Here is a 94,675-nt window from a genome sequence, read left to right on the forward strand (position 1 = left end):
GCTGGATCTTCTTCATCAACATCCCGATCGGGATTCTCGGGATCGTGTGCGCCTTGATGTTCGTGCCGAACATCAAGGAGGACGATACCCCGCCGCTCGACTTCATCGGCTTCCTGCTCACCGGGGTGGGATTCTCCCTGCTGATGCTCGGCTTCTCCACCACCGGGCAGCACCTCGTGCCGACCGAGATCTCGATCGGTTGCATGGCGGTCGGAGCCATCAGCCTGATTCTCTACGTCTTTCACGCAAGGCGCGCCCCCTACCCGGTGCTGCATCTGAGTCTGCTCAAGGTGCCGACCTTTCGCGTCAGCGTGGTTGGCGGCTCGCTCTTCCGCATCGGCATCGGGGCGATCCCGTTCCTGCTGCCGCTGATGCTGCAGGTGGGCTTCGGGCTGGGTCCCCTGGCGTCGGGCTCGCTTACTTTCATTGCGGCGGTCGGCGCGCTGTTCATGAAGACCATGGCCAAGCGCATCCTCGAACGCACGGGCTTCCGCCGACTGCTCACCATCAACGCCTTCATCGGGGCGGCTTTTGTTGCGGCCAATGGATTCTTCACCCCCGAGACGCCGCACTGGATCATCATGATTTTTCTGCTGGTCGGCGGTTGCTTCCGCTCGCTGCAGTTCACCAGCCTCAACGCCATCGGCTATGCGGAGATCTCCAACCGCGAGATGAGCTACGCCACGAGCTTGTCGAGCGCCGTGCAGCAGGTCTCGCTCAGCATCGGCGTGGCGTTCGGCGCCTTGGTGCTGGAAATGGCCTCCACCTACGACGGCACGCCCGGGATCACGGCGGCTGATTTCGGGCCCGCCTTCTGGGCGGTTGCCGCCATCTCGGCCCTGTCCGGCTTCATCTTCGTTCGCTTGTCGCCAACGGCCGGCGCCGAGATGTCCGGGCACCGCGCCGTGGAGCGGAAGCCCGCCGCAACGGGCCTCGGCGACGGCACTACAAATCTCGGTGAAGAGGTAGAACGGCGATAGGATTGCCTTACCATGAGCCTCGGACCAGGAGGCCACCATGGATCAGCGCATCATCGACCTCTACGACGACTTCACCCATGGCGGCATGAGCCGCCGCTCCTTCCTCGACAAGCTCGCGGCGCTCGCCGGCAGCGCAGCCGGCGCAGCGGCCATCCTGCCGATCCTGCAGAACAACTACGCCCACGCCCAGACCGTGCCGGAGACCGACCCGCGGATCGCCGCCGAGACCGTGGACATCCCCGGCGGGCAGCCCGGCCTCAAGGGCTATCTGGTGAAGCCGAAGGAAGTCTCCGGCAAGCTCCCGACCGTGATCGTCATCCACGAGAACCGGGGCCTCAACCCGCACATCAAGGATGTGACCCGCCGCATGGCCACGGAAGGCTTCATCGCGCTCGGCGTCGACTACCTCTCGCCCATGGGCGGCACGCCCGCCGACGAGGACAAGGGCCGCGAGATGATCGGCCAGCTGAAGCAGCCCGATGTGATTGCCAACGGCAAGGCGGTGGTGGCCTACCTGAAGGGCCGCCCCGACGGCAACGGCAAGGTCGGCGCCATCGGCTTCTGCTGGGGCGGCGGCGCGGTGAACAACCTCGCGGTCAACGAACCGGACCTCGATGCCGGCGTGGCCTACTACGGCGGCCAGCCGAAGGCGGAAGACGTGCCGAAGATCGAGGCCGCGATCATGCTGCACTATGCCAGCATGGACGAGCGCATCAATGCCGGCATGCCGGCCTACGAGGCGGCCTTGAAGCAGGCGGGCAAGACCTACGAGATCCACATGTATGAGGGAGTCAACCACGCCTTCAACAACGACACCAACGCGGCGCGGTACGACAAGACAGCGGCGGATCAGGCATGGCAGCGGACGGTGGCGTTCTTGAAGAAGAATTTGGGTTAGGACCGAACAGCACTGTCATTCCGGGGCGGCTCGCAAGAGCCGAGCCCGGAATCCATAACCGCTAACGGTGCAAGAAGAGGTGAAACGCTACTCGCTTCTTCCTGAGACCTCGTGATTATGGATTCCGGGCTCCGCTGCGCGGCCCCGGAATGACAGTGGAGCCGTCGATCAATCCTCGAACGCCTCCACCTGAACCCGCTTGCCGACCATGAATGCATCGGCCACGAGGCGGAAGGGGGCGTCGTCGACTTCGGAATGTCCGATTGTCAGCAGCGCGTCGAAACGCCGGTAGATGCCCTGGTATTCGGCGGGCTCCTCCTGCACCATCAGCCGCCCATTGAGCTCAAGACAGCTGCCGCCATGGGTGAGCTTGAGGGTCAGGCCAGCCTCGGTCTCCACCTCGATATCCCAGGTCTGCGGGCCTGTTTGGCGCCAGTCGAACACCGCCTGGAGATCCCCCTGCCCATGACTTATGGAGAAGGCGAGGTTCGCGGCAATAGGAGCGTCGCGGTTGGCCGGGAATTCCAGGCTCGATGACTTGATGAACACGGGCTCCGGCATGATGCGGGTGACGATCGAGAGGGCGTTGATGCCGGGATCGAAGACCCCGAAGCCGCCTGCTTCCCAAATCCATTGTTGGCCCGGATGCCAGTGCCGCACATCCTCTTTCCAGGTCACCAGAAGACGCTTGATCGACCAGCCGGCGAGCGCCTTCTTCGCCTCCTCGACAGCCTTGTTGTACTGGGCATGCCAGGTGGTGAAGACCACCTTGCCGGTCTTCGCGGCCAGCGCCCTCAGATCCTCAAGCTCGCTCAATGTGGCGGCCGGAGGCTTTTCCAGCAGTACGCTCTTGCCGGCGAGCAGCGCCTCGCGGGCGATCTGGTGCCGGACCTGCGGCGGCGTGCAGATCGAGACCGCATCCAGGTCCGGAAGCTTCAGAAGCTCGCGATAGTCCTGGAAGGTGTATTTGGCATCCTCGTGCGAGAGCCCGCGTGTGCTCGACACGGCGAGAAGCTCGAAATCCGGATTGGCCTGGATCACGGGCAGATGCTGATCCTGCGCGATCTTGCCGAGACCGATGATCCCGATGCGGTGCACTGCCATGATCGTGGCTCCCTATAGTCCAAGGATTGAGTAGAAGCCGTCAGGCTTCAGGCGTTTCGTCCGCCCGTCCCCGGAAACCTGTCGCCATCACATAGAGTTCCGCCGAATCGGCCCGGCTCGCGGCCGGCTTCACGTGGCGAACCACGGCGAAGTCGCGCTTGAGATCGGCGAGAAGCTGGTTCTCGGTGCCGCCCTGGAACACCTTGGCGATGAAGGCGCCGCCGGGGGCCAGGATCTCGCGAGCGAAGTAGATCGCCGCCTCGGCAAGGCCGATGATCCGCAGGTGATCGGTCTTCTTGTGTCCGGTGGTGTTGGCCGCCATGTCGGACATGACCACGTCGGCGGGCCCGCCCAGCATCTCGATCAGACGGCCTGGAGCGCTCTCGTCCAGGAAGTCGAGCTCGATGAACTCGACGCCGGGCATCGGGTCGATGGGAAGAAGATCGATGCCCACCACCTTGCCCTTCGGCCCCACCACCTTGGCGGCGATCTGGGACCAACCGCCCGGTGCGGCGCCGAGATCGACCACCCTCTGACCGGGCTTGAGAATGCGGTACTTCTCGTCGATCTCCAAAAGCTTGAAGGCCGCGCGCGAGCGGTAGCCCTCGCGCTTGGCGCGGGCAACGTAAGGGTCGTTGAGCTGGCGCTCCAGCCATTTCTGGGAAGAGAGGGACCGCTTGTTGGCGGTTTTCACGCGCTGCTTGAGATTGCGGACACCCGAACCGGACCCCGAACTGGACTTGGCACTCACCGTGGGCTGCCCCCTCGCCACACGGAATCCTCTCGCATCATGTTCATCAAAATTCCTTCGCGCAGTCCGCGATCCGCGATGCGCAGGCGTTCCGACGGGAAGGCCCGCCGGATCGCTTCCAAGATGGCGCAGCCGGCCAGAACCAGATCGGCCCGTTCCTTGCCGATGCAGGGGTTCGCCGCCCGCTGACTGAAGTCGGAATGCAGCAGGCGGTCCATCACTGTCGAGATCTCGCCGTTGCGCATCCACATCCCATCGACCCGGCGCCGGTCGTAGCGCGCCAGCCCCAAGTGAATGCCGCCAACCGTGGTGACGGTTCCCGAGGTACCGAGGAGATGGAAGTTGTGGGCCCGTCCCGCCGGAGCCGCCACGAGGGCGAAGTCCATAAGGAGTTCGGACACTTCCTCGACCATGCCCTCGAAGATCTTGGGTGTCACGTCGATTCCGCCGTGGCGCTCGGCAAGCGTCACCACGCCGACGGGCAGCGAATCCCATGCGCGGATGCGCTTGCACGGATCGGCGAAGGCATGCGGCGCTCGGCCATCGAGCCAGGCGATCTCGGTGGACCCGCCGCCGATGTCGAACACGATGACGGATTGTGCCTTGGGATCGACGAGCGACGCGCAGCCGGTGACCGCGAGATAAGCCTCAGTCTTGCGGTCGACGATCTCAAGGTCGAGGTCGAGTTCCTCACGGACACGCTCGATAAAGGCCGGGCCGTTCTCGGCGAGTCGGCATGCTTCCGTTGCCACGAGTCGCGCGCGCCGCACGTCCTTCGCGGCCATCTTCTCGCGGCACACGCGCAGGGCATCGAGGGTGCGATGGATAGCCCCGTCGCTCAGCCGGTTTCCGAGACCGAGGCCTTCGCCCAGCCGCACGATCCGTGAGAAGGCATCCACGACCCGGAAACCGAAATGCGCAGGTTCAGCAATGAGAAGGCGGCAGTTGTTCGTGCCGAGATCGAGGGCAGCATAGCTTCGCGACGAGCGCCGCCGCGACTCCATCCTGGCCGCCGGCGCAGGAGCGTCAGCCACCCAGGAGGGGCCGTTTGTCGAGCCGCTGAGCGGTTCGGCAAGCCGGTCACCTTCTGCTGTCACGTCCGCTTTGACGGTCAAAACCTAAGTCCCCGCAGCACCCGGTTCGGGCGCCTGTTTGACCAAGAGAGTAACCATCGCCCCACCCTCCTGCCAAGGGTGCCCCCCGGAGTTTATGGTTTTGCCTCCAACGAGGTACTAGAGCGACAGGCCGCGAAAGCGCTCTGTCAGAGTGCTTAAAACGTCCGTGCCCACATTGGCGATCGCCACCCGCAGATGCCCTTCCTGACCAGGGCCGAAATAGCTTCCGGGCAGGCACAGGACGCCGCGCTCCGTCGCAAGCTTCTCGGCGACCTGCTGTGCTTGGCGGCCAAGGAACGGATGGCGCAGGTAGGCGAAATAGGCGCCGACCGACTCGATTGTCCAATCCGGCAGCGGCGCGAGCGCGTCCTGAAAAACCTGTGCACGGCGGTTGATCTCCGCCCGGTTGCTCTCACGCCAGTCACGCAGGCCGTCGATGGCCCAGGGCAGCGCGCCTTGGGCGGTACGCGGAGCGCAGATCTGGATGCAATCGAGAATCTTGGCGATCTGCTCGATCAGTTCCACATCCGCAGTGATCGCGCCCGTACGGTGGCCCGGGATCGCGTAGGATTTTGAGAAGGAATAGAGCTGGATGACGGTGCTGCGCCAGTCCTCGCGGGTGAAGAGCCCATGGGCGCGGTTCATGCCTTGCGGCAGGAAGTCCCGGTAAGTCTCGTCAATCACGAGGTAAATGCCACGCTTGGCGCAGAGCTGCGCGAAACTGTCGATCACATGCGCCGGGTAGACGGCGCCGGTCGGGTTGTTGGGTGTGACGAGAACGACGGCCCGGACCTTCTCGTCGATCAGCGCCTCCGCATCCTCGATCCGCGGCACGAACCCGTTCTCCGCCCGGCAGGGCAGCGGACGCGGCTCGATGCCCAGCATGTCGAGACTCATCTGGTGATTGAAGTACCAGGGCGTCGGCAGCAGCACCCTCTCACCGCGATGGGCAAGCAGCATCATGGCGGCGAAAAAGGCCATGTTGCAGCCGGCCGTCACCGCCGTATCCTCGGGCTCGATCCGGCCTTCATAGACGCGGGACAGGTCGGCCGCATAGGCTTCCTTAAGCGAGGCATCGCCATTGATCGGGCCGTATTGCGAGCCTGCGGGTGAGCCGGCGATGGCGGCCATCCGCTCCAGCAGCTCCGCATGAGGCGCATTGCCCGGCACGGCCTGGGAGAGGTTGATCAGCGGTCCGTACGACCCGTCATAGCGCCTGGTCCAGGCCTGCGCCTCCGGGATCGGAGGGCTGCCCACATCGGCGACCAGAGGGTTGATGGGATGGGCAGGACCGCTCGTCATGAAACCGCTCGACTTCGTAAGAATGAGAAAGGGCAGGACGCCCGGTGAGCCTTCACCGAAACCGCCTGCCCTGCAAGGTGTGTTGTGCCATCTCACTTGCACCAGCCTAATCCTGAGGAGCAGACGAAGTCTGCGTCTCGAAGGAGGGTCCAGAGACCGCTGGAGACGCCCTCGTCCTTCGAGACGCGAGCAAGCTCGCTCCTCAGGATGAGGGCTTTGTGGTGTTGTGTAAGGACCGTCAGTCCTTCGCGCGCTCCACGTAGGAGCCGTCTTCGGTCATGATCACCACGCGGGTGCCGGCCTGGATGTGGGGCGGCACCAGGGTGCGCACGCCATTCGACAGCATGGCGGGTTTGTAGGACGAGGACGCCGTCTGGCCCTTCACGACCGGCTCGGTCTCGGTGATCTCGAGGGTCACGCGGGCCGGCAGCTCGATGGCAATGGCGATGCCGTTGTGGATCGAAAGCATCACGGCCATGCCTTCCTGAAGGTAGGCCTTCTGGTCGCCGATGATGTCGTCGGGAACCACGACCTGATCGTAGGTCTCGGGGTTCATGAAGTGGAAGCCTTCGCCGTCCTGGTAGAGGAAGGTGTGCTCGCGGTCCTCGACGAAGGCGCGCTCGACCTGCTCGGTGGTGCGGTAGCGCTCGGAGACCTTCACGCCGTCGGAGATGCGGCGCATGTCGAGCTGGGTGACCGGCGTGCCCTTGCCGGGGTGGATGTTCTGGGCGGTGAGAACCACATAGAGCTTGCCGTCCATATCGACGACGTTGCCTTTGCGGAGCGTAGAGGCGATGACCTTCACGGGAGGCTTTCCTTGTGACAGATAGAGGCGCGTCGTGAGGGTCGGGTCGCCCGAGCCCCAGTGGCACCGAAAACGCTTTCGGTGCCGCAAGTAGCCTATCTTGGCGCAAATCGCCAGCCCGACCTCGCGGAACCCTTTGGAATGGATAAGCCTCTGCCCGCTCCCTCGCCCTGGTGGACACCTCATGTCCACGCGGACCGCCGACCCTTCCTCATGCGGCGGAACTGGATCCAGGCGGCCCTGCGCGGCTTTTTGTCGGAAAGGGACTTCATTGAGGTCGACACGGCCACCCTCCAGACCTCGCCGGGCAACGAGGCCCACCTCCATGCCTTCGCCACGGAGGCCGTCGGCCTCGACGGGTCGCGGACGCCCCTCTACCTCCACACCTCCCCAGAATTCGCCTGCAAGAAGCTGCTGGCGGCAGGCGAGCTCAGGATCGCGTGCTTCGCCCATGTCTACCGCAACCGGGAGCGCGGCCCCCTGCACCATCCGGAATTCACCATGCTCGAATGGTACCGGGCCGGCGAGAGTTACGAGACGCTGATGAAGGATTGCGGGGAGATTTTGGGCCTTGCCGCCGAGACGGCCGGCAGCCGTACACTCACCTTCCGTGGTCGCGAAACCGACCCGTTCCGGGAGCCCGAACGCCTGAGTGTGGCGGAAGCCTTCGAGCGTTTCGCCGGCATCGAGCTCCTCGCCTCCATCGACCGGAATGGCGAAACCGACCGGGCGCACTTGGCTGCCAGCCTGAAAGCGGCGGGCCTGCGGGTGGCGGAGGACGACACCTGGGCGGACCTGTTCAGCCGCATCATCGTGGAGCGGGTGGAGCCCAATCTCGGTCTCGGCCGCGCCACGATCCTGGACGAGTACCCGGTGGCGGAAGCGGCGCTGGCCCGCCCGACTGCCAGCGATCCGCGCGTGGCCGAGCGGTTCGAGCTTTATGCCTGCGGGGTGGAACTCGCCAACGCCTTCGGCGAGCTGACGGATGCAGCCGAGCAGCGCCGCCGCTTTGAAGGAGAGATGGCGGAAAAGATGCGGGTCTATGGAGAAAGCTATCCGGTGGACGAGGATTTCCTGGCGGCGCTCGCCCAGATGCCGGAGGCGAGCGGCATCGCGCTCGGCTTCGACCGGCTGGTGATGCTCGCCACGGGCGCCTCCCGTATCGACCAGGTGCTCTGGGCGCCGGTGCCGGAGACTGGCCGGTGAACGCCCTGCGCCCTCTGCGGACCCCGGCCGAGCTGGCCGAAGCCGGCTTCGTCGCGCCTGAACGACTTGCGGGCATTGAGGCGGTCGCCGAGCGCTACGCCATCGCCATCAGCCCCGCCATGGCCGCACTCATCGACCACAACGATCCAAACGACCCTATCGCCCGCCAGTTTGTGCCCGACGCGGCTGAGCTGACCACCACGCCCGAAGAGCGGGACGATCCCATTGGTGATCTGGCGCACAGCCCGGTGGAGGGCATCGTCCACCGCTATCCCGACCGGGTGCTGCTCAAGGCCGTGCATGTCTGCCCGGTCTATTGCCGCTTCTGCTTCCGCCGCGAGATGGTGGGACCGCAGGGGCTCGGCACCCTTTCAGCCCCTGCTATGGACAAAGCGTTCGCCTATATCGCCGCTCATCCGGAGATCTGGGAGGTGATCCTCACCGGAGGCGATCCGCTGGTGCTGTCCCCGCGCCGGCTCACCGAGATCATGCAGCGGCTCGCCGCCATCGACCACGTGAAGATCGTCCGTTTTCACACCCGCGTGCCCGTCGTAGAGCCGGAGCGGGTGGACCAAGACCTGATCGCGGCCTTGAAGGCGAGCGGCAAGACCGCCTATGTGGCGCTTCACGCCAACCATCCACGCGAGCTGACGCCCGAGGCACGGGCAGCCTGCGCGCGCCTCGTGGATTCAGGCATCGTGATGATCAGCCAGTCGGTGCTGCTCAAAGGGGTCAATGACGATCCCGACACATTGGCCACCCTGATGCGCGCTTTCGTGGAGACGCGGGTGAAGCCCTATTATCTGCACCATCCCGATCTTGCGCCGGGCACAAGCCATTTCCGCCTGTCCATCGAAGAAGGCCGCACCCTCGTGGCGAGCCTGCGCGGGCGGATCTCAGGGCTGTGCCAGCCGACCTACATCCTCGACATTCCGGGCGGGCACGGAAAGGCAGTGATCGGCCCGGATGCCATCCGGGAGAACGGAGGCTGCCACACGGTGTCGGATTTCAGGGGCGGCGAGCACACCTACCCACCGGCTGGATAACATAAGTTAAGCCCAAGACTTGATTGAACAATTCCTGCCGGTGAAAGCCCTAATAAGGGGAACATTGTCCTCAGGCTGAGCTTTGACTGATGCGCTCCCGCGCGTCACCAACCATGCCGGATGAGGATCGTTATGCGTTTCATTCCAACCCGTACCCACGGCGTTATAGACTACCTGACCGGGCTTCTCCTGATCGTGGCCCCGTTCGTGCTCGGCTTCGCCGATGGCGGTGCGGCCCAGTGGGTGCCCATCATCCTTGGCGCGGCCATCCTGCTCATGAGCATCATGACGGATTACGAACTGTCGCTCGCCAAGGTGATCCCGATGCCGTTGCATCTCGGCGTCGATGCGGCCGGCGGCCTGCTGCTCGCGGCCTCGCCCTGGCTCTTCGGCTTTGCCGACCAGGTGTTCTGGCCGCACCTGATCATCGGCCTGATGGAGATCGGGGTCTCCCTGATGACCCACACGACCCCCCACACGTCGGATGCTGGCGTGGGAGGGACTTACAGCTGATCCCGATGATCCAGTCAGCCAAGCCGGCGCTGCACTTCATTCGAAAGCAGGCTTGCCGCTGCGGCCCTTCTTGATCTCGGCGCGCCGCCCTTTCGACTCCAGCCTGCGCTTCTTGGAAGCCAGCGTCGGCCGCGTCGGCCGGCGGGGCTTCGGCCGCTCCGTGGCCTGCCGCACCAGCTCCACGAGGCGCTCCACCGCATCCTCCCGGTTGCGCTCCTGCGAGCGGAATCGCTGCGCCGTGATGATGAGCACGCCGTCATTGGTCATGCGGCTGCCCGCGAGCCGCTCCAGCTTTTCCTTCACGTAGTCCGGCAGCGAGGGCGAGTTGCGCACGTCGAAGCGCAGCTGGACGGCGGTTTCCACCTTGTTGACGTTCTGCCCGCCCGGGCCGGAGGCGCGGATGAAGCTTTCCTGGAGTTCCGCTTCATCGAGCGCGATGGAGTTCGTCACCTGGATCATGGGGCCTCTGGCGGAGCGCGAACAAAGACAAGTGGAGTATCGGGACCGGATTCCAATGCAGGCTCATCCGGCGCTTGTCGATGGCTGCGATCCGCCTTAAGCGCATCATGCACGCCGCTTTTGCCGGATTGCCCGCTCCCTCCTGCTCCGGCTCCCCATGTCCGCCGTTCTCGCCAGCCTGATCCCGACCTTCCTGATCATCGCCACCGGCTGGCTGTGCCGGGCCACAAATTTCGTGGGCGAGCAGCAATGGTCGGGGCTGGAGCGCGTCACCTATGTGATCTTCTTTCCGGCGCTGATCATCGACACCCTGTCGCGGGCCGACCTCTCCTCCGTGCCGGTGCTCGGCGTGGGCGGTGCTCTGGTCGGAGCGATCCTCACCATGGCGGTGCTGGTGCTGGCGCTACGCCCCGTGCTGGAGCGCCATTTCGGCATCGACGGTCCGAGCTTCACGTCGGTCTTCCAGGGCGCAACGCGCTGGAATACCTTCGTGGGCCTCGCCGTCGCCGGCAGTCTGTTCGGACAGCGCGGCATTGCGCTGATCGCGGTGGCCATCGCCGCCATGGTGCCGCTCCTCAACCTGCTCGCCTTCTATGTGTTCATCCGATTTGCCGGCCAGCCCCGGCGCAGTCCTCTCGACATCCTGCGCTCATTCGTGACCAACCCGTTCATCTGGTCCTGCGCGGTGGGGCTTGCCCTCAATCTTCTGGCGCCGCCGCTGCCGAAGCCGATGGCCGCCTATATCGAGGTGATCGGCCGTGCGGCGCTGGCGGCGGGCCTCCTGATCGTCGGCGCCGGGCTCGACATCCGGCGCTTGGCCCGCCCCGGCCTGCCCCACGCCCTGTCGGCAGGCCTCAAGCTTGTCCTCCTGCCGGTCATAGCCGGAACCCTCGCGGGCTTCATGGGTGTCACCGGCAGCGACATGACGGTGACCATCATCGCCGCCTCCGTGCCCTCCGCCAGCGCCGCCTACGTGCTCGCCCGCCAGATGGGCGGTAATGCCGGGCTCATGGCCGAGATCCTGACGCTCCAGACCCTGCTCGCTTTGCTCTCTATGCCAGTCCTGATCTCTCTTCTCGGTTGATCACGGACGGCGATAATGCAATTTCAGGTGCAATAAGATCACTTGTCTTATTAATAGTTGTGCTGCTAACTAGGCGAATTGCAACACTGAGACAGCTTGATCCCTCATGACCAAAGCCCTGCGCCCCTCCGGAAAAGCCCCATCCGCGAAAGACGTCTCGGGCGCTGAGGACAGCGTCCATTCCGGCAGCAGCATGAATCCGCTGGAAACGGCCCAGTATGTGGCCGAGTTCTCGGCGGAGCTGTCTTATTTCGCCCGCAAGGCCAATCTCGATCTCCTTGCCTATCTGCTCGACATGGCTCGGCTGGAGGCCATCCGGACGGTTCAGTCCGGCGACAAGGACGATTAAATCTTCAGCAGCGACACCGCATTGCCGCCGTGACGCTCGAGCCGCCCGGCGATCTCAAGTTCAAGCAAGGCCGTCTGGACCGAGCGGATCGACAGGCCGGATTGCCGGACGAGATCGTCGATGGCGACCGGCGACGGGCCAAGGAGCGTGATCAGATCGGCCTGGCCCTCCTCCGCCTCATCCTCAATGCCGGCATCGGGCATGACGGGCCGTATCGGCGCACGGGCGATGTCGGGCAGGTCGAGCTCGTCCCAGAGCTCTTCCGAGCCAAGGGTGTAGTGCGGCTCCTCGGCGCTCCGGTCGAGGCGCGGACCCGAGGCGATCACCGGCTCCAGAACGCTCGTCACATGCTCGATTCCGGCACACAGTGTGGCGCCGTCACGGATGAGATCGCTGGTGCCCTCGGCGCGTGGATCAAGCGGTGAGCCCGGCACGGCAAAAACCTCGCGTCCCTGCTCCAAGGCGAAGCGCGCGGTGATCAGCGAGCCGGAGCGCCGCGCCGCCTCCACCACGACGACTCCATAGGACAGGCCGGAGACGATGCGGTTGCGGCGCGGGGAGTCGCGGCCGCGCGGTTCCCGGCCTATGTGCATCTCGGAGATCACCGCCCCGCCCTGCTCCAGGATGGACTGCAGCAGCGGCTCGTTCTGGGCCGGATAGATCCGGTCGTGCCCGCCGGCGAGCACCGCGACCGTGCCTGTCTCGAGCGTCGCCTTATGAGCCCTTGTGTCGATGCCCCGCGCCAGACCCGACACAACCACATAGCCTGCCTCGCCCAGCTGGCGCGCGAGGCGCTCCGCGAAGGTCAAGCCGGACGCGGAGGCGTTGCGCGAGCCCACAATGGCGACGGAAGGCTTGGCCAGCACCGCCGCATTGCCGCGAAGCGCAATCAGCGGAGGAGCGGTATCGATGGCCTGGAGGGTCTTGGGGTAGTCCGGCTCGCCCATGGCGATGAAGCGCACGCCGAGGCGCGCGGCTGCCGCCATCTCCTTCTCGGCCTCGGCCCGGCTGCAAACTTTCAGCAGCAGGCGCCCGCCACGGCGGGCGAGATCCGGCAAGGCGTCCAGCGCGGCTCCGGCTCCGCCATACTGGTTGATCAGAGCGCGGAAGGTGCGCGGGCCCACGTTTTCCGAACGGATGAGGCGAAGCCAGTCGAGACGCTGCTCATCCGTCAGGATCATGGGATCATCCCTTCTGCCCGATCTTGCCTTCGGTTCCGGCAAGGAGGCGGCTGATGTTCTGGCCGTGCTTCCACCACAGCAGCGCCACGAGCACCACGGCGATCCCGGCCATGCCTGGTTCGCCCAGCAGCCACAGAACGATCGGTGACGCTGCGCTGGCGACCAAGGCCGAGAGCGAGGAATACTTCGACGCGAAAGCAACCCCGAGCCAGATCAGGCAGAAGATCAGCGCCGCTAAGGGCTTCAGGCCGATCAGCACGCCGATGAAGGTGGCAACACCCTTGCCGCCCTTGAACCCGAGCCAGACCGGAAAGAGGTGGCCCAGGAAAGCCCCGAGGGCGGCCATGGTCGCGAATTGCGGGCCCCACTGCGCGGCGATGAGCACTGCCGTCGTGCCCTTCAGGGCATCGGCCAGGAGCGTTGCGGCGGCGAGCCCCTTGCGGCCGGTGCGCAGCACGTTGGTGGCGCCGATATTGCCGGACCCGATCTTCCGCACGTCGCCAAGGCCCGCCATGCGGGTGAAGATCAACCCGAACGGGATCGAGCCCAGGAGATAGCCGAAAAGCAGAGCCGCCAGCAGGTACAGGAGATTGGCCTCGTCAGACATTCACTTCTCGTTACATCGTTTCGCGTTGAAAAACCACCCGGCCCGCCACCATGGTGATGGTCACCTGGCCTTCGAGGCGCGCTTCGTCGAAGGGCGTGTTCTTGGACAGGGACTTGAGGTGGCGCTTGTCGAGCACGTAAGGCGCATCCGGATCGAAAACGATCAGGTCGGCGGGAGCGCCGACAGCAAGGCGTCCACCCGGCAAGCCTAAGATTTCCGCGGGTTTCGTGGACAGGGCCCGCAGGAGCCGCGGCAGGGAAATGCGATCAGAATGGACAAGGCGCAGGGCTGCCGAGAGCAGAGTCTCGAGCCCCACGGCCCCGTCGGCGGCTTCTGCGAAGGGCAGGCGCTTGTTCTCAACATCCTGTGGATTGTGGTCCGACACGATCACGTCGATGGTGCCGTCCGCCAGCGCCTCGATCACCGCCTGCCGGTCGTCCTCGTGACGCAACGGCGGGGAGAGCTTCAGGAAGGTGCGGTAATCGCCGATGTCGTTCTCGTTGAGCGCCAGATGGTTGATGGAGACGCCGCAGGTGACCGGCAACCCTTTTCCCTTCGCGGCCCGCACGATCTCGGCCGAGTCGGCGCAGGAGATCATCGCCGCGTGGTAGCGCCCGCCGGTGAGGCGCACGAGGCGGATGTCGCGCTCGAGCATTACCGTCTCGGCCTCGCGCGGGATGCCGGGCAGGCCAAGCCGGGAGGCGAACTCACCCTCGTTCATCACGCCCTGCCCGACGAGATCCGGGTCCTCCACGTGATGGATGATGAGCGCGTCGAAATCGCGGGCATAGGTGAGCGCCCGGCGCATCACCTGGGCGTTCGTGACCGGGCGCGCGCCGTCCGTGAAGGCGATGGCGCCAGCCTCCTTCAGGCGGCCGATCTCCGCCATCTCGGCGCCCTGCAGTCCCTTGGTCAGCGCCGCAGCCGGGCGGATGTTGACCATGGAGGTGTCGCGGGCGCGGCGCACGATGAAGTCGATCACCGCCGGATCGTCGAGGGCCGGGCTTGTGTCGGGCATCGACACGACGGTGGTGACGCCACCCGCCGCGGCCGCTTCGCCGGCGCTCTTCAGGGTCTCGCGATAGGGCCCGCCCGGCTCGCCGATGAAGGCGCGCATGTCGATGAGGCCCGGGGCCAGCACCTGGCCGCCGCAATCGATCACCTGGGTGTCCTCAGCGACAGGAACCTGCGGTCCAATGGCCTGGATGACACCATCGCGCACCAGCACGCTTCCGCGCTCCTCGCGGTCGCTGGTGGGGTCGATTAGGCGGGCGTTCTTGAAGAGGATGGGTTGGTTGCTCATGACGCCTCTCACCGGTTCGGCAGATGGCTCGCCAGAGCCTCCAGCACCGCCATGCGCACGGCGACGCCCATTTCGACCTGTTCGCGGATGAGCGACTGCGCGCCGTCCGCCACGTCGGAGGAGATCTCCACGCCCCGGTTCATGGGGCCGGGATGCATGACCAGCGCGTCGGGCTTGGCGAAGCTGAGCTTCTCCTGGTCGAGGCCGTAGAAGCGGAAATACTCCTTCACGGAGGGCACGAAGGAGCCGTTCATGCGCTCGCGCTGGAGGCGCAGCATCATGACGATGTCGGCGTCCTTCAGGCCTTCCTTCATGCTGGTGAAGGTCTCGAAGCCCAGCCGCGCGATGCCCGGCGGGATCAGGGTCGAGGGCGCCACGAGCCGCACCCGCGCGCCCATGGCGGCGAGCAGGATCATGTTGGAGCGCGCCACCCGCGAATGCAGGATGTCGCCGCAGATCGCCACGGTAAGGCCTTCGATGCGGCCCTTGTTGCGACGGATGGTGAGCGCGTCGAGGAGCGCCTGGGTCGGGTGCTCGTGCGCGCCGTCGCCGGCATTCACCACCGAGCAGTCGACCTTTTGCGCCAGGAGATGCACGGCGCCCGCCGCATGATGGCGCACGACGATGATGTCGGGCCTCATGGCGTTGAGGGTCACGGCGGTGTCGATCAGGGTTTCGCCCTTCTTCACCGAGGACGATCCGACCTGCATGTTCATCACGTCGGCGCCAAGCCGCTTGCCGGCGATCTCGAAGGACGATTGCGTGCGGGTGGAGGCTTCGAAGAAGAGGTTGATCTGGGTGCGGCCCCTGAGGGTCGTCTTCCGCTTCTCGACCTGCCGGCTCACCTCGACCTGTTCGTCGGCAAGGTCGAGCAGCGCCTGAATGTCCAAGGGAGACAGCCCCTCGATGCCGAGGAGATGCCGGTGGGGAAAAACGGATCGGGGGGCGTCTGTCATCTTAAAGCGATGGCTATAGGCGCTCCGGGAAACGGCGGCAAGCAAGGGATTTGGCTGCCGGCCATCTTATGCCCAGCCGCCGCGCCGGCAACCTTGGCCATGGACTTAATCCCTTGCTGGAGCGAACCGTCGTGGCCATATAGTAAGGAGCATGCCGACGGGGTCGATTTGACTTGTCGGCCATCATCACCCACTTATCGCGCCCTGCGGCGGTCAGCCTCTGGCCGCCGTCTGTCGTCTGGGCAGAGGGCACCGGTCCGCTGCCGCTTTTAGGAAGCTGTTCATGAAAGTCCTCGTCGTCGAGTCGCCTGCCAAGGCCAAGACGATCAACAAATATCTCGGCAAGGATTACGAGGTCCTGGCCTCCTTCGGGCATATCCGCGATCTGCCCGCGAAGGACGGCTCGGTTGACCCGGATGCCGATTTCCGCATGATCTGGACGCTTGAGGACAGGGGCTCGAAGCGGGTTTCCGACATCGCCAAGGCGATCAAGGGGGCCGAAAAGCTCATCCTGGCCACCGACCCGGACCGCGAGGGCGAGGCGATTTCCTGGCACGTTCTAGAGGCGCTGCGCGAAAAGCGCGTGCTCAAGGACTTGCCCGTCGAGCGCGTGACCTTCAACGCCATCACCAAGGATGCCGTCCAGGCGGCACTCCGCCAGCCGCGCCAGATCGACCAGGCGCTGGTGGATGCGTATCTCGCCCGCCGGGCCCTCGATTATCTCGTAGGCTTCACCCTCTCGCCCGTGCTGTGGCGCAAGCTCCCCGGCGCTCGCTCGGCCGGCCGTGTGCAGTCGGTGGCGCTTCGCCTTGTCTGCGACCGCGAACTCGAGATCGAGACCTTCAAGCCGCGCGAATACTGGTCGCTGATCGCAACCCTCGCCACGAAGGACGGCGGCGTGTTCGACGCGCGGCTCGTGGGCGCCGACGGCAAGAAGATCACGCGCCTCGACATCGGCAACGGCAAGGACGCCGAGGCCTTCAAGAAGGACCTGGAACTCGCGACCTTCTCGGTGGCGAACATCGAGGCCAAGCCCGCCAAGCGCCACCCCTACCCGCCCTTCACCACCTCGACCCTGCAGCAGGAGGCCTCGCGCAAGCTGGGGCTGGCCCCGGCTCAGACCATGCGCATCGCGCAGCGCCTTTATGAGGGCGTGGACATCGGCGGCGAGACGGTTGGAATCATCACTTATATGCGAACCGACGGCGTCGACATGGCGCCCGAGGCCGTGCAGGCCGCCCGCCGGGTGATCGGCAAGGAATACGGCGACCGCTATGTGCCCGGCGCGCCGCGCAAGTACACCACCAAGGCCAAGAATGCCCAGGAGGCCCACGAGGCCGTGCGCCCCACGGACATGAGCCGCCTACCGAAGCACGTGGCCAAATACCTGGAGCCCGAGCAGGCCCGCCTCTACGACCTGATCTGGACCCGCACCATCGCGAGCCAGATGGAATCGGCCGAGCTGGAGCGCACCACGGCCGACATCACGGCCCAGGTAGGCCCGCGCAAGCTGGATCTTCGCGCCACCGGCCAGGTGATCAAGTTCGACGGCTTCCTGACCCTCTATAACGAGAGCAAGGACGACGATGCGGACGAGGACGAGGGCCGCCTGCCGCCGATGAAGGCGGGCGATTCCCTGGAGCGCCGCCGCATCGCTGCCACCCAGCACTTCACAGAACCGCCGCCGCGCTTTTCGGAGGCCTCGCTGGTCAAGCGCATGGAAGAGCTCGGCATCGGCCGGCCTTCGACCTACGCGGCCGTGCTCCAAACCCTGCGCGACCGCGAATACGTGAAGATCGAGAAGAAGCGGCTTGTTCCCGAGGACAAGGGCCGCATCGTCACCGCCTTCCTGGAGAGCTTCTTCCGCCGCTACGTGGAATACGATTTCACCGCGGACCTGGAGGAGCAGCTCGACCGGGTCTCGAACAACGAGATCGACTGGAAGCAGGTGATGCGCGAGTTCTGGCAGCACTTCTCGGCCGCCGTTGGCGAGACCAAGGAGCTGCGCACCACGGAGGTGCTCGATGCGCTCAACGAGCTGCTCGGGCCGCATATCTTCCCGGATAAGGGCGACGGCTCCAACCCGCGCACCTGCCCGACCTGCGGCACGGGCCAGCTGTCGCTGAAGCTCGGCAAGTTCGGTTCCTTCATCGGCTGCTCGAACTACCCGGAGTGCAAGTTCACCCGTCAGCTCGCCGCCACCGGCGTCGATGGCGACGGCGAGGGCTCGTCCGAGAATGGCGGCCAGCCGGGCGTGAAGGTGCTGGGCACGGATCCGGATACGGGCCTGGAGGTCACCCTGCGCGATGGCCGCTTCGGCCCCTTCGTGCAGCTCGGCGAAGGCGAGAAGCCCAAGCGCTCATCCCTGCCGAAGGGCTTGACGCCGGCGCAGGTCGATCTGGAGAAGGCCTTAAAGCTGCTGGCGCTGCCGCGGCAAGTGGCGACCCATCCTGAATCGGGCGAACCGATCCTGGCGAGCATCGGCCGCTACGGGCCTTACGTGCAGCACGGCAAGACCTATGCCAATCTGGGCGCCGGCGACGACGTGCTGGAGATCGGCGCCAACCGGGCCATCGACCTGATCGTCACCAAGGAAAGCGGCGGAGGCGGCGCCCGTCGTGGCGCGGCCGATCCGGGCCGGCCCCTGGGTGAGGATCCGGAATCGGGCAAGCCCATCGTGGTGAAGGCTGGCCGCTTCGGCCCCTACGTGACGGATGGCGAGACCAACGCGACCCTGCCGCGCTCCATGGCTGCGGAGGCGGTGACGCTGGCCGATGCGGTGGAGCTTCTGAAGGCGCGCCGGGCAGCCGGCCCGTCGAAGAAGCCGGCGCGGAGCCGCAAGGCTGCTGCCAAGAAAGCTGCAGCCAAGGCTCCTGCTGCCAAGAAGGCTGCGACCAAGACCGCGGCTAAGAAGAGCACCGCCAAGAAGGCGGCTCCGAAGAAGGCCGCCACCAAGACGGCTGCCGCAAAGAAGACCGCCGAGGCAGGCTGAGCGCAATGGACGAGTGGGTGTTCTGGCTCTGGGAAGAGTACAGCGACCAGATTGAGATCACCACGCGGCTCCTCGGAGCGGCTCTCGCCGGCATGGTCATCGGGATCAACCGGGACATTCACAACAAGCCGATCGGGATGAGGACACTGGCCCTCGTCTCCCTCGGATCAGCCATCGTGATCCTGTCCGGCTCGGTCTATGAAGGCCTGCACTTCGGGCAGGATGCGGTCAGCCGCGTCGTGCAGGGCATCCTGACGGGGTTGGGCTTTCTCGGTGCTGGATCGATCCTGCGGGCAAAGGACGGAACAGAGGTTCAGGGGCTGACGACGGCTTCCACGGTCTGGATCGCGGCCGCCCTCGGGGTAACCGCAGGCTTGGGCGCGTGGTTCATCACCGTCGCGGGCACCCTCGTCACCCTCTTCCTGCTGACCTACGGAACCCGGCTCGAGAAAAGGCTCATCCGGATCTTCAGCGACAACAAGGATCCTCAGGGAGCGGACTTAGAAGACTAGGCTGAGCCCTGCTAAGGCGACTGCGGCCATGCCGAGCCAGATCAGGCTCGATCCGTAGGAGCGCGACGCAACCGGGGCGGTGTCCGGCTCGTCGAAGGCGAAGGCCTCGCCCGCATTGCGCGCGGCGCGGTCGAGGTGAAGCTTCCGTGCCGGTGCCAAAGTCGTCCGCGTCGTCACACCCGTATCTCCCGTTAAGCTCATGCTTAACCATCCAACGTGAACAAGATTTAAACAGTTCCGGATGACACGCGTAAGACAGCCTTTAGGGGGAATTCGTTGGTAACCTTTACAGGGTAACGTGCCGCAGACATTTATGCCGACCAGCCGAAAATCAACTTCATGTTTCCGTTTTGTTCTCGTATAAAAACGGGATGAGACATAGTCTAAAGAAGCGCGAATCATCATCCCGGACCAAGGTCCCAATGACAGACAACGACGATCTCTTCGGGGGCGCCGCGGCCAAGCGTGCCGCGCCTGCCATGACCCGCAACGCCGCCGTCAAGGTCTCCCGTCAGGCGCCCTCACAGGGCACCCCGGACGAGGCCGGATATGACGCGTCGGCCATCGAGGTGCTGGAGGGGCTGGAGCCCGTCCGGCGCCGGCCGGGCATGTATATCGGCGGCACGGACGAGAAGGCCCTGCACCACCTCTTCGCCGAGGTGATCGACAATTCCATGGACGAGGCGGTCGCCGGTCACGCGACCTTCATCGAGGTGGAGCTGGAGGAAGGTGGCTGGCTGTCCGTGACCGACAACGGGCGCGGCATCCCGGTCGATCCGCATCCCAAGTTCCCGAAGAAGTCGGCGCTCGAAGTGATCATGACCACCCTGCACGCGGGCGGCAAGTTCGACTCGAAGGTCTATGAGACCTCGGGCGGCCTGCACGGCGTCGGCGTCTCGGTGGTGAACGCCCTGTCCGAGATCCTCGAGGTCGAGGTCGCCCGCGGCCAGACCCTGTACCGGCAGATCTTCTCCCGCGGCATCCCGCAGGGGAAGATCGAGACCGTGGGCCGCGTTCTCAACCGGCGCGGCACCAAGGTGCGCTTCAAGCCCGACTGGCAGATCTTCGGCAAAGAGGCTCATTTCCAACCCCGCCGCCTGTTCAAGATGGCCCGCTCCAAGGCCTATCTGTTCGGCGGCGTCGAGATCCGCTGGAAATGCGCCCCGGCGCTGGTCGAGGGCGTCGCCAACGTTCCGGCGGAGGCGACCTTCAAGTTCCCGAACGGTTTGAAGGATTACCTGCTCCACGACATCGACGGGAAAGAACTGGTCACGGACCAGATCTTCTCCGGTAAGATCACCAAGCCCGGCAGCCACGGTTCGCTCGAATGGGCGGTCGCCTGGATGACGAACGAGGATGGGTTCTCCACCTCGTATTGCAACACGGTGCCCACCCCTGAGGGCGGCACCCACGAGAACGGCCTGCGCATCGCCCTGCTGCGCGGGTTGCGCGAGCACGCCGAGCGCGTGAACCAAGCCAAGCGCATGGCGGCAGTGACCACCGACGACGTGATGGCCACCTGCGCATCCATGCTCTCGGTGTTCATCCGCGAGCCGGAATTCCAGGGTCAGACCAAGGATAAGCTCGCCACGGTCGAGGCCGGCCGCATCGTCGAGAACGCGATCCGCGACACCTTCGACCACTGGCTCGCGGCCTCCCCTCAGCAGGCCAACAAGCTGCTCGACTGGGTGATCGACCGGGCCGAGGAGCGCCTGCGCCGGCGCCAGGAGAAGGAGGTCGCCCGCAAGACCGCGACCCGCAAGCTGCGCCTGCCGGGCAAGCTGGCAGACTGCTCGAACGCCGGCGCCAAGGGCTCCGAGCTCTTCCTGGTCGAGGGCGACTCGGCCGGCGGCTCCGCCAAGCAGGCCCGCGACCGTGCCACACAGGCCGTGCTGCCGTTGCGCGGAAAAATCCTGAACGTAGCCTCGGCCGGAAAGGACAAGCTGCACCAGAACCAGCAGATCTCCGATCTCGTCCAGGCGCTCGGCTGCGGCCAGGGCTCGCAGTTCCGGGAAGCCGATCTCCGCTACGAGAAGGTCATCATCATGACCGACGCGGATGTGGACGGTGCCCACATTGCGACTCTTCTGATCACGTTCTTCTACCGGCAGATGCCCAAGCTTATCGATAACGGGCACCTGTACCTGGCGGTCCCGCCGCTCTACCGGCTGACCCAAGGGGCGAAATCGGCCTATGCCCGCGACGAGGCCGACCGGGAGCGCCTCATGAAGACGGTGTTCAAGGGCAGCGGCAAGGTCGAAGTCAGCCGCTTCAAAGGCCTGGGCGAGATGCTGCCGGGCCAGCTCAAGGAGACCACCATGGACCCGAAGAAGCGCCTGCTTCTGAAGGTAGTGGTAGCCGACGAGGAGCGGCCCGAGGCCAGCGATGTTGTGGAGCGCCTGATGGGCAACAAGCCCGAAGCCCGCTTCGCCTTCATCCAGGAACGCGCCGCCTTCGCCGACGAGGCGGACCTGGATATCTGAGGAAAACCGTCGGGTAGATGCTCCTTTTCGACGTATCACCGGCCTTGTGCCGGTGATCTCGGTGCCTGAAGCGCCGTGCTTTTCGGATCGGGATAGCCGGGACAAGCCCGGCTATGACGTTGAGTTTGGCAGCCTTGAAAGTTTTTTCGATTTCTTCCAGAAAATTTTGGAACCATCTTCCCGTCGGCTAGTTATACAAGCTCACCGGCTCATTCTGCCCCCACGGGCCGGTCCCTCAAGGCTCCCTCGCGGGGGCCTTATTTTTTGCCTGAACGGCCCATTGTCTCCACATGGATCTCTTGGCGCTCCCGTGCGTCATGACAATGACAGCCGCCGGGCTGGTCGCGGCCAAGCTTGCGTGCGACAAGGCCCCGTCAACCGAACGAGTTCCTCCCTTGGCGAAACGCACCGACACCCAGACCAACCTGCCCTCCCGCGAGGAGGTCGTGTCCTTCATCACCCAGGCTCAGGGCAAGGTGGGCAAGCGGGAGATCGCCCATCACTTCAACATCAAGGGCAACGACCGCATCTGGCTGAAGCAGATCCTCAAGGACCTGGAGATCGAGGGCGTCGTCGATCGTCGCGGCAAGACCATGCACAAGGCCGGCCAGCTGCCGCCTGTGGTGCTTGCCGACATCACGAAGCGGGATCGGGACGGCGAACTGATTGCCGTACCGACGGAATGGGACGAGGAGGAGCGCGGCTCCATCCCGACGATCATCATCGTGTCGCCGCGCAAGCCACGGCCGGGGATGCCCGTGGCTGGTGTCGGGGACCGGGCGCTTCTGCGGGTCGATCCGCTGAAACCCGGGGACATTCACCGCTATTCCGGCCGCGTCACCAAGATTATCGCCAAGAAGCAGGCCCAGGTGCTCGGCATCTTCCGGAGCCTGCCCGAAGGCGGCGGAAGGCTGATTCCGGTCGACAAGAAAGCGCGTGATCAGGAACTCCAGATCAGGCCAAGCGACGAGGGCGAGGCGCAGGACGGCGACCTGATTGCCGTATCCATCGTCAAGCACGGCCGCTTCGGCCTGCCGACCGCGAAGGTGAAGGAGCGCCTCGGCTCGGTCAAATCCGAGAAGGCCGTGAGCCTCATCGCGATCTTCGCTCACAACATTCCCAACGAGTTCCCGAAGGCAGTGCTGGACGAGGCCGCGGCTGCGAAGCCCGCCACCCTGGAGGGTCGCGAGGATTGGCGCTCCCTGCCCCTCGTGACCATCGACCCGCCGGATGCCAAGGATCACGACGACGCCGTCCATGCGGTGCCGGATGAGGACCCGAATAACGCCGGCGGCTTCATCGTCACCGTGGCGATTGCCGACGTGTCGGCCTATGTGCGCCCCGGCTCCGCCATGGACGGGCAAGCGCAGGAGCGCGGCAACTCGGTCTATTTCCCCGACCGGGTCGTGCCCATGCTGCCGGAGCGCATCTCCAATGATCTCTGCTCCTTACGGCCGCGGGAGGACCGCCCGGCACTCGCTGTGCGCATGGTGATCGGCCCCGACGGGCGGAAGATCCGCCACAGCTTCCATCGCATCATGATGCGGTCGGCGGAAAAGCTCTCTTATCAACAGGCGCAGGCAGCCATCGACGGCCGCCCGGACGAGGTCACGACGCCGATCCTCGACACGATCCTGAAACCCCTCTGGGCTGCCTATGAGCTGGTGAAGAAGGCCCGTGACATCCGCGAGCCGCTCTTCCTCGATCTGCCCGAGCGCAAGATCGTGCTGAAACCCGATGGTACCGTAGATAGGGTTTATGTCCCCGAGCGCCTGGAGGCGCACAAGCTCATCGAGGAGTTCATGATCCTCGCCAACGTGGCGGCGGCGGAAGCCTTGGAGCAAGCGCAGTCCGACCTGATCTACCGGGTTCACGACGAGCCTTCGCTGGAGAAGATGCGCTCCTTGAGCGAGGTGCTCGCCTCCATCGGCCTCAAGATTCCCGGACAGGGGCCGATCAGGCCGGAGCTGTTCAACCGGATCCTGCGCAGCGTTGACGGCTCCGAGCACCAGCTCTTCATCAACGAGGTGGTGCTGCGCTCCCAATCCCAGGCTGAATATGCGGCGGAGAATTACGGCCATTTCGGCTTGAACCTGAAGCGCTATGCTCACTTCACTTCGCCCATCCGGCGCTATGCGGACCTCATCGTCCACCGAGCGATCGTCTCGGCCCTGAAATTCGGCGAGGACGGGCTGCCTGCCAGCAATACCCGGGCGGAGCTGATCGAGATCAGCGCCAAGATCTCGGCCGCCGAGCGGCGGGCTATGGCGGCTGAGCGTGAGACAATCGACCGCCTGATCGCGCACTTCCTGGCTGACCGCATCGGGGCCACATTCCATGGACAGATCTCGGGCGTGTCGAAGGCCGGACTCTTCATCAAACTGAACGAGACCGGCGCCGACGGCTTCGTCCCGGCGGCCACCATCGGCAACGACTATTACCGTTACGATGAGGTGACCCACTCGATGCGCGGCGAGGATACCGGCGAGACCTACCGCCTCGGCGACAAGGTGGAGGTGAAGCTGGTGGAGGCGGCGCCCGTAGCAGGGGCGCTCCGCTTCGAGCTGCTCACCACGGGCCGGGTCACGGGCAAGACCGGTGGCGGTGGCCGGAAGGGGGGCAAGCGGCCGGCCCGCCGGGCCAAGGCCGCGGAAGCCTCAGCCCGCTCCCCGACCAGGGTGAAGGTCAAGCGGCGCGGGCGCGTCTGACAGAAGGATTGGGGCATGTCTTTGACGATCAAGACCGCAGCGGATGCGGAAGAGGTGAAGGTCATCCCGGCCATGCGGCGCGGCTTCCTGAACCACTGTCCGGCCTGCAACCGCGGCCGCCTGTTCGGACGCTTCCTCAAGGTGGTCGATCATTGCGAGGCGTGCGGCACGGAGTTTCACCACCACCGGGCCGACGACCTGCCGCCCTATCTGGTGATCTTCATCGTCGGCCACCTGATCGGATACGGCATCCTCATGACCGAGACCAAGATGGAGGTGCCGATGTGGGTGCATCTGGCCACGTGGCCGGCGCTCACCCTCATCCTGTGCCTTGCCCTGCTCCAGCCGGTGAAAGGCGCTGTCGTGGGGCTGCAATACGCGCTAGGTATGCATGGCTTCGGGGCGGCCCGGGCCAAGAAAGCCGATGAGGACAACGCACGTGACGGATATCGAAACCCTGGCGAAGATGGATCGCCTCGTTTCCGCTGAGACCAACCCCAAAGCTCCTGCCCTCCGCCCCGTCGACGCCGCAACCCTCATCATCATCGATCGCAAAACGAAGACCCCGAAGGTTCTCATGGGCAAGCGCCATGCGGGGCTCAAGTTCATGCCGGGCAAGTTCGTGTTCCCCGGCGGGCGCATCGAGGCCGGCGACCGCTCCATGACGGTGACGGGAGCGCTCCACCCCCGCGCCGAGCAGGCGCTCATGGCCCGCGTCACCCGCCCCTCCGCCCAGCGCTGCCGGGCGCTGGCGCTCGCCGCCATCCGTGAAACCTTCGAGGAGACGGGCCTGATGCTCGGCACCAAGGAATACGGCAGCCCGGAGCGTGCCCCCGCGGGCACGGCCTGGACGGCTTTTCACGAGCGGGGCGTTCATCCGGATCTCGAATCCCTGCACTTCATCGGCCGGGCGATTACCCCGCCGAAGCGGGTGAGGCGCTTCGACACCCGATTCTTCGCCGTGGACCGCACCGCTATCGCGGATGAGGTTGGCGGCGTCATCGGGCCGGAGGCCGAGCTTGTGGAACTGGCCTGGGTGACCATCGATCAGGCCAAGGCCTTGGACCTGCCGCCGATCACCACGGTGATCCTCGGCGAACTGGAGGCCCGGATTTCCGCCGGATTCGCTCAACAGCTCCCGGTCCCCTTCTTCCACCAGCAGCGCGGTCGGTTCGTCAGGGAATTACTGTGATCCCTCCACCTGTCATTCCGGGGCCGCGCAGCGGAGCCCGGAATCCATAATTGCTGGGACAACAGAACGGGGCAGTGGGAGCCGCGGCGCTCTGCCTTCAATTGTTGAGTTTATGGATCCCCGCCTTCGCGGGGATGACAATGGGTTCGCGATGGTGATTTTGATCCCCTACCCTTGACGAGAGAGGGAATATGGGGCATGGGAACCGCACGATTTTCCGGCCGGGTTCGCCCGGCCTTTGCGTTTCGGCGATGCCTTAAGGCCACCCGAACCGCCGAAACGAACAAGAGGTCCTGAACCATGGCCAAAGCCGCAACGATCAAAGTGAAGCTCGTCTCCACCGCCGACACGGGCTATTTCTACGTGACGAAGAAGAACTCGCGCACGATGACCGAGAAGATGTCGTTCAAGAAGTACGACCCGGTCGCGAAGAAGCACGTCGAGTTCAAGGAAGCCAAGATCAAGTAATCGGCTTCTAGCAGAACTGCTCAGATAAAAACCGCCCTTTCGGGCGGTTTTTTCGTCTCTGCGCGATGAGAGGGCAGCCCGGTCGGGCAGTCCTTCGTTGCTTAGCGGCTGGAGCGGGTATCCTCCCACCGGCGGATCCGGTCCATCTCGCGGTTATGGCGCCGGAGCGAGCCGGTGACGACCACGTCCCCGCGGGTGGTTCGATAGTAGGCCGCACGGTCGCGGTCACGATACACGACGCGGGAGCGACTGCGTGGCTCGCGGTAGACGACGCGGGTTGCCACGCGCGGCTGACGATAGACCACGCGAGGCTCGCGGTAGACGACACGGGTCCGGTAGACGGGGGCCGGCTGGTAGACGACGCGGGTCACGGGAGCCGAGTAATAGCCGTAAGCCGGATAGCTGTAGGCCGGATAGGCCGCAGGATAACCGTAGCCGTAGCTATAGGTGGAGCGATAGCCGTAGGCCGGAGCGCTGTACGGATAATAGCCGTAGCCGGGATAAGCATAGGACGGCGTGGCCGCCGCGGTGAGCAGACCGCCGAGGACGGCGCCGCCGATCAATCCGGCGGCAACCGCGCCGCCATTGTTCCAACCGCCCCGGTGATGGCGCCGGTACTGAGCATCAGCGGTTCCGACGCTTCCGACAGTGATGACGGCGACACTCGCCAGTATTGCTAACTTCTTCATGGTCAACCTCGTGAGAAGTGGCAAAGACCCTTCGATGCAAAATCAATTCAACACCTGCAGAATGGTTCGCAGCTTGGCTGCCGAACACTCATATTTTCTTTTGAAAACAACGATTTCTGAAGATTTGTTCAGGATCGTGCACATACAGGGAAGCAAAGGCAGCTGCGAATGCCCCCAGGCGCCGCAGGGAGGTCGTGCGGCTCCCCCCCGCCCTCATGGGGCCGTTCATTGAGCATAGACCTGCGAGCGCGGAAAAATGGTGTTTCCGGCTACCACTTGGGCAATCACGCCGGCGATCTTGTCGCCGCCCTTCGCCGAGGGTTCGATGGGATTGGCGTAGTCGTCCGGCTCGTCGCAGATGAGGCGCAGGTCGATAAGGGGGAGCCGTCGGGCAAAAGCCTCGCGTGTGATGACGTCGTTGAAGATGGACAAGGCCGTCACCACGAGACGCTGCTCCTGGGGATCGGGAAAGCGGGCATCGTAGATCGTGCAGACGGCAGTCGGCAGGCGCTGGTCGAGAATGCGGTCCAGCATGGCGCGGTAGTTGCGGGCGAATTCATCCTGCACGGCCGCGAATTTCCCGATCACCTCGGCAACGGACCTTGCCCCCTCGCGCAGGATCCCGCTGTGCCGCAGGGCGTCGTTACCGCCGACGCTCACGACGAGATGGGTCGCGTCCGAAGGCAGGCGGGACAGCTGGCTCAGAACCCCGGTCGTGACGGCGCCGTCGACCGCGCAGAGCGTTGCCCTCCAGCCCCCCGGCAGCTTCGCCTGGACCTGCCTGTTCACGTCCGGCTCGCCGCGCCGCACATAGGCGCCGTTGTCGAAGATGCTGTCGCCGAGCAGAACCACGTGGGTCATGAGCCTCTCCCGAGCAGCCGGTTCAAGGTTGGAACGAGATGAGTGGTCAGATAGGGCTTGGCCACGAATTCGGCGCCCGTCGGCACAGGACCCGAGGTGGCATCGGAATGCCCGGACATCATCACCACCGCGAGGTCGGGCCAACGCCTGCGCGCCAGACCGGCGAGCTCGTGCCCGTCGACTCTGCCGGGAAGATGCGCATCAGTCACGAGGCCATGGATCGCGGATGAGCTCTCAAGATGCTTCAAGGCCTCGTCCGAATCCGCGGCCTCCACCACCTCGTAGGACGCCTCCCGCAGATGGCGGGCGGTCGCCTGCCGGATGGTCGGCTCCTCGTCCACCAGAACGATCACCGGAGAAGGGTTTTGTGAAGGCACCTGTCCGTCCCCGAATCCCAAGAAGACTGCGTGTCGCGACAACTGAGGCGGAGTTGCCCTTGTTCCGGAGCAGCCTCCGCATGCGATCCGGAACGGGGTGTCACAGGCGGACGTTGATCCTAGGCCCGATCTCGGGCCAAGGAGAGATCAGATGATCGAGACGCTCAAGGTATCCCTGTTGACGATGATGCTGACGGTCTGGAGCGCCATCGCCATGGCCCAGACAGCGCCGGGCGGCACGCCCGGAACACCGGGCGGCGGAACGACCTCGCCGTCGGGAACGACCACGGGCGCCAATCCCGGCGGTGCCGCAGGCGAAGGCATGGACTGGGTCTGGATCATCGTGGCGGTCGTCGTAATCGCGGCCCTGTTGTTCTACTTCCTCGGCCGCGGCCGCAGCACGCGCGTCTGACGACGCACCCTCAGCATCGTTCAGGCTGGCGGCGGCTCGCTGCCGGCCTGGAAGAATGGCCGGAAGTTCTCCAGCCAGGATGCAAGCCACAATTCGAGGGCTGTCCTGGCGGCTTGTTCCGTGGGTCCATAGCCCCATACGTCCTCCTGCAGGGGCGTCGACCAGATCCAGAACCGGTTGCTGCCGTCATAGGCCACGCTGCCCACCTCGACGGACCCCACGAAGCCGACATGGCGGTTGAGGGGCACGCCGGCCACCCGATCCTGACGCCATTCGATCCTGCTCATGCGCCGCCGCGTCCTCCTGCCGATGACCGCGAACTAGCGCGGATGGGGGCCCGCACAAGGCCGGCTTGTCGCGGAACAGGCACGCGCCCCCGACGTTGGCGAACAGACCCTGAGGGAGAGATCCGATGGAAGGCGGCGCCATCTGGCTGATGACGATCGGCACAATCATCGTGCTGTCCGGCCTCATTGTCGGGATCGCCACGCTGCTCCGCCGCCGGCGCCGCTCCCTCAAGTGATAGGCCTCGAAAGGACGCGATCTTGAAGCTCGAACTCATCCACAAATGGGCCTGCCCCTATTCGGCCCGCGTCCGCGACTTCATTGAGGAGCGCGGCCTGCAGGACCGGATCGCGTACCTGGAGGTCAACGAGACGGAGGGCGCGAAGGACAGGCTCACGCAGCTGACCGGAAAGACCCAGGTGCCCTGCCTTGTCGCCGACGGAGAGCCGATCCTGGAGAGCCGTGACATCATCCAGTGGCTCGAGCACAACCTCGGTGGTGCGCAAGGCGCGGCACAGGCCTAAAGAACACCACCATGCGCTTCCTTCCCACCCGCGCCCACGGCGTGATCGACTACCTCTGGGGCATCGCCCTCATGGCAAGCCCATGGCTCTTCGGCTTTGCGGATGTGGCGGCCGCCACATGGGTGGCCATCGTGTTCGGCGTAGGAGCGATCCTGTATTCCGTCGTGACAGCCTATGAGCTCGGCCTCCTGAAAATCCTGCCGATGCCCATGCATCTGATCCTCGACGGGATCGGCGGGATCGTGCTGGCGGCCTCGCCATTCCTGTTCGGCTTCGCAGATCGGGTGCTCTGGCCGCATGTTCTCTTCGGCCTGTTCTCCGTCATGGCGTGCTTCGTCACACGTCTCGAACCGATGCTGACGACAGGCCACCGGGAACCGGCCTGAATACCCAGAAAGCTTCGTTGACGAGCCTGCCGGCGAGGCGCAGCATCTTGGCGCCACAAGGGAGGCAGCCATGTTCGAGAGCATCGTCCAGGCAAGTGAGGCCCATCGCGAAAGTGCCCATCGGATGGTGGGATCCCTCAGGATGGCCCTGAAGGGCTGCCCGGAATGCGGCACGTCACAGATGATCGCGTCGCCCAGCCTCGGCGTCTGCGACGATTGCGGATCGAGCCTCGTGGTTCTTCCGCACGAATAGTCTCGCCCCGCCAACCGCTATTCCCGTAGGCGATCCTGCGAACCACGCTCTATGCTCCGCTTTCGGAGAATCGCATGGCATTGTCTGGGTGGATCGAGCGGGCAGGCGAACGCCTCGGCACACGGGGCGCGGAGCTGAGGCTGGCATTGCGTGTCACCATCGCGGGTGTGCTGGCTTATGCAGTCACCCGCTTCTTCGACATGCCGCAGGGCTATTGGGCGGTGATCACGGCTGTCGTTGTTATGCAAGCGAGCGTCGGCGGCTCCCTCAAGGCTGCCGTGGAGCGCTTTAGCGGCACGCTCGCGGGGGCCGTTTATGGCGGCGTGATTGCTGCCCTCATTCCGCATGGCTCGGCTGTCACCCTCGGGCTCGCCATTACCGCGGCTCTGCTCCCGCTGGCGCTGCTTGCGGCCGTCAGACCGGCTTTCCGCGTGGCACCGATCACGTCGCTGATCATGCTGCTGCCGCCCACGGGGCAGACCATCGGCCCTCTCGCCTCGGCCATGGACCGGGTGCTGGAGATCACGCTCGGCAACGTGGTGGGCGTGCTCGTTGCCGTGTTCGTGCTGCCCGCGCGGGCCCATAATCTGATGACGGACGCGGCCGCCAAAGTCGTGTCGCTCAACGCGGACCTCGTCACCGTGTTCATCGACGAGCTGACTGACGCCCAGACCGGCCGCTCGGCCCTACAAAAAATACACCCTCAGATCCGCTCGGCCCTGAAGAAGGCGGAAGCCGCCGCCGAGGAAGCGGCGCGGGAGCGCCGGACCCACCTCACCGAGGCGCCCGATCCCGAGCCGCTCATTCGCACGCTCTACCGGGTGCGTCATGACCTCGTGATGATCGGCCGCGCGGCGTCCGCTCCCCTGCCCGCTCCGGTTCTGGACAGGCTCAGGCCCTCGCTCACGACGCTGCATCAGACTACGCGTGCGTTGCTCCTGAACTTGGCTGACGCGCTGCGACATCACACGAAGCCGCCGGACGCCGAAGCCTTCCGCGCAGCCCTGGAGGCTTTCACCAGAGATGCGGACGCGCTGCGCGCCGATGCACTCGTTCGCGAGCTACCGGGTCATGCATTCGGACAGGTCTTCGCCCTGGGTTTCGCCTTCGAGCAGTTCCAGAAAAACCTCGGCGATCTGCTCGCCCGCACCGATGAACTCGCTGCGGAGCGCACCAAAACGCCTCCGGGGAGTTGACGTGCCTGTGGCTCCAACATCCAGGTCGGCACCGATGTGGCTTCTTACCCTCGTCCTCGGCATAGCCCTGCTCTACGCTGGCTTCATTCTTGTGACGGCCTTGTTTCAGACCAGGATGCTGTTCCCGGCACAGATGGCGGCCGCCAATCGCCCTCCACTGCCATCATCCGCGGAGAGACTTGAACTGACCACGCCCGATGGCGATCGCCTCATCGGTGTGCGGCTTGGAAAGGCATCTGGCGAGAAGCCGCTCGTGCTCGGCTTCGGCGGCAATGCCTGGAATGCGGATGCCGTTGCGCTCACCCTGCATGGGCTCTTTCCCGATCATGAGGTGATGGCCTTCCATTATCGCGGCTATCCGCCGAGCAGCGGAGAGCCCAGCGCGAAGGCGCTGCTCGCGGATGCGCTGACGATCTTCGATCACCTGCAACAGGAGCGCCCTCGGAAAGTGGTTGCGGTCGGCTTCAGCATCGGCAGCGGTGTCGCGGCCAATCTCGCACACCACCGGGAACTCGCAGGCCTGATCCTCGTCACGCCGTTCGACTCGTTAAAGGCTTTGGCGCGGGAGCACTTCTCCTGGGCGCCGACGGGCCTTCTCCTGCGCCATCACATGCCGACCATCGATCTGGTGAAGGATCGGCCGACGCCTACGGCACTGATTGCAGCAGGCCGCGACACTATCGTCCCGCCGCGTCGGACTGTGCCCTTGCGGAGCGCCATTCCCAATCTTGTTCTTGATCGCACGATCATGGATGCGGGACACAACGAACTTTACCAGCATCCCGCCTTCGTGGCCGCGATGCGTGAGGCGGTCGCTGCTTTCGACGCCACCGCCCCCCGCTGAGAACTTACCCCTCGTAAAGCGGCACCAGCTCCATCTCCGGCACCAGTACCAAACCCTTGTCGGTAATGCGGATCTCCGGGATCACCGAGAGCGGGATCAGGTTGAAGCCCATATAGGGAATCTTGCAGCCGGCCTTCTTCCACGCAACTTTCAGCGCACGCGTTTCTTCCGCCACTTCCGTCACGCGCTTGTCGGAGAGAAGACCCGCGATGGGCAGCGGCACCATGGCGACGACATGGCCCTGATCGACCACGCAGACGCCACCCTGGCTCTCGATCAGCGTCTCGAGCGCCACGCGCATATCGGCCTCGTTGGTACCGGCCACAATGACATTGTGCGAGTCGTGCCCGACGCTGCTCGCGACCGCGCCGCTCTTGAGGCCGAAATCCTTGAGCAGCCCAAGCGCCACACCCTTGCCGCCCGTGCGGCCGTGGCGCTCGATCACCGTCACGAAGGTGAGGTCGTTCTTGGAGAGCAGAGCGTCCCAGTTCTCCTCCTTCTGCAACTGCACTTTGTCATGGAACAGCACAATGCCCGGCAGCGCCACGCGGATCACGTTGGCGGTGCAGGCCTCCTTCGGCAGATCCGGGATCAGCTTCGGTACGCTCGGGATATGAACCGTGCGATAGGCCTCGCCTGGGTAGCGGTAGCGGTTCGAGAGGGCCTGATCGAGCATGGGCGTGATCCTCTTCGCCTCGACCACGAGCTCGCCCCCATACCAGGTGTTCTGCACGTCGAGGTCGTCGTTGAGCAGCACGAGGTCGGCGCGGCGTCCGCCGCCGAGGCCGCCGATCTCTCCGTCCATCCCAAAGCGTGTGGCGGGATGAAGCGATCCCATGCTCCAGGCCTGCTCGCGGTTCATGCCTGAGCGGCGGGCTTCGCGCGTCACCCAGTCCATGCCGAACATCATCAGGTCGTCGGCATCGCGGTCGTCGGTGCAGACGCAGATGCGCTTGTGGGAGGAGCCAAGGTCCGTGATCGTCTTGATGGCCTCAGGCAGCGAATGCCACGGCGTCGTGGGCGGGCCGCCGCGCAGGAAGATCCACACGCCGGCATCGAGCAGATCGTCGGCGATGTCCCGGTCTATGGCCTCGTGCGTGTCGGTGACGCCGCTCGCCGCATAGGCCGCCACGAACTCGCGCCCGTAGATGTGACCCGACACGGGCTTACCGCGCTCCAGCGCCGCCGCGAGGATCGCGTGGCTGCGCTCGTCGCCCATGGTGACGGGCACGAAATCCATCTTCTCGCCGAGCGCCGCGGCTTCCGGCCAGCGATCGAAGAGCGCCGCGATCTTCTCAGGAGTCAGGTCGCCGCCCGCCGTCTCGAGATCCGGCGTGGTGGCAGGGACCGTGCTGGGAACCGTGAGGAAGATGGAGAGCGGCGCATGGCGCGCATCCTCCAGCATCATCTCGATGCCAGCTGCATCCATCACGTTGCCGATCTCGTGGCTGTCGCAGAAGATCGTGGTGGTGCCGTTGAGCAGCGCTGCCTCGGCATAGGCGCAGGCGGTGATCATGCTGCTCTCGATATGGATATGCGGGTCGACGAGTCCCGGGGCGATGATGCCGCCCCTGGCGTCGTAGACCATGCCAGGAGAGCCCGCGACCTGCCGGTAGGAACCGGCCGGCTTCACGGCGGCGATCCGTCCGCCGGCGATCCAGACCTCACGCTCGGAAGTGATGCGCTCGCTGTAGGTGGAGAGCACCCGGGCGCCGGTGATCACGAGGTCGGCCGGCGCCCGGCCGGACGCCACATCGGCGAGGCGCCGGGTCATGGTGGACAGGGGAGAGACGGAGAAGCGGGTCAGCGCGGTCTTGGGCGGCAAGGAAGGTGTGCGGTGGTCCATGATCCCTCATCCCGTTTGTAAAAGCGTCGGCTTAAGCTAGCAGGGCAGGATCGGAATCGCATCCCGCATCGCGCGGGAAGCAGATTGACCTAAGGGCATATTTCCTTACGGCCAAGCTTGGCGTAAACAGGTATGTAGCTGATTCGCTTGGAGAAACAGGAGGTTCGATCCGAACCCGCTTGAGAGCTCAGCTGGCCAAAACAAAAGGCGCCTTGCGGCGCCTTATTGGAAAAAGTTGGTGGCCAGCCGGGAGCAGCGTTGAGGAGGCAACATCTGCTCCCAGGCTGGCCGAGCCCACGAAGTCCCAGGAGATGCGGCGGACCTGAGCATCCGTAGGGCATTTCTTCCGCTCACGGCGGAAACTATGGTCGAACGTATAGGAAACATGAGGCGTTGCAAGCGCCCATGTGGCCAAAAAGCGGCATTTTCCCAAAAAATTTAAAGCGAAGGTATCTCAAGGAGATGAATCCGCTTGCTCAGCCGTCGGATTCACCCCGACTAAGGATTTGGTCAAATCATGCCGGCTTCGTATCGGCCTCAAGGTAAGTCTTCACGGTCGCGATAAACTTGGCCACCGAGATCGGCTTGGACATATAGGCTTCGCAGCCGCCTTCCCGAATCCTCTCTTCGTCGCCCTTCATGGCGAATGCCGTGATGGCGATGACGGGAATCGACTTGAGCTCTTCGTCGGCCTTGAGCCAGCGGGTCACCTCGAGACCGGAGACCTCGGGCAGCTGGATGTCCATGAGGATCAGGTCCGGCTTGTGAGCCCGGGCCAGTTCCATGGCCTCGATGCCATGGCTGGTCTTGAGGGTCGCATAGCCATGGGCCTCGAGGAGATCGTTGAAGAGCTTCATGTTGAGTTCGTTATCCTCAACAATGAGTACGGTCTTCTTCATTGGCGCTATCCCGGGGCCCAAAACGCACTTCACCGGCCCGAATTTTCGTCTGATGGTATAGTTAGGTCCAAACCTATTGATGAAATGCAAACTGACAGCATGAACACACCCTTAAAAAGAGTTACCCGCGAGGAGGCCGAAAATGTCGCAGTGGGGGCTTTCGCCTTCATCACGAGCGACGAGGAGCGCCTTGGACGGTTTCTCGCCGTCTCGGGCCTGGGGCCGGATAATATCCGCTCGGCCGCCTCGTCGCCCGGCTTCTTCGCCGGGATCCTCGACTACGTGGTCTCCGACGAGCCGCTGCTGATCGCCCTGGCCCAGGAGCTGAACACCAAGCCGGAGCACATCATGAGCGCCCGCTGGACCCTGTCCCCCTCCGAGTTCGAATAGCCGCACTGTCCCATGAGCGACGCACCCTTCTGCCGTGACTGCCTGACACTGTCTGCCAGCCCCCTGGCGGCGCGGTGCACGGCCTGCGGGTCCCCTCGCCTGCTGCGGCACAAGGAGCGCGACAGCCTCTCCATCGCCCATGTGGATTGCGACGCCTTCTTCGCCGCCGTGGAGAAGCGGGACGATCCGAGCCTCGCCGACAAGCCGGTGATCATCGGCGGTGGCAAGCGCGGGGTCGTCTCGACCGCCTGCTACATGGCGCGCATCTATGGGGTGCGCTCCGCCATGCCCATGTTCCAGGCGCTCAAGCTCTGCCCGCATGCGACGGTCATCAAGCCGAACGGCGAGAAGTACAGCAAGGCGGGCCGCGAGGTGCGTCAGCTCATGTTGGAACTGACGCCGCTGGTGGAGCCCGTCTCCATCGACGAAGCCTTCCTGGACCTCACCGGCACGGAGCGCCTGCACCACGGCAGCCCTGCCCTGACGCTGGCGCGCTTCGCCCGCAAGGTGGAGATCGAGATCGGGATCTCGATCTCCGTCGGTCTGTCCTACAACAAGTTCCTGGCCAAGATCGCCTCCGACCTCCAGAAGCCGCGCGGCTTCTCGATCATCGGCCGGGAGGAAGCCGCCGACTTCCTGGCCGACAAGGCGGTCGGGATCATTCCCGGAATCGGCGCCTCGGCTCAAGCCCGGCTCGCCAAGGTGGGCGTGACACAGATCGCGCATCTGCGCACCGTCGAGCTGAAGACACTGTTCGAGGCGCTCGGTCGCGACTCGCAGCGACTGTCACGGCTCGCCTGGGGCGAGGATCATCGGAAGGTGACGCCGGAGCGGGAGACCAAGAGCATCTCGGCGGAAACCACCTTCGAGACGGACCTTCGCTCGTTCGACGAACTCGAGCCGATCCTCTGGCGGCTCTCCGAGAAAGTCTCGCGCCGCCTCAAGAAATCGGGCCTGGCCGGGCGCAGCGTGACCCTGAAATTGAAAGACAAGGACTTCCGGCTGATCACCCGCACCCGCTCGGGCTTTGCGCCGACACAGCTTGCCGCCCGGCTGTTCGACCCGGCGCGGCAGCTCCTCAAGGCCTCCTGCGACGGCACGGCCTTCCGCCTCATCGGCATCGGCGCCGCCGATCTGTGCGATGCGGCGGACGCGGATAAAGGCGATCTTGCGGACCAGTCCGTAGTGCGGCAGGCCCATATGGAAGCCGCCATCGACAAGATCCGCGACAAGTTCGGCGTGGGCGCCCTGCAGAAGGGAATCGTGCTGCGCAAGCCTTAGCCGGCAGAGACCATGCTCTAGCGCTGGCAGGGGCTCGGCTTCTGGACGTCGAGGCTCTTCAGCTCGCCCTTAAGGGCGAAATCGCCGTAATCGAGCTTGAGGTCCCGGCTGATGCCGTTCTCGAAGAGCTCGAAGGAGATCCGGTAGACCGGGGTCCGGTCGCCCTTGCCTTCCTCAAAATAGCTGATGGTGATCGGCCAGCGCGCCAGCGAGGCGAGATCGTCCTTCCGGACGGGCTCCTCCAGGGACGCCAGGGCCGTTCCGGGCTCGATCTTGCGGCCGATCAGCCCGAGGGTGTCGTAGACCTTGTCCCCCTTGTTGGAGCCGTCATAGACCTTCACCGACAGGGTCGTATCGCCCCGGCGCCCAGCTTCGATGAGGCGTTTGAGGTGCTCGGTCGGGAACACCGTCTCGCCGGAGGAGCCGAACGCGGTCTTCTTCGGTTGCTTGAGATCCACGTTGAGCATGCCGTCCGGGGTGATCTTGGCGTCGCCGTCGACCTCGCTGTCCTTGATCATACCCTGCCGGAACGACGTGGACTTGAAATGCATGGAGCGGCCGTCGCCGGTCTCATAGGTGGCGGTCTGAACATCCATGGTATTGGCGCCGGACTCGCTGCTGTTGAGGATCGTCACCTGGCGGTACTTGAGGGTGTAGCCATCGCAGGCATCGCCGCCGAATTCCATGGCGATGCGCCCCCTCGCGCTCTCGACCCCGTTGGAGCCGCCCGCCCGCAGGAGCGACAGATCGTAGACGGCCCGATGGGGCGCGAGTTGAACCGGGGCCTTGGCTGTCTCCGCGAAGGCGGGCATCAGCGAGGCGATGGACAGGCCGAAGGCCATAACGAACAAACGCATATCTTCTCCCGACGCAACGGCAGCCAAGATAGGCCGCTCCTGCCCACAGGGCAATGTTCCCGCTTGCGTCCTTCCGGCTCATCCGCCACTACTCCGTCCGGATGATGTCACACCGATCGAGGCTTCCATGAGCAAAGTCGACAAGAAACTTCAGGAACTGGGGATCACCCTGCCGACCCCGGCGGCCCCGGTGGCAAATTATGTGCCGTTCGTCCGAACCGGCAACCTCGTCATCATCTCCGGGCAGCTCTGCCTCGGGCTCGACGGCAAGATGGCCGACGCCCACAAGGGCAAGGTCGGCGCCGAGGTCTCGCCTGAGGTCGGCCAGGAGGCCGCGCGGCTCTGCGCTATCAATCTTCTCGCCCAGCTGAAGGCCGCCGTCGGCGACCTCGACAAGGTCACGCGCTGCGTGCGCCTCGGCGGCTTCATCAACGCGGTGCCCACGTTTGCCGCTCTTGCCCCGGTCATGAACGGCGCCTCGGACCTGATGGTCGAAGTGCTGGGCGATGCCGGGCGCCACGCCCGCTCCACCGTCGGCGTCGCCGAGCTGCCGCTCGATGCCTGCGTCGAAGTCGAAGGGATGTTCGAAGTCCAATGAGCATCCCCGGCTGGCTCGTCGCGAAGCCCATCGCCCATCGCGGCCTTCACAATAAACCCGAGGGCATCATCGAGAACACGGTCTCGGCCGCGGAAGCCGCCATCGCGCGCGGCTTTCCTATCGAGCTCGACGTTCAACTGACCGCCGACAATGAAGCCATCGTCTTCCACGATTTCGAGCTCGACCGCCTCACCGGCCAGACCGGCCTGGTGGCCGAGCGGAAGCTCTCCGATCTGACCCGGATCGACATCGCCGGCGCCAAAGGCGGAGACAAGATTCCCTCGTTCAAGGATTATCTCGGCACCATCGCCGGCCGCACGTCGCTGGTCATCGAGATCAAGAGCCAATTCAACGGGGACATGCGGCTGACGAAGCGGGTTATTGAGATCATCAAGGATTACGACGGCCCGCTCGTCATCAAATCCTTCGATCCGGACATCGTCACCCACCTGCGCGAGCATGCCCCGAACATCACACGCGGGTTCATCGGCGAGTTGGAATACGCGTCCAAGGCCGACAACTTCCTGACGCCCGAGAAGAAGCACCGGATGGCGAACCTGCTCCATTTCGGGGAGTCGCAGCCGCACTTCCTGTCCTGGCGCGTGAAGGACATCCCCTGCGCTTCGACCCATCTCAGCAGGCTCCTCGGGAACCTGCCGGTCATGACCTGGACGGTGCGGACGCCTGAGGAACGCGCTCACGCGGAGAAGCACGCGGATCAGATGGTCTTCGAGGGCTTTCTGCCCTAACGGTTGCAAGGATCCCGTCCAGTGATTAGCTCTTAATCCCTAACGGCGGGGTCCTTCCACCCAGTGAACGTCCAAGTCAAAATTGCCCAGGGCCTGAAGGCCGTTCCTGCCGCCCAATGGGATGCCTGTGCCTTCGGCACAGGATCCGGCGACGACGAACCGTTCAACCCGTTCGTGTCTCATGCCTTCCTCTCGGCGCTTGAGGATTCTGCTTGCGTTGGCGCCAAGACCGGTTGGGCACCCCTGCATATCCTTGTCGAGGACGAAGCTGAGACAATCCTGGGCGCCGCGCCCTGCTACCTGAAATCCCATTCTCAGGGCGAATACGTGTTCGACCATTCCTGGGCGGATGCCTATTCACGGGCCGGTGGGCGGTACTATCCCAAGCTCCAGGTGGCAGTGCCGTTCACGCCCGCCACCGGCCCTCGCCTCCTCGTGCCGAACGGCCCTCAGGCGGCGGAGACCCGCTCCTACCTCATCGCCGGCCTGCGGGCGCTGCGGGATCAGACCGGCGCCTCGTCCATCCATGCGACCTTCCTGCAGCAGGACGATCTCGAAGCCTTTACGTCCGAGGAGTTCCTGCTCAGAAACGACCAGCAGTTTCACTGGTTCAACGACGGCTACGGGAGCTTCGACGGCTTCCTGGCGGCGCTTGCCTCGCGCAAGCGCAAGGCCATCCGGCGCGAGCGGCGTGATGCTCTGGCCAACGGCATCACGGTCGAATGGGTGACGGGCAAGGACATCACCGAGGCGCATTGGGACGCGTTCTTCGCCTTCTACATGGACACGGGCTCCCGCAAATGGGGCCGGCCCTATCTCAACCGCCTCTTCTTCTCGCACATCGGCGAGCGCATGGCGGACCGGGTGCTGCTCGTGATGGCAAAGCGCGATGGCCGTTATATCGCAGGCGCCATCAACTTCATCGGCGACAAACGCCTCTACGGGCGCAATTGGGGCTGCATCGAGGATCACCCGTTTCTGCATTTCGAGGTCTGCTACTACCAGGCCATCGCATTCGCCATCGAACGCGGCCTCGACCGGGTCGAGGCGGGAGCGCAGGGCGAGCACAAGCTGGCGCGGGGCTACAGGCCCGTGCTCACCTCATCGGCGCACGACATCGCCGATCCTGGACTGCGCCGGGCCGTGCAGGCCTATCTCGATCAGGAGCGCCTCTACGTATCGGAGGCGGCCGAGGAACTGGAAGAAGCGACCCCGTTCAAGCATCGGGAAGAGGATTAGGCGCTGGCCGCAGGCGCACCTTGCCGGGCCGCACGCGCAAAGGCGACGAAGCCCTCAAGAAATTTCCGAAGCTGGTCCTCGATCTTCTGATCGGCCAGGGTGCCGTCCTGATTGAACACCGTCCCGGCCCGCGACACCATCAGGCGGCCGCCGGACCAGAAATCGGCTTTCAAGGTGCGCAGGATCGGGAGCCATGCATTCTGGGACAGAATTGTGCCGAACCCGCCAGGTGAGGCACCGATCACGGCCACGGGCTTGTTTCCGAAAACACGCTTGATGTCGGAGTCCGGGCGCGAGAGCCAGTCGATGGCGTTCTTGAACACGCCCGGGATCGAGTTGTTGTATTCCGGCGTCACCAGGAGCAGACCATCCGCAGCCGCGATGGCATCCTTCAGTGCCGTCACCTTCTCCGGGATTCCTTCTGATGCCTCCAGATCCGCATCGTAGAGCGGAATGCCGCGAATGGTCTCGACGACGAGTTCCGAACCTGCCGGCATTATGCCGGCAGCGCCGCGAAGGAGCGCAGAATTGTAGGATGCCTGCCGCAAGCTGCCTGACAGGCCGATCAATGTCGTCATGGGGACCTCGCGTTCGTCCGAGCCGCCAAGAAAGTGCCGTTGCGGATTCGCAATCTCATTGAGGCTAGGAGGCACCTTAAACAAGGTCAAACCAGCAAGGTAGGAAGAGGAGACCGCCCTTGGTCTAAAAGCGCCGACAAGTCGATATCAGAGTCCTAGAAATCATGGGATGACGGTTCATATGTGTCTTGCTGACCTCAAACCCTCCTTCCATCCCGTCGAAACTTCATGGAATGGTCTCCTTACAATCCCCGGTGCGGCCCAACAGAGACGAATTTCTGCCGTTTCAGGTTTCTCGATTCTTGGATGACTTCAAACCCGACCTGCTGGTAGCCCCCGTGATGCAACATCGTCTCGCACCTCTGCCGGACTTCCTTGCCAAGGGCGGCACCATGGGCGAGCGCGTCCGCCAGTACGATTGGTCGTCGACTCCGGTCGGCCCCATCGAGACATGGCCACACTCCCTGCGCACGGCCGTGAGCATGATGCTCCATTCGAAGTTTCCGACCTTCATGGTCTGGGGGCCGGAGCTGACTGCCTTCTACAACGACGCCTACCGGCCGATGCTGGGCACGAAGCCCGAGGCTCTCGGCCGTACCTTTCGCGAGATCTGGTCGGAAGCCTGGGATGTCATGGGGCCCATTGCGGAGCGCGCTCTCGCCGGCGAAGCCAGCTATTTCGAGGATCTGCCGATTACCCTTCAACGGAAAGGGTTTCCGGAGCAGACATGGTGGACCTTCTCCTACAGCCCCGTCCATGACGAGGCGGGCGATGTGGCGGGCGTTCTCTGCATCGTGCATGAAACGACTTCAAAAGCCCTGAGCGAGCAGCGGCTTGAGTTTCTTGTCCGCTTAAGCGACCGCCTGCGCGGCCTCAACGAGCCGATCGAGGTGATCACAGCAGCCCAGGAGATGCTGGGTGCCCATCTCGCAACCAGCCGCGTCGGCTATGGAGAGGTGGAAGAGACGGCTCGTTATTTCACCACGGAACGCAACTGGACCGACCGTACCGTCGCGCATCACACCGGAACCCATGATCTCGCAGCCTTTGGACCCGAGATCCAGGGCGCCCTCAAACGAGGGGAGACTCTTGCAGTCCACGACGTTTCGGTCGATTCACGCACCAATTCACCGGAGCATCTGGCAGCGTTCGCATACTTGGAAACGTCCGCCGTGGTCACGGTGAGCCTGATCAAGCAGGGACGCATGGTGGCGGCCCTCTACGTCCACAATCGTACCCCTCGCCTCTGGAACGAGAATGAAGTCAAACTCATCGAAGACGTTGCGGAGCGAACGTGGGATGCCGTCGAGCGCGCCCGCGCAGAAACCGCATTGCGGGGCAGCCAGGATCGCCTGCAGCTGGCCATCGACGCAGGCCGCATGGCCGTCTGGGAACATGAAACGGCGACCGACCGCATCACGGCAAGCCCCGAGCTCAACCGGATGCTCGGATATGCGGCGGATGCGGAACTAGACATCGCCGAGGTCCGAACCCGCTATTACCCCGGAGACCGTGAGCGGCTGAGTGCCACCGCGATGGGTGCCCTCAAAAAGGGAGAGCGGTTCTTCGAGGTCGAGTATCGCTTCTACAGAGTGGACGGGGCGCTGCGCTGGTTCCTGATGCGCGCCGAGATGCTGCTTGGTCCCGACGGTTTTCCGACCAGAACGATCGGCGTTCTTCTGGATATCACCGACCGCAAGGAAGCCGAGGAGACGCTGATCGAGAGAGAAGCGGAACTGATGGCTGCCCTTGAGGCCGGCTCGCTCGCCATCTTCGACTTCGATCACATCAAGGGCAGGATGAACCCCTCACCGCGTCTCAGCGAGCTTTATGGCTACCCGCCCGATCATGTGCTGACGATTGCGGATATCCGGGCCCGCTATCACCCCGATGATGTCTCAAAGATCATCGATAAGCGCGACAGGGAGCAGGAGGATACCAGCTTCCGCAACTTCGAATGGACGCTCCGTCTGATGATGCCCGACGGCGCGATCCGCTGGGTGAATGGGCGGGGTGAATACGTGCGGGACGAGGAGGACCGCATCATCAGATCCCGTGGCGTTGTCATGGACATCACCGAGCGCAAGCGCTGGGAGGAGCACCAGCAGCTGCTGATCAATGAGTTGAACCACCGGGTCAAGAATACCCTGGCGACCGTTCAATCCATCGCTTCCCAGACGCTGCGCAATGCCGGCACCGTGGAAGGCGCCCGCTCCGCCATGGAGGCGCGCCTGCTCGCCCTCTCCCGCGCTCATGATGTGCTGACGCGGGAAAACTGGGAAGGCGCCGGTCTCCTTGAAATCGTCCGCGAGGCCATGGCCCCCTATCGGCACGAGCGTGAGAGGCGCATCCACATGGATGGGCCGGATGTCCGCCTTTCGCCGCGCATGGCGCTGGCCATCGCCATGGCCCTGCAGGAACTCGCCACGAACGCGGTGAAGTATGGCGCCTTGTCCAATGAGCGCGGCGAGGTGCGGATTGCCTGGTCTATAAGTGATGGGTCGGACAAGCGCCTGCATCTGACCTGGTCCGAGACGAACGGGCCGGCGGTCGAAGTTCCCAAACGTCGCGGCTTCGGCATCAGGCTCATCGAGCGCAGCCTCGCTCAGGATCTTCACGGGAAAGCGACCATCGACTTCGCCCTCACCGGGATCATCTGTACTGTCGACGCCCCGATCGCCTGAGGGAACAAAGAAAAGCCGTACCGGACGGTGATCCGGTACGGCTTTGTTCAGGCTCGGCCGAGGATTGGGCTTCAGAGAGTGGCTATGATGGCCTCGATGCCTTCCATGATCGCCGCCGGCGAGGTGCCGAGAGCATTCAGGCCCACTTCAAGAAACCAGTAGCAGCCAAGAATGATCACCGGCACGAGGATCCAGCCGAGAATTTCCTCGAACCAGACGCGCCGACGACGGCGCTGGTAGCGCTTCTCGCGCCACGAGACCTTCGCCGGAGCATCCAGGGTGCGGGAGGCCTGTAGCGGCCCCTCGTGAATTTCAGACGTCATGCTCTAACCAATGGAACCTTCGGAACGGTGCGGACACCTCCGCCTCCATTACCATCGGAGCCCTTCGGCTTCACCGACTTTTTCGCCTTCGTGGACGCGGACTTCGCCTTGGGCTTCTTCTTGGCGTTGGTCACGACCTTCTCGGGCTTCGGCTTTACCGGGCCTTCGACATACTCGAAGCCTAAGCTCTGCAGGCCGATCTCGTCGGTCTTGACCACGACCTTGACGGCCCCGCCCTCTTTGAGGCGCCCGAAGAGCACCTCGTCGGCGAGCGGCGTCTTGATGGTGGTCTGGATCAGACGGCCCATCGGGCGGGCGCCCATGGCCTCGTCGTATCCATGCTCGACCAGCCACTCGCGGGCCTCATCAGTGAGCTCGATCGACACGTTGCGGTCGGCGAGCTGGGCATCCAGCTGCATGACGAACTTGTCGACAACCTTCTGGACCACTTCCTTGGGCAGGTGACCGAAGGAGATGATGGCATCGAGGCGGTTGCGGAACTCCGGCGTGAACAGCTTGTTCACGGCCTCTGTGTCGTCACCCTCCCGCTTGGTGCGGGTGAAGCCGTAGGCCGGGCGGGCCATGTCGGCGGCGCCCGCATTCGTGGTCATGATGATGATCACGTTGCGGAAGTCGACCTGCTTGCCGTTGTGATCCGTCAGCTTCCCGTGGTCCATGACCTGGAGCAGGATATTGAACAGATCCGGATGAGCCTTCTCGATCTCGTCAAGCAGGAGCACGCAGTGCGGATGCTGGTCGATGCCGTCAGTCAGGAGACCGCCCTGGTCGAAGCCCACATAGCCGGGAGGCGCGCCTATCAGGCGGCTGACCGTATGTCGCTCCATGTATTCCGACATGTCGAAGCGCAGGAGTTCGACGCCAAGCGACGTGGCAAGCTGCTTGGCAACCTCGGTCTTGCCGACGCCCGTGGGGCCGGCGAAGAGGTAGGAGCCGATGGGCTTTTCCGCGTCGCGCAGGCCGGCACGGGCTAGCTTGATCGCTGAGGACAGCGCCTCGATGGCCTTGTCCTGCCCGTAGACGACCCGCTTGAGGGTGTCCTGCAGGTGCGCGAGCACCTCCGCGTCGTCTTTCGACACGGTCTTGGGCGGGATCCGGGCCATGGTGGCGATGGTGGCCTCGATCTCCTTGATGCCGATGGTTTTCTTGCGACGGCCCTCGGGCAGGAGCATCTGCGATGCGCCGGTCTCGTCGATCACGTCGATCGCCTTGTCCGGCAGCTTCCGGTCATTGATGTAGCGGGCCGACAGCTCCACCGCCGCCTTCACGGCGTCGTTGGTGTACTTGAGCTTGTGGAAGTCCTCGAAATAAGGCTTCAGGCCCTTCACGATCTCGATTGCATCCGGCACGGACGGCTCGTTCACGTCAATCTTCTGGAAGCGACGCACGAGGGCCCGGTCCTTCTCGAAATACTGGCGGTATTCCTTGTAGGTGGTCGAGCCGATGCAGCGGAGGCTGCCCTGAGCGAGGGCGGGCTTCAGGAGGTTGGAGGCATCCATGGCGCCGCCCGAGGTGGCACCGGCGCCGATCACCGTATGAATTTCATCGATGAACATGATGGCGTTCGGATGGGCCTCGATCTCCTTCATCACCTGCTTGAGGCGCTCTTCGAAGTCGCCGCGGTAGCGGGTGCCGGCGAGCAGCGTGCCCATGTCGAGGGAGAAGACGGTCGCGCCCTTCAGAACCTCCGGCACCTGACCCTGGACGATCTTGCGGGCAAGGCCTTCCGCGATGGCGGTCTTGCCGACGCCGGGATCGCCGACGAGGAGCGGGTTGTTCTTCTGGCGGCGGCACAGGACCTGAATGGTACGCTGGACTTCGGACTCGCGGCCGATGAGCGGATCGATCCGGCCTTCCTTCGCCTTCTTGTTGAGGTTGACGCAGTAAGCCTCGAGGGCGTCGCCCTTTTTCTTGGCCCGTGCGTCGCCCTCGTCCTGGGTCGGACGCTCGTTCGACGACTCCTCCTCGGACCCGCGCGGAGAGCGGCTCTCCGTAAGACCCGGGCGCTTGGCGATGCCGTGGCTGATGTAGTTGACCGCGTCGTAGCGGGTCATGTCCTGCTCCTGCAGGAAATAAGCCGCATGGCTCTCCCGCTCGGCGAAGATGGCGACCAGCACGTTGGCGCCCGTCACTTCATCCCGCCCCGAGGACTGGACATGGATCACCGCCCGCTGGATCACGCGCTGGAAGCCGGCCGTCGGCTTGGAATCCTGGCGCCCGTCCGCGACGAGATTGGCGAGTTCGCTGTCGACATAATCCACCAGGTTGCGGCGGAGAACGTCGAGATCGACATTGCAGGCCCGCATGACGGCAGCCGCATCCTGGTCGTCGATCAGGGCCAGGAGAAGGTGTTCGAGGGTTGCGTATTCGTGGCGGCGCTCGCCGGCAAGAGCGAGGGCTCGGTGAAGGGCTTGTTCAAGACTGCGAGAAAAGCTCGGCAACGGCTTGTCCTTTATGAGCGGGGCTCGGCTAATTCTTTTCCATTACACATTGCAGAGGGTGCTGGTGCTTGCGGGCGAAATCCATCACCTGGGTCACCTTGGTCTCGGCAATCTCGTAGGTAAAAACTCCACATTCCCCGACGCCGTTCTGGTGTACGTGCAGCATGATCCGGGTCGCATCTTCCCGGTTCTTGTTGAAGAACCGCTCCAGCACATGCACCACGAACTCCATCGGGGTGTAATCATCGTTCAAGAGGAGAACGCGGTAAAGGTTCGGCCGTTTCGTGCGCGGCTTGGTTTTCGTGATGATGGCCGTGTTGGAGCGACCGCCATCATCTCCTCCAGGATCTCTCCCGGGAGGCTCCGACCCGCCGGCAGCCGAAATCGGAGACTGCCTCAACAGAGTCATAGTACCGTAAGCTAACCGCAGCATCGTCGGACGACCGCCCCTTGTTCTCGTCTGGCCCTGCCCGTGGCTCACATCCCGGTTCGAGCCACATCACACAGCCAAATCTATAGTCGCTCCATTCAGTTCGCCAGATCAACCAGATGGGTGGTCGCAGGACAGATGAAAAGAGCGACATGTTGGTCACGCCTTCGCGACCGGCCAACCGGCAGCTGGGCCTCTGGGGCGCTCAGCCCCTCAACGCAGAACGCCCGGCACGAGGCCGGGCGTTCATCCTAAAGGATAGGAGACTGCTTGCGTCAGGCAGCGGTCTTGGACAGGAGGCCCTCGTAGGGCTTCATGGTCTCGGTGGCGAGGTTCGAGTAGAGCGAGCCCATTTTGGTCGACTGGCTGACCAGATTGTCATAGGCGCCCTTCACGTAGGCAGTCTGGATCTCGACCGCCTTGTCCAGGGTCTTTACGCCGAGCAGCTTCTCGACCGTGGATGAGGTGTGCTCGAACGACTTGCGGGCGAACTCGGCCACCTCGGTGGCGATCGCCTGGGAGGTGCTGGAGAAAGCACCGAGCGCCTTCATGGTGGCATCCAGGTTGTCCTGGCCGAGCTTCTGAATCTGGTTGAACGGCTGAAGCATTGTGAACCTCGACAATAAGTCGTTTAATGATGGTCGGCGCCGCTGAGCAGCTGACGGAGCTTTATATGTGCAGTGCACAATTTCTGTCAAGTTTTATTGTGCAACGCACAACAAGCCATGCAGGCGAATCGTCCCTGTTAACCCCCCCGTAACCGCAACCCCTTACCGTCAGAGCATGTGTTGCGCCGGCAACGGTTCCTTTCAGAGAGCCGGGCGCAAGGGCCTAAGAACCAAACGAAACAGGGATTTTTCAGCATGAATTCGGTTTGGACAGGACACCGAAAGGCATGGGCTCTCGTTGGTATTGTCGCGTCGTTTGCCATTACGGTCACGTCTCCCGCTGAGGCAGCCCGCCGCAAGGCTCCGGCCGGCGGCGGCTACGGTCCTCCCACCGCTTCCATCGTCGTCGATGCCAAGACCGGCAAGATTCTGCAGGGCGAGAACATCGATGCGCCGCGCATTCCCGCCTCTATCACGAAGGTCATGAGCCTTTATCTGCTATTCGAGCAGCTCGAGCGGGGCCGGATCAGCCTCAACACCCCCCTGACGGTGTCGTCCTATGCCGCCAGCCAGCCGCCGACCAAGCTCGGCCTGCGACCCGGCTCGACCATCGATGTCGATGACGCCATCAAGGCGATGGTCACCCTCTCGGCCAACGACGTGTCCGTTGTGGTGGCCGAGAACGTGTCCGGCTCGGAAGAGGCCTTTGCCCAGATGATGACCCGCAAGGCCCGGGAACTCGGCATGAGCTCCACGGCCTTCTACAACCCGCACGGCCTGCCTCACAATCCGCCGAACATCACCACGGCACGGGATCTCTCGATCCTCGGCCGAGCAATCCAGGACCGCTTCCCGAAGTACTTCGCCTATTTCGAGACCCGCTCCTTCCAGTACGGCAAGCGCACGATCCGGGGACATAACCGGCTCTTGGGCAAGGTCGAGGGCGTGGACGGTATCAAGACCGGCTATACCCGCCTGTCCGGCTTCAACCTGCTGACCTCGGTCAACACCGCCAACCGCAGCATCGTCGCCGTGGTGCTCGGCGGCCGTTCCGGCGCCTCCCGCGACCAGAAGATGGCCGGCCTGATCGACGATCATCTGCCCCGCGCCTATGCCGGCGCCCGCATCGCCCCGCCGGTGGTCGAAGGCTCGGCCCAGCCGACCATGGTGGCCGAAGCTCCCGCTCCCCGTCCGGTCGAGCCGGCTCCCGTCCAGGCTCCGGTCAGGGTTGCGTCCGCCACCCCGGAGGCTCCGATGGCCCAGGCGACGACGCCGCAGCCCGCCCCGGAGCGCAAGCCGCTCGACCTGAACACCCTGCGCCCGGTGGTGGCATCCGCAGCCGGTGCAAGCTCCACCACGACGCCCTCCTCCACCTCCTCGGTGCGCTGGCAAAAGGGTCAGGAGCCACTGCCGCTGAACGCCCAGGCCTATGCCGCCCTGCCCCCGCAGGCCGCTCCTGCCCAGATCCCGGCCTCGCAGAAGGCTGCTCTGGTGGCCAAGATCGAGGCAAAGCCCGTCGAGGCGGCGCCTGCCGCCCAGGCTCCGACGAAAACCGCTTCGCTCAAGGTCGAAGCCCCCGAGCCGAAGAAGGTCGAGCGTCCGGCGGTGACCGGCTGGGTGATCCAGCTCGGCGCCACGGATGACGAGTCCAAGGCCAAGGAGATGCTCGACTCTGCGCGCAACCGCTTCGGCAAGCTTCTGGGCAAGGCCTCACCCTTCACCGAGAAGGTGACCGTCGACGGAAGCACCCTCTACCGGGCCCGCTTCTCCGGCTTCTCGGAGTCGGATGATGCTGCGAAGGCCTGCAAGCAGCTCAAGAAGAACGGCGTGAACTGCTTCGCCTCCCGCGCCTGAGGCAGGATTGAAGAACCCTGAGACGGTGCGTGTGCTTGCACCGTCTCGGCTAAGATCACCGGATCGCGCGTGGAGTATCAGCGATGTCGGCCCAGCAGGACTTCTCGCGCCTCGTTCACACGAGCCGCAAGATACGCCGTGCCTCCATGGTCGGGATGGAGCCTCTTAATCAAGGTTCGATGCGCTTTTCGGACCTCGTCGAGGCTCGCACCCGGCTGAAGCCCCAGGATCTGATAGGCTTCTTCTTTCGTCATTACGCCCGACTGCGCATGAGTGCGCGTCCGCGTGTCACGATCTCCCTGAGCGTTTTCACGCCAGCCGGCAAACCGGCGATCAAGATACGCTTCTAGGAGGGGGACACCCTGCGGGTCGTGGGCGCTGCATTCGTCATAGAGGCGGCGCAGGCTCCCAGGGTCGAGACTGGACAGGCGCCGTCCCGCGAAGGCCCCGACCAGAACGCTGCCCTCGACGGCACCCGTCGCATGGTCGATCTCCATCTCGATTATGGCCGAGCGGATGCGGGAGAAGCGGCCCGGCTGGGGCTGAAACCGGCTCCAGGGACCAGGGAGCTTGAGGACGTTCCATCCCAGCGCCCAGGCGCCGAGCCCGCCGATGAGGAAGGCCATGCCGGGCTGGCCCTTGGCCCCCACCCACGCGGCCGCGCCGAGGGCGGCTACGCCGCCGACGGTCCTGACGGCCTTCGCCAGCGCCTTCGGGTCGGTGCGCGTGTAAGTCTTGCCCAGCCACCACAGAAGGGCGACTGCGGCGATTCCGAAAAGAAGCATCATGGTTCTATGTCCCCACCCCAACATGTGGGCCGGGATGGGGCGGATGTAAATCGCCGGCTGGAAGAATGCGGCGGCAGGCTCAGGCCGGACGCGCCGGAATGGTGAGACCGCGCTGAACCGCCGGACGGGCCAAGCCCCGCTCCAGCCATGCGGGCACCCGCTTAAGGCTGTCGAACTCGACCAGGTCCCCCGCGCCGTAGAAGCCGATCAGGTTGCGCACCCAGCCCAGCAGGGAGATGTCAGCGATGGTGTAATCCTCGCCCATGATCCAGTCGCGCCCTTCGAGCCGGGTCTCAAGCACGCCCAGCAGGCGCTTGGATTCGTTGCGGTACCGCTCCAGCGGCCGCTTGTCCTCGATCTCGCGGCCGGCGAACTTATGGAAGAAGCCGAGTTGGCCGAACATTGGGCCGACCGAGGCCATCTGGAAGAACACCCACTGGATTGTCTCGTAGCGGCGCGCTGAATCGGAGGGCAGAAGCTGGCCGGTCTTCTCGGCGAGGTACAGGAGGATGGCGCCCGACTCGAACAGACCGAACGGCTTGCCGCCCGGTCCATCTGGATCAATGATCGCCGGGATCTTGCCGTTCGGGTTCAGGGAAAGGAATTCCGGACCCCAGGTCTCGTTTTCGCCGATGTTGATGAAGTGCGGCTCGTAAGCCAGCCCGGTCTCCTCCAGCATTATGGAGACCTTCACGCCGTTCGGCGTGGGTGTGGAATAGAGCTGAATGCGGTCGGGGGCTTTAGCCGGCCACCGGCTGGTGATCGGGAAGGCGGAGAGATCGGCCATGGGAACTCCATCATCGACGTGAGTCGTGGTGGAGCGATGCTAGAGGGGCGGCAACGGCTTGCAAATGCGAAGCCGCTGCCGTCCGATCAAGTTTCAGTGCAGAAGGCGAACGGCGCCGCGCTGGCTTTCGCGCTCCCAGGCCTGGACGACCACGCCGTTGATGCCCGAATCGTGCAGTCTGTCGCTCAGATCGATGAAGTGACGCTCGGTGGCTTCCACGTCGAACTCGATCTGCTCGTCCTCCGACTGCTCCAGCTCGCAGGCCGCATAGCGCTCATAAGCCGCCGACATCTCGGCGTAGGCAAACGCAACCGGCAGGGTGCGGAAGATGGTGGAGAATTCTTCATCCAGCTCTCCGGTCGTCAGGTCGCGCATTTGGACGAGATAACCGTCGTCATGCTCACAGACCTCGTAACGCCAGTGCCGGCCTTCGGATGCACACATCAGCATCGGAACCTCCACTCAACTGAACTGCTGAGCCAATGCGAATCGCGGCAGCGAGGTTCCAGGAAGTTCCCCAGCAAAAAAGTCTAACGGCTGAACCCATATTCGGCCCGGACGCGGCCGCTGATCCGCACCTGCGTGCCGTTGCCGAGATTGATAAAACCCTGGTCTGCCCTGAGGCCGTCACGCCTTTCCGCCTTTGAGCGGCTTGCCGGCAACGGCTCCTCGCAGCCTGGCGGCAGCCTGACCTCCATGCCGGGCGGCAGGTTAGGCGTGCGGCAATCCTTCGCAAGCGCTGAACCGGCTGAGGCAATCAGCAGCAGGGAGAATATGATCGGGAGCTTCATCGCAACGCCTCCGCGGATTCACATAAGTTAGAGAAGCCCGAGTTCAGCCAGTTCTCTGCGCATGTCTTCGGGCATCTTGGCGAGATCGCCCGCCTTTCCATCGATATCACGCGGAGCGTCCTTGGCAACGAGATAGCGCCAGCCCTGGAACGGCCGGTAGGGCCTCGGCTCCACGGCGACAACCTTCGGATCCAGCACCAGCCGGCAGCGTCCGATGCCGTCACCGTCGGTGAAGGGGCGGACATCGAGAAGCGCCTGCCGGGCCGCTACATGGCCCTTGATGACCCAGTACAGCGACCCGCCGCCCAAAAGCTCGTCCACGCGCTTGGGCACCATGCGGGTCGTGTGCGTCTGCTCGTAGTCGCGCCCGAGCCGACGGTGAGTCGCGCGGTTCTCCTCAATCCATTCTTCAAGATCGGTGATCGAGTCGCAGCCGACGCAGAGTTTGATCAGGTGAAGGGCCATGTCTGCTTTCAACCATGGGCATCGCGGATCGGACATCCGGCGATGCGCCGCAGGCTATTCCTCCGTCTTGAGCACGATCAGGCGCGCACCTTCCGCCACCTGCGCACCCGGCTCGGCGGCGATCTCAGTCACCTCCGCATCGGAGGGCGCCACCAGCACGTGCTCCATCTTCATCGCTTCCACAACCGCGAGCCGTTGTCCCTTCTCGACCTTGTCCCCCGGCTGCACGAACACCGCAATCAGCTTGCCATGCATCGGCGCTTTCACCGAGCCGCCCTCGTCCATGTGTTCGAGATCCACATCGAAGGGATCGTAAGGCTGCACCAGCGTCTGGCGTCCGTTGCGCAGGATATAGACGCCATGCGGCGCTTCGACCTCCTGGTCGATCTCCTCGTCAGCCCAGGGGTCGCTCTCGCCGAAAGCCACAGTGCTCGCGCCCTGATGCTCCGGGCTGAACACCTCACGGGCATCGACCCGCTCGCCATCCACGAGAAGCGGCACGCCGACGCTGCGGGCTCCGAGCAACTGAAAGCCATCCGGATTCGACCAGGGCGAGGACGGCTCATCGCTCTTCTGCAGTTCGGTCATGCGCAGCCGCTCGATCTCCCGCGAGATGAGCGCCGCCGCACCGAACGACACGGCGACATCGTCGCGTGGCTGGGGCCCGACACCGAGCGCGTGGAGGTTGCGGTCGATGAAGCCGGTGTCGAACTGCCCTGCCCTGAAGCCTTCTGCCTCGCAGAGCTTTTTCAGGAAAGCCGCATTAGTCTTCGGGCCGGCGACGATGGTCTGCCCGAGCGCCTCGGCCAACCGGTCCAGCGCCTCCTCGCGGGTCGCGCCATGCGCGATGACCTTGGCGATCATCGGGTCGTAATAGGGCGTGACCTCCGCTCCGGCCTCGACGCCGGTATCGATGCGGATGCCCTCGCCTTCCGGAAACTCCAGGGCCCAGAGCTTTCCGGTCGACGGCAGGAACTCCTTCTCCGGATCCTCCGCGTAAAGCCGCGCCTCGACCGCGTGGCCGTCGATGGCAATATCCTCTTGTGAGAACGGCAGCGTCTCGCCGGACGCTGCCCGGAACTGCAGTTCCACGAGGTCGAGCCCCGTGATCAACTCGGTCACGGGATGCTCCACCTGCAGACGGGTGTTCATCTCCATGAAATAGAATCGGTCCGGGCGCAGGCCCTCGCGGCCGTCGGCGATGAACTCGACCGTGCCGGCGCCCACATAGCCCACCGCCCGGGCGGCCTCGACGGCGGCCCGGCCCATCACGTCGCGCATCTCGGGCGGCATACCGGGAGCCGGCGCCTCCTCGATCACCTTCTGGTGGCGGCGCTGGAGCGAGCAGTCGCGCTCGAAAAGATGCACCACGTTGCCGTGGCTGTCGGCGAAGACCTGGATCTCGATGTGGCGCGGCGAGAGGATGTATTTCTCCACCAGCACGCGCGGATCGCCGAAAGCGCTCGCAGCCTCGCGCTGGGCACTCTCGAGAGCGGCGTCGAAATCGGCCGCCTTCTCGACGCGCCGCATGCCCTTGCCGCCGCCGCCTGCAACCGCCTTGATGAGAACGGGATAGCCGATCTCATAAGCCTTCTGGCGCAGGAAATCCGGATCCTGCTTGGCGCCGTGATAGCCCGGCACCACCGGCACACCGGCCTGCTGCACAAGGGCCTTGGCGGCATCCTTCAGGCCCATGGCCTTGATAGCGGAGGCCGGCGGGCCGACGAACACGATGCCGTTTGCCGCGCAGGCCTCGGCAAACTCAGCGCGCTCGGACAGGAAGCCATAGCCGGGATGGATGGAGGCCGCCTTCGTGCGCTTGGCGACCTCGATGATCCGGTCGATCTGAAGATAGCTCTCGCGGGCGGGCGGCGGGCCGATGAGATGGGCCTCGTCGGCCATCTGCACGAAAAGTGCCTCCGCATCGGCTTCCGAGTAGACCGCGATGGTGCGCATGCCCAGCCGCTGGGCGGTGCGGATGATGCGGCACGCGATCTCGCCGCGATTGGCAATCAGGACGCTCTCGAGCATGTCCATCCCTTAATCTGTATCCGTTCAGGTTTTGGGAAACCTAGAGCAAACCTCAAGGGACTTGTCACGCGGGAACCGTCCAGAGGCCTCCACCTCCAACAGGCTGGTAGTCCATTGGGGTTAAAGCGCCGATCCCGATGCAACTTTGTGCAACTCTCCTCTTGCCGGGACGTTTGTTCCACGCTAGCCTTCTATTGCAAATAATTTGCAACTGCAGAAAGTGACCATGGATCAGTCGGCTCCCGTCTCCCTTGTGCAGAAGGCCGCATGGCGGCGCTCTCCGGACATGCCCTCCCTGCCGGAGGTCAACCGCTCGATCGCCGTGCAGGCAGGTTCAACCTGGCGACGGGCAGCGGCCTTCCTCGGCCCGGGCTATCTGGTGGCCGTGGGCTACATGGACCCGGGCAACTGGGCGACGTCCCTCGCCGGCGGGTCGAAATACGGCTACGCCCTGCTGTCTGTGGCGCTGATCTCCAACATCATGGCGATCATCCTCCAGTCGCTCTGCGCAAGGCTTGCGGTCGCCACGGGCCGCGACCTAGCCCAGGCCTGCCGGGACGCGTATCCCAGGCCCGTCGCCTGGGGATTGTGGCTGCTGGCGGAACTCGCGATCTGCGCCACGGACCTCGCCGAGGTCATAGGCACGGCCATCGGCCTCAACCTGCTTTTCGGCATCCCGCTGGAGATCGGCGTCATCATCACGGCGCTGGACGTGTTCCTGATCCTATACCTGCAGAATCTCGGCTTCCGCTGGGTTGAGGCCTTCATCATCACCCTGCTCGGCGTCATCGCGGTGTGCTTCGGCATTCAGATCGCCATGGCGGATCCGAACTGGGCCGGCGTGATCGCGGGCTTTGCGCCGACGACGGAGATCGTCACCAACCCGGACATGCTCTACCTCGCGCTCGGCATCCTCGGCGCGACGGTGATGCCGCATAATCTCTACCTACATTCCGGCATCGTGCAGACCCGCGCCTATGGCGAGACGCTCCCCGAAAAGCGCGAGGCCCTGCGCTTCGCCACCTGGGATTCCACCATTGCGCTGATGTTCGCCCTTACCATCAACGCATCGCTGCTCATCCTGGCGGCAGCCGCCTTCCACCACACGGGACGCACGGAGATCGCTGAACTCGGCGAGGCGCACACCCTGCTCCAGCCGATCCTCGGGAGCGCCATTGCGCCGATGCTGTTCGGCCTGTCGCTCCTGTGCTGCGGCCTCAACTCGACGGTCACGGCCACCATGGCGGGCCAGATCGTCATGGAGGGCTTCATCAACTTCAAAATGGCGCCCTGGATGCGCCGCCTGATCACCCGCGGAATCGCGATCATTCCGGCCTCCATCGTCACCATCGCCTATGGCGAGAGCGGCACGGCGAAACTGCTGATCCTGAGCCAAGTCATCCTAAGCCTCCAGCTCCCGTTCGCTGTGATCCCGCTCGTGACGATGACCGCCTCGAAAGCCAAAATGGGCGCCCTCGTCACCCCGCGCTGGCTCACGGCCGTCGCAGGCATCATCGCGGCAGTGATCGTGGTGTTGAACGTGAAGCTCTTGGTGGATTTCGTGACAGGCTGAAACGGATCTGACATAGGGGAGGAATAGGATTATACCTCCATTCCTCCTGTCTTAGATCATGATCACCATTCGGCTTTCGAGACCATCCGACCTCCCTGCCCTATTCGCTATCTGGCAAGGTGCCGTTCGAGCCACGCACCTGTTTCTAACCGAACAAGACATCGCCTTCTATGCGCAGCAGGTTCGCGATCACTATCTACCGTCCTGCCCCTTCTGGGTCGCAACCGGCCGCAATGATCAGCCGAGAGGCTTCCTGGGCATGACGGATTCCAAGATCGATGCTCTGTTCATCGATCCCGCTCATCATGGCCAAGGCATCGGTCGAGCATTGGTGGATCATGCCGCGTCTCTTTCAAGAAGCCTGACGGTCGATGTGAACGAGCAAAACGAAGGAGCATGCGGCTTCTACAAAAAGCTCGGTTTTCGGCAGGTTGGGCGCTCCGAACTCGACGACTCCGGCAAGCCGTTTCCAATTCTGCATCTGGAGCGGCCATGAGGGACAGGGATCTACCATCAAAAGAAAAGGGCCGCTGAAGAGCGGCCCTTCGTGTCTTATGCGTCCTTCAGACGACCGAGCGCCTCTTCCATCTTCGCCTTGCGGGTCAGGGCTTGCTCGCGGCGCTCGCGCTGCTCGTCGACCACCTCTTCCGGCGCACGCTTGATGAAGTCGGCATTCCCGAGCTTGGCGTCGATCTTGGCCACCTCTACATCGAGCTTTTGGATTTCCTTGGCGAGGCGCGCGCGCTCGGCATCGAGATCAATCACGCCCTCGAGCGGAAGCGCCGCCACCTCACCACGGATGAGAAGCTGGATCGAGCTCTTCGGAGCAGCATCCGCGAAGGAGATCTCGGAGATGCGTGCGAGACGCTTCACGATATCGCCCCAGCGGCCGGCGCGGGCCTGCACGTCGGCGGAGGACGCCACGAGCACCAGCGGGATCTGCGCGCCCGCCGGCACGTTCGTCTCAGAGCGGGCGGAGCGGATTTCATTGACGAGGTCCACCACCCAGCCGATCTCGGCCTCTGCCTGCCCGTCGATGAGGTGATCGAGGTTCGACCATGGGCTCAGCGCCAGAATCGCCTCCCGCCGCGGACCGTCCTCGCCCTTGATCGCCCACAGCTCTTCCGTAAGGAAGGGCATGAACGGATGCAGGAGCTTGCAGATCTCGTCGAAGATGCATGCAATGGTTGCCCGCGTTTCATTCTTCGCCGGAGAATCGACGCCCTGCAGCACCGGCTTGGCGAGTTCGAGGGTCCAGTCGCAGAACACGTTCCAGACGAAGCGGTAGGCCGAGAGCGCCGCCTCGTTGAACTTGTAGGCCTGGATACCCGCCGACACCTCGTTGATCGCCTTAGCGCACTCGCTGAGCGCCCACTTGTTGAGCGTCTCTGTCACAGCCTTCGGATCGAAGCCCTCGACGCGCCGGCACTCGTTCATCTCGGCGAAGCGCGCCGCGTTCCAGATCTTCGTGGCGAAGTTCCGATAGTTCTCAACGCGCTGCACGGAGAGCTTGATGTCGCGTCCCTGGGCTGCCATCGACGCGAGCGTCATGCGCAGGGCATCGGCGCCGTACTGCTCCACCACATCGAGCGGATCGATGACGTTGCCTTTCGACTTCGACATCTTGGCGCCCTTCTCGTCGCGGACGAGGGCGTGGATGTAGACGGTGTCGAAGGGCACTTCGTCCATGAAGTGCAGGCCCATCATCATCATCCGGGCGACCCAGAAGAAGATGATGTCAAAGCCCGTGACCAGCGTGTTGGTCGGATAGTAGCGCTTCAGCTCCGGCGCATCTTCCGGCCAGCCGAGGGTCGAGAACGGCCACAGGGCCGACGAGAACCACGTGTCGAGCACGTCCTCGTCGCGTTTAAGCGCCACGTCCTTCCCGTGCTTGGCACGCGCCTCGGCCCGAGCCTCATCTTCGCTCATGGCCACATAGGCGTTGCCTTGGTCGTCGTACCAGGCCGGGATCTGATGCCCCCACCAGAGCTGGCGCGAGACGCACCAGGGCTCGATGTTCTCGAGCCACTGAAAGTAAGTCTTCTCCCAGTTCTCGGGCACGAACTTGGTCTGGCCCTTGCGCACCACGTCGAGGGCGCGGTCGGCGAGCGGCTTCACGTTCACGTACCACTGGTCCGTGAGATAAGGCTCGATCACCACATTCGAGCGGTCGCCGTGCGGCACCACGTGGGTGTTCGGCTCGATCTGAACGAGGATCTCGCGCTCTTCGAGCATCGCGATGATGCGCTTGCGGGCCTCGAAGCGATCCAATCCATCGAGGGCGAGAACGGCTTTGAGGTCGTCCGTCTGGGCGAGCCCAGCGAGGAAGTCTTCGTTGCTGGCGAGCGCGAGCTGCGCTTCCGTGCCGAAGATGTTTATGAGCGGCAGCTTGTGGCGGCGTCCCACCTCGAAATCGTTGAAGTCGTGCGCCGGCGTGATCTTCACCGCGCCGGTGCCCTTCTCCGGATCGGAGTATTCATCCGCCACGATGGGAATGCGCCGGCCGACCAGCGGCAGGATCGCAAACTGTCCAATCAGGTCCTTGTAGCGCTCGTCCTCCGGGTGCACGGCCACGGCCACGTCGCCCAGCATGGTCTCAGGGCGGGTGGTGGCGACCGTGATCGAGCGGTCGGGCTGACCGTCGATGGCATAGCGGATGTGCCAGAGGTTGCCCTTCACCTCGACCTGCATGACTTCCAAGTCTGAGATCGCGGTCTGGAACTTGGGGTCCCAGTTCACGAGGCGCTTGTCCTTGTAGATCAGGCCCTGCTTGTAGAGGTCGACGAAGACCTTCAGCACGGCCTGGGACAGGCCCTCGTCCATGGTGAATCGTTCTCGCGACCAGTCGCAGGAGGCGCCGAGGCGCTGGAGCTGGCTCTTGATCTTGCCACCCGACTCCTCTTTCCACTCCCAGACGCGCTTGATGAATTCCTCACGGCCGAGGTCGCGGCGCTGGATCTGGCGCTCGGCCAGTTGGCGCTCCACCACCATTTGCGTGGCGATGCCGGCATGGTCCATGCCCGGCTGCCAGAGCACGTCCTTGCCCCGCATGCGCTCGAAGCGGCAGAGAATGTCCTGGATCGTGTTGTTGAGGGCATGCCCCATATGGAGCGAGCCGGTCACGTTCGGAGGCGGGATGACGATCGTGTAGGGTACGGCGTTCTTGCGATCCTCGCGGCCGGCCTTGAAGGCCTCGGCCTCCTCCCAGCGGGTGGAAATGCGTGCTTCGACAGCGGAGGGATCGAACGTCTTGTCCATCATGATAGATACCGGCCTGTTGGCGCGAACAACGCGCAAGCAAGACGGCTACAAACCGGACGGATCGAATGAAGTCAACAGAGGGGCTGAAATCTCAGCCCCGGCTGCGGGTGACACGCTCGATTTCGGTCCGGACCAAGCGCTCCACCAGGGAAGGAAGATTGTCGTCGAGCCACGTCTTCAGCATCGGCCGCAGCATCTCCTTCATCAGGTCCTCGACCGTCTGCGGCTGGGCAGGCTTGACCGTCTCGCTGAGGCGATCGAAGGCGCCTGACACCGACGCGCTGGTCTCGCGGGAGAGGAGGCTGTCGCCAGCGCTCGCAGCGGGCTTGGCCGCAGCCTTCAGGACGGGCTCAGGCACCACGATAGGCGCCGGCTCCTCGGACGCGTCGGGAGCCCTCCAATCCGGATAGGACCCGGCCTCGGAGCGGTTTTCGACGAAGGCGGCATCACCCCGGCTCCAGGGACCGAGAAGCGGCTCGTTGGGGCTCGTGCCTGCAAAGGGCGAGACATGGAGCTCCGCGATGTCCAGCACGCTCTTCAGGGATGAGGAATTCGGCTCTTGGGGCTCGGAGGGCGTTGGCACCTCCTGGTCGTCAGAGATGATCCGCCGGATGGAAGCCAAAATATCTTCCATTGATGGCTCGTTAACTTTCAGGCTCGATGAACCCATAGCCGCATCCAAATCAAAGTACGCTAAGAATCACATTCTCAAGAATGTTCGTTAAGTATTTTACGCACGCTTCAAGAAAACAAGCGGGGCCAGAACTAAAAGGTTCCGGCCCCGAAACTTATCAACGACCATCAGGCGTTGATGTCCCGATCCAAAGATCCTTGACCTGATCGTAATGGATCTTCGGGCTGTAGTGATTCACCTTCAAGGCGAGGGCGCGGGAGTTGAGGCGGCCCATGGCATTGACGAGGCTGTAGGAGGCAACCACCCGGTCACGTTGTGCCTGGATGAGATTGACGCGAGCCGTCAGGAGTTCCTGCTGGGCGTTCAGCACGTCGAGGGTCGTGCGCTGGCCAACGCGGGCCTCCTCGCGCACGCCGCTCAGCGCCGTTTCAGCCGCATCGATCTGCGCCTGCGCGGCCTCGATCTGTGCACGGGCTGCCTCCAGCCGTCCCCAGGATGACTGCACGGCAGCCCGGACCTGGTCACGAACCGAGTCGGCCTCGAGGCGACGCTGTCCGGCCTCTTCCTTAGCCTGACGGGTGGCCGCGTAAACCTGACCGCCCTCGTAGATCGGAACCGTCAAACGCGCGACAACGGAAGCCGACAGAGCGCTGTCTCCAACCGCCTGGCGGTCATAGCGCTGGTCGACCGATCCCGCCACGCCCAGCTGCGGCGCCAGCGCACCCTGTGCGACCTTCACCTGCAGCTCGGCCACATCCACCGCATGCTGACGCGCCTTGATGGCCGGATGCTCATTCAGGGCGATCTTCAAGGCAGAATCGATCGAGCGCGGGGTCAGGCTGTCCAAAGGACGCCCGGGCGCAAGCTGCCGGGGCTCGACACCAACAACTTGGCGATAAACGGCGATGCTGTTGCGCAGGTTAGCCTCGGCCAAGCTGGCCTCGGACCGCGACGCCGCAAGGCGCGCTTCCGCCTGGGCCACGTCGGTCCGGGTCACCTCGCCGACATTGAAGCGATCACGCGTCTGGCGAAGCTGTTCGTCGATCACCTCGACGTTGTTGCGCTGCAGGTCGAGGATGGCCGTGTCCCGCAGGACATCCATGTAGGCGGTCGCGGCATCGAGCAGCACGCTCTGCTCGGTTGTGTTCAGCTGCTCCCTTGAGCCGAGCACACCGGACTCGGCTGCGCGGACGCGGTTGCTGGTCTGAAAGCCATCGAAGATGGGCTGAGTGATCTCGACGCCGAAACCACGGGGCGTCAGTCGGCTGATGCTGCTTCCGCCGCCGAAAGCAGTTCTCGGCCTGCCGGTATCGGCCTCCGTGAAGGTCCGGCCGATATCCGCAGTTCCATTGATCCGCGGCCGATAGCCCGACTTCGCCTGCGCAACGTCCTCGTCCCGCACCCGGACGCCGGCCCGTTGGGCATTCAGCTCGGGATTGTTGCCATAGGCGCGCGCCAGAGCGCTCTCCAAGGTTTCCGCAGACGCGCCGCAGGGCCCCATGAGCACAAGCACCGAGGTCATCGCCCCCAAGAGCAAGCGATACGTCTTTTTGGAATTCTTCTCGTTCACGCGCACCTGCCTAGCGATTCAAGGCCACCGACCGCCATCGAGGCCATTCTAGAAATCGTTCCGACTCAAAGCGCAACAATAATCATGGGAACCGAGTCGGCAACAACGCGCTGGGCTCAATTCCATTTTTGCGCCAGGGTGGCGCAAAAAAGCGACACTGCAACCTTGAGAAATAAAGGAATCCGAAAGGATTAGAACGTGAAGCCAGGGACTTGGACGAAGGGACCGAGCAGGGGAGCAGCCGCTTCGAACAGGGCGCGTTCGCCGATGGCATCTCCGGTGCGCACGTAGAGGGTCGCACGGGCTGCGCGCCCACGGCCCTTCACGCAGGCCAGACGCCCACCTTCGGCAAGCTGCTGGAGCAGCGCCTCCGGTCGAACCTCGACGGCGCCGTTGATGAGAATGGCGTCATAGGGAGCATTGCCAGCGTGGCCCTGCTCCAGAGGCCCCGTCACGACCGTGACGTTTCCGGCGCCGGCCGCGCTCAGGCTCTGTCGCGCTGCGCCGGCCAGGGCTTCGTCGGCTTCGAGCGCCGTCACCCGGGCTCCAAGCTCATGGAACACCGCCGAGGCGTAACCGCGGCCGCAGGCCACGTCGAGGACGCGGTCGCCCGGCTCGATCGCGAGAGCCTGAACCAGGCGGCCCAGGATCATCGGGGAGAGCATATAGCGCCGCTCAGGACCGTCGCTGACGAGAATATCCTGATCGATATAGGCGAGCTCTCCACGGCCCGGGAGCACAAACAGCTCGCGCGGAACGCTGTCCATAGCGTCGAGAAGAGGGATGTCGTTCACATCGAAAGTGCGCAGCTGGCCATCAACCATGATACGGCGCGCTTGAGCGAAATCGACCATCGACCATGCCTTCAGAAATGTTGGAGGCCTCGCCCGGAATCGAACCGGGGTGCAAGGATTTGCAGTCCTCTGCGTAACCACTCCGCCACGAGGCCATCCGGGGCGTGCCGCGAACGCGACGGCTGCTCCATAGCAAGCGTCCCCCCAAAGAGCAACAGGGCCTTTTGAACTCACGTGCGCCAACAAGGGGGTTGCAACACTCAAAACCCGTGCTATATGCCTCCCACCTCGCCGGGGAACGGTCTTTGAAGACACCGCGGCGCTCGAGAAGCTCATGTTTCAGCTTCTCTGGAGGTTAGGCTTATTCCGGCGTGGCGCAGCGGTAGCGCAGCGGACTGTTAATCCGTTGGTCGTAGGTTCGAATCCTACCGCCGGAGCCAACCTTCCTGTGAGAAATCAAGCACTTAGAAAGCTCTGCTGAAACAGCGGTATCTAAGTTTTACACTTGGTTTTACACGCGGCGTTCCCCTGTTGATCAAGCAGTGTTCCTCATAGAGAAGATGCTTACGGCTACACTCATGGTTCGAACCCCCCTCCCCTATAAGCAACTAAGTGTCGAACTCATGATCTCCAACCTGCGGGATCAAACCCGCGATCTGTGGCTCCAGGATACTCTTCAGAACCTCGTCCGGACGGGCACCGGCACACACGGCATGTCCGGTGGGACGCTCCTGGCGAAAAGGAGGGAAGACCGAAGTGAGCGGAGGTCAAGGACAGCTTGCCCATCTGCTTGACCAGTCCGCTCAGACGAGTAACCGGCCAGCGCATGTTCCCGGTGATTTGATATTGGGATGGTAGCGGAGGTCCGGTTCAGCCAGTTCCCCCGACACGAAGGAGCCTTGTTCTCCTTCAGATCGGACTGAGGAAAGCTCTGGTTGCGACCCAGACCACCAAGCACCGATAACGTGCAGGCAGGCAGTTGCACCCATAATCAACAAGCAAAGAAAAATATGGTTAATGATCGCCTACCCGCCTCTTTCTGAGCCGAATCACAGCTTCCAATCCGGGAGGCAGCAGGTTGGGAGGCGGCGATGGGGAGGGAGATCGGCCTTGGCAAGCAGCATCCGAGTGTTCCCGACGCGGAACTGTTGCGCCGGATTGCGCATGATATGCGCTCCCTCTATGCCGAGGTGATCAGGCAACCCCTGCCCCGTAACATTGAGGTCGCTCTGTCGTGCATTGACCGGGAGCAGAGCCGTACTGTGTATCAAGGGCAGAGGTTTAGGGCCTGAAGCCTCGTCTGATGGCCCAGTTAGAGAGTTGCCAGAAGCGCGAGTGCCAAGAAAACAGACCCCACAAGGACCGCAGCGCCGGTCCAAGCAGACCCTCGGGGACGGCTGTGGAAGTTAACTGCCTGGGGAACTGCCATCCCTTGAATCCTATGGCTAAGGAATACTGTGGCCTGATGGCAATTTAATCCAACACCTGAGAGGCGTATTGGGTGCAAACGGAGTGCTACAAAAGGGTCTGATCAAGTCGGGTGACCTTCCGTATCGTCGATCTCAGGTGACTGCTCCACGGGTATCTGCTGATCCGGAACCTTTGCACTCTCAGTTGGGTCGTGCTCCCCATTCTGATGCGCTGGGTTGCCGATACCATCTTCCTTCACACCGCTGCGGCGACTGCTGTTGACGCTCAGGTTCTCTAATCCTGTATCTTGGTTGGGCTGCTTTGGGCCTGCCATGGTCATCTCCAAAGGAAATGTCATCCGCTGGGAGAACGGTCATCACAGTGCTCGGTTGCCGACCTTACCTCGTCACCGCATCTCTGATACGAGCCGCAGCTTCTAAGGGCTCGATCCCATCGGTGTACCAGTCCAAGACTGCCAAGTAGAGGCCATTGCGCAGAAGCTGGTGGTGCTCGGAGGGAAGGTGCTCCTCTACAGCCGTCAGATATCGCGAGAAAGGCTTTAGCATTGGGCCAGCCTCCGTTGATGGTCGCCGCTCCGGGACAGTGCTCTCCCAAGTAGGGCACCAATGGAGCAGGATTTTGTCTTTCACCCTCCATGGAAGCTCCGAGCATGATCCAATGTTACGAGAGGATAAGATACTGGAGTCGTGCACCGCTGCGCGCGGATTGGCGCTGGCGCGGTAACTTTTGAGCAGCACGGAACCATCCCCTCACCTTCTGCGCTAATATCGATCCCTGTTCTCGCGGCTGAGGGATCAGCCATGCCCGACGACCCTAATGAAGCCTTACAGGAGTTGCGTCAGCGAATAATCGGCGAGGGCTTGCCTAAGCTCTCGGCGGAAGCCCTACGGTCGTACAAGCGGGAGGAGCGGCGCGGTCCCAGGTTGGCCCAACCGACTGCGTCAAAGCCTCTGGTCAGCCTGTCTCCAGAAGCACTCCGATTGTTCCTCCAGAAAACCGATCCTGCGTGGCCGTGGAGGCGGCGGTAACCAGTGTCACATAAAGCCGAGCGAGGGCTTGCGAGTGAAAACTCTCGCTCGGCGAGCCTGATCAGGCGGCTTTCTTCGAGCGACGCCCCTTTGCGGGAGCGACATCATTGGCAACAGCCTCCACCGGAGCCTTGCCCTTCCTACGCTGCTGGCCGAGCCCCATGGTCTTGGCAAGCTCAGAGCGGGCCTTGGCGTAGTTCGGCGCAACCATCGGGTAATCGGCTGGCAGGTTCCACTTGGCACGGTACTGCTCAGGCGTCATGTCATAGGTCGTGCGCAGATGGCGCTTGAGCGACTTGAACGACTTCCCGTCCTCCAAGCAAATGATCGCATCGGGTGTGACGGACTTCCGCACCGAGACCGCAGGCACCAACTCAGCCTTCGGCTCCTCTTGCTGACCTTCTGCGGTCTTCGTCAGGGCTGCGTAGACGGAAGCGAGCAGCGACGGCAAGTCAGCGGCTGGAACGGAGTTGTTGCTGACATAGGCCGAGACGATGTCAGCAGAGAGTTCGATGTAGTTCGGAGCGGTTGCGCTCTCACTCATGGTTTCGGGTCCTCAGACTGCACGGAAACTGGTTCGGGAGGAGAATAGAACAAGATGACGTTCTAACAGGATCAGCAGGAACGGCCCGTGCAGCATAACAAAAGCCTGTGATCTGCGCCGCACCTATGCCCTTCGACAGAGTTTTGCAAGATCATTTTCCGAACTGGCCCTGATAAACGGATCGACGATCATTTATATCAGCAACAGGCTACGTGAATGAAAGCATATCTTCGGGATGTGTATTGCAGCAATTCCAAGGGAGATTCTCATCTCACGAAAGTTCGACAGCCGAATCCTTCACGGCTGGGACGAAATTGATTTCTATGCCTGACACAACAATGAGGATCGCTGTTTGAAATTGCCTGACACTATCTATACGGCCTCAACATGGATTGTGCCGATCCTCATCGCCATCACCTTCCACGAAGCGGCCCACGCGTTTGCCGCCTGGAGGTTTGGGGACGATACGGCGCATCGTCTTGGCCGCATCACCTTCAATCCGCTCAAGCATGTGGACCCGTTCGGAACGATCCTGCTGCCCGCCCTGCTCTTCCTGACCAAGGCCCCTTTTCTCTTCGGGTGGGCCAAACCTGTCCCAGTGGCATTCCAGCGTCTCGGTGAGCCGCGCCGCGATATGGCGCTTGTCGCCATCGCTGGCCCATTGACGAATGTTGTGCTCGCCGTGGTGTCAGCCGCTCTCATTCGTCTTGCGTGGCTTCTGCCAGAGTCCATGACCCCCTAGTTTGTACAAGCCCTCTACCAGTCGATCCTGCTGAACCTGATCCTGGCGATCTTCAACATGTTTCCCATCCCGCCTCTGGACGGCAGTCGCGTCGTCATGAGCCTTCTGCCCAAGGCTCTGGCGCGGCAATACGCAAAGCTGGAGCGTTTCGGGTTCCTCATCCTCCTCGGGATCATCTTCCTTCTGCCAATGCTTGGACGACAGATGGGAACGGACCTGAACTTGTTCCGATGGGCTGTTGCGGCTCCGCTCCAATGGCTCATGCCAATTCTTCGGGCCATCGCTGGGGTACCGCTGTAGCGGGCGCAGGCATTATCTTGGGGCTGGTTCGTTCCTGACGCAGTCGTAACGGACACTGCATATCGGCGCAAAGCTCACCCGTAAGCCCGTCAGTGAAACCTTCTGACGATATGAGAGCGTCCTCTCCCGGCCCTAATGCTGCTCAGAGTCGGAGTGTTGATCAGCGAGCCGCTTGATCTCGAACACCGCAGCCGTGACGAAGGCAGAGACGACGAGGAAGGTTACAACGGTCGTCAAGGTCCCGTCCTGTATTCCAGGGTTCATCCCAATCAGCGGGATCAAGAGTAACGCTGGAATGCCAAGCGTGATGGCGGCAAGGATATAGATTGGGTTTGCTGATCTTTGAGCTTCGTTGCTTGCATGAGCCCTGTTCGCCGCTCTCTCTTGTGCCCAGACCTTCACGCGTCCCGAGGCACCCCTCACCCGATTTGATGCAGCCTGAAGGCGTGGGCTCCACACCCGGATCGCTCGTTGAACCATACCTTCAGGAGCAATGCGGGATGAGCTTTTAGCATCCGCACGGCTATCTGACTGGAGATCATGGACCACGGGTGAGGCTGGGTTGATCCTTACCTTTGTCACTTCGCTGGGCCGAGACGGATCGCTTGTAACGCCCTGATTAGGCTCTGCTGGAGCAAGACCATCTGCCAATACGACCGTCTGCACTGGTTGCTCGCCCCCGTCCCTTATCCTGCTGTGTGTTCTATGCTGGTCCAGCCCGTTCTGATTACCTTCTGCAACCACGTTGCTGTCTCACGGTCCACTTTGGGTGAGATGATTTACATAGGTTAAGAATCTCCGGAACGGTGCTCGCAGCCTTGGCGTTACAAATGGTGCAGGTTGACGGCAAACCTGCTTTGAGCGCCCTGGAGGACCCGTATGGTCAACGCACCCGATGGTAGCGGTCGATCCACTCCTGCCAAGGAGGGTAAGTCTATGGAGCGTCCCTCGGACAACAGTCTGGCCTCGGACAACAGTCTGGCCGAGAATTCGCAGCAGAACCTTGATGCACGGCTCGACCATGCGATTGAAGAGACCTTCCCAACCAGCGATCCGGTTTCTGTGACGATCACCAAAGGTCCTGAGCCTGATGGTCTTGATCAGGGAGCCCGTTCCTCATCAGCGGGTGATCAGGGAGGCCCACAGGAGCAGGACTCCACCGAGCAAATTCTGGATCAGGTCCGGGAAGCCCTGCATGACGTTGCTGATCAGGCGTCTGGTGCAGCCCGCGACATGTACAGGCGAGGCGAGCACTACGCGCGGCAAGCAGGCGAACGCTACCCTCAAGCTCAGCAGTACGTCCGAAAGGGCCAAAGACTTGTGACCCGTCACACGACGACAAACCCGCTTCTCGCGCTCTTAGCCGCAGGAGCTATCGGATACTTACTGGGCTGGCTGATCCACGGCGAGAGGCGAGACAGAAACCCTAATGTGCCGGATTATGGCCGAACCAGTCGTGGATATGCCCCACACCGTGACAGGTAGCGCCGATAAGGCTGCTGGCGCTATCGAGATGCGTAACGGCACGAAGACCCAACAAAGACTGTGGTCGCAAGCTAACCACACGAACACCTTACATCGTGGTGCCATCATGCCGAAATGAGAGGTGACCAGGGGCATCAATCTGGTGAGGAGATCGCATATGGCACAGACGGATTCTTCAACCAACACCAATGCTCCCGGCGTGATGACCGGCAACCCCCTGATCGAAAGTGATCGGGTTGAGGGGACTGCCGTCTACGATCCACAAGGCAACCATCTTGGCTCAATCAAGCGGTTGATGATCGAGAAGATCAGCGGCAAGGTCGCCTATGCGGTGATGTCGTTTGGCGGCTTCCTGGGCATGGGCGAGGACGAGCATACCATCCCCTGGAGCAAGCTGGATTACGACACCAGCTTAGGCGGCTACCGCACCGACATCTCAGAAGAACAGCTTCGGGGCGCGCCGAGCTTATCGCGAGATCGCGACTATGACTGGTCCGACAGAGAGCGCGAGCGTGAACTGCACGATTACTGGAAGACACCTTACTACTGGGGCATCTGAGCTTGAAGTGATACCCACTCTGACATCGTAGGAAGGAGCCATAGGAGTGATCTGACTCCTATGGCTGTGATGACGGAGGAGAGCATGGACGCAACTCGCAATCGCCGATCAAGTTGCGCTGATGGCAAGCAAGCGACAACGGCGAGAAAACGTATCGTTCTGCCCGTTATCCACAGCCCTCTGAAAAGATGGTTAACGCTGTCTCAACGCCTCGGTACATCTACTTAGGCGGTGATTTGGAGGCGGTGATGGGAAGCAGCGGCGCGGTTGGCAGTAGAGTTTCACCGATCTCCGACGAAGACCTCCTGCGTACCATTGGCGAGGACCTCCGTAGCTTGTACGCTGACATCATCCGACAGCCCCTGCCTCCGAAGATCGAGGCTGCTCTGGCCCGAATAGATCGAGTGCAGAGCCAAGGCAGTAACCTGCGCCGACCGGCGGCCCATTGGGGTGGGACCTCGCTCGGGCTCTAAGCACTTACCAAGACAGCAAAGGCCGCAGCGAGTGAGACAGCAATGACGCTGTACTCGGCCCACGTGTGCCATCGCGGTCTACTATGAAAGTTCACTTCACCGAGCATCTCATCTCTCCGTAAGGTGCGCCTCGTGCTTTGCTGAATTTTGTTCCCGTATTGTTCCCATTCTACGACCTTGGCACTGCGGATCAAGTTGTCAGGAGCATTTTCCACGGGAACCTTGCGCCTCATCCAAGCGCGAGAGCAAAGCTGCTCAATAAGCGGGGACCAGCCGCCGCTCGATCAAAGGCGCATCCATTTGGAAGCGCAGGCCATCGGAGGCATATTGGACCTCCACCTCAGCTTTGCACTGCATCGGCAGAACCCGCTGGAGCAGGGTCGAACCAAACCCTCGGTGCTGAGGCTCCTTCACCTGAGGACCGCCGAATTCCCTCCACTCCAGGCGAAGCTGTCTGGCACCGTTCACGTCATCGGTTTTCCACCTGATCTCAACGTAGCCTTCCGGAACTGACAGAGCCCCATAGCGAACCGCATTTGTGGTCAGTTCATGAAGCGCCATGCCAACAGGCACCGCCAGTTCAGCCGCCAGATCAACAGGTGGCCCGAGCAGGACAAAGCGCGGCTGTCGGGTCTCTGCAAATGGCTTGAGTTCACTCAGAGCGATTTCCCGCAGCGGTGCGGCCTGCCAATAATCGTCGGTGAGCAAATTGTGCGTTCGGGCAAGAGAGATAATGCGATCCGAGAACGAGTGGTAGAACTCGTCGAAGCTGCCACTGGAGCGGCCCGTTGCCCCAACGAGGGCCTGAACCGTGGCCAGGGTATTCTTCACCCGATGGTGAAGCTCCCTCACCAGAAGGGTCTGCCGCTGCTCGATCCTGCGGCTGTCGTCCAACCGCTCGTCCCGTTCGGCTATGATACGGCGCAACTCCAGTTGCGACATCACCTGTTGCGCGAGCAGCGTTAGGATGGCAGCCTGATCCTCACTCAGGGTGCGAGGTGCATAGTCGAGGACGCACAAGGCTCCCAAAGGGATTCCATCAGGCGTTCTCAGCGCCGCCCCAGCATAGAAGTGCAGATGCGGTTCCCCTGATACGAGAGGGTTGTGAGCAAACCGAAGGTCCTCCTGGAGATCGGGAACGACCATTGTCCCTGGCTGAAGCATGGCCGTGAGACATATGGAGCAGTTCAGCGGCGTCTCACGCATTCCGAGCCCCACCTCGGCTTTGAACCACTGTCTACGCTCATCAATGAGGCTGATCAGAGCAACGGGCGTCTGACAGGTGCGGGCGGCAAGCGCGACCAGACCATCGAAAGCTGGCTCTGGCGGCGTGTCGATAATCCGGTAGTCATGCAGGGCCGCAAGCCGGTCCTGTTCTGTCCAGGTAGGGAGCGCTTTGTCGTTCAACACGGACCTGTTACCAGTGGGGCCTCGTGAGAACGCGCTTAACCTATGTTAGTTCGAGCGAAGTGACTGATTTGCACAAGGAAATTTAGCTGCATCTGACCAGGAATTGCTCGCAAGCTTGGACCAAAGCGGCAGGTGGAGCGGGCTTCTCGATCCAGGTCACATGCTGAAACTCGGCCAAGAGGGGATGGTTCTCCTGATGGCCCGAGTAGATCAGAAATGGCACCTCACGGCGGCTGAGTTCAGCAGCAACATTGCTGCATGAGCCATCATTCAGCGTGGCGTCCAAAATGGCCATGGAGGGTGTTGCTGTTCCAAGCCACTCCAAAGCAACAGAGCAGGTTGTGAAGGGGCCAGCTACCGCATAGCCAGCGTCCTGCAACTCATCTTGGAGGTTGAGCGCGATGAGGGCTTCGTCCTCCAAAATCAGGACAAGCGGCTTACTGGTATTTTGGATCGGCATCACTCAGCCTTGGCGAACGGCCTTGAACCTAACCTGAACAGCCAAACTTGGCCATTTCCTATGGAATGGAAATGAGCAGTTCACCTCATGGCCAGAGCCGCCTTGGTCAGATCATCAGGCCCCAAGTCAGCCTCACCTGACAGGTCTAAGAGTGACGCCAGTTTGAAGCGGGCGCGGTTCACGCGGCTCTTGACCGTACCAACCGCCACGTCGCACACCTCAGCAGCTTCTTCATAGGACATCCCGTGCGCTCCCACCAAAAGCAGCGCCTCTCGCTGATTCAGGGGAAGCGTGGCTAAGGCTGCTCGGAAGTTCTCGAAGTCGAGACGGCTATGCTGATCCGGGTGTGTTCTAAGGCGAGCGGCATAGACCCATCAGCATCCTCCACCTCGCGCTTGCGTTTGCGGTACTCAGAATGAACGAGGTTGCGCAGGATCGTGAAGAGCCATGCGTTGAGGTTCGTCCCTCGTTCAAATCGGTCGATAGACCCCCATGCCCGCACGATGGCGTCCTGCACCAGATCGTCAGCGCGATCAGCGTTCCCCGTCAGGGAAATCGCAAAGGCGCGCAGCTTCGGAATGGCTGCAACGATTTCGTCGCGCAGGCTGTCTTCAACCATGAGCTTCAGGGGCGATACAGCCCGCTTCGATCTGACGGACAAGAAGTGTCAGACTTGGCGACAACGGAAGCTGTTCGAGGTCGGCATACATTTCGCGCAAGGTCGTGCCGATCCGCTCCTGGGTTTCAGCCTGAATGTCGAACCAAAGATCATCGCCCCTCCAGGAATGAGGAACAACGATGATGTACTCTTCCGGCCAGTCGTCGGATGCTCTACGGCCCATCGGCATTCCTACCCATTCGCTCTCTTTCTGGCGTTAGGGCATCAACGAGGAAGGCCGAATGGCGTTCCTGGCGAACGGTCACGTTTTGCTAACTTATGTTTATTTCTCGGGCGCAACAAAGCAGTAGGAACGGGAACAGCTTGGCCGCGTTTTTCCCTGCATCATAGGAGGCGGGGATGCCAAAGCTTGGGATGAGGCTCGTCAGACTGATCAAGCCTTTCAGCATTCTGACCGTAGCTCTGGCTTTTCCGTTCGCGATTAGTGCTGTGCCAGCCCAAGCTCAAGGCATCTTCGGGCTGTTTCGAGCCTTCTCCCAACCCACGCCACCAGCCCCGCCGCCGCAATCGTTCGGCTATCAGCCTGATCCTGGGTTTGAGCAGCCCCGTCGCAAAGCCCGCCCGCGTCCGAAGCCCGTTGTCGTAGAGAAATTGGAAGTCAAGAAGCCCATCGAGCCCAAACCTATGGGAGAGATTGCCAATCCTGTTCCGGCGCTTCTGGCCGACAGCACCTTGCGTCCCGGCGATATGGTGATGTTCCCGGATGGGCTGCGCGTGTTCACGGGGAAACCCGGAGGGTCTCACAAGCTCACGGACTTCAAGCCCTTGGCCCAAGCAGGCAAGCACCTGTCTCGTGCGACTCGTAAGCTGGTCGCCCATTTGCTTCCGGCAGAAAACCTCGCATGGAACACAGATGCAGTCAGGTCTGGCGGCAAGCTTGCGGCAAATACTGACGATGTCCTGACGACAGGAAGCGTGAGCAGCCCCAAGAGCCGGAAGGGCTCACGGTCGCGATGACACTCGCCTAAAGCTGATCGAACCCGTCAAAGCGTCACGCGTGGGCGGGGTGCTCCTCGACCAGCGTTCCGATCAGGCGCAGCAATTCTTGCTGTTCTGGACCGTCGCCTCGGCTCAGGAAGGCCGCAAGGTCCTCGTGTTCCACGTGCCCTCCGGACGCCGCATTGGCTTCGTGATGGATGAACAAAACCCCTGAAGGATCACGGATCAAGTACCAGCGGTCGCCACTTGAGCTTTCGTAGAACTTGCGCGCCTTCTTCATGGGAGGCTCCTGTCAGATCGGCCGGCGTATTCAATGTAACGCATTTTCAAGGCGCAGAAAGTGGCCTCTGAATTCCGGAGTATTTCGTTCCGGGAACCGGAGGTGCTCCTTCGATAGGGTTTGGATTTGGCGCAGTCGAGTGAAGGTCGTTTTGTCAGGTCGAAGGGCGTTCCTGGGCTACTTCTTCCGCCCGAATAAGGTGGCGAGCAGGCCACCCTGACTATTGGCAGGCTGCGGCTCGGCATGGACCGGAGTTTCCTCCAACCTTATCTCTGCTTCAGGTATTTGTTCGGTCTCGGGTCCTGAGTGGACATCGAGTTCAGCCGAAAGAGGCTCATCCGCCCCCTGGTCAGTTACTTCTTGTGCTTCCAGTGCCGTTGGCAACGGCTCGCTGACCATGGTCTGCTCTGCGGTCGAGAGGACCTCAATACGGCCTGGAAAGTCAGAGGGACAGTCGTAGCGGACGAAATCCTGGAAACCTCGCCGAATGGAGTGCTCGCGGTCGAGAATTACCTCGTGGATGACATCAACGACAAAGAAGCGTCCCTCACGAGTGGTGACATCAACTCGGCTGACCACCCCCTCGCAAAAGCTCCTCATCGAACCGGGAGGGTGGAAGTGGACGCGCACCTGATCCCCAACGGCAATCTTCATCGGCCATTTCTCAGACATTCAGGTCAGAAACCCCTGTTCTCGGCAGGCGCTGAGAGGCCCACATGGCGGCTTGGGTGCGGTTCGTTGCTCCGATCTTTCGCAGGATGGCTTTGACGTGAACTTTGATTGTGGCCTCGGTGATATCGAGCTTGCGAGCGATAACCTTGTTCGCCTCTCCCTTCGTCAAGCAGCCCAGGATTTCCGCCTCTCGCGCCGAGAGCTTGCAAGCTGTCAGGTCAGACAGCTTCGCCTCTGCCATGCTGTCATCCTGAACCGGCTGATCACAGGCTTGGGGAGCCATGTCCATGATCAAGCGCACCACCTCGAAGGGCAGAATGCTCTCCCCGAGCATGACCAGTTCCAGTGAATTGATTAGCACCTCAGGGCCACTGATGGTGAGGCAGAAGCCCTTCACGCCCACCTCATGCGCCGTTTGCACGAAGCTGAGGTCGAACTGATCCGCCAGGGCAATGATCCGGGTCTCGGGCGACTGTTCTCTTATCTGCCGGATCACCTCAAGCACACGACTGGTGTTCTGGCTGGCTTCGATGATCACCAGGGCTGTGTTGAAGGCACAATACTGGAGGCGTTTTGGACCAGTGACAGATGCTGCCTCGGCAATTGCAAAGAGCGTATCCCGCAGGATGTGCTGAAGTCCTGAACGCAGAAGGGGGTTGTCGCAGATCAGAGCCGTAGGAATCGCTGGAGTGAGACGCGTGGCCGGGGTGTCAGTGCCCAACGAGCGATCATGTACAAGCGTCAGCGTTTGTGCAGTCATCCGTGCCCCCTGTTTAGTCTTCCGAGTTAATCAAAAGTAAACGAGGAGCAGAGTTTCTGTCTGTCTAAATCCCGACAGTAATCTGGTTAGAAGAATACTCCTAACTGTGACATGCAGTCACGTTTCTGTGATCACGCAGAAGAAAGCGGGTTGGCTCACGATCAGCCAGTATTGGCTGAGCAACCCCGAGGCCAAGGATGGAAGGGGAGGCTCGCTTCAAGGTTCATGAGACCCTATCCCTCCCTTCTAAGCTTCAGCCGATGCTGCGGAGAGACTCCGCGAATAAAAGAAGCGCCCATTCAGGGCGCTTAAGGTCCCGGCCCGTAGGGGCAGAAAGGCCGGTGAAACTAAAAATCTGGTCAGCCTACTGCTCTGAGGTCGTCCGACACGGCTAACGACAGGTGGCTCTGAAGTTCAGTAATCAGCGCCACGTAGGGCTGACGCCGCTCGCGGTGCCGCCGCTCCAGGCTGTCGATGATCTGCCTCTTCAGCACAGGATCGGTCCTGCCATGCTCCACCCGCTGTATCTCATGCTGATGCTCAAAGTCGAGATTGGACAGGGTCCGTGACGTGCTCTGCAACAGGGCAGACAGATCGAACGGGTACTCTGCACCAACGATCAGGCGGGTGAGTGCAGAAGAGACTTGCTGGTGGTTCTGCATTGTAGCCCCAATGAGTGGGGCTGAGCCGCACCCTTGTTCAGGTGCTTAAGCTCAGCCCATGCCCATTCTCAAGAAACGGTTCATCCCTAAACAGTCCTGCTTCAGCATACCTCAGTCACGCTGTGGCTCTCCCCCACCTCTGCATGAGAACTCGGGTGGGTGTCAGCCCGTACAGCCACGATGTTTGCTGAAGACGCGCTGGGAAATACTGGAGAGGTGAGCCACTTGTCTGTTGGATACCCGACAGAACGGATAACTCTTTCGTATATGTCAGCTTGCCGCAGCAGGATGATTTCCTGCCCTGATGATTATTGTACAATAGAGCTTTGCTGGGTGGCATCTGTGCTTCGGGGAGGAAGCTATGCGTATCCACGCCATTGTTGCCATTACCTGTCTGTGCCTCTCGGCTCCTGCCAAGGCACAGGACAAGGCCACCATTCAGAGCCTGAATGACAGGTTTGCCCAAGCCTTCAATGCAGGCGATGCGGCAGGAGTTGCCGCCCTGTACACTGAGGAAGCCGTTATCCTGCCGCCTGGGGCCGAGATGATGAAGGGCAGGAGTGCCATTCAGGCGTTCTGGAAGGGTGCTGCGGAGCAGCTTGGCAATGGCAAGCTGACAACCGTCGAAGTAAAGCCGCTGGGGAGCGACAGAGCCCTTGAGATTGGCACCTTCTCGTTCAGGACGAAAGCATCACAGCCGCAGGAGATCACCGGCAAGTATGTGGTAGTCTGGGAGAAGGTTAGAGCCGATTGGAAGCTCGCCACCGATATCTGGAATACGAACAAGTAGCTCGGACGACTGTTCTGCCGCTTCCGAAAGAAGCTCAACTTCTGGAACACCGAGTGTTCCAAGGCTTGCTCGGTGGCGAGGATGGTATGCCGGTTCATTAAGACCGTAACTGTTTCCACAAGCTTCTCTGCTTCATCAATGCGCAATGTGAGGCTGGACCTCCTTCGCATGCTCTGTTCTGCTAAACTGATGAACAGATCAGCGGAGGCTGTGAGGCGATGCGTCAGTTTGGGGTGTTTGCCGCCCTTACTTTGAGTTTGATCACCGCATCCTGTGCTGAAAGAATAGTGCATCCGGCTGTTATACCTCAGCCAACCCCGCCGAAAGCAGCATCCAAGCCACGGTCACACCTTGTGGAGGCGAGGCGTCAGGCTGAGACGATTATAGAGAATACTGGAAAGCCTTCGGCGGTCCGCGCTCGTCAGGTCACCCCAAGCGCCAGCGTGAAACCAGAGCCGTCGCCCGAACCTCAGGCTCCACTCCCGCAACTATCGCACCAGCCAAAGGAGCCCCCAACCTCCCGCGAACCGCCTGCGGCTGTGGCGCTTCCGCCGCCCCTGGAGCCTGCCGAACCCAACTTCCCGGTCGCAGCGCTGATGCCGCCGCCTCCAGAACCCGCTGAGCCGACATTCCCTTCAACGCCACGAGCCATCGAACCGCTATTGGAGCCATCCACATCGACCCTGCCAGAGGTGCTCTCGGAGACGGCGATGCCACCGCCACCCGATCCCGCCGAGCCGAATTTCCCAGTGGCCACGCTGATGCCTCCACTCCCGGAACCGGCTGAACCGTCTCTGCCTCCACCACCAGAAGAGCAGATCGCCGCTGAAAGCCCGATCCCAATCCTGTTCCCAGACCTTCCTTCGTATCTCTCGCTGCGCCCACGTTTTGATTGGGTGGATACCGTGGGTGCCATCGACCTCCCGCACAACCCACTATCTGAGGCTATGGAAGCGAGCCCAGAGGAACGAATCCCGAGCATGATCCGAAATCCTTGGCCACTCCCGATGGACGGCACCTAAGCGAACGCAATTCGGCGGGTCGCGTTCTGGAACGGGAAGCTGACCACCGCGCCTGGAAAATAGGCAAGGTGGAGTCCCTACCCGAAGACGACGAGAACCGAGCAGCAGCCCGTCACCACGCCGATAGACCATCGCCATTCAATCATCCGGGAACGTGTCTCAGGAGGGACGGGCAGGTCAGGAATTCGCCAAGCGGTATGGAAAGTTCAAACCGGAAGCATCTGACGAACGCGAGAGCCGTCAGGTTGCCGTCTCTCACTCTTCACTGGTCGAGCAGAGATTTTTTATCTGATGCGGTAGCCACTCAACGACACGTTTCGCATTCGAGAATTTCCCCCAAATCTCTTCGAAGGTTGCCTCTAAGCTAAATCCAGCGAAGTTCCCGTGAACCAGCTTGTTGCGCTCACTATTGATGTAAACGAAATCCCGGATTGCATCATCAAGGCCGTCCCTTTTCGAGAGCTTCATTAGCTCCTCCTTGCAGGCCGGTCCGAACAAGGCAAAGAAAGAGTTGATGTTTGAAGCTTTCCAGTCAAACATACTATGGTATTTTCTTTCAAGCGCTTGCCTTTGAATGAAGTTAGCGAAAGGTGGCCGTGTACCAGCCTCCAACGCTGTGTCGATGATCACATCACATACTGCTTTCTCAAAATAGCTTGCGGCGGAAAGCAAGAGGACCTTAGAGTCCGTCCCGTAATCATGAGTGTCGTCCCAAGCGGCGGACGAGGAGCATGACGGAAGCGGCATAAAGGAAGGCCCGGGCTGACGTGAGCGTCGCCTCCGGATCCTTCCAAAGCCGCCGGTTTCGGCTGATCCACGCGAAGAACCGTTCAACAACCCAGCGGCGTGGGTGCACCGCAAAGCCGACCTGATCCGGCGGCTTCCTGACGATCTCGATGCGGATCGCGGTGGCCTGGGCCGGGGTCTCGCCGGCATAGCCGCTGTCGGCAAACGCCGTGGCGATGAACGGGAATGCGCGCCGCGACAGGCGCAGGACCACACAGGCCCCATCCCGGTCCTGAACGTCCGCCGGCTGCGGCTCCAGGATCAGACCACGTCCCGTCGGTGTCGACCATCACCTGGCGCTTGCGGCCTTTGACCTTCTTGCCCGCATCATAGCCGCGCGGGCCGCCGCTCTCGGTGGTCTTCACACTTTGGCTGTCGAGCACGGCGGCGGTGGGGGAGGCCTCCCGCCCGACCCGCTCGCGATCAGCCATGACCAGCAGGTGGTTGATGGTCTCGAACACACCGGTGTCCCGCCACAGGCTGAACCAGCGAAAGACCGTGCTCTTGGGCGGCAGATCAGAGGGCAAAAGCCGCCAGGCAATGCCGCCGCGCAGGACATAGAAGATCGCGCTCAGGATCTCCCGGGTGGACCAGCGGCGCGGGCGTCCCCGGGCGTGCGGCTCGGGCAGGAGCGGCGCGATCAGCGCCCATTCGGCATCGGTCAAATCGGTTTCGTAACGCAAGCCGCCGCGGCTATACTGCCGCCGGGTGGTCGGGGTCCACATTGCGGTTCCAGGTCAGGCTTCAGCACCCTCCTGGAATCATAGCGGCCTCGGCCACTCAACCCTTTTCGGGACGGGCTCTAAGTGCCTGACATTGCTGGCGCGACTTGGCGGAGTTTTACAAGTCAACCCTTTGATATTACTAATATCTTATCGGACTGTTAATCCGTTGGTCGTAGGTTCGAATCCTACCGCCGGAGCCAACCTCACCTCTTGTTACCCATCAAATCTTGTCGATCTGCTTGGTCAACATTCGCACGTTCGAAGCGCGGCTGTATTGTGCCGGCATGAACAGCGATTCCACTGCCCCGTCCTCGTCTGGTTCCGTGACGATCATCGCCTGAGCGACAACCCTGCCCTGTCGGGAGCGGCTGCCACGGGGTCACAGGTTCTATGCTTCTACGTGCTCGACGATGCCTCCGAGGGGATCCGCCCGCTTGGCGGCGCAGCCCGCTGGTGGCTCCATGGATCGCTGAAAGCGCTCAGCGAGGCCTTGGAACGTGCCGGGTCCAGCCTTCTCGTCCTGAGAGGCTCAGCTCTTGGTCTGGTCGATAGCGTGGTGCGGAAAACCGGCGCCTCCGCGATCTACTGGAATCGCCGCTATGGTGCGGCCGAGATCGCCGTGGACAGCGCCATCAAGAAGCGCCTGTCGGATGGCGGCACCAAGGTTCACAGCTGCAGCGGCCGCCTCCTGCACGAGCCCTGGGAGATCACGAACCAGTCCGGCAAGCCGTTCCAGGTCTTTACCCCCTACCTTCGGGCAGTGAAGGCCCGGTCCATCAAGCCTCCGCTCCCAGCCCCTCGACGGCTTGAAGGCGGTGTCTGGACGCCGTCGATCCTCAATCAGGCCGCCCCGATCGCGGAGCTTGGCCTCGAACCTACATCCCCGGATTGGGCTGGCGGCATCTGGCATGAATGGCAGCGGGGCGAGCTTGCCGCCCAAGCCAAGCTCTCACACTTCATCGAGACGGGACTGAAGGGCTATGCCGAGGGGCGGGATAGGCCCTCTAAGGCGGGCACCTCACGTTTGTCGCCGCATCTGCGCTTTGGGGAGATCAGTCCGCGGCAGGTTTGGCGTTCGGTGATGAACGCGGTCGCCGCCGAGCCCGGCTTGGAGCGGGATGCGGACAAGTTCCTCAGCGAGATCGTCTGGCGCGACTTCACCCACCAGCTGCTCCACTTCCACCCCCATCTGCCGGACAGGCCGCACAGCAGCCGGTTCGAGAGCTTTCCCTGGATCGAAGATCGCCTATCTCTCAAAGCCTGGCAGAGAGGCCGCACCGGCTACCCCATCGTCGATGCAGGCATGCGCCAGCTCTGGCAGACGGGCTGGATGCACAATCGGGTGCGCATGATCACCGCCTCCTTCATGGTGAAGCACCTGCTGACCGATTGGCGACAGGGCGAGGCCTGGTTCTGGGACACGCTCGTCGATGCGGATCCGGCCAACAATGCTTTCAGCTGGCAGTGGATCGCGGGCTCCGGCCCGGACTCGGCTCCCTTCCATCGGATTTTCAATCCGGTCACGCAGGGCGAGAAGTTCGATCCGGAGGCGGACTACATCCGAACCTATGTGCCCGAACTCGCGCAGCTCCCAAGGGCCTTCATCCATAAACCCTGGGAGGCCCCGCCTGCCGTGCTTCGGGAAACGGGCGTTGTTCTGGGCGAGACCTACCCCCATCCTATCGTTCCTCACGGCCCAGCGCGCGAACGCGCTCTCAAGGCGTTTCGCAGCATGCGGGACCTGACATTCGCACCCTCCGACTGACATCGACGAAGGGAGTGGCTTGACCCGCCGCGCCCATTGCCGTCAGCATCGCCCCTCGCCTTTTCACATGCTGAGACACTCATGACCGCCACGACGCTGCTTTTCCGCGACGATGCCTATGCCACCTCCTGCGAAGCGCGGGTTCTCGGAACCACGCCGGAGGGTGGCGTCATTCTCGACCGCACGGTGTTCTACGCCCAGGGCGGCGGCCAACCAGGCGACGCCGGCACGCTCGTGAGGGCCGATGGCAGCAGGATCGAGATCACCAGCACCGTCTATGCCGCTGACCGTTCGCGGGTGGCGCATCTGGTCGGAGCGGAGGCGGCATCCCGGCTGGCGGAAGGCGAGGCCGTCACCCTGCAGCTCGACTGGCCCCGACGCCTCAAGCGCATGCGCGTCCACACGGCGCTTCATCTTCTGAGCGTCGTGCTGCCCTATCCGGTTACCGGCGGCTCCATCGGTGATGGCGATGGACGGCTCGATTTCGACATTCAGGATGCGGGTCTCGACAAGGCAGCCATCACGGACCAGCTGAACGCGCTCGTCGCGCGCGATGCTCCCGTCACCGAGCGCTGGATCACCGACGAGGAGCTCGATGCCAATCCTGGCCTCGTGAAGACCATGTCGGTGAAGCCGCCGCGCGGATCCGGCCGCGTGCGTCTGGTGGAGATCGAGGGAATCGATCTGCAGCCCTGCGGCGGCACCCATGTGCGACGCACGTCTGAGATCGGCACGGTCGCGATCACCGATATCGAAAAGAAGGGCAAGCAGAACCGCCGCGTTCGCCTGTCTCTTGTCGACTGAACCCTGTCTCCCGTTCGAGAGGAGTGGCCTATGTCCCAACCATTCGTGTCCACCGCCTGGCTGCAGGAGCACCTCGACGATCCGAATCTCGTGGTCGTTGACGGCTCCTGGTATCTGCCGACGCAGAACCGAGATCCGCAGGCCGAGTATCCGGCGGGTCACATTCCCGGCGCCGTTCGATTCGACATCGACACCGTGAAGGACACCTTCTCGTCCCTGCCCCACATGCTGCCCTCGCCCGAGGATTTCGCCAAGGCGGTCGGCGCGATGGGAATCAGCGAAGACATGACCATCGTGATTTACGATGGCGCTGGCCTCTTCTCGGCCCCGCGCGTGCGCTGGACATTCCAGGCTTTCGGCGCGCGCAACGTCTCGATCCTCGATGGCGGCTTTCCAGCCTGGAAGGCTGAAGGACGGCCGGTCGAGACCGGACCGGAAAAACCCCGTGCTTCCCGCACCTTCACGCCGGCTTTCAACGCTTCCGTTGTAGCGGATGCTTCTGTCGTGCAGGAGGCGCTGCAATCGAAGGCCGCTCAGGTGATCGATGCCCGCCCCGCCGACCGCTTCAGGGGCGAGGCGCCCGAACCGCGCCCCGGCCTCCGCATGGGCCATATCCCGGGCAGCCTCAACCTGCCCTTCGACCGAATTGTCGAGAACGGCCGCTTGAAGGACAAGGAGGGTCTCGAAAAGGCCATCGCCGAGGCCGGAATTGATCCCGGCCAGCCGGTGATCACCAGCTGCGGCTCCGGCGTTTCGGCCGCCATTCTGGGCGTCGCCTTTGAGGTTGCAGGCCGCCCGATCAAGGCGATCTATGACGGCGCATGGGCTGAATGGGGCGCACGGGAGGATCTGCCGGTTGCGACGGGACCGGCGAAGAAGGGATAGCCGAGTCAGTCGATCTGAGCCCATGCCGCCCCTTCGTCATCACCGGCGTTGTGCCGGTGATCCCGATTGGAAAAGCGCTGCGCTACACCGGATCGGGATGGCCGGGACAAGCCCGGCCATGACGTGAGAATAAGTCGCTCAAGCCAAACGGAAAAGGCCCCGAGACATCTCGGGGCCTTTTGCATTCCGTCGGATCCGGCTCAGTGCAGGATCTGGGAGAGGAACAGCCGCGTGCGCTCGTGCTGAGGGTTCTTGAAGAACTCGTCCGGGGTGTTCATCTCCACGATCTGCCCGTAATCCATGAAGATCACCCGGTCGGCCACTTGGCGGGCGAAGCCCATTTCGTGGGTGACGCACAGCATGGTCATGCCCTCGTCAGCCAAGCCCACCATGGTGTCGAGCACTTCCTTCACCATTTCGGGGTCGAGCGCCGAGGTCGGCTCGTCGAACAGCATGATCTTGGGGCTCATGCAGAGCGAACGGGCAATCGCCACGCGCTGCTGCTGGCCGCCCGAGAGCTGACCCGGATATTTGTTGGCCTGCTCCGGGATCTTGACCCGGGTCAGGTAGTGCATGGCGACCTCCTCGGCCTCCTTCTTGGGCATCTTCTTCACCCAGATCGGCGCAAGCGTGCAGTTCTCCAGGATCGTCAGATGCGGGAACAGGTTGAAGTGCTGGAACACCATGCCGACGTCCCGGCGCACCTCGTCAATGCGCTTCAGGTCGTCCAGCAGCTCCACGCCGTCGACGATGATGCGGCCCTTCTGGTGCTCCTCGAGGCGGTTGATGCAGCGGATCATCGTGGACTTGCCGGAGCCCGACGGGCCGCAGATCACGATGCGTTCGCCGCGCTTCACGTTCAGGTTTATGTCCCGGAGAACGTGGAACTCGCCGTACCACTTGTGAACGTCGATCATCTCGATGGCGGGCTGAGCCTTCGGGTCGATCGCGGCGGAAGGGATATGCTGAGCAGACATTGTCGTTGCCATGAGTGTTTACCGTTTCTGACCAGCCGCAAGGCGGCGCTCGACCCCGAGGGAGTATCGCGACATGCCAAAGCAGAAGACGAAGTAGAACAGGGCCGCAAAGGCATAGCCCGTGATGCCGATGGTGGGCGCCGCCCAGTTCGGATCGATGCGGGATGCCTCGATGGTCTTGACCAGATCGAAGATGCCCACGATGGCCACCAGCGAGGTGTCCTTGAACAGGCCGATGAAGGTGTTCACGATGCCGGGGATCACGATGCGCAGGGCCTGCGGCAGGATGATTAGGGACATCATCTGCGGGTAGTTGAGGCCCAGCGACATCGCACCCTCATACTGTCCCTTCGGCATGGCCTGGAGACCACCGCGCACCACTTCGGCCATGTACGCGGAGGCGAACAGCGCCGTGCCGATGAGCGGCCGCAGCAGGCGATCCACCGTCATGTCGCCCGGCAGGAAGAGCGGCAGCATGGTGTTGGCCATGATCAGGACCGTGATCAGCGGCACGCCACGCACGAACTCGATGAAGATCACCGAGGCCAGCCGCACGATGGGCAGTTTCGAGCGTCGCCCGAGGGCCAGCACGATTCCGAACGGCAGCGAGACCACAATGCCGACCGTCGCGACCAGCAAAGTCACGAGAATGCCGCCCCACAGAGAGGTTGGCACATGGGCGAGGCCGAAATCGAGATCGACGAGGGCCAGCGTAATGCCGATCACCGCCACGATGCCACCACCCAGGATGAGCGCCGGGCGCATGGAAGTTTTGAGCAGAGCGGCGAAGAAGGCGAACAACGCGATCACCAGCGCGCCGAAGATGGCAAAGCCGAGCCAGAAGCGGCCGCTGAAATTCTCGTTGCCGCCCGTCAGCAGAACATAGGAGACGACCGGGAACACCCAGAAGAAATAGACAGCTCCCAAGTCCCGACGTGGTGCCTTCAGCCACAGAAGCCAAACGACGCCTACGGCCAGGAGGATAAAGAAGATGTTCACCCTCCAGCGCTCCGAGATCGTGTAGGAGCCGTAGATGAAGTAGTTGATCTTGTCCCAGATGAAGGCCCAGCAGGCGCCGCTCTCGCTGCCGCCGGTATCGGCACGGCAGGCAGCCCGGTCGGTGCCGGTCCAGACCGCATCGATGAACAGGAATTTCACGAGCGGCGGAACGCTGACATACAGGAGGTAGAACACCACCAGGGTCAGTATCGTGTTGAAGGGACCGGAAAACAGGTTCTCCCGGATCCAAGCGATAGGTCCGCGGGCTAGGTTGGGCGGAGGCAGAGCCTCAACCTGCCTAGCGCGGACAAAACGGGGCATATCGACGGCGGTGCTCATAGGATCTCCTACCGTTCGACGATCGCCACACGGCGGTTGTAGATGTTCATGATGAACGAGGTCAGCAGGCTGATGGTCAGGTAAACGCCCATGGTGATAACCACGACCTCGATGGCCTGTCCCGTCTGGTTGAGCACGGTGCCCATGAAGACCTGCACGAGATCCGGATAGCCGATGGCGACCGCAAGCGACGAGTTCTTCGTCAGGTTCAGGTATTGGCTCGTCAGCGGCGGGATGATGACCCGCATAGCCTGGGGGATCACCACGAGACGCAGGGTCTGACCCGGTGTGAGGCCAAGCGAGCCCGCAGCTTCCGTCTGCCCCTTCGACACCGCGAGGATGCCCGCGCGGACGACCTCGGCGATGAAGGCGGCCGTATAGGTGACGAGGCCGAGGAGCAGCGCCACGAATTCCGGCAGGATCTGCATCCCGCCCGTCAGGTTGAACGTGCCCTTGCGCGGCAGCTCGAAGCTGATGGGATTGGCACCAATCAAGGCCAGGACGATCCAGGTGAGGATCGGCAGGCCCAGGACCAGGGCGAGCGTCACCTTGCCGACAGGATATTGCCGGCCGGTCTGCTCCTGCTGCTTTCTCGCCCAGCGGCGATAAATGAAGGTGCCGATCAAGCCGATAAGGAGAACGGCGACGAGAATCCCGATGTTGGACGCCCAGATGGGCTTTGCCATGAACAGGCCGCGGGAGTTCAGATAGAAGCCCGCGCCCATCTCGAGAGAGTTGCGCGGCTGCGGCAGGGCGCCGAGCACGGCGATGTACCAGAACAGCAGCTGCACCAGCAGCGGGACGTTGCGCAGCACCTCGACATAGACCATGGCGACCTTGGCCACCATCCAGTTCTTGGATAGGCGCGCGATGCCGATCAGGAAGCCGAGGAAGGTCGTGAAGAAGATGCCGATCGCCGAGACGATCAGCGTGTTCAGAAGGCCGACGATGAAGGCATCCCCATATGTGCCCCCAGCCGCACTAAACTGGATCAGGGTCTGGCTGATGTCGAAACCGGCCGTGTTGTTGAGAAAACCGAAGCCTGAGGCGATTTTGGCGCGCTGCAGGTTCTCGATGGCGTTCGTCGCGGCCACATAAAACAGGGCGATGATCGCGACGACGAGAACGACCTGATAAAAAGCTCCACGAACCTTGGGATCGTAGAGAAACGACTTCTTGGGGGGCGATGTCTGACTGACAGCGGTCTGCACTGAGTTCATCCTCTGACGGCTCTCGATACCCGGCCGTCCTCCCCTGTTCGTGCCCGGGTCAAGCGGCTTTTCTTATTGTTGAGGTATATTCTCGAAGGGCGCCCGGAAGATCCGGGCGCCCTGTTCTAGGATCGGCTTAGCGAACCGGGATGCCGTATTGCAGGCCGCCCTTGGTCCAGAGCGCGTTCTGGCCGCGCTTGATCTTCAGGCGGGAGCCTTCGCCGACATTCTTCTCGAACGACTCGCCGTAGTTGCCCACGTGCTTGATCACGCGGACGGCCCAGTCGTTGGTCAGGCCAACAGCCTCACCGAACTTGCCTTCGGTGCCGAGCAGGCGCTTGATCTCCGGGTTCTCGGAGGTCTTCATCTGGTCGACATTAGCCTTGGTCACGCCGAGCTCTTCCGCGTTCAGCATGGCATTGTGGGTCCAGCGGACGATGTCGCCCCACTGGTTGTCGCCGTGGCGGACGGCTGGGCCAAGCGGCTCCTTGGAGATGATCTCGGGCAGCACGATATGATCGTCCGGAGCCGAAGCGCGCAGACGCTCGGCGTACAGGCCGGAGGCGTCGGTGGTGAACGCGTCGCAGCGGCCGGCATCATAGGCCTTGAAGGTCTCGTCTGAGGTCGCAAACGCCACCACTTCGTACTTCATGTTGTTGGCACGGAAGTAGTCGGCGAGGTTCAGCTCGGTCGTGGTGCCCTGCTGGGTGCAGATCGAGGCGCCGTTCAGCTCCTTGGCGGAGGAGACGCCGAGCTTCTTGCGAACCATGAAGCCCTGGCCGTCGTAGTAGTTGATGACCGGGAAATCGAGGCCGAGCTGCGTGTCGCGCGACATGGTCGCGGTCGAGTTACGGGACAGCACGTCCACCTCGCCCGACTGGAGCGCGGTGAAGCGGTCCTTGGCGGCGAGCGGGATGAAGCGGACCTTGGTCGGATCGTCGAAGATCGCAGCCGCGATGGCGCGGCAGAGATCGACGTCGAGACCGGTCCAGTTGCCCTGGGCATCAGGCTGGCCGAAGCCGGCGAGACCCGTGTTCGAGCCGCAGGTCAGGAAGCCCTTCTGCTTCACGCTGTTGAGCGTCGCCTGGGCTGAAGCGCCCGTGGCGAACAGGCTGGCCGTTAGACCGAAGGCAATCGATACGAGAGCCTTTTTCATGTTGGTATGTTCTCCCAATAGTTCCACATGACTCGACGGATCCTGGTTATCCCCCAGCCGAGCCCCGGTTAGACCGTTCCGCGCCGCCTCGGTCGAGACGGCATCGGGATCCATCAAATTCAATGATTGATCACTGGTCAAGTCTTGATGGGAGGCAATTCGTGGCTGACTTGACGGCAGAGGCTGCCCGGTCTCAGATCACAGCCCCCTCAGCAAGCCCTTGAAGCAATGTCAAAACTCCCCCCAAAGCCTGAAAACGTCTCGGAGCGAACCCGCCTGGTCCATGCCGGACGGGAGCCCTTCGAGCAGCACGGATTCGTGAATACGCCGATCTACCGCGGATCGACAGTCCTCTACCCCACCACCGACGACCTTCTGCACAGGCGCGGGCGCTATTCCTATGGGACGAAGGGGACTCCGACCACCAATTCCCTCGAAACCGCCTGGACGGAACTGGCCGGCGCCGCGGGAACGGTCCTGGCGCCTTCGGGCCTCGCAGCCGTCACAGTCGCGCTCATGTCCTGCCTCAAGGCGGGCGACCATCTGTTGATGACGGATTCGGTCTACCTGCCGACCCGGCATTTCTGCAACGGCATCCTCAAGAAATTTGGTGTGGAAACCACCTACTACGACCCACATATCGGCGCCGGAATCGAAGCTCTCCTCCGTCCGAACACCGCAGCCGTGTTCACGGAGGCTCCGGGATCTCAGTCTTTGGAGATGCAGGATATCCCGGCCATCGCCGCGGTGGCGCACCGGCATGGGGCCGTGGTTCTCATGGACAACACCTGGGCGACCCCCCTGCTCTTCCCGCCGCACGAGCGCGGGGTGGACATCGCCATCGAGGCCGGCACCAAGTACCTGAGTGGCGGTTCGGACCTGCTTCTCGGCATGGTCTCGGCCAACGAGCGCTGCTTCAAGGCCCTGCGTGACACCTACGATTCCTTTGCCATGTGCCCGGGACCCGAGGACGTCTTCTTAGGATTGAGAGGCCTGCGCACTATGGCGCTGCGCCTGCGCGAGCACGAGAAGCAGGCCCTGGAAATGGCCCGCTGGCTTGAGGCCCGTCCTGAGGTGGCACGCGTGCTTCACCCGGCGCTCGAGAGCTATCCCGGCCACGAGATCTGGAAGCGGGACTTCAAGGGGTCGTCGGGCCTGTTCTCGATAATCCTGAAGCCCTGCTCGGACCGGGCGCTCGCCGCCATGCTCGATGGCCTAGCCCTCTTCGGCATGGGCTACTCCTGGGGCGGGTTCGAAAGCCTCGTGATTCCGTTCAACTGCGCCAGCTACCGCACGGCTACCCGTTGGGAGCCAGGCGGACATGCCTTACGCTTCCATATCGGGCTCGAAGACCTGGAAGACCTGAAGCGGGATCTCGATGCGGGCTTTACCCGCTTGCGCGAAGCGGACTGACGGTCAAACGCCGAGGACGGGAATGCCGACGGGATGAAGCCCATCACGTCGGCAGATCGGCCTCGGCCTTCCGCCGCTTGTCCTTGGCGATCAGCATCAGATTGCGGATGTAGATGAAGATCGACAGCGTCTGGGGCAGGATGATCACGATGTCTCGCCGGGCAAAGCCGTACACCATCGTCATCAGGCCGCCGGCGATGGACAGGAACCAGAACCCCATCGGGATCACGCTCTTCTCCGCCTTCTCGCTCGCGATCCACTGGACGATGAAACGCGCGCCGAAGACGAGTTGGGCCAGAACCCCGAAGGCCGCCCAAACATCGAAGCGGGCGACAAGGACGTCGTAGAAATAGAGTCCCAGATCGTGGGACAGGCGCATCAGCATCAGACGATTTCCATCAGACGATTTCTTGGGCAGCGGGAACGCGGCGGCGGCGGCGGATCAACCACCAGACCCCTGCCAAGTCAAGGATGCCGACCCACAGCCGGTCGAACATCCCGTAATTCGAGCGACCCGCATGGCGGGGCCGGTCGACCACGTCCACATGGGCGATCTGAAAACCCTCGCGCTTGATGAGGGCCGGCATGAAACGGTGCAGGGCATCGAAATACGGCAGGCGCAGATAGACGTCACGCCGAAAAGCCTTGAGACCGCAGCCTGTATCCCGCGTGCCGTCTTTCAGGATGCGGCCCCGGATGCCATTGGCGATGCGGGACTGCCACTTCTTGTAGGCGCCGTCCTTGCGGCCGACCCTCTGCCCGGCCGCAAGGGCAACGGCCGGATCGTCGAGGGCAGCCACGAGTTGAGGGATGAAGGCAGGATCGTTCTGCCCATCGCCGTCCAGGGTCACGACGACAGGTGCTCGGGCCGCGTGCACGCCCGTCCGGACGGCGGCGCTCTGGCCGCAGCTCGCCTCATGGCGCATGAGGCGCAGCCACGGCCGCGTCGCGCGCGCGCTCAGGACCTGCTGTCCGGTATCGTCGGTGGACCCGTCGTCCACATAGACCACCTCAAAGGGTGCAAGCACGGCGCAGGCCTGCTCGATTTCCTCGACTAGGGGGAGGATGTTGAGCGCCTCGTTCTTGACGGGCACCACGACGCTGATGCGCGGGCTTGTGGAAAGGTCGGTCATCCGTCCAAGGCCATGCTCGGCCACCTCTTCGAAGGGCATGTCCAGGCTCTAGAGCATCGGTCCCAAAAGTGGAAACCACTTTTGGGACCCATCCGATGCTCCACTTGTTGAAGAGCGCATCGTGCGGAAAACCGGGGGACCACTTTTCCGCACGATGCGCTAGAACCCGGTCGCGTAGGCCGCGATGTCGACCTGCCGCCCGCTGTTGATATTGAATCCCTGAACCCTGGTCGAGAGCACGGGCTTCTGGCGCAGGCGCTCGTTCTCGGCCCGGAACTCGCCCTCGAAGCGCTTGTCCACGAAAACCACACGGCAGCCGCCCTGGCGCAGGAACCGTGAGGCCTCCGCTCCGCTGTCGAGCATGTCGAGGTTCGTGCCCGTCAGGAACACGAGGCTGGGCTCCCGATAGCCCAATGTCGCGACCTGCGGATTTCCGCAGGGCACGTTATGGGCCACTTCCGCGAGACGATCAGAGATCTTGAGAGACCGCAGGTCGAGTTGCGCGAAGCCGAACACGCCAATGGCGAGGAAGGCCGAGGACAGGAACCCGGCCCAGAGGGTCGGCACCATCCGGTTCTTCACGAACAGCCACCAGGCCCAGAGAGCCAGGAGCGAAGAGATGATGAGCGCCGGCAGCGCCCGGAAGGGAGGAAGGCCATCGAAGGACCATGCAACAATCGAAAGGCCGATGGCGAGGCCGAGTGGAATGAACGGGATCAGCAAAGCTGCCGGCTTCGCGGCCGGTCGATGCGGCCCAACGAAGTGCCGGGCGATTGCCATTACCGTGATGATCGCCACCGCCGGGAACAGCGGCATCGTATAATGCGGCAGCTTCGTCGGGACGGCCTCGAAGACGATCCAGGACGGCACGATCCAGGCGAGCGCGAAGGCGACCGGCTCTTCCCGCCTGTGGATCCAGGCGAAAGGCACCGCGATGGCGGCCAGGATGGCGCCGGGCCAGAAGGTCGCGAAGAACGACAGCAGATAGAAGCCCGGCGGCGCCCAGTGGTACTTCTGGGCCGTACCCATCTTGCCCAGCATGTCCTTCCCGACCGAAGCCGCGAAGAACTCGCCGCCGCTCTTGATCGCAATGGCGACGAACCAGGGCAGCACGATCGCGAGGGTGAAGAGGAGGCCGAGCCAAGGTCTCAGCGTCAACAGCCAGCGGGCGGAGTGCTCCTTATAAGAAAGAACGGCAGCCGCGAGACCGGCGAACATGAGGACGAGGGGCCCTTTGATGAGGATCCCCAGGGTAAAGCCGGTCCAGAAGATCAGCAGAGCCCGCCGGGGCAGGACGCCGGCGCCTCGGCTCAGGTAAGCCCGGGCGAGGCCGCCCATCACGGCGACTGAGCAGGCGGTGAGCATGGCATCCGTCTTGGCGAGGCGCGCCTCGACCATGAGGATGACGCAGGTCGCCATCAGGGCCGCTGTCAGGAAGGCCCCTCGCCTCCCGAAGAAAGCCAGGGCGGCCCAGTAGGTCAGCAGGACACTCGCGATGGCTCCCAGCAGGGAGGGAATTCGATAGAGCGCAATGGTGGTCCGAGCCTCCGGTACGCCCAGGGCCTCGCCCAGGGCGACGCTGGCGCTCTGCAGCCAGTAGATGCCCACCGGCTTTTTGTGCCTGGCCTCGTCCTGAAACCGGATATCGACGAAGTCACCGGTCTCCAGCATCTGCTTGGAGGCCTGCGCATAGCGCGGCTCGTCCCGGTCCATCGGTTGGAGCGTGGTGAAGCCCGGCAGGAAGCAGACGAGCGAGAGCAGCACGAGCACGGCGCAGAGGCGCGCATGGCTGCGCTCGACGAGGCTCGTCAGCTGGGCCACGGAGACGTGGCGCAAGGACATCCGCTGCTGGGGGACAGAACCGTCCATAATCACTCCGGAGGCGGGAAAGCCGTCGTGCCGGGAGGATGTCCCGCAGGCACAGGGCCGTCAAACCGCGTGATGTCCTCCAAACCCGTCGGGAAGTCAAATCGACGGAAGGTAGCGGCTTGCCTGTCAAGGAACACGCGCGCTCGGGCAGGCATTGCCTGAAAGGTCAGGTTCAACCCTGGAGATACCGCCATGAACAGGTCCGCCCGCCGGTGCGCCGCCGCCCTTCTGGCGCTGCTGGCTCACCCGGCCATGGCCCTCGACCGGCCCGTCGTCTGGCGGGACGAGGATACCGGCTGCGCCTATCTGCTCACCCCTCAAGGCGGCATCACGCCCCGGCACCGCCGGGATGGGACCCTCGATTGCCCGGACGTGGCGGCCAGCACCGGGGTTGTCGAGAACATGGGGCGGGACATCGCGCGCGGCTTGGACGCCCTGCAACGCGAGGTCGAGCGCCTGCGCGAGCGCTACAACAATCGGCCGTAAGCTTAGGGAGACAGAAGTGCCGGCGAAGACCCGCATTTATGGCGAGCACGACGAGAAAACCATCAAGCAGCTCGACCGCTGCATGGAGGCGGGAAGCGCCTTCAAGGGTGTGCTCTGCGCCGATGGGCATCTCGGCTATGCCCACCCTATCGGCGGAGTCGTGGCTTATGAGGAGCACATCTCCATCAGCGGCGTCGGCTTTGACATCGCCTGCGGCAACATGGCCGTCCGGCTCGACACCCGCTACGAGGACATCGCGGCTCAGGCGGGTCGGATCCTCGCCGATATCGGGCGCTCCATCAGCTTCGGCGTCGGGCAGAAGAACGCCGTGAAGGTCGACCACGAGCTGTTCGACTCACCGCTCTGGGACGAGGCCGAGGCCCAGGATCTCAAGACCATGGCCCGGCAGCAGCTCGGCACGGTCGGCTCCGGCAATCACTACGTTGACCTGTTCGAGGACGAGGAGGGCTTCGTCTGGATCGGGGTGCATTTCGGCTCCCGCGGCCTCGGCCACAGGATCACCACCCGGCACTTGGCCCTCATGGGCGCCAAGGACGGCATGGAGGTGGACCCGGCTCTCGTCCACCAGGACAGTGATGTCGGTCGGAGCTACCTTGCCGGGGTGAAGCTCGGCGGTCTTTATGCCTATGCCGGCCGCGAATGGGTGGTGGAGCGGGTGCGCCGGATCATCGGCGGGCAGATCACGGACTCAGTCCACAACCACCACAACTTCGTCTGGCGGGAGAACCATGAGGGCCGGGATTACTGGGTGGTGCGCAAGGGCGCGACGCCCGCCTTCCCCGGCCAGCGCGGCTTCGTCGGCGGCTCCATGGGCGACAACGCGGTGATCCTGCACGGGGTCGACAGCCCGGAGAGCGCCGACAGCCTGTATTCGACCGTCCACGGCGCCGGCCGCCTCTTCGGCCGCATGGACGCGAAGGGCAAGAAGAACAAGACAGGCCAATGGGTTCGCCCTCCCCGATTTACCCGCGACGAGATGGACGCGTGGCTGCGTGATAGAGGCATCCTGCTGCGCGGCGGCGACGTAGACGAGAGCCCGATGGTGTATCGCCGCCTGGAGGACGTGCTCGCCTACCACCAGGGCACAATCGAGGTGGAGCACAGCCTGCGCCCCTTCGCCGTCGCCATGGCAGGCCCCGGCGAGTTCGATCCCTACAAGGATTGACCCTAAAGCATCGGACCCAAAAGTGGATTCGCACTTTTGGGTCCGATGCTTAGGCTTTGTGCCGGCGCATCGTGTGGAACGGAAACCGGGCCCACTTTTCGCTGGCGCGGCCCGCTGGGTCCGCACGATGCTCCAGTCAGGGCCGCAGTCTTACCGGAACCAGCCGAAATAGAGCGACCAGAGGCTCGGTGACCTGATCCCACGCACCCGGCGGGCCGTCTCATCGGCCCGCATCAGCTCACCGCCATGGCATGAGCACAGGACGATATGGGCGTCATGCTCGGAGATCTGGAAGAAATCGACCGCATCCCCGAAGGTGTCGCTGCGCAGCCCGGCCTGCCGGAGGAGCGGGTCCGAATAGGCCACCGTGAGAGCGGATCCGTCAGCCCGCATGGCGAGGCGCTGGGCCTTGGGCTTCCATTCGATCTCGTCGAGGGTCTTGAGCTCCCGGTCGGGCTCCTGCTCCAGGAGATCGATCCATCGGTCCAGTCGTTCCCGTTTGGTCAAAACCGGGACCTTGACGTCTTCAGGGGTTTTCAGGTCGGCAATGCTAGTGAGTTCGGACAGAGGCCTGTGTTCCATGCTCCCCTCCTTGGCGGAAGAGCGGTTTCGAGCCACCCAGCTACAAGCTCAACCTTGAAGCCTTGGGAAAAGTTCGAGGAACAGGCGGTGGACCGCCGCTGCTATTTTGGGCAGGGGCGGCCGCTGCGGCCTGTCTCAGGCCGCAGGCGCAGCAAAGGCCCGAGGCCGGAGCGGCCTCGGGCCAATACGATGTCAGACGGTCGCCGGGTGATCGTGGTCGGCGGTTCTGGGCGTGCCCATAAGCTCCGCCAGACGATTACGGGCGCGGTTAACGCGGCTCTTGATCGTCCCGACCTTCACGCCGAGCGCCTCGGCGGCATCCTCGTAGGACATGCCTTCGGCACCGATGAGGATGATTGCCTCCCGCTGCTCCTGCGGCAGCTTGTCGAGCGCGGAGGACAGATCCTGGAGCGCGAGCTTGTCCTCCTGGTCGGGGATCGCGATCATGCTCGCGGCATGGGTCCCATCCCCGTCCTCGACCTCGCGGCTGGTCTTGCGGTGGGTCGAGTAGAAGCCGTTGCGCAGGATCGTGAAGAGCCAGGCCTGGAGGTTGGTGCCGGTCTCGAAGGTATCCTGCTTGGTCAGCGCCTTGAGCACCGTATCCTGCACCAAGTCTTCCGCCTGATCGACCTTTCCGGTCAAAGAGAGGGCGAAGGCGCGCAGGTTCGGCAGCGCGTCCATGACGCCATTGACGAAGTCCTGGTCAACAGGCTCGGTGTGCGCACGGATGACCTGGGCGACGCGATCGACGAGCCGCGCGAGGTCGCGCGGCAGCTTGTCTTCAGCGGGATCGCCATACAGCGCCCGCAATTGCTTTCCGAGATGCAGCCGGACGTTGGCGCTCAGCGCAGCCGCCGAAGACGGCGCATCAGAATGGATCGAGTGAGACTGGTTTTTCGATTTCTCGGGCATGCGGCAATATTTGGGGCATGCCTCGGCCATTTAAATATCCTGGCGACAATTCGACCATGAGATTTTTTCATAGCCCAGCCTCTGGATTTCGTCGCATCGGTGCCCAATGGAGGCGACTGAGCTATAGACTGCTCACGACGGCCAAGCCATGAGCCGGCAGTCATGAAGGGAAACGCAGCATGCCTCACTACCTCGGCATCGATGTCGGCACGTCGGCGGTGAAGGCGATTCTCGTCGATGAGCGGCAGACGACGATTGCAGAGGCGGATGTTTCCCTGCCAACCTCCCGGCCGCAAGACCTCTGGTCGGAACAGGATCCCGATGCCTGGTGGCAAGCCGTGCACGCGGGCCTCGATCAACTTCTTACCAAGGATGCTGCTGCCCTCGCAGATGTGCGGGGCATCGGTCTCTCGGGGCAGATGCATGGTGCGGTGCTGCTCGATGCAGCCAACCGGCCGCTGCGCCCTGCCATTCTCTGGAACGATGGACGGTCGTATCGGGAAGCACAGGAGCTTGGCACAAATAATCCTGGGCTCTCACGAGCAATGGGCGTCATTCCGATGCCGGGCTTTACGGCACCAAAGCTGGCCTGGCTAGCGCGGCACGAGCCGGATACCTTCCGCGCCGTGCGCAAGGTGATTCTGCCCAAGGACTACATTCGGTTGAAACTGATCGGCGACGTGGTCACGGACATGTCGGACGCCGCGGGCACATGGTGGCTTGACGAAGCTAGGCGCGACTGGTCCGATGCGGCCTTGGCTGCGACAGGCCTGACTCGCGACCATATGGCAAGCCTCGTTGAAGGTTCGCAAGCCTCCGGCACCCTGCGTCCGGAGATAGTCCAGCAATGGGGCCTGTGCAGCGACGTGGTGGTCGCCGGCGGTGGAGGCGATGCGGCAACAGGCGCCGTCGGACTTGGGGCCATCGAGGATGGATCGGCCTTCATCTCGCTCGGTACCTCGGGACAGCTCTTCGTGACCACGCGGGATTTCAGCCCGGCCCCTGAGGCCCTGGTGCATTCCTTCTGCCATGCGCTGCCCGGCCGCTGGTTTCAGATGGCCGCCATGCTGAACGGCGCAAGCTGCCTTGCCTGGGCGGCCAATCTCCTGAAGCGGGATATCGGCGAGCTCTTGAGAGAGACGGAAGCCGTTTATCGCAAGCCGTCCGATGTCCTCTTCCTGCCCTATCTCGCCGGCGAGCGGACGCCGCACAACGATCCTCATGCGCGTGGCGTGTTCTTCGGCCTTTCTCCGAACACGCAGCAGACCGACTTGGCGCAGGCCGTTCTCGAAGGTGTCGCCTACAGCTTCGCCGATGCGAAGCTGGCACTCCAGCAGGCCGGCACGCCCCTGCCTCAGGCCGGCATCATCGGAGGAGGTTCGAAGAGCCAATTCTGGACGAGGATATTCGCCAGCGTGCTAAACATTCCCATCACGCGCTATCATGGCAGCGACAAGGGGCCGGCCTTCGGTGCGGCGCGCCTGGCGCGTCTTGCCGTGACAGGGGAAGCTCCGGAAGATGTCTGCACCGCACCAGCCGTTCTCGAGACGATCGTGCCGGAGCCACGCCTTGTCGAACTCTATCAACGTCGCATTCAGGCTTTCCGGAGCCTTTACCAGAGTCTCAAGCCGGAATTTGCCCGTGCCGCGCAGGATCGGATCTGAGGATAATGGCCGCCTGACGGTCGAATCCTCTTGGATTTCCACCCGCCACATGCTGCGTAGGGCAGAAGCCCTTCTCACTTGGATGCTGGCATAGCCGCATCAGGAGCCATCTATGATCTTGGTTTCCGGCGAAGCCCTGGTTGATCTGTTCATCGGCACCGCCACGACCACAGGCTTTCCAGCAGAGGCGGTGGCCGGCGGCTCGCCGTTCAACGTT

The 94,675-nt window shown here is 63.0% G+C and carries 95 protein-coding genes, 2 tRNA genes and 1 pseudogene; 43 read left to right on the forward strand and 55 right to left on the reverse strand.

Annotated elements, in window-relative coordinates:
- Together JQC81_RS11495 and JQC81_RS11500 are read left to right on the forward strand one after the other, a co-directional pair.
- A partial coding sequence (locus tag JQC81_RS11495; protein WP_203271953.1) for an MFS transporter occupies positions 1-980 on the forward strand: 980 nt, incomplete at its 5' end.
- Positions 981-1,017: 37 nt separating this feature from the next.
- The gene (locus tag JQC81_RS11500; protein ID WP_203271954.1) at positions 1,018-1,878 is read left to right on the forward strand and encodes a dienelactone hydrolase family protein; all 861 of its coding nucleotides are present in this window, start codon (positions 1,018-1,020) and stop codon (positions 1,876-1,878) included.
- Between the two features lie 168 nt (positions 1,879-2,046).
- On the opposite strand, the gene JQC81_RS11505 is transcribed toward JQC81_RS11500, so the two are convergent.
- From JQC81_RS11505 to efp, 5 genes are all read right to left on the reverse strand, one after another.
- Positions 2,047-2,982, reverse strand: a complete 936-nt coding sequence (locus JQC81_RS11505) for a Gfo/Idh/MocA family protein (RefSeq protein WP_203271955.1) — start codon at positions 2,980-2,982, stop codon at positions 2,047-2,049.
- A 40-nt stretch (positions 2,983-3,022) separates the two neighbouring features.
- Positions 3,023-3,733 carry an RlmE family RNA methyltransferase gene (locus tag JQC81_RS11510; RefSeq protein WP_203271956.1) on the reverse strand — a complete coding sequence of 237 codons (711 nt, stop codon included), beginning with the start codon at positions 3,731-3,733 and terminating at the stop codon, positions 3,023-3,025.
- On the reverse strand, positions 3,730-4,737 hold the full coding sequence (locus JQC81_RS11515; RefSeq protein WP_246520374.1) for a Ppx/GppA phosphatase family protein: 1,008 nt from the start codon (positions 4,735-4,737) through the stop codon (positions 3,730-3,732). Before JQC81_RS11515 ends, JQC81_RS11510 begins: the two co-directional genes overlap by 4 nt.
- A gap of 228 nt (positions 4,738-4,965) precedes the next feature.
- Positions 4,966-6,150: an aminotransferase gene (locus JQC81_RS11520; protein WP_203271958.1), complete on the reverse strand. Its 1,185-nt coding sequence runs from the start codon at positions 6,148-6,150 to the stop codon at positions 4,966-4,968.
- A gap of 238 nt (positions 6,151-6,388) precedes the next feature.
- Entirely contained in the window at positions 6,389-6,955 is a 567-nt protein-coding gene (gene efp, locus JQC81_RS11525; protein ID WP_203272034.1) for an elongation factor P, read from the reverse strand.
- A gap of 153 nt (positions 6,956-7,108) precedes the next feature.
- Here efp and epmA point away from each other — a divergent pair, with 153 nt between their 5' ends.
- The 3 genes from epmA to JQC81_RS11540 all read left to right on the forward strand — a co-directional run bounded on the left by epmA (position 7,109) and on the right by JQC81_RS11540 (position 9,720).
- Positions 7,109-8,161 carry an EF-P lysine aminoacylase EpmA gene (epmA, locus tag JQC81_RS11530; protein WP_203272035.1) on the forward strand — a complete coding sequence of 351 codons (1,053 nt, stop codon included), beginning with the start codon at positions 7,109-7,111 and terminating at the stop codon, positions 8,159-8,161.
- Entirely contained in the window at positions 8,158-9,207 is a 1,050-nt protein-coding gene (locus JQC81_RS11535) for a lysine-2,3-aminomutase-like protein (protein ID WP_203271959.1), read from the forward strand. Before epmA ends, JQC81_RS11535 begins: the two co-directional genes overlap by 4 nt.
- A gap of 132 nt (positions 9,208-9,339) precedes the next feature.
- Entirely contained in the window at positions 9,340-9,720 is a 381-nt protein-coding gene (locus tag JQC81_RS11540) for an SPW repeat domain-containing protein (RefSeq protein WP_203271960.1), read from the forward strand.
- 36 nt (positions 9,721-9,756) lie between these two features.
- Here the strand turns inward: JQC81_RS11540 and arfB are convergent, their stop codons facing one another.
- On the reverse strand, positions 9,757-10,179 hold the full coding sequence (arfB, locus tag JQC81_RS11545; RefSeq protein WP_203271961.1) for an alternative ribosome rescue aminoacyl-tRNA hydrolase ArfB: 423 nt from the start codon (positions 10,177-10,179) through the stop codon (positions 9,757-9,759).
- Between the two features lie 157 nt (positions 10,180-10,336).
- Between arfB and JQC81_RS11550 the strand changes: the two genes are divergently transcribed.
- Together JQC81_RS11550 and JQC81_RS11555 are read left to right on the forward strand one after the other, a co-directional pair.
- A complete protein-coding gene (locus JQC81_RS11550) occupies positions 10,337-11,263 on the forward strand; it encodes an AEC family transporter (RefSeq protein ID WP_203271962.1) in 927 nt (308 codons plus the stop codon).
- A 106-nt stretch (positions 11,264-11,369) separates the two neighbouring features.
- Entirely contained in the window at positions 11,370-11,612 is a 243-nt protein-coding gene (locus JQC81_RS11555; RefSeq protein WP_203272042.1) for a hypothetical protein, read from the forward strand.
- On the opposite strand, the gene dprA is transcribed toward JQC81_RS11555, so the two are convergent.
- The 4 genes from dprA to JQC81_RS11575 are packed head-to-tail and all read right to left on the reverse strand — an operon-like array spanning position 11,609 to position 15,659.
- Positions 11,609-12,793 (reverse strand): DNA-processing protein DprA, encoded by a 1,185-nt coding sequence (dprA, locus tag JQC81_RS11560; RefSeq protein ID WP_203271963.1) that lies wholly within the window; start codon positions 12,791-12,793, stop codon positions 11,609-11,611. The genes JQC81_RS11555 and dprA overlap by 4 nt on opposite strands.
- Positions 12,794-12,797: 4 nt before the next feature.
- Positions 12,798-13,400, reverse strand: a complete 603-nt coding sequence (gene plsY, locus JQC81_RS11565; RefSeq protein WP_203271964.1) for a glycerol-3-phosphate 1-O-acyltransferase PlsY — start codon at positions 13,398-13,400, stop codon at positions 12,798-12,800.
- Between the two features lie 10 nt (positions 13,401-13,410).
- On the reverse strand, positions 13,411-14,703 hold the full coding sequence (locus JQC81_RS11570; protein WP_203271965.1) for a dihydroorotase: 1,293 nt from the start codon (positions 14,701-14,703) through the stop codon (positions 13,411-13,413).
- An 8-nt stretch (positions 14,704-14,711) separates the two neighbouring features.
- Positions 14,712-15,659, reverse strand: a complete 948-nt coding sequence (locus tag JQC81_RS11575) for an aspartate carbamoyltransferase catalytic subunit (protein ID WP_203271966.1) — start codon at positions 15,657-15,659, stop codon at positions 14,712-14,714.
- A 283-nt stretch (positions 15,660-15,942) separates the two neighbouring features.
- On the opposite strand from JQC81_RS11575, the gene topA reads away from it, so the two are divergent.
- Together topA and JQC81_RS11585 are read left to right on the forward strand one after the other, a co-directional pair.
- A complete protein-coding gene (gene topA / locus JQC81_RS11580; protein WP_203271967.1) occupies positions 15,943-18,651 on the forward strand; it encodes a type I DNA topoisomerase in 2,709 nt (902 codons plus the stop codon).
- A gap of 5 nt (positions 18,652-18,656) precedes the next feature.
- Entirely contained in the window at positions 18,657-19,163 is a 507-nt protein-coding gene (locus JQC81_RS11585) for an MgtC/SapB family protein (RefSeq protein WP_203271968.1), read from the forward strand.
- On the opposite strand, the gene JQC81_RS11590 is transcribed toward JQC81_RS11585, so the two are convergent.
- Positions 19,152-19,364 carry a hypothetical protein gene (locus tag JQC81_RS11590; RefSeq protein WP_203271969.1) on the reverse strand — a complete coding sequence of 71 codons (213 nt, stop codon included), beginning with the start codon at positions 19,362-19,364 and terminating at the stop codon, positions 19,152-19,154. The genes JQC81_RS11585 and JQC81_RS11590 overlap by 12 nt on opposite strands.
- A gap of 278 nt (positions 19,365-19,642) precedes the next feature.
- On the opposite strand from JQC81_RS11590, the gene parE reads away from it, so the two are divergent.
- From parE to rpmG, 5 genes are all read left to right on the forward strand, one after another.
- Positions 19,643-21,646 (forward strand): DNA topoisomerase IV subunit B, encoded by a 2,004-nt coding sequence (gene parE, locus JQC81_RS11595; RefSeq protein ID WP_246520376.1) that lies wholly within the window; start codon positions 19,643-19,645, stop codon positions 21,644-21,646.
- Positions 21,647-22,041: 395 nt separating this feature from the next.
- Complete coding sequence (gene rnr, locus JQC81_RS11600; RefSeq protein WP_246520365.1) at positions 22,042-24,354, forward strand: ribonuclease R; 2,313 nt, start codon at positions 22,042-22,044, stop codon at positions 24,352-24,354.
- A gap of 15 nt (positions 24,355-24,369) precedes the next feature.
- The gene (locus JQC81_RS11605; protein ID WP_203271971.1) at positions 24,370-24,843 is read left to right on the forward strand and encodes a DUF983 domain-containing protein; all 474 of its coding nucleotides are present in this window, start codon (positions 24,370-24,372) and stop codon (positions 24,841-24,843) included.
- Complete coding sequence (locus tag JQC81_RS11610; RefSeq protein WP_203272037.1) at positions 24,821-25,546, forward strand: NUDIX hydrolase; 726 nt, start codon at positions 24,821-24,823, stop codon at positions 25,544-25,546. The genes JQC81_RS11605 and JQC81_RS11610 overlap by 23 nt, the downstream gene beginning before the upstream one ends.
- Before the next feature lie 300 nt (positions 25,547-25,846).
- Positions 25,847-26,014 carry a 50S ribosomal protein L33 gene (gene rpmG / locus JQC81_RS11615; RefSeq protein ID WP_173950390.1) on the forward strand — a complete coding sequence of 56 codons (168 nt, stop codon included), beginning with the start codon at positions 25,847-25,849 and terminating at the stop codon, positions 26,012-26,014.
- A 101-nt stretch (positions 26,015-26,115) separates the two neighbouring features.
- Here the strand turns inward: rpmG and JQC81_RS33085 are convergent, their stop codons facing one another.
- The 3 genes from JQC81_RS33085 to JQC81_RS11630 form a co-directional block, all read right to left on the reverse strand.
- Positions 26,116-26,703, reverse strand: coding sequence for a hypothetical protein (locus JQC81_RS33085; protein WP_246520366.1), 588 nt, complete (start codon positions 26,701-26,703; stop codon positions 26,116-26,118).
- Positions 26,704-26,928: 225 nt separating this feature from the next.
- Positions 26,929-27,564 (reverse strand): SGNH/GDSL hydrolase family protein, encoded by a 636-nt coding sequence (locus JQC81_RS11625; protein ID WP_203271972.1) that lies wholly within the window; start codon positions 27,562-27,564, stop codon positions 26,929-26,931.
- Positions 27,561-27,941 (reverse strand): response regulator, encoded by a 381-nt coding sequence (locus JQC81_RS11630; protein ID WP_203271973.1) that lies wholly within the window; start codon positions 27,939-27,941, stop codon positions 27,561-27,563. Before JQC81_RS11630 ends, JQC81_RS11625 begins: the two co-directional genes overlap by 4 nt.
- 151 nt (positions 27,942-28,092) lie before the next feature.
- Between JQC81_RS11630 and JQC81_RS11635 the strand changes: the two genes are divergently transcribed.
- Positions 28,093-28,353, forward strand: a complete 261-nt coding sequence (locus tag JQC81_RS11635) for a hypothetical protein (protein WP_203271974.1) — start codon at positions 28,093-28,095, stop codon at positions 28,351-28,353.
- A gap of 20 nt (positions 28,354-28,373) precedes the next feature.
- Here the strand turns inward: JQC81_RS11635 and JQC81_RS11640 are convergent, their stop codons facing one another.
- Positions 28,374-28,640, reverse strand: a complete 267-nt coding sequence (locus JQC81_RS11640; RefSeq protein WP_203271975.1) for a hypothetical protein — start codon at positions 28,638-28,640, stop codon at positions 28,374-28,376.
- Between the two features lie 258 nt (positions 28,641-28,898).
- Between JQC81_RS11640 and JQC81_RS11645 the strand changes: the two genes are divergently transcribed.
- The 5 genes from JQC81_RS11645 to JQC81_RS11665 all read left to right on the forward strand — a co-directional run bounded on the left by JQC81_RS11645 (position 28,899) and on the right by JQC81_RS11665 (position 31,841).
- A complete protein-coding gene (locus JQC81_RS11645; protein ID WP_203271976.1) occupies positions 28,899-29,162 on the forward strand; it encodes a glutathione S-transferase N-terminal domain-containing protein in 264 nt (87 codons plus the stop codon).
- 11 nt (positions 29,163-29,173) lie between these two features.
- On the forward strand, positions 29,174-29,548 hold the full coding sequence (locus JQC81_RS11650; RefSeq protein ID WP_203271977.1) for an SPW repeat domain-containing protein: 375 nt from the start codon (positions 29,174-29,176) through the stop codon (positions 29,546-29,548).
- Between the two features lie 70 nt (positions 29,549-29,618).
- On the forward strand, positions 29,619-29,801 hold the full coding sequence (locus JQC81_RS11655) for a hypothetical protein (RefSeq protein ID WP_203271978.1): 183 nt from the start codon (positions 29,619-29,621) through the stop codon (positions 29,799-29,801).
- Positions 29,802-29,875: 74 nt separating this feature from the next.
- Entirely contained in the window at positions 29,876-30,997 is a 1,122-nt protein-coding gene (locus JQC81_RS11660) for an FUSC family protein (protein WP_203271979.1), read from the forward strand.
- 34 nt (positions 30,998-31,031) lie between these two features.
- Entirely contained in the window at positions 31,032-31,841 is an 810-nt protein-coding gene (locus JQC81_RS11665) for an alpha/beta hydrolase (RefSeq protein WP_203271980.1), read from the forward strand.
- Positions 31,842-31,845: 4 nt separating this feature from the next.
- On the opposite strand, the gene JQC81_RS11670 is transcribed toward JQC81_RS11665, so the two are convergent.
- Together JQC81_RS11670 and JQC81_RS11675 are read right to left on the reverse strand one after the other, a co-directional pair.
- Positions 31,846-33,687: an adenine deaminase gene (locus JQC81_RS11670; RefSeq protein WP_203271981.1), complete on the reverse strand. Its 1,842-nt coding sequence runs from the start codon at positions 33,685-33,687 to the stop codon at positions 31,846-31,848.
- A 515-nt stretch (positions 33,688-34,202) separates the two neighbouring features.
- Positions 34,203-34,586, reverse strand: a complete 384-nt coding sequence (locus JQC81_RS11675) for a response regulator (protein ID WP_203271982.1) — start codon at positions 34,584-34,586, stop codon at positions 34,203-34,205.
- Between the two features lie 99 nt (positions 34,587-34,685).
- On the opposite strand from JQC81_RS11675, the gene JQC81_RS11680 reads away from it, so the two are divergent.
- The gene (locus JQC81_RS11680) at positions 34,686-34,976 is read left to right on the forward strand and encodes a DUF3572 domain-containing protein (RefSeq protein ID WP_246520368.1); all 291 of its coding nucleotides are present in this window, start codon (positions 34,686-34,688) and stop codon (positions 34,974-34,976) included.
- Between the two features lie 12 nt (positions 34,977-34,988).
- Positions 34,989-36,257: a DNA polymerase IV gene (locus JQC81_RS11685; RefSeq protein ID WP_203271984.1), complete on the forward strand. Its 1,269-nt coding sequence runs from the start codon at positions 34,989-34,991 to the stop codon at positions 36,255-36,257.
- Positions 36,258-36,274: 17 nt separating this feature from the next.
- Here JQC81_RS11685 and JQC81_RS11690 read toward each other — a convergent pair whose 3' ends face one another.
- On the reverse strand, positions 36,275-37,114 hold the full coding sequence (locus JQC81_RS11690; protein WP_203271985.1) for a cell envelope integrity EipB family protein: 840 nt from the start codon (positions 37,112-37,114) through the stop codon (positions 36,275-36,277).
- Positions 37,115-37,241: 127 nt separating this feature from the next.
- On the opposite strand from JQC81_RS11690, the gene JQC81_RS11695 reads away from it, so the two are divergent.
- From JQC81_RS11695 to JQC81_RS11705, 3 genes are all read left to right on the forward strand, one after another.
- Entirely contained in the window at positions 37,242-37,712 is a 471-nt protein-coding gene (locus JQC81_RS11695) for a RidA family protein (RefSeq protein WP_036353649.1), read from the forward strand.
- Positions 37,709-38,461, forward strand: coding sequence for a glycerophosphodiester phosphodiesterase family protein (locus JQC81_RS11700; protein ID WP_203271986.1), 753 nt, complete (start codon positions 37,709-37,711; stop codon positions 38,459-38,461). The genes JQC81_RS11695 and JQC81_RS11700 overlap by 4 nt, the downstream gene beginning before the upstream one ends.
- 63 nt (positions 38,462-38,524) lie before the next feature.
- Entirely contained in the window at positions 38,525-39,700 is a 1,176-nt protein-coding gene (locus tag JQC81_RS11705) for a GNAT family N-acetyltransferase (RefSeq protein ID WP_203271987.1), read from the forward strand.
- Here the strand turns inward: JQC81_RS11705 and JQC81_RS11710 are convergent.
- A complete protein-coding gene (locus JQC81_RS11710; RefSeq protein ID WP_203271988.1) occupies positions 39,697-40,278 on the reverse strand; it encodes an NADPH-dependent FMN reductase in 582 nt (193 codons plus the stop codon). The genes JQC81_RS11705 and JQC81_RS11710 overlap by 4 nt on opposite strands.
- Positions 40,279-40,580: 302 nt before the next feature.
- Between JQC81_RS11710 and JQC81_RS11715 the strand changes: the two genes are divergently transcribed.
- Entirely contained in the window at positions 40,581-42,962 is a 2,382-nt protein-coding gene (locus JQC81_RS11715) for an HWE histidine kinase domain-containing protein (RefSeq protein WP_203271989.1), read from the forward strand.
- Between the two features lie 71 nt (positions 42,963-43,033).
- Here the strand turns inward: JQC81_RS11715 and JQC81_RS11720 are convergent, their stop codons facing one another.
- The 4 genes from JQC81_RS11720 to JQC81_RS11735 all read right to left on the reverse strand — a co-directional run bounded on the left by JQC81_RS11720 (position 43,034) and on the right by JQC81_RS11735 (position 46,782).
- A complete protein-coding gene (locus tag JQC81_RS11720) occupies positions 43,034-43,285 on the reverse strand; it encodes a hypothetical protein (protein WP_203271990.1) in 252 nt (83 codons plus the stop codon).
- Positions 43,282-45,744, reverse strand: a complete 2,463-nt coding sequence (gene clpA / locus JQC81_RS11725; RefSeq protein ID WP_203271991.1) for an ATP-dependent Clp protease ATP-binding subunit ClpA — start codon at positions 45,742-45,744, stop codon at positions 43,282-43,284. Before clpA ends, JQC81_RS11720 begins: the two co-directional genes overlap by 4 nt.
- Positions 45,745-45,772: 28 nt before the next feature.
- Positions 45,773-46,153, reverse strand: coding sequence for an ATP-dependent Clp protease adapter ClpS (clpS, locus tag JQC81_RS11730; protein WP_376772393.1), 381 nt, complete (start codon positions 46,151-46,153; stop codon positions 45,773-45,775).
- A gap of 296 nt (positions 46,154-46,449) precedes the next feature.
- A complete protein-coding gene (locus JQC81_RS11735; protein WP_203271993.1) occupies positions 46,450-46,782 on the reverse strand; it encodes a phasin family protein in 333 nt (110 codons plus the stop codon).
- Positions 46,783-47,037: 255 nt separating this feature from the next.
- Here JQC81_RS11735 and JQC81_RS11740 point away from each other — a divergent pair, with 255 nt between their 5' ends.
- Complete coding sequence (locus JQC81_RS11740; protein WP_203271994.1) at positions 47,038-48,636, forward strand: D-alanyl-D-alanine carboxypeptidase; 1,599 nt, start codon at positions 47,038-47,040, stop codon at positions 48,634-48,636.
- A 77-nt stretch (positions 48,637-48,713) separates the two neighbouring features.
- Here the strand turns inward: JQC81_RS11740 and JQC81_RS11745 are convergent, their stop codons facing one another.
- The 6 genes from JQC81_RS11745 to JQC81_RS11770 form a co-directional block, all read right to left on the reverse strand.
- A complete protein-coding gene (locus JQC81_RS11745; protein ID WP_203271995.1) occupies positions 48,714-49,424 on the reverse strand; it encodes a DnaJ domain-containing protein in 711 nt (236 codons plus the stop codon).
- A gap of 79 nt (positions 49,425-49,503) precedes the next feature.
- A complete protein-coding gene (locus JQC81_RS11750) occupies positions 49,504-50,211 on the reverse strand; it encodes a glutathione S-transferase N-terminal domain-containing protein (RefSeq protein WP_203271996.1) in 708 nt (235 codons plus the stop codon).
- A gap of 93 nt (positions 50,212-50,304) precedes the next feature.
- A complete protein-coding gene (locus JQC81_RS11755; RefSeq protein WP_183451146.1) occupies positions 50,305-50,661 on the reverse strand; it encodes a hypothetical protein in 357 nt (118 codons plus the stop codon).
- An 80-nt stretch (positions 50,662-50,741) separates the two neighbouring features.
- A complete protein-coding gene (locus tag JQC81_RS11760) occupies positions 50,742-51,002 on the reverse strand; it encodes a hypothetical protein (RefSeq protein ID WP_203271997.1) in 261 nt (86 codons plus the stop codon).
- A gap of 27 nt (positions 51,003-51,029) precedes the next feature.
- Positions 51,030-51,467, reverse strand: a complete 438-nt coding sequence (locus JQC81_RS11765; protein WP_203271998.1) for a DUF1489 family protein — start codon at positions 51,465-51,467, stop codon at positions 51,030-51,032.
- A gap of 54 nt (positions 51,468-51,521) precedes the next feature.
- Complete coding sequence (locus tag JQC81_RS11770) at positions 51,522-53,498, reverse strand: acetyl/propionyl/methylcrotonyl-CoA carboxylase subunit alpha (RefSeq protein WP_203271999.1); 1,977 nt, start codon at positions 53,496-53,498, stop codon at positions 51,522-51,524.
- Between the two features lie 226 nt (positions 53,499-53,724).
- Between JQC81_RS11770 and JQC81_RS11775 the strand changes: the two genes are divergently transcribed.
- Together JQC81_RS11775 and JQC81_RS11780 are read left to right on the forward strand one after the other, a co-directional pair.
- Positions 53,725-55,071, forward strand: a complete 1,347-nt coding sequence (locus tag JQC81_RS11775) for an Nramp family divalent metal transporter (RefSeq protein ID WP_203272000.1) — start codon at positions 53,725-53,727, stop codon at positions 55,069-55,071.
- 58 nt (positions 55,072-55,129) lie between these two features.
- Positions 55,130-55,567 (forward strand): acetyltransferase, encoded by a 438-nt coding sequence (locus tag JQC81_RS11780; protein WP_203272001.1) that lies wholly within the window; start codon positions 55,130-55,132, stop codon positions 55,565-55,567.
- Positions 55,568-55,623: 56 nt separating this feature from the next.
- Here the strand turns inward: JQC81_RS11780 and JQC81_RS11785 are convergent, their stop codons facing one another.
- From JQC81_RS11785 to JQC81_RS11805, 5 genes are all read right to left on the reverse strand, one after another.
- Entirely contained in the window at positions 55,624-58,332 is a 2,709-nt protein-coding gene (locus JQC81_RS11785; protein ID WP_203272002.1) for a valine--tRNA ligase, read from the reverse strand.
- Between the two features lie 91 nt (positions 58,333-58,423).
- Entirely contained in the window at positions 58,424-59,002 is a 579-nt protein-coding gene (locus JQC81_RS11790) for a DUF2497 domain-containing protein (protein WP_376772394.1), read from the reverse strand.
- Positions 59,003-59,123: 121 nt separating this feature from the next.
- A complete protein-coding gene (locus JQC81_RS11795; RefSeq protein ID WP_203272004.1) occupies positions 59,124-60,488 on the reverse strand; it encodes a TolC family outer membrane protein in 1,365 nt (454 codons plus the stop codon).
- A gap of 239 nt (positions 60,489-60,727) precedes the next feature.
- The gene (locus tag JQC81_RS11800; RefSeq protein ID WP_203272005.1) at positions 60,728-61,390 is read right to left on the reverse strand and encodes a protein-L-isoaspartate O-methyltransferase family protein; all 663 of its coding nucleotides are present in this window, start codon (positions 61,388-61,390) and stop codon (positions 60,728-60,730) included.
- A 21-nt stretch (positions 61,391-61,411) separates the two neighbouring features.
- Positions 61,412-61,485 (reverse strand) — tRNA-Cys (locus tag JQC81_RS11805).
- 210 nt (positions 61,486-61,695) lie between these two features.
- On the opposite strand from JQC81_RS11805, the gene JQC81_RS11810 reads away from it, so the two are divergent.
- Positions 61,696-61,770: transfer RNA gene (locus JQC81_RS11810), tRNA-Asn, on the forward strand.
- A gap of 1,091 nt (positions 61,771-62,861) precedes the next feature.
- Here the strand turns inward: JQC81_RS11810 and JQC81_RS11815 are convergent.
- Both JQC81_RS11815 and JQC81_RS11820 read right to left on the reverse strand, forming a co-directional pair.
- The gene (locus tag JQC81_RS11815) at positions 62,862-63,074 is read right to left on the reverse strand and encodes a hypothetical protein (protein WP_203272006.1); all 213 of its coding nucleotides are present in this window, start codon (positions 63,072-63,074) and stop codon (positions 62,862-62,864) included.
- A gap of 776 nt (positions 63,075-63,850) precedes the next feature.
- On the reverse strand, positions 63,851-64,333 hold the full coding sequence (locus JQC81_RS11820) for a Ros/MucR family transcriptional regulator (protein ID WP_203272007.1): 483 nt from the start codon (positions 64,331-64,333) through the stop codon (positions 63,851-63,853).
- Between the two features lie 352 nt (positions 64,334-64,685).
- Between JQC81_RS11820 and JQC81_RS11825 the strand changes: the two genes are divergently transcribed.
- The 4 genes from JQC81_RS11825 to JQC81_RS11840 all read left to right on the forward strand — a co-directional run bounded on the left by JQC81_RS11825 (position 64,686) and on the right by JQC81_RS11840 (position 67,419).
- Entirely contained in the window at positions 64,686-65,075 is a 390-nt protein-coding gene (locus JQC81_RS11825; RefSeq protein WP_203272008.1) for a site-2 protease family protein, read from the forward strand.
- Positions 65,076-65,132: 57 nt separating this feature from the next.
- Positions 65,133-65,375, forward strand: coding sequence for a hypothetical protein (locus tag JQC81_RS11830; protein WP_203272038.1), 243 nt, complete (start codon positions 65,133-65,135; stop codon positions 65,373-65,375).
- Positions 65,376-66,254: 879 nt separating this feature from the next.
- Complete coding sequence (locus JQC81_RS11835) at positions 66,255-66,860, forward strand: hypothetical protein (RefSeq protein ID WP_203272009.1); 606 nt, start codon at positions 66,255-66,257, stop codon at positions 66,858-66,860.
- A 157-nt stretch (positions 66,861-67,017) separates the two neighbouring features.
- Complete coding sequence (locus JQC81_RS11840; RefSeq protein ID WP_203272010.1) at positions 67,018-67,419, forward strand: PRC-barrel domain-containing protein; 402 nt, start codon at positions 67,018-67,020, stop codon at positions 67,417-67,419.
- A 728-nt stretch (positions 67,420-68,147) separates the two neighbouring features.
- Here the strand turns inward: JQC81_RS11840 and JQC81_RS11845 are convergent.
- The 4 genes and pseudogenes from JQC81_RS11845 to JQC81_RS11860 form a co-directional block, all read right to left on the reverse strand.
- A complete protein-coding gene (locus tag JQC81_RS11845) occupies positions 68,148-69,302 on the reverse strand; it encodes a sensor histidine kinase (protein ID WP_203272011.1) in 1,155 nt (384 codons plus the stop codon).
- An 82-nt stretch (positions 69,303-69,384) separates the two neighbouring features.
- Positions 69,385-69,762, reverse strand: coding sequence for a response regulator (locus tag JQC81_RS11850; protein WP_203272012.1), 378 nt, complete (start codon positions 69,760-69,762; stop codon positions 69,385-69,387).
- Positions 69,763-69,842: 80 nt separating this feature from the next.
- Positions 69,843-70,381: pseudogene (locus tag JQC81_RS11855) on the reverse strand (sigma-70 family RNA polymerase sigma factor).
- Entirely contained in the window at positions 70,374-70,610 is a 237-nt protein-coding gene (locus tag JQC81_RS11860; RefSeq protein ID WP_246520369.1) for a hypothetical protein, read from the reverse strand. Before JQC81_RS11860 ends, JQC81_RS11855 begins: the two are co-directional and overlap by 8 nt.
- Positions 70,611-70,780: 170 nt before the next feature.
- Between JQC81_RS11860 and JQC81_RS11865 the strand changes: the two genes are divergently transcribed.
- Positions 70,781-71,398, forward strand: a complete 618-nt coding sequence (locus tag JQC81_RS11865) for a hypothetical protein (RefSeq protein ID WP_203272013.1) — start codon at positions 70,781-70,783, stop codon at positions 71,396-71,398.
- Positions 71,399-71,432: 34 nt separating this feature from the next.
- Here the strand turns inward: JQC81_RS11865 and JQC81_RS11870 are convergent, their stop codons facing one another.
- From JQC81_RS11870 to JQC81_RS11885, 4 genes are all read right to left on the reverse strand, one after another.
- Positions 71,433-71,660, reverse strand: a complete 228-nt coding sequence (locus JQC81_RS11870) for a hypothetical protein (protein WP_203272014.1) — start codon at positions 71,658-71,660, stop codon at positions 71,433-71,435.
- 177 nt (positions 71,661-71,837) lie between these two features.
- Entirely contained in the window at positions 71,838-72,314 is a 477-nt protein-coding gene (locus tag JQC81_RS11875; protein ID WP_203272015.1) for a hypothetical protein, read from the reverse strand.
- 10 nt (positions 72,315-72,324) lie between these two features.
- Entirely contained in the window at positions 72,325-73,092 is a 768-nt protein-coding gene (locus tag JQC81_RS11880) for a LuxR C-terminal-related transcriptional regulator (protein ID WP_203272016.1), read from the reverse strand.
- 359 nt (positions 73,093-73,451) lie between these two features.
- Complete coding sequence (locus JQC81_RS11885; protein WP_203272017.1) at positions 73,452-73,754, reverse strand: hypothetical protein; 303 nt, start codon at positions 73,752-73,754, stop codon at positions 73,452-73,454.
- 361 nt (positions 73,755-74,115) lie between these two features.
- Here JQC81_RS11885 and JQC81_RS11890 point away from each other — a divergent pair, with 361 nt between their 5' ends.
- Complete coding sequence (locus JQC81_RS11890; RefSeq protein WP_203272018.1) at positions 74,116-74,544, forward strand: YybH family protein; 429 nt, start codon at positions 74,116-74,118, stop codon at positions 74,542-74,544.
- 1,277 nt (positions 74,545-75,821) lie between these two features.
- Here the strand turns inward: JQC81_RS11890 and JQC81_RS11895 are convergent.
- Positions 75,822-76,313, reverse strand: a complete 492-nt coding sequence (locus JQC81_RS11895; protein ID WP_246520370.1) for a HEPN domain-containing protein — start codon at positions 76,311-76,313, stop codon at positions 75,822-75,824.
- A protein-coding gene (locus tag JQC81_RS11900; protein WP_246520371.1) for an IS5 family transposase occupies positions 76,264-77,077 on the reverse strand; the annotation gives its coding sequence in 2 pieces (ribosomal slippage) (positions 76,264-76,626 and positions 76,628-77,077; 813 coding nt in all). Before JQC81_RS11900 ends, JQC81_RS11895 begins: the two co-directional genes overlap by 50 nt.
- A 274-nt stretch (positions 77,078-77,351) precedes the next feature.
- On the opposite strand from JQC81_RS11900, the gene JQC81_RS11905 reads away from it, so the two are divergent.
- The 3 genes from JQC81_RS11905 to sseA all read left to right on the forward strand — a co-directional run bounded on the left by JQC81_RS11905 (position 77,352) and on the right by sseA (position 80,531).
- Positions 77,352-78,842, forward strand: coding sequence for a cryptochrome/photolyase family protein (locus tag JQC81_RS11905; RefSeq protein ID WP_203272021.1), 1,491 nt, complete (start codon positions 77,352-77,354; stop codon positions 78,840-78,842).
- 81 nt (positions 78,843-78,923) lie between these two features.
- Positions 78,924-79,646 carry an alanyl-tRNA editing protein gene (locus JQC81_RS11910; protein ID WP_203272022.1) on the forward strand — a complete coding sequence of 241 codons (723 nt, stop codon included), beginning with the start codon at positions 78,924-78,926 and terminating at the stop codon, positions 79,644-79,646.
- 30 nt (positions 79,647-79,676) lie between these two features.
- Complete coding sequence (sseA, locus tag JQC81_RS11915) at positions 79,677-80,531, forward strand: 3-mercaptopyruvate sulfurtransferase (RefSeq protein WP_203272023.1); 855 nt, start codon at positions 79,677-79,679, stop codon at positions 80,529-80,531.
- A gap of 200 nt (positions 80,532-80,731) precedes the next feature.
- Here sseA and JQC81_RS11920 read toward each other — a convergent pair whose 3' ends face one another.
- From JQC81_RS11920 to JQC81_RS11935, 4 genes are all read right to left on the reverse strand, one after another.
- The gene (locus tag JQC81_RS11920) at positions 80,732-81,520 is read right to left on the reverse strand and encodes an amino acid ABC transporter ATP-binding protein (protein ID WP_376772396.1); all 789 of its coding nucleotides are present in this window, start codon (positions 81,518-81,520) and stop codon (positions 80,732-80,734) included.
- 6 nt (positions 81,521-81,526) lie between these two features.
- Complete coding sequence (locus tag JQC81_RS11925) at positions 81,527-82,846, reverse strand: amino acid ABC transporter permease (protein ID WP_203272025.1); 1,320 nt, start codon at positions 82,844-82,846, stop codon at positions 81,527-81,529.
- An 8-nt stretch (positions 82,847-82,854) separates the two neighbouring features.
- On the reverse strand, positions 82,855-84,066 hold the full coding sequence (locus JQC81_RS11930; RefSeq protein WP_203272026.1) for an amino acid ABC transporter permease: 1,212 nt from the start codon (positions 84,064-84,066) through the stop codon (positions 82,855-82,857).
- A gap of 127 nt (positions 84,067-84,193) precedes the next feature.
- Positions 84,194-85,213: an amino acid ABC transporter substrate-binding protein gene (locus JQC81_RS11935; protein WP_203272027.1), complete on the reverse strand. Its 1,020-nt coding sequence runs from the start codon at positions 85,211-85,213 to the stop codon at positions 84,194-84,196.
- Between the two features lie 228 nt (positions 85,214-85,441).
- Here JQC81_RS11935 and metC point away from each other — a divergent pair, with 228 nt between their 5' ends.
- Positions 85,442-86,626, forward strand: coding sequence for a cystathionine beta-lyase (metC, locus tag JQC81_RS11940; RefSeq protein WP_203272028.1), 1,185 nt, complete (start codon positions 85,442-85,444; stop codon positions 86,624-86,626).
- A gap of 43 nt (positions 86,627-86,669) precedes the next feature.
- Here the strand turns inward: metC and JQC81_RS11945 are convergent, their stop codons facing one another.
- The 3 genes from JQC81_RS11945 to JQC81_RS11955 all read right to left on the reverse strand — a co-directional run bounded on the left by JQC81_RS11945 (position 86,670) and on the right by JQC81_RS11955 (position 89,628).
- Entirely contained in the window at positions 86,670-87,011 is a 342-nt protein-coding gene (locus tag JQC81_RS11945) for a lipid-A-disaccharide synthase N-terminal domain-containing protein (RefSeq protein ID WP_203272029.1), read from the reverse strand.
- Between the two features lie 13 nt (positions 87,012-87,024).
- Positions 87,025-87,759 (reverse strand): glycosyltransferase family 2 protein, encoded by a 735-nt coding sequence (locus tag JQC81_RS11950; protein ID WP_203272040.1) that lies wholly within the window; start codon positions 87,757-87,759, stop codon positions 87,025-87,027.
- A 159-nt stretch (positions 87,760-87,918) separates the two neighbouring features.
- The gene (locus JQC81_RS11955; RefSeq protein WP_203272030.1) at positions 87,919-89,628 is read right to left on the reverse strand and encodes an ArnT family glycosyltransferase; all 1,710 of its coding nucleotides are present in this window, start codon (positions 89,626-89,628) and stop codon (positions 87,919-87,921) included.
- Positions 89,629-89,820: 192 nt separating this feature from the next.
- Between JQC81_RS11955 and JQC81_RS33090 the strand changes: the two genes are divergently transcribed.
- Both JQC81_RS33090 and JQC81_RS11960 read left to right on the forward strand, forming a co-directional pair.
- On the forward strand, positions 89,821-90,114 hold the full coding sequence (locus JQC81_RS33090; RefSeq protein ID WP_246520372.1) for a hypothetical protein: 294 nt from the start codon (positions 89,821-89,823) through the stop codon (positions 90,112-90,114).
- 16 nt (positions 90,115-90,130) lie between these two features.
- Positions 90,131-91,300 (forward strand): RtcB family protein, encoded by a 1,170-nt coding sequence (locus JQC81_RS11960; RefSeq protein WP_312887504.1) that lies wholly within the window; start codon positions 90,131-90,133, stop codon positions 91,298-91,300.
- Positions 91,301-91,450: 150 nt separating this feature from the next.
- Here the strand turns inward: JQC81_RS11960 and JQC81_RS11965 are convergent, their stop codons facing one another.
- Together JQC81_RS11965 and JQC81_RS11970 are read right to left on the reverse strand one after the other, a co-directional pair.
- Positions 91,451-91,882 carry a hypothetical protein gene (locus JQC81_RS11965; protein WP_203272032.1) on the reverse strand — a complete coding sequence of 144 codons (432 nt, stop codon included), beginning with the start codon at positions 91,880-91,882 and terminating at the stop codon, positions 91,451-91,453.
- Positions 91,883-92,074: 192 nt separating this feature from the next.
- The gene (locus tag JQC81_RS11970) at positions 92,075-92,824 is read right to left on the reverse strand and encodes a sigma-70 family RNA polymerase sigma factor (RefSeq protein ID WP_246520373.1); all 750 of its coding nucleotides are present in this window, start codon (positions 92,822-92,824) and stop codon (positions 92,075-92,077) included.
- Positions 92,825-92,973: 149 nt separating this feature from the next.
- On the opposite strand from JQC81_RS11970, the gene xylB reads away from it, so the two are divergent.
- Positions 92,974-94,458 (forward strand): xylulokinase, encoded by a 1,485-nt coding sequence (xylB, locus tag JQC81_RS11975; RefSeq protein WP_203272033.1) that lies wholly within the window; start codon positions 92,974-92,976, stop codon positions 94,456-94,458.
- Positions 94,459-94,675 lie beyond the last annotated feature (217 nt).

The sequence above is a fragment of the Microvirga arabica genome (assembly GCF_016811235.1).
In the GTDB taxonomy this organism is placed as follows: domain Bacteria; phylum Pseudomonadota; class Alphaproteobacteria; order Rhizobiales; family Beijerinckiaceae; genus Microvirga; species Microvirga arabica.

What these genes read in the sequence shown, in the direction of transcription:
- JQC81_RS11965 (WP_203272032.1), bottom strand. Translation starts at nt 91,882, where the DNA reads ATGGAACACAGGCCTCTGTCCGAACTCACTAGCATTGCCGACCTGAAA.
- JQC81_RS11790 (WP_376772394.1), bottom strand. Translation starts at nt 59,002, where the DNA reads ATGGGTTCATCGAGCCTGAAAGTTAACGAGCCATCAATGGAAGATATT.
- JQC81_RS11795 (WP_203272004.1), bottom strand. Translation starts at nt 60,488, where the DNA reads ATGACCTCGGTGCTTGTGCTCATGGGGCCCTGCGGCGCGTCTGCGGAA.
- JQC81_RS11840 (WP_203272010.1), top strand. Translation starts at nt 67,018, where the DNA reads ATGGCACAGACGGATTCTTCAACCAACACCAATGCTCCCGGCGTGATG.
- JQC81_RS11945 (WP_203272029.1), bottom strand. Translation starts at nt 87,011, where the DNA reads ATGCTGATGCGCCTGTCCCACGATCTGGGACTCTATTTCTACGACGTC.
- JQC81_RS11740 (WP_203271994.1), top strand. Translation starts at nt 47,038, where the DNA reads ATGAATTCGGTTTGGACAGGACACCGAAAGGCATGGGCTCTCGTTGGT.
- parE (WP_246520376.1), top strand. Translation starts at nt 19,643, where the DNA reads ATGACCCGCAACGCCGCCGTCAAGGTCTCCCGTCAGGCGCCCTCACAG.
- JQC81_RS11585 (WP_203271968.1), top strand. Translation starts at nt 18,657, where the DNA reads ATGGACGAGTGGGTGTTCTGGCTCTGGGAAGAGTACAGCGACCAGATT.
- JQC81_RS11735 (WP_203271993.1), bottom strand. Translation starts at nt 46,782, where the DNA reads ATGCTTCAGCCGTTCAACCAGATTCAGAAGCTCGGCCAGGACAACCTG.
- metC (WP_203272028.1), top strand. Translation starts at nt 85,442, where the DNA reads ATGTCAAAACTCCCCCCAAAGCCTGAAAACGTCTCGGAGCGAACCCGC.
- JQC81_RS11700 (WP_203271986.1), top strand. Translation starts at nt 37,709, where the DNA reads ATGAGCATCCCCGGCTGGCTCGTCGCGAAGCCCATCGCCCATCGCGGC.
- JQC81_RS11515 (WP_246520374.1), bottom strand. Translation starts at nt 4,737, where the DNA reads ATGGAGTCGCGGCGGCGCTCGTCGCGAAGCTATGCTGCCCTCGATCTC.
- JQC81_RS11770 (WP_203271999.1), bottom strand. Translation starts at nt 53,498, where the DNA reads ATGCTCGAGAGCGTCCTGATTGCCAATCGCGGCGAGATCGCGTGCCGC.
- JQC81_RS11720 (WP_203271990.1), bottom strand. Translation starts at nt 43,285, where the DNA reads ATGACGTCTGAAATTCACGAGGGGCCGCTACAGGCCTCCCGCACCCTG.
- JQC81_RS11800 (WP_203272005.1), bottom strand. Translation starts at nt 61,390, where the DNA reads ATGGTCGATTTCGCTCAAGCGCGCCGTATCATGGTTGATGGCCAGCTG.
- JQC81_RS11710 (WP_203271988.1), bottom strand. Translation starts at nt 40,278, where the DNA reads ATGACGACATTGATCGGCCTGTCAGGCAGCTTGCGGCAGGCATCCTAC.
- JQC81_RS11780 (WP_203272001.1), top strand. Translation starts at nt 55,130, where the DNA reads ATGATCACCATTCGGCTTTCGAGACCATCCGACCTCCCTGCCCTATTC.
- JQC81_RS11500 (WP_203271954.1), top strand. Translation starts at nt 1,018, where the DNA reads ATGGATCAGCGCATCATCGACCTCTACGACGACTTCACCCATGGCGGC.
- JQC81_RS11695 (WP_036353649.1), top strand. Translation starts at nt 37,242, where the DNA reads ATGAGCAAAGTCGACAAGAAACTTCAGGAACTGGGGATCACCCTGCCG.
- JQC81_RS11755 (WP_183451146.1), bottom strand. Translation starts at nt 50,661, where the DNA reads ATGCTGATGTGTGCATCCGAAGGCCGGCACTGGCGTTACGAGGTCTGT.
- JQC81_RS11820 (WP_203272007.1), bottom strand. Translation starts at nt 64,333, where the DNA reads ATGAGTGAGAGCGCAACCGCTCCGAACTACATCGAACTCTCTGCTGAC.
- clpS (WP_376772393.1), bottom strand. Translation starts at nt 46,153, where the DNA reads ATGACTCTGTTGAGGCAGTCTCCGATTTCGGCTGCCGGCGGGTCGGAG.
- JQC81_RS11860 (WP_246520369.1), bottom strand. Translation starts at nt 70,610, where the DNA reads ATGCCGATGGGCCGTAGAGCATCCGACGACTGGCCGGAAGAGTACATC.
- JQC81_RS11650 (WP_203271977.1), top strand. Translation starts at nt 29,174, where the DNA reads ATGCGCTTCCTTCCCACCCGCGCCCACGGCGTGATCGACTACCTCTGG.
- JQC81_RS11775 (WP_203272000.1), top strand. Translation starts at nt 53,725, where the DNA reads ATGGATCAGTCGGCTCCCGTCTCCCTTGTGCAGAAGGCCGCATGGCGG.
- JQC81_RS11765 (WP_203271998.1), bottom strand. Translation starts at nt 51,467, where the DNA reads ATGGCCCTTCACCTGATCAAACTCTGCGTCGGCTGCGACTCGATCACC.
- sseA (WP_203272023.1), top strand. Translation starts at nt 79,677, where the DNA reads ATGTCCCAACCATTCGTGTCCACCGCCTGGCTGCAGGAGCACCTCGAC.
- JQC81_RS11675 (WP_203271982.1), bottom strand. Translation starts at nt 34,586, where the DNA reads ATGAAGAAGACCGTACTCATTGTTGAGGATAACGAACTCAACATGAAG.
- JQC81_RS11865 (WP_203272013.1), top strand. Translation starts at nt 70,781, where the DNA reads ATGCCAAAGCTTGGGATGAGGCTCGTCAGACTGATCAAGCCTTTCAGC.
- JQC81_RS11930 (WP_203272026.1), bottom strand. Translation starts at nt 84,066, where the DNA reads ATGAACTCAGTGCAGACCGCTGTCAGTCAGACATCGCCCCCCAAGAAG.
- JQC81_RS11920 (WP_376772396.1), bottom strand. Translation starts at nt 81,520, where the DNA reads ATGGCAACGACAATGTCTGCTCAGCATATCCCTTCCGCCGCGATCGAC.
- JQC81_RS11950 (WP_203272040.1), bottom strand. Translation starts at nt 87,759, where the DNA reads ATGACCGACCTTTCCACAAGCCCGCGCATCAGCGTCGTGGTGCCCGTC.
- JQC81_RS11885 (WP_203272017.1), bottom strand. Translation starts at nt 73,754, where the DNA reads ATGCAGAACCACCAGCAAGTCTCTTCTGCACTCACCCGCCTGATCGTT.
- JQC81_RS11835 (WP_203272009.1), top strand. Translation starts at nt 66,255, where the DNA reads ATGGTCAACGCACCCGATGGTAGCGGTCGATCCACTCCTGCCAAGGAG.
- JQC81_RS11655 (WP_203271978.1), top strand. Translation starts at nt 29,619, where the DNA reads ATGTTCGAGAGCATCGTCCAGGCAAGTGAGGCCCATCGCGAAAGTGCC.
- plsY (WP_203271964.1), bottom strand. Translation starts at nt 13,400, where the DNA reads ATGTCTGACGAGGCCAATCTCCTGTACCTGCTGGCGGCTCTGCTTTTC.
- JQC81_RS11970 (WP_246520373.1), bottom strand. Translation starts at nt 92,824, where the DNA reads ATGGCCGAGGCATGCCCCAAATATTGCCGCATGCCCGAGAAATCGAAA.
- JQC81_RS11550 (WP_203271962.1), top strand. Translation starts at nt 10,337, where the DNA reads ATGTCCGCCGTTCTCGCCAGCCTGATCCCGACCTTCCTGATCATCGCC.
- JQC81_RS11685 (WP_203271984.1), top strand. Translation starts at nt 34,989, where the DNA reads ATGAGCGACGCACCCTTCTGCCGTGACTGCCTGACACTGTCTGCCAGC.
- JQC81_RS11895 (WP_246520370.1), bottom strand. Translation starts at nt 76,313, where the DNA reads ATGCCGCTTCCGTCATGCTCCTCGTCCGCCGCTTGGGACGACACTCAT.
- JQC81_RS11890 (WP_203272018.1), top strand. Translation starts at nt 74,116, where the DNA reads ATGCGTATCCACGCCATTGTTGCCATTACCTGTCTGTGCCTCTCGGCT.
- JQC81_RS11505 (WP_203271955.1), bottom strand. Translation starts at nt 2,982, where the DNA reads ATGGCAGTGCACCGCATCGGGATCATCGGTCTCGGCAAGATCGCGCAG.
- JQC81_RS11605 (WP_203271971.1), top strand. Translation starts at nt 24,370, where the DNA reads ATGTCTTTGACGATCAAGACCGCAGCGGATGCGGAAGAGGTGAAGGTC.
- JQC81_RS11670 (WP_203271981.1), bottom strand. Translation starts at nt 33,687, where the DNA reads ATGGACCACCGCACACCTTCCTTGCCGCCCAAGACCGCGCTGACCCGC.
- JQC81_RS11760 (WP_203271997.1), bottom strand. Translation starts at nt 51,002, where the DNA reads ATGAAGCTCCCGATCATATTCTCCCTGCTGCTGATTGCCTCAGCCGGT.
- arfB (WP_203271961.1), bottom strand. Translation starts at nt 10,179, where the DNA reads ATGATCCAGGTGACGAACTCCATCGCGCTCGATGAAGCGGAACTCCAG.
- JQC81_RS33085 (WP_246520366.1), bottom strand. Translation starts at nt 26,703, where the DNA reads ATGAAGAAGTTAGCAATACTGGCGAGTGTCGCCGTCATCACTGTCGGA.
- JQC81_RS11875 (WP_203272015.1), bottom strand. Translation starts at nt 72,314, where the DNA reads ATGAAGATTGCCGTTGGGGATCAGGTGCGCGTCCACTTCCACCCTCCC.
- JQC81_RS11520 (WP_203271958.1), bottom strand. Translation starts at nt 6,150, where the DNA reads ATGACGAGCGGTCCTGCCCATCCCATCAACCCTCTGGTCGCCGATGTG.
- JQC81_RS11570 (WP_203271965.1), bottom strand. Translation starts at nt 14,703, where the DNA reads ATGAGCAACCAACCCATCCTCTTCAAGAACGCCCGCCTAATCGACCCC.
- JQC81_RS11540 (WP_203271960.1), top strand. Translation starts at nt 9,340, where the DNA reads ATGCGTTTCATTCCAACCCGTACCCACGGCGTTATAGACTACCTGACC.
- JQC81_RS11665 (WP_203271980.1), top strand. Translation starts at nt 31,032, where the DNA reads ATGTGGCTTCTTACCCTCGTCCTCGGCATAGCCCTGCTCTACGCTGGC.
- JQC81_RS11750 (WP_203271996.1), bottom strand. Translation starts at nt 50,211, where the DNA reads ATGGCCGATCTCTCCGCCTTCCCGATCACCAGCCGGTGGCCGGCTAAA.
- xylB (WP_203272033.1), top strand. Translation starts at nt 92,974, where the DNA reads ATGCCTCACTACCTCGGCATCGATGTCGGCACGTCGGCGGTGAAGGCG.
- JQC81_RS11925 (WP_203272025.1), bottom strand. Translation starts at nt 82,846, where the DNA reads ATGAGCACCGCCGTCGATATGCCCCGTTTTGTCCGCGCTAGGCAGGTT.
- JQC81_RS11555 (WP_203272042.1), top strand. Translation starts at nt 11,370, where the DNA reads ATGACCAAAGCCCTGCGCCCCTCCGGAAAAGCCCCATCCGCGAAAGAC.
- JQC81_RS11870 (WP_203272014.1), bottom strand. Translation starts at nt 71,660, where the DNA reads ATGAAGAAGGCGCGCAAGTTCTACGAAAGCTCAAGTGGCGACCGCTGG.
- JQC81_RS11815 (WP_203272006.1), bottom strand. Translation starts at nt 63,074, where the DNA reads ATGGCAGGCCCAAAGCAGCCCAACCAAGATACAGGATTAGAGAACCTG.
- dprA (WP_203271963.1), bottom strand. Translation starts at nt 12,793, where the DNA reads ATGATCCTGACGGATGAGCAGCGTCTCGACTGGCTTCGCCTCATCCGT.
- JQC81_RS11660 (WP_203271979.1), top strand. Translation starts at nt 29,876, where the DNA reads ATGGCATTGTCTGGGTGGATCGAGCGGGCAGGCGAACGCCTCGGCACA.
- JQC81_RS33090 (WP_246520372.1), top strand. Translation starts at nt 89,821, where the DNA reads ATGAACAGGTCCGCCCGCCGGTGCGCCGCCGCCCTTCTGGCGCTGCTG.
- JQC81_RS11830 (WP_203272038.1), top strand. Translation starts at nt 65,133, where the DNA reads ATGTTTCCCATCCCGCCTCTGGACGGCAGTCGCGTCGTCATGAGCCTT.
- rpmG (WP_173950390.1), top strand. Translation starts at nt 25,847, where the DNA reads ATGGCCAAAGCCGCAACGATCAAAGTGAAGCTCGTCTCCACCGCCGAC.
- JQC81_RS11745 (WP_203271995.1), bottom strand. Translation starts at nt 49,424, where the DNA reads ATGATGCTTCTTTTCGGAATCGCCGCAGTCGCCCTTCTGTGGTGGCTG.
- JQC81_RS11625 (WP_203271972.1), bottom strand. Translation starts at nt 27,564, where the DNA reads ATGACCCACGTGGTTCTGCTCGGCGACAGCATCTTCGACAACGGCGCC.
- JQC81_RS11880 (WP_203272016.1), bottom strand. Translation starts at nt 73,092, where the DNA reads ATGACTGCACAAACGCTGACGCTTGTACATGATCGCTCGTTGGGCACT.
- JQC81_RS11640 (WP_203271975.1), bottom strand. Translation starts at nt 28,640, where the DNA reads ATGAGCAGGATCGAATGGCGTCAGGATCGGGTGGCCGGCGTGCCCCTC.
- JQC81_RS11850 (WP_203272012.1), bottom strand. Translation starts at nt 69,762, where the DNA reads ATGCCGATCCAAAATACCAGTAAGCCGCTTGTCCTGATTTTGGAGGAC.
- JQC81_RS11935 (WP_203272027.1), bottom strand. Translation starts at nt 85,213, where the DNA reads ATGAAAAAGGCTCTCGTATCGATTGCCTTCGGTCTAACGGCCAGCCTG.
- JQC81_RS11680 (WP_246520368.1), top strand. Translation starts at nt 34,686, where the DNA reads ATGAACACACCCTTAAAAAGAGTTACCCGCGAGGAGGCCGAAAATGTC.
- JQC81_RS11610 (WP_203272037.1), top strand. Translation starts at nt 24,821, where the DNA reads ATGGATCGCCTCGTTTCCGCTGAGACCAACCCCAAAGCTCCTGCCCTC.
- JQC81_RS11690 (WP_203271985.1), bottom strand. Translation starts at nt 37,114, where the DNA reads ATGCGTTTGTTCGTTATGGCCTTCGGCCTGTCCATCGCCTCGCTGATG.
- topA (WP_203271967.1), top strand. Translation starts at nt 15,943, where the DNA reads ATGAAAGTCCTCGTCGTCGAGTCGCCTGCCAAGGCCAAGACGATCAAC.
- JQC81_RS11785 (WP_203272002.1), bottom strand. Translation starts at nt 58,332, where the DNA reads ATGATGGACAAGACGTTCGATCCCTCCGCTGTCGAAGCACGCATTTCC.
- JQC81_RS11910 (WP_203272022.1), top strand. Translation starts at nt 78,924, where the DNA reads ATGACCGCCACGACGCTGCTTTTCCGCGACGATGCCTATGCCACCTCC.
- JQC81_RS11575 (WP_203271966.1), bottom strand. Translation starts at nt 15,659, where the DNA reads ATGACAGACGCCCCCCGATCCGTTTTTCCCCACCGGCATCTCCTCGGC.
- JQC81_RS11635 (WP_203271974.1), top strand. Translation starts at nt 28,093, where the DNA reads ATGATCGAGACGCTCAAGGTATCCCTGTTGACGATGATGCTGACGGTC.
- JQC81_RS11590 (WP_203271969.1), bottom strand. Translation starts at nt 19,364, where the DNA reads ATGAGCTTAACGGGAGATACGGGTGTGACGACGCGGACGACTTTGGCA.
- JQC81_RS11955 (WP_203272030.1), bottom strand. Translation starts at nt 89,628, where the DNA reads ATGGACGGTTCTGTCCCCCAGCAGCGGATGTCCTTGCGCCACGTCTCC.